Annotated in this window: 104 protein-coding genes, 7 tRNA genes and 1 pseudogene (2 of these 112 only partly in view); 68 read left to right on the forward strand and 44 right to left on the reverse strand. The window is 74.8% G+C overall.

Annotation, left to right across the window (positions count from 1 at the left end):
• Positions 1-43, forward strand: the final stretch of a protein-coding gene (locus tag BJP59_RS07040; RefSeq protein ID WP_021482148.1) for a thymidine kinase. 599 nt of this gene lie to the left of the window's left edge; the window shows 43 of its 642 coding nt (coding positions 600-642); the start codon falls outside the window, past its left edge; the stop codon is at positions 41-43.
• A 13-nt stretch (positions 44-56) separates the two neighbouring features.
• On the opposite strand, the gene sepH is transcribed toward BJP59_RS07040, so the two are convergent.
• Positions 57-1,172 carry a septation protein SepH gene (gene sepH, locus BJP59_RS07045; protein ID WP_194522558.1) on the reverse strand — a complete coding sequence of 372 codons (1,116 nt, stop codon included), beginning with the start codon at positions 1,170-1,172 and terminating at the stop codon, positions 57-59.
• Positions 1,173-1,430: 258 nt separating this feature from the next.
• Here sepH and BJP59_RS07050 point away from each other — a divergent pair, with 258 nt between their 5' ends.
• The 3 genes from BJP59_RS07050 (at position 1,431) to BJP59_RS07060 (ending at position 3,528) form a co-directional block, all read left to right on the forward strand.
• Positions 1,431-2,084, forward strand: a complete 654-nt coding sequence (locus BJP59_RS07050; protein ID WP_194522559.1) for a trimeric intracellular cation channel family protein — start codon at positions 1,431-1,433, stop codon at positions 2,082-2,084.
• 3 nt (positions 2,085-2,087) lie between these two features.
• Positions 2,088-2,939 carry an inositol monophosphatase family protein gene (locus BJP59_RS07055; RefSeq protein ID WP_228485320.1) on the forward strand — a complete coding sequence of 284 codons (852 nt, stop codon included), beginning with the start codon at positions 2,088-2,090 and terminating at the stop codon, positions 2,937-2,939.
• A gap of 289 nt (positions 2,940-3,228) precedes the next feature.
• Complete coding sequence (locus BJP59_RS07060) at positions 3,229-3,528, forward strand: DUF4193 domain-containing protein (protein ID WP_021483601.1); 300 nt, start codon at positions 3,229-3,231, stop codon at positions 3,526-3,528.
• Positions 3,529-3,665: 137 nt separating this feature from the next.
• Here BJP59_RS07060 and BJP59_RS07065 read toward each other — a convergent pair whose 3' ends face one another.
• Positions 3,666-4,181, reverse strand: a complete 516-nt coding sequence (locus tag BJP59_RS07065) for a DUF3093 domain-containing protein (RefSeq protein WP_034652389.1) — start codon at positions 4,179-4,181, stop codon at positions 3,666-3,668.
• A 72-nt stretch (positions 4,182-4,253) separates the two neighbouring features.
• Here BJP59_RS07065 and dut point away from each other — a divergent pair, with 72 nt between their 5' ends.
• The 4 genes from dut to BJP59_RS07085 all read left to right on the forward strand — a co-directional run bounded on the left by dut (position 4,254) and on the right by BJP59_RS07085 (position 6,976).
• Positions 4,254-4,730 (forward strand): dUTP diphosphatase, encoded by a 477-nt coding sequence (gene dut / locus BJP59_RS07070; protein WP_442861533.1) that lies wholly within the window; start codon positions 4,254-4,256, stop codon positions 4,728-4,730.
• A 106-nt stretch (positions 4,731-4,836) separates the two neighbouring features.
• Positions 4,837-5,580 (forward strand): DUF3710 domain-containing protein, encoded by a 744-nt coding sequence (locus BJP59_RS07075; RefSeq protein ID WP_076404957.1) that lies wholly within the window; start codon positions 4,837-4,839, stop codon positions 5,578-5,580.
• Between the two features lies 1 nt (position 5,581).
• A complete protein-coding gene (locus BJP59_RS07080) occupies positions 5,582-5,956 on the forward strand; it encodes an OB-fold nucleic acid binding domain-containing protein (RefSeq protein WP_034652381.1) in 375 nt (124 codons plus the stop codon).
• Positions 5,957-6,064: 108 nt separating this feature from the next.
• The gene (locus BJP59_RS07085) at positions 6,065-6,976 is read left to right on the forward strand and encodes a DUF3159 domain-containing protein (RefSeq protein WP_194522560.1); all 912 of its coding nucleotides are present in this window, start codon (positions 6,065-6,067) and stop codon (positions 6,974-6,976) included.
• 42 nt (positions 6,977-7,018) lie between these two features.
• Here BJP59_RS07085 and BJP59_RS07090 read toward each other — a convergent pair whose 3' ends face one another.
• The gene (locus BJP59_RS07090; RefSeq protein WP_085388779.1) at positions 7,019-7,747 is read right to left on the reverse strand and encodes a potassium channel family protein; all 729 of its coding nucleotides are present in this window, start codon (positions 7,745-7,747) and stop codon (positions 7,019-7,021) included.
• Positions 7,747-8,400, reverse strand: a complete 654-nt coding sequence (locus tag BJP59_RS07095; protein ID WP_031316042.1) for a potassium channel family protein — start codon at positions 8,398-8,400, stop codon at positions 7,747-7,749. The genes BJP59_RS07090 and BJP59_RS07095 overlap by 1 nt, the downstream gene beginning before the upstream one ends.
• 94 nt (positions 8,401-8,494) lie before the next feature.
• Between BJP59_RS07095 and BJP59_RS07100 the strand changes: the two genes are divergently transcribed.
• The 5 genes from BJP59_RS07100 to BJP59_RS07120 all read left to right on the forward strand — a co-directional run bounded on the left by BJP59_RS07100 (position 8,495) and on the right by BJP59_RS07120 (position 16,361).
• Positions 8,495-10,498, forward strand: a complete 2,004-nt coding sequence (locus tag BJP59_RS07100) for an APC family permease (RefSeq protein ID WP_043654622.1) — start codon at positions 8,495-8,497, stop codon at positions 10,496-10,498.
• Positions 10,499-10,765: 267 nt separating this feature from the next.
• Positions 10,766-12,019 (forward strand): class I SAM-dependent RNA methyltransferase, encoded by a 1,254-nt coding sequence (locus BJP59_RS07105; RefSeq protein WP_228485321.1) that lies wholly within the window; start codon positions 10,766-10,768, stop codon positions 12,017-12,019.
• 78 nt (positions 12,020-12,097) lie between these two features.
• Complete coding sequence (locus BJP59_RS07110; RefSeq protein WP_194523160.1) at positions 12,098-12,331, forward strand: hypothetical protein; 234 nt, start codon at positions 12,098-12,100, stop codon at positions 12,329-12,331.
• Between the two features lie 210 nt (positions 12,332-12,541).
• A complete protein-coding gene (locus BJP59_RS07115; RefSeq protein ID WP_194522562.1) occupies positions 12,542-15,361 on the forward strand; it encodes an aconitate hydratase in 2,820 nt (939 codons plus the stop codon).
• Positions 15,362-15,476: 115 nt separating this feature from the next.
• The gene (locus tag BJP59_RS07120; protein ID WP_194522563.1) at positions 15,477-16,361 is read left to right on the forward strand and encodes an arginase family protein; all 885 of its coding nucleotides are present in this window, start codon (positions 15,477-15,479) and stop codon (positions 16,359-16,361) included.
• A gap of 34 nt (positions 16,362-16,395) precedes the next feature.
• On the opposite strand, the gene BJP59_RS07125 is transcribed toward BJP59_RS07120, so the two are convergent.
• Together BJP59_RS07125 and BJP59_RS07130 are read right to left on the reverse strand one after the other, a co-directional pair.
• Positions 16,396-17,103: an NUDIX hydrolase gene (locus BJP59_RS07125; RefSeq protein ID WP_194522564.1), complete on the reverse strand. Its 708-nt coding sequence runs from the start codon at positions 17,101-17,103 to the stop codon at positions 16,396-16,398.
• Positions 17,100-18,551, reverse strand: a complete 1,452-nt coding sequence (locus BJP59_RS07130) for a GuaB1 family IMP dehydrogenase-related protein (RefSeq protein ID WP_043654636.1) — start codon at positions 18,549-18,551, stop codon at positions 17,100-17,102. Before BJP59_RS07130 ends, BJP59_RS07125 begins: the two co-directional genes overlap by 4 nt.
• 203 nt (positions 18,552-18,754) lie before the next feature.
• Here BJP59_RS07130 and dxs point away from each other — a divergent pair, with 203 nt between their 5' ends.
• Positions 18,755-20,677: a 1-deoxy-D-xylulose-5-phosphate synthase gene (gene dxs / locus BJP59_RS07135; protein ID WP_194522565.1), complete on the forward strand. Its 1,923-nt coding sequence runs from the start codon at positions 18,755-18,757 to the stop codon at positions 20,675-20,677.
• Positions 20,678-20,766: 89 nt separating this feature from the next.
• Here the strand turns inward: dxs and BJP59_RS07140 are convergent, their stop codons facing one another.
• Entirely contained in the window at positions 20,767-21,864 is a 1,098-nt protein-coding gene (locus BJP59_RS07140) for a carboxylate-amine ligase (RefSeq protein ID WP_228485322.1), read from the reverse strand.
• 378 nt (positions 21,865-22,242) lie between these two features.
• On the opposite strand from BJP59_RS07140, the gene pflB reads away from it, so the two are divergent.
• From pflB to BJP59_RS19740, 8 genes and pseudogenes are all read left to right on the forward strand, one after another.
• Positions 22,243-24,558: a formate C-acetyltransferase gene (gene pflB / locus BJP59_RS07145; RefSeq protein WP_194522567.1), complete on the forward strand. Its 2,316-nt coding sequence runs from the start codon at positions 22,243-22,245 to the stop codon at positions 24,556-24,558.
• Between the two features lie 20 nt (positions 24,559-24,578).
• Complete coding sequence (gene pflA / locus BJP59_RS07150; RefSeq protein ID WP_083711793.1) at positions 24,579-25,571, forward strand: pyruvate formate-lyase-activating protein; 993 nt, start codon at positions 24,579-24,581, stop codon at positions 25,569-25,571.
• A 132-nt stretch (positions 25,572-25,703) separates the two neighbouring features.
• On the forward strand, positions 25,704-26,327 hold the full coding sequence (locus tag BJP59_RS07155) for a GrpB family protein (RefSeq protein WP_194522568.1): 624 nt from the start codon (positions 25,704-25,706) through the stop codon (positions 26,325-26,327).
• A gap of 60 nt (positions 26,328-26,387) precedes the next feature.
• Positions 26,388-26,585 carry a CopG family transcriptional regulator gene (locus BJP59_RS07160; protein ID WP_108047630.1) on the forward strand — a complete coding sequence of 66 codons (198 nt, stop codon included), beginning with the start codon at positions 26,388-26,390 and terminating at the stop codon, positions 26,583-26,585.
• Positions 26,586-26,587: 2 nt separating this feature from the next.
• Complete coding sequence (locus BJP59_RS07165) at positions 26,588-26,974, forward strand: type II toxin-antitoxin system death-on-curing family toxin (protein ID WP_194522569.1); 387 nt, start codon at positions 26,588-26,590, stop codon at positions 26,972-26,974.
• A complete protein-coding gene (locus BJP59_RS07170) occupies positions 26,971-29,184 on the forward strand; it encodes a DEAD/DEAH box helicase (RefSeq protein WP_194522570.1) in 2,214 nt (737 codons plus the stop codon). Before BJP59_RS07165 ends, BJP59_RS07170 begins: the two co-directional genes overlap by 4 nt.
• A 147-nt stretch (positions 29,185-29,331) precedes the next feature.
• Positions 29,332-29,550, forward strand: a pseudogene (locus tag BJP59_RS20130) (PIG-L deacetylase family protein); the annotation flags it as partial.
• Positions 29,551-29,639: 89 nt separating this feature from the next.
• Complete coding sequence (locus BJP59_RS19740; RefSeq protein WP_228485474.1) at positions 29,640-29,999, forward strand: hypothetical protein; 360 nt, start codon at positions 29,640-29,642, stop codon at positions 29,997-29,999.
• Between the two features lie 92 nt (positions 30,000-30,091).
• On the opposite strand, the gene BJP59_RS07180 is transcribed toward BJP59_RS19740, so the two are convergent.
• The 5 genes from BJP59_RS07180 to BJP59_RS07200 form a co-directional block, all read right to left on the reverse strand.
• Positions 30,092-32,254, reverse strand: a complete 2,163-nt coding sequence (locus BJP59_RS07180) for a 3-hydroxyacyl-CoA dehydrogenase NAD-binding domain-containing protein (RefSeq protein WP_194522571.1) — start codon at positions 32,252-32,254, stop codon at positions 30,092-30,094.
• A 2-nt stretch (positions 32,255-32,256) separates the two neighbouring features.
• On the reverse strand, positions 32,257-33,552 hold the full coding sequence (locus BJP59_RS07185) for a thiolase family protein (protein ID WP_051028501.1): 1,296 nt from the start codon (positions 33,550-33,552) through the stop codon (positions 32,257-32,259).
• 189 nt (positions 33,553-33,741) lie between these two features.
• A complete protein-coding gene (locus BJP59_RS07190; RefSeq protein WP_228485323.1) occupies positions 33,742-34,785 on the reverse strand; it encodes a lipid II:glycine glycyltransferase FemX in 1,044 nt (347 codons plus the stop codon).
• Between the two features lie 21 nt (positions 34,786-34,806).
• A complete protein-coding gene (locus BJP59_RS07195) occupies positions 34,807-36,081 on the reverse strand; it encodes an HRDC domain-containing protein (protein ID WP_194522572.1) in 1,275 nt (424 codons plus the stop codon).
• On the reverse strand, positions 36,078-36,698 hold the full coding sequence (locus tag BJP59_RS07200) for a DUF3000 domain-containing protein (protein ID WP_034655857.1): 621 nt from the start codon (positions 36,696-36,698) through the stop codon (positions 36,078-36,080). Before BJP59_RS07200 ends, BJP59_RS07195 begins: the two co-directional genes overlap by 4 nt.
• 258 nt (positions 36,699-36,956) lie before the next feature.
• On the opposite strand from BJP59_RS07200, the gene gndA reads away from it, so the two are divergent.
• Entirely contained in the window at positions 36,957-38,393 is a 1,437-nt protein-coding gene (gene gndA, locus BJP59_RS07205; protein WP_061268192.1) for an NADP-dependent phosphogluconate dehydrogenase, read from the forward strand.
• A gap of 220 nt (positions 38,394-38,613) precedes the next feature.
• On the forward strand, positions 38,614-39,783 hold the full coding sequence (locus BJP59_RS07210) for a DegT/DnrJ/EryC1/StrS family aminotransferase (protein ID WP_194522573.1): 1,170 nt from the start codon (positions 38,614-38,616) through the stop codon (positions 39,781-39,783).
• Between the two features lie 102 nt (positions 39,784-39,885).
• Here BJP59_RS07210 and BJP59_RS07215 read toward each other — a convergent pair whose 3' ends face one another.
• Positions 39,886-41,118 carry a carboxylate--amine ligase gene (locus BJP59_RS07215; RefSeq protein ID WP_021482717.1) on the reverse strand — a complete coding sequence of 411 codons (1,233 nt, stop codon included), beginning with the start codon at positions 41,116-41,118 and terminating at the stop codon, positions 39,886-39,888.
• A gap of 100 nt (positions 41,119-41,218) precedes the next feature.
• Here BJP59_RS07215 and BJP59_RS07220 point away from each other — a divergent pair, with 100 nt between their 5' ends.
• Positions 41,219-41,959 carry an aspartate/glutamate racemase family protein gene (locus tag BJP59_RS07220; protein WP_194522574.1) on the forward strand — a complete coding sequence of 247 codons (741 nt, stop codon included), beginning with the start codon at positions 41,219-41,221 and terminating at the stop codon, positions 41,957-41,959.
• Between the two features lie 61 nt (positions 41,960-42,020).
• Here the strand turns inward: BJP59_RS07220 and BJP59_RS07225 are convergent, their stop codons facing one another.
• Positions 42,021-42,506 (reverse strand): hypothetical protein, encoded by a 486-nt coding sequence (locus tag BJP59_RS07225; RefSeq protein WP_061268189.1) that lies wholly within the window; start codon positions 42,504-42,506, stop codon positions 42,021-42,023.
• 5 nt (positions 42,507-42,511) lie between these two features.
• A complete protein-coding gene (locus tag BJP59_RS07230; RefSeq protein ID WP_228485324.1) occupies positions 42,512-43,363 on the reverse strand; it encodes a dihydrofolate reductase family protein in 852 nt (283 codons plus the stop codon).
• 37 nt (positions 43,364-43,400) lie between these two features.
• Here BJP59_RS07230 and zapE point away from each other — a divergent pair, with 37 nt between their 5' ends.
• The gene (gene zapE / locus BJP59_RS07235; protein ID WP_194522575.1) at positions 43,401-44,522 is read left to right on the forward strand and encodes a cell division protein ZapE; all 1,122 of its coding nucleotides are present in this window, start codon (positions 43,401-43,403) and stop codon (positions 44,520-44,522) included.
• 3 nt (positions 44,523-44,525) lie between these two features.
• On the opposite strand, the gene BJP59_RS07240 is transcribed toward zapE, so the two are convergent.
• From BJP59_RS07240 to glgX, 4 genes are all read right to left on the reverse strand, one after another.
• Positions 44,526-45,416, reverse strand: a complete 891-nt coding sequence (locus tag BJP59_RS07240) for a polyphosphate kinase 2 family protein (RefSeq protein ID WP_021483126.1) — start codon at positions 45,414-45,416, stop codon at positions 44,526-44,528.
• Positions 45,417-45,430: 14 nt separating this feature from the next.
• The gene (treZ, locus tag BJP59_RS07245) at positions 45,431-47,260 is read right to left on the reverse strand and encodes a malto-oligosyltrehalose trehalohydrolase (protein WP_228485409.1); all 1,830 of its coding nucleotides are present in this window, start codon (positions 47,258-47,260) and stop codon (positions 45,431-45,433) included.
• A gap of 62 nt (positions 47,261-47,322) precedes the next feature.
• Positions 47,323-49,995 carry a malto-oligosyltrehalose synthase gene (treY, locus tag BJP59_RS07250; RefSeq protein WP_194522577.1) on the reverse strand — a complete coding sequence of 891 codons (2,673 nt, stop codon included), beginning with the start codon at positions 49,993-49,995 and terminating at the stop codon, positions 47,323-47,325.
• Complete coding sequence (gene glgX / locus BJP59_RS07255) at positions 49,992-52,199, reverse strand: glycogen debranching protein GlgX (RefSeq protein ID WP_194522578.1); 2,208 nt, start codon at positions 52,197-52,199, stop codon at positions 49,992-49,994. The genes treY and glgX overlap by 4 nt, the downstream gene beginning before the upstream one ends.
• A 214-nt stretch (positions 52,200-52,413) precedes the next feature.
• Between glgX and BJP59_RS07260 the strand changes: the two genes are divergently transcribed.
• Positions 52,414-52,629 carry a hypothetical protein gene (locus BJP59_RS07260; RefSeq protein WP_021482368.1) on the forward strand — a complete coding sequence of 72 codons (216 nt, stop codon included), beginning with the start codon at positions 52,414-52,416 and terminating at the stop codon, positions 52,627-52,629.
• A 19-nt stretch (positions 52,630-52,648) separates the two neighbouring features.
• Here BJP59_RS07260 and BJP59_RS07265 read toward each other — a convergent pair whose 3' ends face one another.
• The 9 genes from BJP59_RS07265 to BJP59_RS07305 form a co-directional block, all read right to left on the reverse strand.
• Positions 52,649-52,963: a hypothetical protein gene (locus BJP59_RS07265; RefSeq protein ID WP_332306497.1), complete on the reverse strand. Its 315-nt coding sequence runs from the start codon at positions 52,961-52,963 to the stop codon at positions 52,649-52,651.
• Positions 52,964-53,019: 56 nt separating this feature from the next.
• The gene (locus tag BJP59_RS07270) at positions 53,020-53,343 is read right to left on the reverse strand and encodes a DUF2277 domain-containing protein (protein ID WP_085388015.1); all 324 of its coding nucleotides are present in this window, start codon (positions 53,341-53,343) and stop codon (positions 53,020-53,022) included.
• A gap of 47 nt (positions 53,344-53,390) precedes the next feature.
• A complete protein-coding gene (locus BJP59_RS07275) occupies positions 53,391-54,275 on the reverse strand; it encodes a hypothetical protein (protein ID WP_194522579.1) in 885 nt (294 codons plus the stop codon).
• Positions 54,276-54,326: 51 nt separating this feature from the next.
• Positions 54,327-54,401: transfer RNA gene (locus BJP59_RS07280), tRNA-Val, on the reverse strand.
• A 14-nt stretch (positions 54,402-54,415) separates the two neighbouring features.
• Positions 54,416-54,486, reverse strand: a tRNA-Cys gene (locus tag BJP59_RS07285).
• Between the two features lie 54 nt (positions 54,487-54,540).
• Positions 54,541-54,613, reverse strand: a tRNA-Gly gene (locus BJP59_RS07290).
• 159 nt (positions 54,614-54,772) lie between these two features.
• Positions 54,773-54,844 (reverse strand) — tRNA-Val (locus BJP59_RS07295).
• A 21-nt stretch (positions 54,845-54,865) separates the two neighbouring features.
• Positions 54,866-54,936: transfer RNA gene (locus BJP59_RS07300), tRNA-Cys, on the reverse strand.
• A 48-nt stretch (positions 54,937-54,984) separates the two neighbouring features.
• Positions 54,985-55,057, reverse strand: a tRNA-Gly gene (locus BJP59_RS07305).
• Positions 55,058-55,230: 173 nt separating this feature from the next.
• On the opposite strand from BJP59_RS07305, the gene BJP59_RS07310 reads away from it, so the two are divergent.
• The 3 genes from BJP59_RS07310 (at position 55,231) to BJP59_RS07320 (ending at position 57,383) form a co-directional block, all read left to right on the forward strand.
• Positions 55,231-56,340 carry a chorismate-binding protein gene (locus BJP59_RS07310; RefSeq protein WP_194522580.1) on the forward strand — a complete coding sequence of 370 codons (1,110 nt, stop codon included), beginning with the start codon at positions 55,231-55,233 and terminating at the stop codon, positions 56,338-56,340.
• Positions 56,337-57,257 carry an aminotransferase class IV gene (locus BJP59_RS07315; protein ID WP_194522581.1) on the forward strand — a complete coding sequence of 307 codons (921 nt, stop codon included), beginning with the start codon at positions 56,337-56,339 and terminating at the stop codon, positions 57,255-57,257. Before BJP59_RS07310 ends, BJP59_RS07315 begins: the two co-directional genes overlap by 4 nt.
• A 54-nt stretch (positions 57,258-57,311) precedes the next feature.
• Positions 57,312-57,383: transfer RNA gene (locus tag BJP59_RS07320), tRNA-Val, on the forward strand.
• A gap of 175 nt (positions 57,384-57,558) precedes the next feature.
• Here the strand turns inward: BJP59_RS07320 and BJP59_RS07325 are convergent.
• A complete protein-coding gene (locus BJP59_RS07325; RefSeq protein ID WP_194522582.1) occupies positions 57,559-58,464 on the reverse strand; it encodes a hypothetical protein in 906 nt (301 codons plus the stop codon).
• Between the two features lie 138 nt (positions 58,465-58,602).
• On the opposite strand from BJP59_RS07325, the gene BJP59_RS07330 reads away from it, so the two are divergent.
• Positions 58,603-58,869, forward strand: coding sequence for a helix-turn-helix domain-containing protein (locus BJP59_RS07330; RefSeq protein ID WP_194522583.1), 267 nt, complete (start codon positions 58,603-58,605; stop codon positions 58,867-58,869).
• Positions 58,870-59,224: 355 nt separating this feature from the next.
• Here the strand turns inward: BJP59_RS07330 and BJP59_RS07335 are convergent, their stop codons facing one another.
• Complete coding sequence (locus tag BJP59_RS07335; RefSeq protein WP_086150327.1) at positions 59,225-59,770, reverse strand: arsenate reductase/protein-tyrosine-phosphatase family protein; 546 nt, start codon at positions 59,768-59,770, stop codon at positions 59,225-59,227.
• A gap of 238 nt (positions 59,771-60,008) precedes the next feature.
• On the opposite strand from BJP59_RS07335, the gene BJP59_RS07340 reads away from it, so the two are divergent.
• From BJP59_RS07340 to BJP59_RS07375, 8 genes are all read left to right on the forward strand, one after another.
• Positions 60,009-61,757 carry a DUF4012 domain-containing protein gene (locus BJP59_RS07340; protein ID WP_194522584.1) on the forward strand — a complete coding sequence of 583 codons (1,749 nt, stop codon included), beginning with the start codon at positions 60,009-60,011 and terminating at the stop codon, positions 61,755-61,757.
• Positions 61,758-61,867: 110 nt separating this feature from the next.
• The gene (locus tag BJP59_RS07345) at positions 61,868-62,446 is read left to right on the forward strand and encodes a hypothetical protein (protein ID WP_061267232.1); all 579 of its coding nucleotides are present in this window, start codon (positions 61,868-61,870) and stop codon (positions 62,444-62,446) included.
• Between the two features lie 196 nt (positions 62,447-62,642).
• On the forward strand, positions 62,643-64,166 hold the full coding sequence (locus BJP59_RS07350) for a sugar transferase (protein ID WP_086150330.1): 1,524 nt from the start codon (positions 62,643-62,645) through the stop codon (positions 64,164-64,166).
• Positions 64,150-65,280, forward strand: coding sequence for a glycosyltransferase (locus tag BJP59_RS07355; protein ID WP_194522585.1), 1,131 nt, complete (start codon positions 64,150-64,152; stop codon positions 65,278-65,280). Before BJP59_RS07350 ends, BJP59_RS07355 begins: the two co-directional genes overlap by 17 nt.
• Complete coding sequence (locus BJP59_RS07360) at positions 65,277-66,380, forward strand: glycosyltransferase family 4 protein (RefSeq protein WP_194522586.1); 1,104 nt, start codon at positions 65,277-65,279, stop codon at positions 66,378-66,380. The genes BJP59_RS07355 and BJP59_RS07360 overlap by 4 nt, the downstream gene beginning before the upstream one ends.
• Positions 66,377-67,657, forward strand: coding sequence for a polysaccharide pyruvyl transferase family protein (locus BJP59_RS07365; RefSeq protein ID WP_194522587.1), 1,281 nt, complete (start codon positions 66,377-66,379; stop codon positions 67,655-67,657). Before BJP59_RS07360 ends, BJP59_RS07365 begins: the two co-directional genes overlap by 4 nt.
• Complete coding sequence (locus tag BJP59_RS07370) at positions 67,654-68,880, forward strand: hypothetical protein (RefSeq protein WP_194522588.1); 1,227 nt, start codon at positions 67,654-67,656, stop codon at positions 68,878-68,880. Before BJP59_RS07365 ends, BJP59_RS07370 begins: the two co-directional genes overlap by 4 nt.
• 285 nt (positions 68,881-69,165) lie before the next feature.
• A complete protein-coding gene (locus BJP59_RS07375) occupies positions 69,166-70,494 on the forward strand; it encodes a hypothetical protein (protein WP_194522589.1) in 1,329 nt (442 codons plus the stop codon).
• Here the strand turns inward: BJP59_RS07375 and BJP59_RS07380 are convergent.
• Both BJP59_RS07380 and BJP59_RS07385 read right to left on the reverse strand, forming a co-directional pair.
• Positions 70,482-71,612 carry a glycosyltransferase gene (locus tag BJP59_RS07380; protein WP_228485325.1) on the reverse strand — a complete coding sequence of 377 codons (1,131 nt, stop codon included), beginning with the start codon at positions 71,610-71,612 and terminating at the stop codon, positions 70,482-70,484. The two genes, BJP59_RS07375 and BJP59_RS07380, sit on opposite strands and share 13 nt — an antisense overlap.
• Before the next feature lies 1 nt (position 71,613).
• Positions 71,614-72,087, reverse strand: coding sequence for a COG0110: Acetyltransferase (isoleucine patch superfamily) (locus tag BJP59_RS07385; RefSeq protein WP_009863918.1), 474 nt, complete (start codon positions 72,085-72,087; stop codon positions 71,614-71,616).
• A gap of 135 nt (positions 72,088-72,222) precedes the next feature.
• Between BJP59_RS07385 and BJP59_RS07390 the strand changes: the two genes are divergently transcribed.
• The 6 genes from BJP59_RS07390 (at position 72,223) to BJP59_RS07415 (ending at position 79,502) form a co-directional block, all read left to right on the forward strand.
• The gene (locus BJP59_RS07390; RefSeq protein ID WP_228485326.1) at positions 72,223-73,647 is read left to right on the forward strand and encodes a glycosyltransferase; all 1,425 of its coding nucleotides are present in this window, start codon (positions 72,223-72,225) and stop codon (positions 73,645-73,647) included.
• A gap of 41 nt (positions 73,648-73,688) precedes the next feature.
• The gene (gene gmd, locus BJP59_RS07395; RefSeq protein WP_021482272.1) at positions 73,689-74,717 is read left to right on the forward strand and encodes a GDP-mannose 4,6-dehydratase; all 1,029 of its coding nucleotides are present in this window, start codon (positions 73,689-73,691) and stop codon (positions 74,715-74,717) included.
• Positions 74,714-75,694: a GDP-L-fucose synthase family protein gene (locus BJP59_RS07400; RefSeq protein ID WP_194522590.1), complete on the forward strand. Its 981-nt coding sequence runs from the start codon at positions 74,714-74,716 to the stop codon at positions 75,692-75,694. The genes gmd and BJP59_RS07400 overlap by 4 nt, the downstream gene beginning before the upstream one ends.
• Before the next feature lie 94 nt (positions 75,695-75,788).
• Entirely contained in the window at positions 75,789-77,498 is a 1,710-nt protein-coding gene (locus BJP59_RS07405; protein ID WP_228485327.1) for a polysaccharide biosynthesis tyrosine autokinase, read from the forward strand.
• Positions 77,499-77,583: 85 nt separating this feature from the next.
• Positions 77,584-78,900 carry a UDP-glucose dehydrogenase family protein gene (locus BJP59_RS07410; protein WP_194522591.1) on the forward strand — a complete coding sequence of 439 codons (1,317 nt, stop codon included), beginning with the start codon at positions 77,584-77,586 and terminating at the stop codon, positions 78,898-78,900.
• 71 nt (positions 78,901-78,971) lie between these two features.
• Complete coding sequence (locus BJP59_RS07415) at positions 78,972-79,502, forward strand: CAP domain-containing protein (protein ID WP_194522592.1); 531 nt, start codon at positions 78,972-78,974, stop codon at positions 79,500-79,502.
• Positions 79,503-79,637: 135 nt separating this feature from the next.
• On the opposite strand, the gene BJP59_RS07420 is transcribed toward BJP59_RS07415, so the two are convergent.
• The 3 genes from BJP59_RS07420 to BJP59_RS07430 are packed head-to-tail and all read right to left on the reverse strand — an operon-like array spanning position 79,638 to position 81,593.
• Positions 79,638-80,726 carry a hypothetical protein gene (locus tag BJP59_RS07420; RefSeq protein WP_194522593.1) on the reverse strand — a complete coding sequence of 363 codons (1,089 nt, stop codon included), beginning with the start codon at positions 80,724-80,726 and terminating at the stop codon, positions 79,638-79,640.
• Positions 80,723-81,133, reverse strand: a complete 411-nt coding sequence (locus BJP59_RS07425; protein WP_085388009.1) for a hypothetical protein — start codon at positions 81,131-81,133, stop codon at positions 80,723-80,725. The genes BJP59_RS07420 and BJP59_RS07425 overlap by 4 nt, the downstream gene beginning before the upstream one ends.
• On the reverse strand, positions 81,126-81,593 hold the full coding sequence (locus BJP59_RS07430; RefSeq protein WP_194522594.1) for an XRE family transcriptional regulator: 468 nt from the start codon (positions 81,591-81,593) through the stop codon (positions 81,126-81,128). Before BJP59_RS07430 ends, BJP59_RS07425 begins: the two co-directional genes overlap by 8 nt.
• 182 nt (positions 81,594-81,775) lie before the next feature.
• On the opposite strand from BJP59_RS07430, the gene BJP59_RS07435 reads away from it, so the two are divergent.
• The 9 genes from BJP59_RS07435 (at position 81,776) to BJP59_RS07475 (ending at position 90,053) form a co-directional block, all read left to right on the forward strand.
• Positions 81,776-81,991 carry a hypothetical protein gene (locus BJP59_RS07435; RefSeq protein WP_194522595.1) on the forward strand — a complete coding sequence of 72 codons (216 nt, stop codon included), beginning with the start codon at positions 81,776-81,778 and terminating at the stop codon, positions 81,989-81,991.
• A gap of 127 nt (positions 81,992-82,118) precedes the next feature.
• Positions 82,119-84,149: a threonine--tRNA ligase gene (thrS, locus tag BJP59_RS07440; RefSeq protein ID WP_194522596.1), complete on the forward strand. Its 2,031-nt coding sequence runs from the start codon at positions 82,119-82,121 to the stop codon at positions 84,147-84,149.
• A 6-nt stretch (positions 84,150-84,155) separates the two neighbouring features.
• On the forward strand, positions 84,156-84,794 hold the full coding sequence (locus BJP59_RS07445) for an HIT family protein (protein WP_371810610.1): 639 nt from the start codon (positions 84,156-84,158) through the stop codon (positions 84,792-84,794).
• Positions 84,794-85,462 (forward strand): phosphatidylinositol phosphate synthase, encoded by a 669-nt coding sequence (pgsA, locus tag BJP59_RS07450; protein WP_034652127.1) that lies wholly within the window; start codon positions 84,794-84,796, stop codon positions 85,460-85,462. The genes BJP59_RS07445 and pgsA overlap by 1 nt, the downstream gene beginning before the upstream one ends.
• On the forward strand, positions 85,462-86,442 hold the full coding sequence (locus BJP59_RS07455; protein WP_194522597.1) for a phosphatidylinositol mannoside acyltransferase: 981 nt from the start codon (positions 85,462-85,464) through the stop codon (positions 86,440-86,442). Before pgsA ends, BJP59_RS07455 begins: the two co-directional genes overlap by 1 nt.
• Positions 86,443-86,444: 2 nt before the next feature.
• Positions 86,445-87,650 carry a glycosyltransferase family 4 protein gene (locus tag BJP59_RS07460; protein ID WP_194522976.1) on the forward strand — a complete coding sequence of 402 codons (1,206 nt, stop codon included), beginning with the start codon at positions 86,445-86,447 and terminating at the stop codon, positions 87,648-87,650.
• Entirely contained in the window at positions 87,647-88,297 is a 651-nt protein-coding gene (locus BJP59_RS07465; RefSeq protein ID WP_194522598.1) for a hypothetical protein, read from the forward strand. Before BJP59_RS07460 ends, BJP59_RS07465 begins: the two co-directional genes overlap by 4 nt.
• A gap of 191 nt (positions 88,298-88,488) precedes the next feature.
• On the forward strand, positions 88,489-89,430 hold the full coding sequence (gene pdxS / locus BJP59_RS07470) for a pyridoxal 5'-phosphate synthase lyase subunit PdxS (RefSeq protein WP_034652135.1): 942 nt from the start codon (positions 88,489-88,491) through the stop codon (positions 89,428-89,430).
• A gap of 59 nt (positions 89,431-89,489) precedes the next feature.
• A complete protein-coding gene (locus BJP59_RS07475; protein WP_021482741.1) occupies positions 89,490-90,053 on the forward strand; it encodes an NUDIX hydrolase in 564 nt (187 codons plus the stop codon).
• Between the two features lie 6 nt (positions 90,054-90,059).
• Here the strand turns inward: BJP59_RS07475 and BJP59_RS07480 are convergent, their stop codons facing one another.
• Complete coding sequence (locus BJP59_RS07480) at positions 90,060-90,731, reverse strand: hypothetical protein (protein WP_194522599.1); 672 nt, start codon at positions 90,729-90,731, stop codon at positions 90,060-90,062.
• An 83-nt stretch (positions 90,732-90,814) separates the two neighbouring features.
• Here BJP59_RS07480 and pdxT point away from each other — a divergent pair, with 83 nt between their 5' ends.
• The 11 genes from pdxT to BJP59_RS07535 all read left to right on the forward strand — a co-directional run bounded on the left by pdxT (position 90,815) and on the right by BJP59_RS07535 (position 102,977).
• On the forward strand, positions 90,815-91,477 hold the full coding sequence (pdxT, locus tag BJP59_RS07485; RefSeq protein WP_194522600.1) for a pyridoxal 5'-phosphate synthase glutaminase subunit PdxT: 663 nt from the start codon (positions 90,815-90,817) through the stop codon (positions 91,475-91,477).
• Positions 91,478-91,483: 6 nt separating this feature from the next.
• Complete coding sequence (locus BJP59_RS07490; RefSeq protein WP_021483558.1) at positions 91,484-92,245, forward strand: YebC/PmpR family DNA-binding transcriptional regulator; 762 nt, start codon at positions 91,484-91,486, stop codon at positions 92,243-92,245.
• 206 nt (positions 92,246-92,451) lie between these two features.
• A complete protein-coding gene (gene ruvC, locus BJP59_RS07495; RefSeq protein ID WP_034654762.1) occupies positions 92,452-93,021 on the forward strand; it encodes a crossover junction endodeoxyribonuclease RuvC in 570 nt (189 codons plus the stop codon).
• Between the two features lie 198 nt (positions 93,022-93,219).
• On the forward strand, positions 93,220-93,855 hold the full coding sequence (gene ruvA, locus BJP59_RS07500; protein ID WP_043651863.1) for a Holliday junction branch migration protein RuvA: 636 nt from the start codon (positions 93,220-93,222) through the stop codon (positions 93,853-93,855).
• Positions 93,856-93,857: 2 nt separating this feature from the next.
• Entirely contained in the window at positions 93,858-94,934 is a 1,077-nt protein-coding gene (ruvB, locus tag BJP59_RS07505) for a Holliday junction branch migration DNA helicase RuvB (protein ID WP_061267253.1), read from the forward strand.
• 190 nt (positions 94,935-95,124) lie between these two features.
• Complete coding sequence (yajC, locus tag BJP59_RS07510; protein ID WP_194522601.1) at positions 95,125-95,583, forward strand: preprotein translocase subunit YajC; 459 nt, start codon at positions 95,125-95,127, stop codon at positions 95,581-95,583.
• 81 nt (positions 95,584-95,664) lie between these two features.
• A complete protein-coding gene (secD, locus tag BJP59_RS07515) occupies positions 95,665-97,662 on the forward strand; it encodes a protein translocase subunit SecD (RefSeq protein WP_228485329.1) in 1,998 nt (665 codons plus the stop codon).
• Positions 97,662-98,780, forward strand: a complete 1,119-nt coding sequence (gene secF / locus BJP59_RS07520) for a protein translocase subunit SecF (protein ID WP_043651870.1) — start codon at positions 97,662-97,664, stop codon at positions 98,778-98,780. Before secD ends, secF begins: the two co-directional genes overlap by 1 nt.
• Positions 98,777-99,382: an adenine phosphoribosyltransferase gene (locus tag BJP59_RS07525; RefSeq protein ID WP_081895974.1), complete on the forward strand. Its 606-nt coding sequence runs from the start codon at positions 98,777-98,779 to the stop codon at positions 99,380-99,382. Before secF ends, BJP59_RS07525 begins: the two co-directional genes overlap by 4 nt.
• A 74-nt stretch (positions 99,383-99,456) precedes the next feature.
• The gene (locus BJP59_RS07530) at positions 99,457-101,799 is read left to right on the forward strand and encodes a RelA/SpoT family protein (protein ID WP_043651895.1); all 2,343 of its coding nucleotides are present in this window, start codon (positions 99,457-99,459) and stop codon (positions 101,797-101,799) included.
• A 71-nt stretch (positions 101,800-101,870) separates the two neighbouring features.
• On the forward strand, positions 101,871-102,977 hold the full coding sequence (locus BJP59_RS07535; protein ID WP_194522602.1) for an ATP-dependent DNA ligase: 1,107 nt from the start codon (positions 101,871-101,873) through the stop codon (positions 102,975-102,977).
• Between the two features lie 30 nt (positions 102,978-103,007).
• Here the strand turns inward: BJP59_RS07535 and ligD are convergent, their stop codons facing one another.
• From ligD to BJP59_RS07555, 4 genes are all read right to left on the reverse strand, one after another.
• A complete protein-coding gene (gene ligD, locus BJP59_RS07540; protein ID WP_194522603.1) occupies positions 103,008-104,084 on the reverse strand; it encodes a non-homologous end-joining DNA ligase in 1,077 nt (358 codons plus the stop codon).
• Positions 104,085-104,094: 10 nt separating this feature from the next.
• Positions 104,095-104,748: a hypothetical protein gene (locus BJP59_RS07545; RefSeq protein WP_194522604.1), complete on the reverse strand. Its 654-nt coding sequence runs from the start codon at positions 104,746-104,748 to the stop codon at positions 104,095-104,097.
• A 90-nt stretch (positions 104,749-104,838) separates the two neighbouring features.
• Complete coding sequence (locus BJP59_RS07550; RefSeq protein ID WP_228485330.1) at positions 104,839-106,749, reverse strand: DUF349 domain-containing protein; 1,911 nt, start codon at positions 106,747-106,749, stop codon at positions 104,839-104,841.
• Positions 106,746-107,495: a peptidylprolyl isomerase gene (locus BJP59_RS07555; RefSeq protein ID WP_043657759.1), complete on the reverse strand. Its 750-nt coding sequence runs from the start codon at positions 107,493-107,495 to the stop codon at positions 106,746-106,748. The genes BJP59_RS07550 and BJP59_RS07555 overlap by 4 nt, the downstream gene beginning before the upstream one ends.
• Before the next feature lie 290 nt (positions 107,496-107,785).
• Between BJP59_RS07555 and BJP59_RS07560 the strand changes: the two genes are divergently transcribed.
• From BJP59_RS07560 to BJP59_RS07570, 3 genes are all read left to right on the forward strand, one after another.
• Complete coding sequence (locus BJP59_RS07560; protein ID WP_194522979.1) at positions 107,786-108,490, forward strand: MBL fold metallo-hydrolase; 705 nt, start codon at positions 107,786-107,788, stop codon at positions 108,488-108,490.
• A 61-nt stretch (positions 108,491-108,551) separates the two neighbouring features.
• Complete coding sequence (gene hisS, locus BJP59_RS07565; protein WP_194522605.1) at positions 108,552-109,949, forward strand: histidine--tRNA ligase; 1,398 nt, start codon at positions 108,552-108,554, stop codon at positions 109,947-109,949.
• Positions 109,950-109,978: 29 nt separating this feature from the next.
• The gene (locus BJP59_RS07570; protein ID WP_194522606.1) at positions 109,979-110,647 is read left to right on the forward strand and encodes a M23 family metallopeptidase; all 669 of its coding nucleotides are present in this window, start codon (positions 109,979-109,981) and stop codon (positions 110,645-110,647) included.
• Positions 110,648-110,664: 17 nt separating this feature from the next.
• On the opposite strand, the gene BJP59_RS07575 is transcribed toward BJP59_RS07570, so the two are convergent.
• The 4 genes in view from BJP59_RS07575 to BJP59_RS07590 are tightly spaced (at most 2 nt apart) and all read right to left on the reverse strand, a layout consistent with a single transcriptional unit that may run on beyond the window.
• A complete protein-coding gene (locus BJP59_RS07575; RefSeq protein ID WP_194522607.1) occupies positions 110,665-110,838 on the reverse strand; it encodes a hypothetical protein in 174 nt (57 codons plus the stop codon).
• 2 nt (positions 110,839-110,840) lie between these two features.
• The gene (locus BJP59_RS07580; protein ID WP_194522608.1) at positions 110,841-111,452 is read right to left on the reverse strand and encodes an energy-coupling factor transporter transmembrane component T family protein; all 612 of its coding nucleotides are present in this window, start codon (positions 111,450-111,452) and stop codon (positions 110,841-110,843) included.
• On the reverse strand, positions 111,449-113,278 hold the full coding sequence (locus BJP59_RS07585) for an ABC transporter ATP-binding protein (protein WP_194522609.1): 1,830 nt from the start codon (positions 113,276-113,278) through the stop codon (positions 111,449-111,451). The genes BJP59_RS07580 and BJP59_RS07585 overlap by 4 nt, the downstream gene beginning before the upstream one ends.
• Positions 113,271-113,801 carry the 3' portion of an ECF transporter S component gene (locus BJP59_RS07590; RefSeq protein WP_194522610.1) on the reverse strand. 174 nt of this gene lie beyond the right edge of the window, so only the last 531 of its 705 coding nucleotides appear in the window; its start codon lies beyond the right edge, outside the window — the gene reads right to left on this strand; its stop codon occupies positions 113,271-113,273. The genes BJP59_RS07585 and BJP59_RS07590 overlap by 8 nt, the downstream gene beginning before the upstream one ends.

Genomic DNA, 113,801 nt, shown 5'->3' on the forward strand with positions numbered 1-113,801 from the left:
GCACGCGACGGAGGACGGCCTGCCGCTCGACCTGCCGCGCTGACGCGCCGCTCGCGTCACTCGGGGCGGGCCCCGAACACGATCTCGTCCCAGCTCGGGACCTTCGCGCGCGACCGGTTCTTGCCCTTGCGGGCCTCGCGCGCGGCCGGGGGCCGCACCGTGCTCGAGGCGCCGTCGGCGTCGGACGCCGACGGGGCGTCGTCGTCCGCGCCCGCCTCCCCGGACGGCGCGGTCTGCGGGCGCCCGGGCTCGTCGGGGCCGTCCTCGGACGCGTCGGCGGCGGCGACCAGGCCCTGCGGGGGCCGGATGGTCGGCAGGTGCACCACGGTCGCGCCCGCGGGCAGGCTGCCGGAGAACCCGCCGTCGTCCTCGTCCTGCTCACGGTTGCCGGGGGCGAGCGGACCGAAGCCCTCGAACGGCTCCTGCCCGACGGCGTCGCCCGCGGGCGCCGGGTCCTTGCGCGGGCGCACGCCGCGCCGCTGGCTCAGGTCGTCGAGCAGCTCGGCCGTCCCGTCGTCGGCGGGCGGTGCGGCCCGCAGGCCGCGGGCGCCGCGCGCGGTCGCGTCCACGTCGAACACCGCCACGGCCCCCGGCGCCGGGTCGCGCGGGGCGTCCGTCCCGGAGAGCCAGCGGGCCTCGTCGTCGAGCGCCTGCAGCGCGCGCGTCGCCGGGTCGTAGGTCCAGCGGGCCGTCCGCTCGCCGGTGCCGGCCTCGAACGTCGCCGTCACGACCCACGGGGAGCCGTGCGCGCGCGCCGCGGTCCACGCGACCGCTGCGGCGTCGACGTCGCGCGCGGCGAGCCGCTGCGCGACGAGCTCGCCCACCGTCGGGGAGTCCTCGTCGTGCCCCGGGCGCAGCCCGCGCACGCGCTCGACGACGTACTCCTGCTCGGCGACGACCGGGCCGGCGAACCGGCGCACGTGCTCGACCCCGAGCCCCGCGGCCTCGGCGACCGCCTCCACGGAGTCCCCGGCGCGCAGCCGGGCCTGGATCTCGCGCGGGGCGAGGTTGCGCTCGCCCTCCGCGCGCAGGTGCTCCAGGTGCGGGCGGTCGCGCCGTACGGCCGCGCGCAGCGCCTCGGTGATGGGCAGCACGAACTGCGCGCCACCCGTCGCGCGCAGGACGAGGTGCTCCCCGTCCTCGTGCAGTCTCACCAGCTCCAGCTCGTCCATGGACCCTCCCGTGTCGCCGCGCCCGGTGGCGCTCGCGGTGCCGCTCGTGTGCCGCTCGTGTGCCGTCCCAGTCGCCCGGGGCCGGCCGCGTGCCGGACCGCCGTGCGCCGTGGACCGCGACGCCCGCGCCACCGCTCCCTCGAGGGTGCCATCGTCCCATCCCCGAGCGGCGCAGCACGCGCGGTGTGCCGCCCATTCGCACCGGCCCGGCCCGGTCCCGGCCCGGCCCCAGCGGGCCGTGGCTGGGATGATGCGGGGGTGATCCTCGACCTCGTGCCCGGCGACGCCCTCGAGCTCGGCGGCGTGTTCTTCGCGGCGCTGTCCGGCGGGCTCGCCGCGGTGCGCAAGCGGTTCGACCTCGTCGGCGTCCTCGTGCTCGCGTGGGCCGCGGGACTGGGCGGCGGGCTCCTGCGCGACGTCCTCATCGGGGCGATCCCGCCCGTCGGCATCTCGGACTGGCGGCTCGTGGCCGTCGCCGCGCTCGCGGGCGTCGTCACGTTCTTCTGGCACCCGCGGCTCGAGCGGCTGCGGCGCAGCATCATCGTGCTCGACGCCGGGGCCCTCGCGCTCTTCGTGCTGTCCGGGACCATGAAGGCCCTGGAGTACGGCGTCGGCCCGCTCGCCGCGGTCTTCGCGGGCGTGCTCACGGGCGTGGGGGGCGGCATCCTGCGCGACCTGCTGACCAACGAGGTGCCGCTGCTGTTCCAGGACAAGCAGCTCTACGCCATCCCGGCGCTCGCGGGGGCCGCGCTCACCGCGGCGCTCGCCGAGGCGGACCTGCTCGGGCCGTTCTCGCAGGCGGCGGTCCTCGCGCTCGTGTTCGGCTTCCGCCTCGTCTCGTTGCGCCTCGGCTGGTCCGCGCCCGGCCCGTGGGAAGGTCGCCGGGCACGCCGCGGGTCGGGCAGGATGTGAGCCGTGCGCCTCTTCATCGACGACCCCCGGCAGCCCGACGACGTCACCGTGGCCGACCTGCGCGACCTGGCCGAGCGCCTCGCGCGCGAGGCCGGCGAGCTGGTCCGCTCCGGCCGCCCCGACCGCGTCGAGGTGGCCGCGACGAAGTCGACCGCGACCGACGTCGTGACGCGGATGGACGCCGACTCCGAGGCGCTGCTGCGCCGTGGCATCGCCGCCGCCCGCCCCGACGACGCGATCCTCGGCGAGGAGGAGGGCTCGTCGGCCGGGACGTCGGGCGTCACCTGGGTCATCGACCCGGTCGACGGCACGGTGAACTACCTCTACGGCGTCGCCTCGTACGCGGTGTCGGTCGCCGCGGTGGTCGGCCCGCCGGACCCGCTGGAGTGGACGGTGCTCGCCGGGGCGGTGCACTCCGTCGTCGACGACCGCACGTGGACGGCGGGGCTGGGAGCGGGGGCGACCCTCGACGGCCGGCCCGTGCACGTCAACGCCGAGACCGACCTCGGCCAGTGCCTCGTCGGCACGGGCTTCGGGTACGACGCCGACCGGCGCCGCGCGCAGGCCCGCGTGCTGCTCGACGTGCTGCCGCAGGTCCGCGACATCCGCCGCCTCGGCTCGGCCGCGATCGACCTGTGCCTCGTCGCCACGGGCGAGCTCGACCTCTACTACGAGCGCGGTCTCAACCCGTGGGACATGGCCGCGGGAGCGCTCGTCGCGCACGAGGCCGGGGCGCTCGTGACGGGCCTGCGGGGCCGCGCCGCGGACCGCGAGATGACGGTCGCGGGACCGCCCGACGCGGTCGCCCGGCTCGTCCGGATCCTCGAGGACGCGGGAGCGGACTCCGACTCCTGACGGGGTGCTGTACGGGGTGCCGCGCACCCGTGACCAACGACACCCGGGCGGGTGCCCGGCCACAGGGTGCATCACTCAGGGAAATGGTGCAGAATCCGGGGGCCCACCGGGAACAATTCCGGTGCGCCGCGCATTGATGAGCGTGCAGTGCCACGAACCCCCTCGGGGCACGTCACGTCACGGGGTGCCCCCGCACCCCGCACCCGTGCCGCCCGGCACGACCGGCCGTCGCCGGTGGTCCGGACGCGCACAGTCGCGATCGACGATATTCCGGAGAGTGACCCCACAGATGGCAACAGACTACGACGCCCCCCGCAAGAGTGAAGAGGAGCTCAGCGAGGACTCGCTCCAGGAGCTCCAGGCTCGTCGCTCCGACAAGAGCTCGGGCGTCGTTGACGAGGACGAGACCGAGGCGGCCGAAGGCTTCGAGCTGCCCGGTGCCGACCTGTCCGGCGAGGAGCTCTCCGTCCGGGTCCTTCCCCGTCAGGCGGACGAGTTCACGTGCGCGAGCTGTTTCCTCGTGCACCACCGCAGCCAGCTCGCCTACGAGAAGAACGGCCAGCAGATCTGCTCGGAGTGCGCCGCCTGACCCGCCGCGCACCACGGCCGACGGCCGCCGCCCCCTCCCCGGGGCGGCGGCCGTCGTCGTCCGCGGGGCCCGTAGGCCGAGCGGGACGCGGGCGCGCGGTGAGCGGACGACCCGCCGCCGCGTGCGTGCGCCCGCGCTCAGGCGGCGTGCGCGGCGCGGACCGCGTCCGCCAGGCGCTGCGGGTGCCGGGTCGAGACGAGCCAGTACGGCGTCGGGTCCTGCGGGTCCTCGAGCACCACGTGGACCCCGGTGCGCGCCCACGCGCGCAGGCACACGTAGGCGCGCGCGTCGAGGCGGGGGCCGAGCTGGACGCGCATCGCGTCGGCGTCGAGCGTCGTCACCTGGCCGAGCAGCGACGCCGGGACGTGGGCCCGCCCCGCGCGCAGCTCGCCGTCGGCGACCTCGACGACCGGCGACGTCCACCACAGCGCGACGACGCCCGCGACGGCGGCCAGGCCGCCGACCCCGAGGGCGACGGCGTGGCTCGCCGGCCACAGGGCGATCCCGAGGACGAGCGCGAAGCCGAGCGCCGCGGCCCAGCCGCCGACGCCCGGGACGAGGCGCTCGCGGTAGGAGGCCGTGCCCGCGGTGCCGGGCGTCCCGGCGGCTCCGCGGGTCGAGGACGGGGTGCTGCGGTCGGCGGCGTCGGTCATGGGTCCATCATCCCAGCCCCGCGCACCGCGGCCGACGTGCTCGCAGCGCGCCGCGCGCACTAGGCTCTGCGGGTGCCGAACCACCAGCAGCCCCCGACCGGCGACGTCGACGTCCTCATCACGCTCCTCGACGACGTCCCCCTGCCCGCCTACGCCCACCCGGGCGACGCGGGTGCGGACCTCGTGACGACCGTCGACGTCGAGCTGGCGCCGGGGGAGCGCGCCGTGGTCCCGACGGGCGTGTCGATCGCGCTGCCCGACGGCTACGCGGCGTTCGTGCACCCGCGCTCGGGTCTCGCGGCCAAGCACGGCCTCACGGTCGTCAACGCGCCGGGGACCGTGGACGCCGGGTACCGCGGCGAGATCAAGGTGACGCTGCTCAACACCGACGCGCGCGAGCCCGTCGTGCTGCGGCGCGGCGACCGGGTCGCGCAGCTCGTCGTCCAGAAGGTCGAGCGGGCGCGGTTCGTGCAGGCCGAGCGCCTGCCCGGCTCGCACCGCGGCGAGGGCGGGTTCGGGTCGAGCGGCGGCTGGACGCCCGCGCTCTGACCGGCGCACCCGGCCCGCCGCTGCGCGGGCTAGTGTGGAATCAGTGCGGGGCGAGCGCCCCGTGAGGAGACCCGGCCGAGTGTCGGGCAGGTGAAGGAGTTCGTCCGTGGGTCTGTTCCGTCGCTCCAGGTCGTCCGAGCCGACCGAGTCGCCCGAGCCGTCGGGCACGACGTCCGAGCAGGTCGGCGACGGCGCGCCCGCCCCGGAGGCGGCCGCCGAGGCCCCCGCGCGCGGCCCGTACGACTCCGCCCAGGTGCCCGAGCGCGGCCCGCGCCTCGACCTCGGCGCGGTGTGGCTCCCCGGCGTGCCGGGCATGGAGCTGCGCATGGAGGTCGACAAGAAGACGCAGCGCATCACGGGCGTGGCGTGCGCGGTCGGCGGCTCCGGGCTCCAGGTGCAGGCGTTCGCCGCGCCGCGCACGGAGGGCATCTGGGACGAGATCCGCGGCGAGATCGCGGCGTCCGTCACCAAGCAGGGCGGCACGGTCGACGACCTGCCGGGCCCGTTCGGGCGCGAGCTGCTCGCGCGCATCCCCGCGCAGACGCCGGACGGCCGCCCGGGCGTGCGGCCCGCGCGCTTCGTGGGCGTCGACGGCCCCCGCTGGTTCCTGCGCGGCGTGCTCACCGGCAAGGCCGCGGTCGACCCGGCCGAGGCGCGCCTGCTCGAGACCGTGTTCGCGAACATCGTCGTCGTGCGCGACCAGAACCCGCGCCCGCCGCGCGACCTGCTCACCCTGCACCTGCCGGGCAAGGGTCCGGAGGCCGCCCCGGCGCCGACCCCGGCCGGTGCCCCCGAGACGCCGTCGTTCGACCCGCTGACCCGTGGGCCGGAGATCACGGAGATCCGCTGACATGGTCCCCACCCTGCGTGACGCCTGGCGCACCGCGCTCGCCTCCCAGGAGGAGCTCGCGGCCGACGAGGAGCGCACCGAGGCGGCCCGGCAGAAGGGCTGCCGTGCCGTCGCCGAGCTGCCGAACCGCCGCCGCGCGAAGATCTCCGGCGTCCTGCGGTCCGTCGTGCTCCGCCCGCGCGAGGGCGTGCCGACCGTCGAGGTCGAGCTCTTCGACGGGTCCGGCGTCGTCGACCTCGTCTGGCTCGGGCGCCGCCGGATCGCGGGCATCGAGCCCGGGCGCCGCGCGCTCGTCGAGGGGCTCGTGTGCGACGTCGACGGCCGCCGCACCATCTTCAACCCGCGCTACGAGCTGCTGGCCAAGCCGGGGGAGTGAGCCCGGCGGCCGTCGTGGACGGCCGTGCCGTACGATCCTGCGCACCCGACCCGGCCGCACCGGCCCTCCCGCCGGCGCCGCCCACCCGAGCCCCGAGGACGCCACGACATGACGAGCAGCAGCGACGCGACCGGCGGCCCCGTGGGCGGGCGCCCCGACCCGGGACGCGGGCCCGAGCCCGTCGCGCACGACGCCGAGGTGGTCGAGACGGTCGTCGACGACGTCGCGGCGCCCGAGGACGGCCGCGCCCGGGGCGTGCGCGCGCTGGCGAGCGAGGACTTCTCGGTGGCCGACGCGATCGGCGGCGTGCGCGGGCTCGTGGAGTCCGTCGCGCCCGGGCTCGTGTTCGTGGTCGTCTACGTCGCGACGACCAACCTGCGCTGGGCGCTCGTCACGTCCGTCGCGGCCGCCCTCGTGGCCGTCGCCGCGCGCCTCGTCCAGCGCACGCCCGTGACGCAGGCGTTCGGCGGCCTGCTGGGGGTCGGCATCGGCGTCCTGTGGGCGTGGCGCTCGGGGGAGGCGCAGGACTACTTCGCGTGGGGCCTGTGGACCAACGCCGCGTACCTCGTCGCGCTCCTCGTGTCCGTGGTGGTCCGCTGGCCGCTCGTCGGGCTCGTCGTGGAGGGCTTCCGCAGCGGCTTCGGCGTGGGGACGGCGTCCGGCGGCACGACGGCGGACGCGACCGACGGCGAGCCCCGCGACGGTGCGGACGTTCCCGCGCCGCAGCCCGCCGAGCCGGCCGCCGGGAGCGCGGGAGAGCCCGGCGCGTTCGCCCGCTGGGCGCGGGCGTGGCGGTCGGACCGCGCGCTCGTGCGCCGCTACACCGCCGCGACGTGGCTGTGGATCGGGCTCTTCGGGGCGCGTCTCGCGGTCCAGGTGCCGCTCTACCTCGACGGCGACGTCGGCTGGCTCGGCACCGCGCGCCTCGTCATGGGGATCCCGCTGTGGGCCCTCGTGCTGTGGCTCACGTGGATCCTGGTGCGCCGCCCCGCGACCGCCGGCCCGCGCCCCGCGGCGTAGCCGCCCCGTCGCCCAGGCCGCACCGTCGCGCGGGCCGCGCCGTCAGAGCAGGTCGCCGCCGAGCTCGGGAGCCTCGACGGGCGCGTCCGGCGCCGTCGGGCCGTCCTCGTCCTCGCCGGCGAGCAGCCGCGCGAGCGCGCCCTCGTCCGCCTCGTTCCCCGTGACGAGCAGGAGCTCGTCCCCGACCTCGAGCGTGTCGTCCGCGCTCGGCGCGATGGGGCGCGTGCCGCGCACGATCGCCGCGAGCACGGTGTCCGCCGGCCAGCGCACCTCGCCCACGCGTCGGCCGAGGAGCGGTGACGACGGGGGCAGCGTCACCTCGAGGATGTCCGCGCCGGACTGGTGGAACGTGAAGATGCGCACGAGGTCGCCCACGGCGACGGCCTCCTCGACCATCGCCGTCATGATGCGCGGCGTGGACACGGCGACGTCGACGCCCCACGACTCGTCGAACATCCACTCGTTCTTCGGGTTGTTGACGCGCGCGACCGTGCGCGGCACGCCGAACTCGGTCTTGGCGAGGAGCGACACGACGAGGTTCACCTTGTCGTCGCCGGTCGCGGCGACGATGACGTCGCACTCGTCGACCTTCGCCTCGGCGAGCGACGACAGCTCGCACGCGTCGGCGAGCAGCCAGTCGGCGTCCGCGACCTGCGCGACGCGCATCGCCGCGGGCTGCTTGTCGACGAGCATGACCTCGTGGTCGTGGCTGAGGAGCTCGCGGGCGATCGAGCGGCCGACGGAGCCCGCCCCGGCGATGACGACGCGCATCACTCGGCCTCGACCTTCGGTGCGTGGGTGAGCTTGCGTTCGACGACGGCGGCCCGCTCGTCGTCCATGAGCACGTGCAGCACGTCGTTCTCCTGCAGGACGGTGCGGTCGGTGACGAGGACGCCGTCGCCGAAGCGGCTGACGAACGCGACGCGCGCCTCGGTCGCGTCCTCGATGGCGCGCACGGTGCGGCCGATCCAGCCGGGGTGGAAGTCGACCTGGGCGAGCCGCACGCGCCCGGACGGGTCGCGGTACTCGTCGGTCGCGCCGAACGGGAGCATGCGGCGCAGCACCTGGTCGGAGGTCCAGCGCACGGTCGCCACGGTCGGGATGCCGAGCCGCTGGTAGATCTCGGCGCGCTGCGGGTCGTAGATGCGCGCGACGACCTTCTCGACGCCGAACGTCTCGCGGACCACGCGCGCGGACAGGATGTTCGAGTTGTCGCCGTCGGAGACGGCGGCGAACGCGTACGCGTCCTCGATCCCGGCCTGCACGAGCGTGTCGCGGTCGAAGCCGACGCCGGTCACCTTCTTGCCCGTGAACTCCGCGGGCAGGCGCCGGAACGCGTCGGGGTTCTGGTCGACGACGGCGACCGAGTGGCCGCTCGACTCGAGGGACTGGGCGAGCGTCGCACCGACGCGCCCGCAGCCCATGATCACGAAGTGCACGCACCGAACGCTACCGCCCGCAGGGCCCGCGAGCGCGCACCAGCGCGACCGGGCGCCGTCGGGCATAGCATGTGGCCTCGTGTCGGAGATCGCTGATGCCGCGAAGCGGCTGCTGCTCGGACGGCCTGTCCGTTCCGAGCACCTGGGGCACACGCTGCTCCCCAAGCGCGTCGCGCTGCCCGTGTTCGCGTCCGACGCGCTCTCGTCCGTCGCGTACGCCCCGGACGAGATCCTCCTGACGCTCGCGCTCGCGGGCCTCAGCGCGACGATGATCTCGCCGTGGGTCGGTCTCGCGGTCGTGGTCGTGCTGCTCACGGTCGTCGCGTCGTACCGCCAGAACGTGCGGGCGTACCCGTCGGGCGGCGGCGACTACGAGGTCGCGACGGTCAACCTCGGCCCGACGGCGGGCGTCGGCGTCGCCTCGGCCCTCATGGTCGACTACGTGCTCACGGTCGCGGTGTCGATCTCCTCGGGCGCCCAGTACGCCGCGAGCGCGATCCCCGCGCTGCGCGACCACGAGGCGCCGTTCGCGATCGGGCTCGTCGTGCTGCTCACGCTCGTCAACCTGCGCGGGGTGAAGGAGTCGGGCACCTTCTTCGCGATCCCCGTCTACCTCTTCATGCTCGCGATCGGCACGACGGCGGTCGTCGGCTTCTTCCAGTACGTCACCGGCAACCTCGGCCCGGCGGAGAGCGCGGAGTTCGAGCTCACGGCGGAGAGCGGGTTCGACCAGGGGCTCATGGGCATCGCGGGCGCGTTCCTCGTGGCGCGCGCGTTCGCGTCCGGGTGCGCCGCCCTCACGGGCGTCGAGGCCATCAGCAACGGCGTGCCCGCGTTCCGCAAGCCCAAGTCGCGCAACGCGGCCACGACGCTCGCCCTCCTGGGCGGCATCTCGGCGGCGATGATGCTCTCCATCCTCTTCCTCGCCCGGGCGACGGGCGTGCACTACGCGGAGGACCCGCACGCGCAGCTCTCGCTGAACGGCGAGCCGCTCCCGGTCGACTACGTGCAGCACCCCGTGATCGGGCAGCTCGCGGAGACGGTGTTCAGCGGCGCCCCGATCCTGTTCTATGTCGTGTCCGCCGTGACGGGGCTCATCCTCGTGCTCGCGGCCAACACCGCGTTCAACGGGTTCCCGGTGCTCGGCTCGATCCTCGCCAAGGACGGCTACCTCCCGCGCCAGCTCCACACGCGCGGCGACCGCCTCGCGTTCTCGAACGGGATCATCACGCTCGCGGTCGCGGCGATCGTGCTCATCTGGGCCTTCGACGCCGAGGTGACGCGCCTGATCCAGCTCTACATCGTGGGCGTGTTCGTGTCCTTCACGCTGTCCCAGCTGGGCATGGTGCGGCACTGGACCCGCGCGCTGCGCACCGAGCACCAGCCGCGCGAGCGGTCCCGCATGCGCCGCTCGCGCGTCGTGAACACCGTGGGCCTCGGCATGACGGGCACGGTGCTCGTCATCGTGCTCCTCACGAAGTTCACGCACGGCGCGTGGATCGCGATCCTCGCGATGGCGATCGTCTTCGTGCTCATGAAGTCGATCCGCAAGCACTACGACACGGTGCGCGACGAGCTCGCGCTCGGCGACGACGCCGCGGCCGCCCGCGCGCTGCCGAGCCGCGTGCACGCGATCGTGCTCGTCTCGAAGATCCACCGCCCGACGATGCGGGCGCTCGCGTACGCGCGGGCGTCGCGGCCGTCGGTGCTCGAGGCCGTCACCGTCGGCGTCGACGCCGAGGACGTCGAGGACCTCATGCGGCAGTGGGAGGCTCTCGACCTCCCGGTGCCGCTGCGCGTGCTGGACTCGCCGTTCCGCGAGATCACGCGCCCCGTGCTGTCGTACGTGCGGTCGGTCCGCCGCGAGTCCCCGCGCGACCTCGTGGTCGTCTACATCCCGGAGTACGTCGTCGGGCACTGGTGGGAGCAGCTGTTGCACAACCAGAGCGCGCTGCGCCTCAAGGGCCGGCTCCTCTTCACGCCGGGTGTCGTGGTGGCGTCGGTGCCGTGGCAGCTCTCGTCGACGGAGGGGCAGACCGGGCTCGAGGGCGAGGGCTTCCGCCAGCGCTTCACCGGGTACTGATCGCGCCGGCGCGACTCCCGGAGGAGGCCCGGTCCCGACGTCGGGGCCGGGCCTTCGCGCGCGTCCGCGGCGGGGGCCGGCGGGAGTCCGGGGGAGAGTGCGGGGGGAGCGCGCGGGAGAGTCCGGGATACTGGGGGCATGCCGTCCTCCTCGCGTGGTCCTGCCGTGCCCTCCGACCGACCGTCCGACCCCGGCGCGGGTCGTCCCGAGCGCGCGCCGCGCCGGTCCGGCCGCCGACCCGGCCGGCAGACCCGGCAGTCGCCGCGCGTGCTCCCTCGACCTGAGGTCGAGGTCGAGCTCGAGGTCGGCCCGGTGGCGCACGGCGGTCACTGCGTGGCACGGCACGAGGGCCGGGTCGTCTTCGTGCGGCACGCCCTGCCGGGCGAGCGCGTGCGCGCCCGCGTCACCGAGGGCGGCGACGCGGCGAAGTTCTGGCGCGCCGACGCGGTCGAGGTCCTCGAGGCGTCGCCCGACCGCGTGCCGTCCGCATGGCCCGAGGCGGGCCCGGGCGGCGTGGGCGGCGGGGAGCTCGCGCACGTCGCGCTCGGCGCGCAGCGGCGGTGGAAGCGCGACGTCCTGGCCGAGCAGCTGCGCCGCCTCGCGCACGTCGACCTCGACGCGCTTCACCCTCAGGTAGAGGTCGAGGGTCTGCCGGGGGACGACGAGCGCGGCGGCCTCGCCTACCGCACGCGCGTGGACCTCGTGGCCGACGGCGGCGGCCGCGCCGGCATGCACCGCTTCCGCTCGCACACCGTCCTCCCGCTCGACGCGATGCCGCTCGCGAGCGAGGACGTCGCCGACCTCGCGGCGCACGAGAAGGTCTTCACCCGCTCGTGGCGCCCGGGCACCCGGATCGAGCTCGTCGCGCCTGTCGGGTCCGCGCCGGTCCTGCTCGTCGACGGCGAGCCCTGGCGCGGGGGGTCTCTCGACCACCGGCCCAACGCGCGGCGCAGCGTCACCGAGCGCGTCGTGCTCGGCGACCGCGAGCACACGTACCGGGTTGCCGCGGACGGGTTCTGGCAGGTCCATCGCGAGGCGCCCGCCGCCCTGACGCGCGCGGTGCTCGACGGCGTCGGTGACGTCGACGGCGCGCGCGTGCTCGACCTCTACTCGGGCGCCGGGCTGTTCACGTCGCCGCTCGCGGCCGCCGTCGGGGACGCGGGCACCGTGCTCGCGGTCGAGGGCGACGAGCGCGCCGTGCGCGACGCTCGGCGCAACGCGCACGGGCTCGACCGGGTCGAGCTGCGGCACGGGCCGGTCGAGCAGGTGCTCGCCCAGGACGGGAGCGGCGCGGACGTCGTCGTGCTCGACCCGCCCCGCGTCGGTGCCGGGCGCGCCGTCGTCGAGGCCGTCGCGGGCCGCGAGCCGTCGCGCGTCGTCTACGTCGCGTGCGACCCGGCCGCGCTCGCGCGCGACGTGTCGTACCTCGCGGAGCACGGCTACGGGCTCACGTCGCTGCGCGCGTTCGACCTCTTCCCCATGACCCACCACCTGGAGGCGGTGGCGGTCCTCACGCGCTGACCGCGTGGCGGCGCGGGCGCGCCGCCACGGGCACATGATGAGGGGGAGACCCCTACGAGCACGGACGGTGAGGCGCGCATGACGAGCACGGCGGCGACGGGGACCCGGGCGGACGTCCGGGCGGCGAGCCAGGACGGGCCCGGCGGCGAGCCGGACGACGTCCGGGACGTCGTCGGCGTGGGCGTCCTGATGCCGAACGGGCGTCTCGCGGGCCGCGGCTTCGCGTCGCGCGCCGAGGCGGAGGCGTGGGCGCGGCCCGAGGAGGGGGAGCAGGTCGTCGAGCTCAACGTCCTGTGCGACTGCGACCTCTGAGCCGTCGCCGACCCCATATATCTTGACGTCAAGATATATGGGGTATGCTGGTCGCGGTGCAGGTCGCAGCGGGTCGTGGACGAGCCGCCGGCCACCGCCCCGCCCGTCCTCCAGGACGCGGCCGGAGCGGCGCACCGGCCCGGCGTAGTCTGGGCGAAGCCCCCTGAACCATGGCATCCGTGCCACCGTCTCGCCACGAAGGAGCTACGAGTGAGCAGCGTCGACACGTTCGGGTCGAAGGGAACGCTGGAGGTCGGTGAGAACTCGTACGAGATCTTCCGCCTCTCCGCCGTCGAGGGTGTCGAGCGCCTCCCGTACAGCCTGAAGATCCTCGCCGAGAACCTCCTGCGCACGGAGGACGGCGCCAACATCACCGCGGACCACGTCCGCGCGCTCGCGTCCTGGGACCCCGACGCGCAGCCGGACACCGAGATCCAGTTCACGCCGGCGCGCGTGATCATGCAGGACTTCACCGGTGTGCCGTGCGTCGTGGACCTCGCGACGATGCGCGAGGCCGTCGCGGAGCTCGGCGGCGACCCGTCGCGCATCAACCCGCTGGCGCCGGCCGAGATGGTCATCGACCACTCGGTCCAGATCGACGTTGCGGGCCGCTCGGACGCGTTCGAGCGCAACGTCGAGTTCGAGTATCAGCGCAACCACGAGCGCTACCAGTTCCTGCGCTGGGGCCAGACGGCCTTCGACGACTTCAAGGTCGTCCCCCCGGGCACCGGCATCGTGCACCAGGTCAACATCGAGTATCTCGCGCGCACCGTCATGACCCGTGAGGTCGGCGGCGTGCTCCGCGCCTACCCGGACACGTGCGTCGGCACCGACTCGCACACGACGATGGTCAACGGCCTCGGCGTGCTCGGCTGGGGCGTCGGCGGCATCGAGGCCGAGGCGGCCATGCTCGGCCAGCCCGTCTCGATGCTCATCCCGCGCGTCGTGGGCTTCAAGCTCAACGGCTCCATCCCGGCGGGCGTGACCGCGACGGACGTCGTGCTCACCATCACGCAGATGCTGCGCCAGCACGGCGTCGTCGGGAAGTTCGTCGAGTTCTACGGCGCGGGCGTGGCCCAGGTGCCGCTCGCGAACCGCGCGACCATCGGCAACATGAGCCCCGAGTTCGGCTCGACCGCCGCGATCTTCCCGATCGACGGCGTGACGATCGACTACCTGCGCCTCACGGGCCGCAGCGACGAGCAGCTCGCGCTCGTCGAGGCGTACGCCAAGGAGCAGGGCCTGTGGCTCGACCCCGAGGCCGACGGCTACGTCGAGCCCGTCTTCTCGGAGTACCTCGAGCTGGACCTCTCGACGGTCGTCCCGTCGATCGCCGGCCCGAAGCGCCCGCAGGACCGCATCGAGCTCGGCGAGGCGAAGGAGTCGTTCGCGTCCGCGATCCTCGACTACGTCGACGCCCAGGAGGCGGCGCCGTTCACGGGTCTCGACGAGTCCGTCGAGGAGACGTTCCCGGCGTCCGACCCCATCGCCGCCGCCGCGCACGACGACCCGTCCGACCAGCCGGTCGCGCCGGGCCACGCCGACAGCGCGAAGCGCCCGCACAAGGTCGTCCCGGTCACGCTCGAGGACGGCACGACGACCGAGCTCGACCACGGGCACGTCGTCATCGCGTCGATCACGTCGTGCACCAACACGTCGAACCCGTCGGTCATGCTCGCGGCGGCCCTGCTCGCGAAGAAGGCGGTCGACCGCGGCCTCGCGTCGAAGCCGTGGGTCAAGACGTCCATGGCGCCCGGCTCGCAGGTCGTGACGAACTACTACGAGAAGGCCGGCCTGTGGCCGTACCTCGAGAAGCTCGGCTTCCACCTGGTCGGCTACGGCTGCGCCACGTGCATCGGCAACTCGGGCCCGCTCGCCGACGAGATCTCGGCGACGGTCAACGAGCACGACCTCTCGGTCGTCTCGGTCCTCTCGGGCAACCGGAACTTCGAGGGTCGCATCAACCCCGACGTGAAGATGAACTACCTCGCGTCGCCGCCCCTCGTCATCGCCTACGCGCTGGCCGGCACGATGGACTTCGACTTCGACGGCGAGCCCCTGGGCACCGACCCGCACGGCGAGCCGGTCTTCCTCAAGGACATCTGGCCCTCCCCGGAGGAGGTCCAGGCGACGATCGACGCGTCGATCGACCGCGACATGTTCACGAAGGACTACGCGGACGTCTTCACGGGTGACGACCGCTGGCGCGCGCTCGAGACGCCCGAGGGCGACACGTTCGCGTGGGACACCGAGTCGACCTACGTGCGCAAGCCCCCGTACTTCGACGGCATGGGCATGGAGCCGTCGCCCGTCACGGACATCTCCGGCGCGCGGGTGCTCGCGAAGCTCGGCGACTCGGTGACGACCGACCACATCAGCCCCGCCGGTGCCATCAAGGTGGACTCGCCGGCCGGCAAGTACCTCGCGGAGCACGGCGTCGCTCGCCGCGACTTCAACTCCTACGGCTCGCGCCGCGGGAACCACGAGGTCATGATCCGCGGCACGTTCGCGAACATCCGCCTGCGCAACCAGCTCCTCGACAACGTCGAGGGCGGCTACACCTTCAACTTCGTGAAGGACTCGCAGGACACGATCTACGACGCCGCGCAGGACTACGCCGCGCAGGGCACCCCGCTCGTCATCCTCGGCGGCAAGGAGTACGGCTCCGGCTCGTCGCGCGACTGGGCGGCCAAGGGCACCGCGCTCCTGGGCGTCAAGGCCGTCATCACGGAGAGCTTCGAGCGCATCCACCGCTCGAACCTCATCGGCATGGGTGTCCTCCCGCTGCAGTTCCCGGCGGGCGAGAACGCCGAGTCGCTCGGCCTCGCGGGCACGGAGACCTTCGACATCGAGGGCATCACCGCGCTCAACGACGGCACCACGCCGTCGACCGTCAAGGTCACGGCCACCAAGCCCGACGGCACGAGCGTCGAGTTCGACGCCGTCGTGCGCATCGACACCCCGGGCGAGGCGGACTACTACCGCAACGGCGGCATCCTGCAGTACGTGCTGCGCTCGCTCGTCGCCTGACACGCACGCGCGTCCCGACGGCGCGTCCACCCCGGCCGGGGTGGGCGCGCCGTCGCCGTTCTCCGGCAAGGCCCTGCGTGGGGCGGTGTCGGGGGTCCGGCGTAGCGTCGGTCGCATGACACAGCGGTCGTGGTCGGTCCTGGGCGTCCCGTCGAGCGCGGCGGCCCACGGCCCCGGTCTCGAGAAGGCGCCCGCGGCGCTGCGCGCGGCCGGTCTCGTGGACGCGCTGCGGGGGCGCGGGCTCGCGGTCGTCGACCAGGGCGACGTCGAGATGGCCCGCTGGCGCGCGCGCCACGAGCCCGGTCGCCTGAACGACGTCGAGCGGGTCGCCGCGGGCGTCGGTCGCGTCCGCGAGGCGGTGGGGCGCGAGCTCCGAGCGGGTCGTGTGCCGCTCGTGCTCGGCGGCGAGTGCACCGTGACGCTCGGGGTCGTCGCCGCGGTGGTGGACGTGCACGACGACTGCGGGCTGGTCTACGTCGACGGCGGGCAGGACCTCTTCACGGTCGCGTCGCACCCCGAGGAGCCCATCGCCGACGCGACGGGCGTCGCCCACCTCCTCGACCTCCCGGGCGCGAGCCCGGAGCTGAGCGCCGTCGGGGCGCGACGACCGCTCCTGGACGCGCGACGGCTCGCGTTCCTCGGCTTCTCCGACGCCGAGGAGGACGAGGACGGCCGCGTCGCCGCGACCCGGGTCCCCGCCGCCGAGGTCTCCGCAGGTCCCGAGGCGGCGGCCCGTCGTGCCGTGGACGGCGTGGGCGGCGGGCCGTTCGTGCTCCACGTGGACGTGGACGTCCTCGACTTCTTCGCGCTGCCCGCCGCCGACGTGCCCGTCTTCGGGCGCGGGCTCGTCCCCGCCGAGCTGGAGCGCGTCGTGCGCGAGATCGTCTCCGACCCGGACCTCGTCGCGGTCACGCTGGTCGAGTTCAACCCGGACCACGGCGGGTCGACGACGGCCCGCGCGCTGGTCGACCTGCTCGCCCGCGCGCTCGCGTCCGGCTGACGCGGGGTACGGGCACCGAGGGGCGGGCGGGCCGTCAGAGCGGGGCGTCGAGCGTGCGCGTCCGGTCCCACGGCTCGGTCCAGCCGAGCCGGTCGAACAGCGCGTCGAGGATGCCGCCGGTGAAGCCCCAGACGAGGTGCTCGCGCCCGTCGGCCTCCACGAGGAAGCCGGGGCTCTTGTGCACCCGGCGGTCACGGCGGACCGTCACCGTGCGGCGCCGGCCGGGGTCGAGCAGGTCGGCCACGGGGACCCGGAACACGTGGGCCGACTCGGCGGCGTCGACGGCGCGGACCGGGGTGGGCCGGGCCCACCACCCGAGCACGGGCGTGACGACGTGGTTGCTCACCGGCACGGGCAGCCGACCGAGCGTGCCGAGCACCTCGACGCCGCCCGGGTCGAGGCCCGTCTCCTCCTCGGCCTCGCGCAGCGCGCCGCCCACCGGGCCGTCGTCGTCGGGCTCGAGCCGGCCGCCCGGGAACGCGACCTGGCCCGGGTGGTGGCCGAGCGTCGTCGCGCGCGCGAGCAGGAGCACGTCGAGGTCGGCGGGGACGGCCGCGGCCGGGTGCTCCGCGGGCACCCCGTCGAGGACGCCGAAGAGCAGCAGCACGGCGGCGTCGCGCGCGTCCGGGCGCAGCGTGCCGACGGCGTGGCGCCACGGCTCGGGCCAGGCACCGCCGTCCCGGGCGAGGGTCGCGAGCTGCGCGCGCGCCGACTCGCGCGCAGCCTCGGGCGGGGTCGTCACCAGCTCACCGGGAGCGGGCGGCCCTCCTCGTAGCCCGCGGCCGACTGCACGCCCACGACGGCGCGGTCCGCGAACTCGGCGAGGCTCGACGCCCCGGCGTAGGTCGCGGAGCTGCGCAGCCCGGACGTGATCTGGTCGAGCAGGTCCTCGACGCCGGGCCGCTGCGGGTCGAGGAACATGCGGCTCGAGCTGATGCCCTCCTCGTAAAGCGCCTTGCGCGCGCGGTCGAACGGCGAGCCGCCCGCGGTACGGGCGGCGACGGCGCGCGCCGACGCCATGCCGAAGCTCTCCTTGTACAGGCGGCCGGTGCCGTCGTCGTGCAGGTCGCCCGGGGACTCGTAGGTGCCCGCGAACCACGAGCCGATCATCACCTGCGAGGCGCCCGCGGCGAGCGCGAGGGCGACGTCGCGCGGGTGGCGCACGCCGCCGTCGGCCCACACGTGCTTGCCGAGCTCGCGCGCCGCGGCGGCGCACTCCAGCACCGCGGAGAACTGCGGGCGGCCGACGGCCGTCATCATGCGCGTGGTGCACATGGCGCCCGGCCCCACGCCCACCTTGACGATGTCCGCGCCCGCGGCGACGAGGTCGCGCACGCCGTCGGCCGTGACGACGTTGCCCGCCACGACGGGGACGTCCGGGCCCACCGAGCGCACCGCGTCGAGCGCCTGGAGCATCTTGGCCTGGTGGCCGTGCGCCGTGTCCACGACGAGCACGTCCACGCCGGCCGCGAGGAGCTCCTTCGCCTTCGCCGCGACGTCGCCGTTGATCCCGACGGCGGCGCCGACGCGCAGGCGGCCGGCGTCGTCGAGCGCGGGCGCGTAGACCGACGAGCGCAGCGCGCCCTTGCGCGTGAGGACGCCGACGAGCGCGCCGTCGCGCGTCACGGGCGCGACCTTGAGGCGCGCGGTGTGGAGCTGCTCGTAGGCCGCCTCGAGCCCGGCACGACCGCCGTCGAGCACGGAGGCGTCGAGGACGAGGGGGTGGTCGGTCATCACCTGGTGGACCTGGGTGAAGCGGTCGACGTCGGCGCAGTCGGCCTCCGTGACCACGCCGACCGGTCGCCCGCCGTCCACGACGACCGCGGCGCCGTGCGCGCGCTTGCCGATGAGCGTGAGGGCGGTGTGGACGGTGTCGTGCGGGCCGACGACGACGGGCGTCTCGATGACGGGGTCCTTGGACTTCACGTCCGCGACGACGTCCGCCACGACGTCGGTCGGGACGTCCTGCGGGATGATCGCGATGCCGCCGCGCCGCGACACGGTCTCCGCCATGCGGCGCCCCGCGACGGCCGTCATGTTGGCGACGACGACGGGGATCGTCGTGCCCGTGCCGTCGGCGGAGGAGAGGTCGACGTCGAAGCGCGACGCGACCTCGGAGCGCGACGGGACGAGGAACACGTCGCCGTAGGTGAGGTCGGTCGCGGGGGACTGTCCGGGCAGGAAGCGCATGGCTCCATCCTACGAGGTCGCACCCCATCGTTGTCCGCAGTGCGGAAGGAGAGTTCCACGAACGCCGCGTCCGTGCGTCCGCGGCGCGAGTGTGCGTCAATGACGTGAAGGTCCCGTCGCCCGGCGCACCGCGGCGCAGGTCATCGGCCCGGACGGCCTAGAGTTGTCGGGCTGGTCGCACGGGAACGGAACGGAGCATCTGCATGAGCCTGCTTGGCACGATCACCTCGCCCGAGGACGTGCAACGGCTGACCCCGGGGCAGGCGCGCGAGCTCGCCGCGGAGATCCGGGCGTTCCTCGTCGACTCCGTCTCCCGCACGGGCGGCCACCTCGGCCCGAACCTCGGGGTCGTGGAGCTGACCATCGCGATGCACCGCGTGTTCTCCTCGCCCACGGACACCTTCGTGTTCGACACGGGCCACCAGTCCTACGTGCACAAGCTCCTCACGGGGCGCCAGGACTTCTCCGCGCTGCGCAAGCAGGGCGGGCTGTCCGGGTACCCGTCGCGCGCCGAGTCCGAGCACGACGTCGTCGAGAACTCGCACGCGTCCACCGCGCTGTCGTGGGGCGACGGCATCGCGAAGGCGAACGTCGTGCGCGGTCTCACCGACCGGCACGTCGTGGCGGTCATCGGCGACGGCGCGCTCACCGGCGGCATGGCCTGGGAGGCGCTCAACAACATCGCGGAGAGCCAGGACCGCCGGCTCGTGGTCGTCGTCAACGACAACGGGCGCTCGTACTCGCCCACGATCGGCGGCCTCGCGCACCACCTGTCGACGCTGCGCACCACGCACGGCTACGAGAGCTTCCTGCAGTGGGGCAAGCGCACCCTCAACCGGTCCGGGGCGCCCGGGCGGTTCGCGTACGAGTGGCTGCACGGCCTGAAGAAGGGCCTCAAGGACGTCGTCGCGCCCCAGGGCATGTTCGAGGACCTCGGCATCAAGTACGTCGGGCCGGTCGACGGCCACGACGTCGAGGCCATGGAGCACGCGCTGCGCCGCGCGAAGGCGTACGGCGCGCCCGTGATCGTGCACGCGCTCACCGAGAAGGGCCGCGGCTACACGCCCGCCGAGCAGGACGTCGCCGACCGCTTCCACGCCGTGGGCAAGATCCACCCGGAGACCGGGCTCCCGGTCGCGCCCTCGCGCTTCGGCTGGACGAGCGTCTTCGCCGACGAGATCGTCCAGATCGGGCGCCGGCGGTCCGACGTCGTCGCGATCACCGCGGCGATGCTCGAGCCGGTCGGTCTCAAGCCGTTCTCGCAGGCGTTCCCCGAGCGCACGTTCGACGTCGGGATCGCGGAGCAGCACGCCGCGACGTCGGCGGCCGGCATGGCGTTCGCCGGGCTGCACCCGGTGGTCGCGGTGTACGCGACGTTCCTCAACCGCGCGTTCGACCAGGTGCTCATGGACGTCGCGCTGCACAAGGCCGGCGTGACGTTCGTGCTCGACCGCGCGGGCATCACGGGCGACGACGGCGCGAGCCACAACGGCATGTGGGACATGGCGATGCTGCGCATCGTGCCGGGCCTGCGCCTGGCCGCGCCGCGCGACGAGGAGACCCTGCGGACCGCGCTGCGCGAGGCCGTGGACGTCGACGACGCCCCGACGGTCGTGCGGTACCCGAAGGGCGCGCTCTCGGACGCCCTGCCCGCCGTCGAGTCCGTCGACGGCGTGGACCTGCTCGCGGTGCCTGCGGGCGCGGGCGACGAGGCTGCCCCCGCCGCGGCGGCGCCGGGTGGTCCGCGCCGCGTCCTGCTCGTCGGCCTGGGCTCGATGGCCCGCGTCGCGCTCGACGCCGGGGAGTCGCTCACCGCGCACGGCGTCGACGTCACGGTCGCGTCGCCCACGTGGGTGCTCCCGCTGCCGAGCGCGCTCGTCAAGCTCGCCGGGGAGCACGACCTCGTGGTGACGGTGGAGGACGGCGTCGTGGACGGCGGGGTCGGTGCGCTGCTGGCCCAGCGGGCGCTGGAGTCGGGCGTGCGCACGCCCGTGCACCCGATCGGTCTCCCGGCGCAGTTCCTCGACCACGCCACGCGCGATCAGGTCGTGTCCGCGTACCGCCTCACTGGGGCGGACGTCGCGCGCGACGTGCTGGACGCGCTCGCGGCGCTCGCACGCGGCTGACGACCCCTGCCGCGCACCCGGCCCCGGGTACGCGGCCCCGGACACGAGGACGGCCCGCGGCGCAGGTGCGCCGCGGGCCGTCGCGTCGGTCAGGAGTGGGTGACCTCGACCGCGTGCTCGACGACGGCGCGCAGGTCGCCGCCGGACGCCGCGTGCCACGCGCGCTGCCGGGCGGCGCCGTTGCCCCCGGACCACAGGCGCCCGAGCAGCTCGGTCACCGCGTCCAGGTCCCCGGCGTCGACGAGCGCGTCGCGCACGTGCGCGACGAGCTGGCCCACGACGTCGTGCGCGGGGGCCGGGCGCCAGGTGAGGGGCGAGACGAGGTCCTCCTCGAGGCCCGAACGGCCGGCGCGCCAGGACGCGGTGCGCAGGATCTCGGGCCGCAGCTCGGGCGCGGGCGCGCCGTCGGCGGACTCGCGGGCCGCCGTCTCGACGAGACCGCGGGCGAGCGCCGCGAGCAGCGTCGCGGTGTCCGGGTCGAGGCACACGTCCGCGACGCGGATCTCGACCGTGGGGTAGCGCGACGACAGGCGGGCGTCGAAGTAGACCATGTTCTCGTCGAGGATCGTCCCGGTCGCGACGAGGCCGTCGACCGCCGCGCGGTACGCCTCGGGCGAGCCGAACGCGCGCGTCGGGCCGGAGGTGGGCCAGCGCGACCAGACCTGCGACCGGAAGCTCGCGTACCCGCTGTCCTGGCCCTGCCAGAAGGGCGAGTTCGTGCTCAGCGCGAGGAGCGTCGCGAGCCACGGCCCGATCCGGTCGAGCACGGCGACGCCCTCGGTGTCGTCCGCGACGGCGACGTGCACGTGACAGCCGCTCGTCAGCTGCTCGCGCGCCGTGAGGCCGAACGCGGCGCGCGCCTCGAGGTAGCGCAGGCGCGACACGGTCGTGCCCTCGAACGGCAGGGGAGACGTCGAGAGCGCGGCGACGCGGGCCCCGACGCGGTCCGCGGCCTCCTGGGCGCGACGCCGGCCCTCGCGGATCTCGGTCGCGAGCTCGTCGATCTCGCGGCGCGGGTGCGTCGCCGTCTCGAGCTGCTCCTCCATGAACTCCGACTCCAGCGAGCCGGTGCCCCCGCCCTTGTCGTCCGTGCCGGAGGCCTCGAGGGCCTCGGCCGCGCGGGCGACGGGCTGCCCGTCGTCGCCGACGAGCAGGAACTCTTCCTCGACCCCTACGGTGCGTTTCACCCGGGCAGTCTCACACGGATGCGCGCGGCACGTCCGGCGAGCGTGTGACGCGCGCCCGTGTCGTGCGTCACGACGGCGGCGCGGGGTCCCCAGGGGGAGGGCCGGAGGGCTTGTGAAGGTCATCACAAGACCTCCTCGGCAGGGGTGTCGCGGGGGCGAGGAACCCCGGAATCCTGCCGTTCCTGCCGGGTCCCGCCCGCCTCGGGACCTAGGTCCCCAGGCGGTCCCGAACGCCTCCGCGGCGGGCTCCGGGAACCTAGCCTGGAGGTGGCGAAGGAGCCCGTCGGAACCTCGGCCGAGGGCCCCACCCGGGACCTCGCGAGGCCGGCGGGTCCGGCCGGCGCGCGGACCCGCGCGTCAGGCACGAGGGAGGTCCAGATGACCAGCGTTTCCGAGGCAACCGGCACGACGAGCGGCGGCCGCGCGACGGGGGCGGGCGCCGTCGACCCGCAGCGCGACACCGCGCACGTCCCTGCGTGGGAGGGCTTCACCGACGGCCCGTGGCGCGACACGGTCGACGTGCGTGACTTCATCCAGCGCAACTACCGCCCGTACACGGGCGACGCGTCGTTCCTCGCCGGCCCCACGGAGCGCACGACGGGCATCTGGAGCACGCTGTCCGCCATGTTCCCGGAGGAGCGGGAGATGGGGATCTACGACGTGGACACCCACACGCCCGCCGGCATCACGGCGCACGCGCCGGGCTACATCGACAAGGCGCACGAGGTGATCGTCGGTCTGCAGACCGACGCCCCGCTGAAGCGCGCGATCATGCCGAACGGCGGCTGGCGCATGGTCGAGGGCGCGCTGGAGACGTACGGCTACGAGGTCGACGAGACCCTGCGGAAGGTCTTCACCGAGTACCGCAAGACGCACAACCAGGGCGTGTTCGACGTCTACCCGCCGAACGTGCGCGCGGCCCGCAGCTCGCACATCATCACGGGCCTGCCCGACGCCTACGGCCGCGGCCGGATCATCGGCGACTACCGCCGCGTCGCGCTCTACGGCGTCGACGCGCTGATCGCCGCGAAGAAGCTCGACAAGCTCGGTCTCGACACGCAGCCCTTCAGCGAGAAGGTCGTGCGCGAGCGCGAGGAGCACGCGGAGCAGATCCGCGCGCTGGGCGAGCTCAAGGAGATGGCGGCCTCGTACGGCTACGACATCTCCGGCCCGGCGACGACGGCCCGCGAGGCCGTGCAGTGGCTCTACTTCGCCTACCTCGCCGCGGTGAAGGAGCAGAACGGCGCCGCGATGTCCCTCGGCCGCACGTCGACGTTCCTAGACGTGTTCATCGACCGCGACCTCGAGGCCGGCCGCATCACGGAGTCCGAGGCGCAGGAGATCATCGACGACTTCGTCATCAAGCTCCGCATCGTGCGGTTCCTGCGCACGCCCGAGTACGACGCCCTGTTCTCCGGCGACCCGACGTGGGTCACCGAGACGATCGGCGGCATGGGCGAGGACGGGCGCCCGCTCGTCACGAAGAACTCGTTCCGGTTCCTCCAGACGCTCTACAACCTCGGGCCGGCCCCCGAGCCGAACATGACGGTCTTCTGGAGCCCGGACCTGCCGCAGGGCTTCAAGGACTACTGCGCGCAGGTCTCGATCGACACCTCGGCCGTGCAGTACGAGTCGGACGAGCTCATCCGCCAGCACTGGGGCGACGACGCGGCGATCGCGTGCTGCGTGTCCCCGATGCGGGTCGGCAAGCAGATGCAGTTCTTCGGCGCTCGCGTGAACCTCGCCAAGACGCTGCTCTACGCGATCAACGGCGGCCGCGACGAGATCTCCGGCAAGCAGGTCTCGCCCGTGGCGGCGCCCGTCGAGGGCGACGTGCTCGACTTCGACGACGTCATGGCGAAGTTCGACGCGACGATGGACTGGCTGGCCGCGACGTACGTCGAGGCGCTCAACTGCATCCACTGGTCGCACGACAAGTACGCGTACGAGCGCATCGAGATGGCGCTGCACGACAAGGACGTGCTGCGGACCATGGCGTGCGGCATCGCGGGCCTGTCCGTCGCGGCGGACTCGCTGTCGGCGATCAAGCACGCGAAGGTCTCCGTCGTCCGCGACGAGCGCGGCCTCGTCGTCGACTACGTCACCGAGGGCGAGTACCCGACGTTCGGCAACGACGACGACCGGGCCGACGCGATCGCCGTCGACCTCGTCGAGCGGTTCATGGCGAAGGTCCGCACGCACCCGACGTACCGTGACGCGGTGCCCACGCAGTCGGTCCTGACGATCACGTCGAACGTCGTGTACGGGAAGGCGACGGGCAACACGCCTGACGGCCGCCGCGCCGGCGAGCCGTTCGCCCCGGGTGCCAACCCGATGAACGGGCGCGACACGCACGGCATGCTCGCCTCGGCGCTGTCGGTGGCCAAGCTGCCGTACGACGAGGCGCAGGACGGCATCTCGCTGACCAACACGGTCGTGCCGAGCGGCCTCGGGCGCACCAAGGAGGAGCAGGTCACCAACCTCGCCGGCCTCCTGGACGCCTACATCGGGTCCGAGGGGTACCACATGAACGTCAACGTGCTGAACCGCGAGACGCTCCTGGACGCCATGGACCACCCGGAGAACTACCCGCAGCTGACGATCCGCGTGTCCGGGTACGCGGTGAACTTCGTCCGCCTCACGCGCGAGCAGCAGCTGGACGTGCTCTCGCGCACCTTCCACGGAGCGCTCTGACGAGCGCTGAGGAGCCAGCCATGACCGTCACCCTTCCCGGCCCCGCCGTCCGCCCGTCGCGCGGGTGCGGCGTCGCCGGGGGCACCCTGCCCGACGACGCCACGCGCCTCGAGGTCCCGGGCGTCCCGACCTCCGCGGCCGAGCCCGCGGCGTCGGGCACGCCTGTGGGCCACGCGCGCCGGGCCGGCGCGGGCCTGGACGGGCTGACGGTCGCGGACGTGGACCGGGCCGACAAGCTCGCGGCGATGCGCGCGGGCGAGCTCGGCTCGGTCCACTCCTGGGAGCTCGTCACCGCCGTGGACGGGCCGGGGACCCGGCTCACCGTGTTCCTCAACGGGTGCCCGCTGCGGTGCCTGTACTGCCACAACCCCGACACGTTCGCGATGAAGGACGGCAGGCCCGTCACGGCGGACGAGCTCCTCGGGCGCGTCCGGCGCTACCTGCCCGTCTTCCGGGCCACCCACGGAGGGCTCACGCTCTCGGGCGGCGAGGTGCTCATGCAGCCCGCGTTCGCGGCGCGCGTCCTGCGCGGTGCGAAGGCGATGGGCGTGCACACCGCGCTCGACACGTCCGGCTTCCTCGGCGCGAACGCGACCGACGCGATGCTCGACGACACCGACCTCGTGCTGCTCGACGTGAAGTCCGGCGACCCGGAGACCTACACGAAGGTCACGAGCCGCGACCTCGAGCCGACCCTGCGGTTCGGGCGACGGATCGCCGAGCGCGGGCTCACCGGCCACGCGCCCGAGGTCTGGGTGCGCTTCGTGCTCGTCCCGGGCCTCACCGACGACCCGGACAACGTCGAGAAGGTCGCCGCGTACGCGGCGTCGCTCAACGCGATCCGGCCCGGCACGGTGACGCGCGTCGAGGTGCTGCCCTTCCACCAGATGGGCCGTGACAAGTGGGACGCGCTCGGGCGCACCTACGAGCTCGACGACACGCCTGCGCCGTCGGCCGAGCTCACCGAGCGCGTGCGCGGCCAGTTCCGCGCCCACGGCCTGACGACGTACTGACCCGACCCGCCGACGAGCGCCCGCTCGCCGAGACGTGAGAAGTGGCCCCGGACCGCCGTGCTCCAGGGGCCACTTCTCCCGTCTCGGCGGGTGCGCGCTCCCCGGGGCGGGGTCGGGTCGTAGGGTGCGCGGGTGCCTGCAGCGACCGTCGACGCCCACGACCCCCGATGGACCGACGCCGGGAGGCGGTGGACGGAACGCGTCGCCGCCGCGCTCGCCGACCTCGCGAGCCCTGACGGCACGAGCCCGGTCGTGGTCGAGCACATCGGGTCGACGGCGGTCCCCGGGCTCGCGGCGAAGCCGATCATCGACCTCCAGGTGCGCGTCGCGCCGCTGCCCTCCGAGGCGGAGCTCGACGCCGCGCTCGGGCCGCTCGGGTTCTCGATCGAGCGCGGCGCGCGCCCGGACTCGCCCGGCGTGTACCGGGACGTCCCGCGTCCGGGCGCCGACCCCGCCCCCGAGCTCTACGCCAAGCGACTGCTCACCCGCCCCGGCGACGAGGACGAGCCGCCCGTGATCCTGCACGTCCGGCGCCTCGACTCGCCGTTCGCGGCGTACGTCGCCGCGTTCCGCGACTGGCTGCGTGCCGTCCCCGCCGAGGCCGCGGCGTACGAGGCGACGAAGCGCGACCTCGCGGCGCGCCACGCGGACGCCGACGACTACGACGACTACACGCGCGACAAGACGGCGTTCCTCGACGCGGCGCAGGCCCGGATGGAGCGCTGGCTCGCCGGGCGCGCGAACGCTCCCGCCTGATCCCTGCACGGCGCCGCCCGCGCACTGATACCGTGGTGGTACCAAACGAGAGGAGCTCACGTGGCTATGACCTTGCGGCTCGACGACGACGCGCAGGCGGCGCTGGAGCGTATCGCCCGCCGCGAGGGCGTCTCCGCGAACACCGCCGTCGCGCGCGCGGTCGTGGAGTACGACGCGAAGCGGCGCGAGATGCGTGACCGGCTGCTCGCCGACATCGTGGCGGAGGACCAGGAGCTGCTCGACCGGCTCGCGCAGTAGCCGTGGTCGTGCACCTCGACGAGGACGACCTCGTCGCCGCCGCCACGGCGTTCCTCGGGCACCCGCCCGCCGTCCGCGACTTCGGGCTCCTGTCGTCCGCACTGGCGCGTCCGGCCGCGTCGATGTACGGCGTCGAGGCCTACCCCACCCTCGACGAGAAGGCAGCGGCGCTGCTCCTCTCCGTCACGAAGAACCACGCGCTGATCGACGGGAACAAGCGACTGGGCTGGGTCGCGGTGAGACTCTTCTACGCGCTCAACGGGGTGCGGCTCGTCATGCCGCAGGACACTGCGTACGCGCTCGTCGTCGGTGTCGCAGCCGGCGAGATCGACGACGTCGAGACCGTGGCGCAGAAGCTCGCGGAGCACGTCGTGCGCCGCGAGTCGTGATCGCCGCGAGCGGCGCGCTGCCCGACGTCGCCACCGCTCGGGCGGTCGTCGCGGATGCGGACGCCCTCGCCGCGCTGCTCGCGACCCTCTCCGCCGCGCCCGGGACGGCGCGCGAGCAGGTGCGCGCCGCGTTCGGCGACAGCCGCGAGGAGAAGGTCCTGGCGCGCCTCGACACCGTCGACGTCGCGTCGCTGCGTGACGTCACGCGCGAGCGCCTGCGGCTCGGGGCGCTCGCGGACGCGGGCGTGCGGACGGTCGGCGAGGTCGCGCGGCTCGGGCGCGACGGGCTGGAGAAGCTCCCCGAGATCGGCCCGCAGACGGCGACGCACCTGCTCGCCGCCGCCGAGCAGGTGGCGCGCGCCGTGCGCGAGAGCCTGCGCTTCCGGATCGACCTCACGCCGACGGACCCGGTCGCGACCGCGCTCGTCCAGGCGCTGCACACGCTCGACCAGGCCGACGCCGCCGTCGCGCGCTACGGCGACCAGGTGCGAGCCGCGCTCGCGGAGCACGAGCGCGTGCGCGCCGCCGCGCTGGTCGCCGCGAGCGGACCGCGCCGCCTGCTCGCGTGGGGCGAGCGGCGGCGTCGGGCCTCAGCCGCGATCACGGTGCTCGCCGCGGTCGCCGAGCGGGCGCGGGCCACCGGGCTCGCCGAGGAGGCGCGGCGCGTCGTCGGGCTGCTCGCCGAGCCCGAGCGCCCGTACGACGTCTGGGAGGACTTCCGGCGGCGGTCCGCGGCGTACTACGCGCTGCTCGACGGCGTCGCCCCCACGGGCCGCGACGTCGCCGCCGCGGCCGGGCACCTGCCCGCCGAGCTCGTGGACCGCGTGCAGACGCAGGCGCTCGACGAGTCGCTGCTGACCGTCTCGCTGCGCGGGTACCAGGCGTTCGGGGCCCGCTTCGCGCTCGCCCAGCGCCGCGTCGTCCTGGGCGACGAGATGGGCCTGGGCAAGACGGTGCAGGCCGTCGCCGTCGTCGCGCACCTGGTCGCCGGCGGTGCGACCCACGCGCTGGTCGTGTGCCCGGCGAGCGTGCTGGAGAACTGGGTGCGCGAGCTGCGCGCGCACGCGGACCTCCCGGTGCACGCCGTCCACGGCGAGGACCGGGAGGAGGCGGCCGCGGCGTGGCGCGCCGCGGGCGGCGTCGCGGTCGTGACCTTCGCGGGCCTGCGGCGTGCGGGGACCGAGGCGTTCGCGACAGCGGCGCCGGCGGTGCTCGTCGTGGACGAGGCGCACTACGTGAAGAACCCGCTCGCGAAGCGGTCCGTGGCCGTCGCGGCCCTCGCGCGGACGACCGAGCACGTGCTCCTGCTCACCGGCACACCCATGGAGAACCGGGTCGAGGAGTTCCGCACCCTCCTGGGCTACCTCCAGCCCGAGCTCGCGGCACGCCTCGACGCCGCGCACGGCGCCGCCGGCCCCGACGCGTTCCGGCACGCCGTCGCGCCCGCCTACCTGCGCCGCAACGCCGAGGACGTGCTCGAGGAGCTGCCCGAGCTCGTGCAGGTCGACGAGTGGGAGCGGCTCGGCACGGTCGACGGCGCCGCGTACCGGGAGGCGGTCGCGGCGGGGTCGTTCATGGCCATGCGGCGGGCGGCGTTCGCCGTCGAGCACCCCGAGGACTCGGCGAAGCTGCGCCGGCTCGTCGAGATCGCGCGCGAGGCGGCCGAGAACGGGCGCAAGGTCGTGGTGTTCTCGTACTTCCGGGACGTCGTGGACGTGGCCGTGCGCGCGCTCGGCGACCTCGCGCTCCCGCCCCTCACCGGCTCCGTGCCCGCCCGCACGCGCCAGACGATCGTCGACGACTTCACCGCGGCGGAGGTCCCGCGCGTGCTCGTCAGCCAGATCGACGTCGGGGGAGTGGGCCTCAACCTCCAGGCGGCGTCCGTGGTGGTCCTGTGCGAGCCGCAGACCAAGCCCACGACCGAGGCGCAGGCCGTCGCGCGCGCCCACCGCATGGGGCAGGTCGAGACCGTCCAGGTGCACCGCCTGCTCACCGTCGACAGCGTCGACGAGCACCTCGTGCGGCTCCTCGGCACGAAGGCCCGGCTCTTCGACGCCTACGCACGCCGCAGCGCGCTCGCCGAGGAGGTCGCGGGCGCGGTCGACGTGTCCGAGGCGTCGCTCGCGCGCGCGGTGGTCGACGCCGAGCGCGCCCGGCTGTTCGTCGACCCGGCCGTGACGTCGGTCGAGGACGCGCCCGCCGAGCGCTGACGGGGCCCGGGTCCGCGCCGTCGTCGCGCTCGGCGCCGGGACGCGGCATAGCGTGGCGTCATGACCGAGACGGAAACCTTGCCCCCGCTCACCCCGCTGCGAGAGGACTGGTCGACGGCGCTCGCGGTCGTCGCGCACCCGGACGACATGGAGTTCGGCGCGGCCGCCGCCGTCGCGCGGTGGACCGCGCAGGGCAAGCGGGTCGTGTACTGCATGGTCACGAGCGGCGAGGCGGGGATCGACGGGATGGACCCGGACGAGGCGCGCCGCGTGCGGGAGGCGGAGGAGGTCGAGTCGGCACGGATCGTCGGCGTCGACGAGGTCGAGTTCCTCGGGCTGCCCGACGGCGTGCTCGAGTACGGCCTCCCGCTGCGGCGCGCGATCGCGGGGGCGATCCGCCGTCACCGGCCCGACGTCGCGATCGCCGGGAACTACCGCGAGACGTTCCCGGCGGGATGCTCAACCAGGCGGACCACGTCGCGACGGGGCGGGCCGTCGTGGACGCCGTGCGCGACGCGGGGAACCGGTGGGTGTTCCGCGAGCAGGTCGAGTCGGACGGGATCGAGCCGTGGGGCGGCGTGCGCCAGGTGTGGGTCGCCGCGTCGCCCGACGCCCGGCACGGCGTGGACGTCAGCGCGACCTTCGACGCGGGCGTGGCGTCCCTGCGCGCGCACGCCGCCTACCTCGACGGCCTCGGCTGGGAGGACTTCGACCCGGCGGCGTTCCTCGCGTCGATGAGCGCCCCGACGGGCGAGCGGATGGGCGTGGAGCACGCCGTAGCCTTCGAGGTCCTGCCTATGAACGGAGAGGACTGACTCACCCCCTCGGCTGGCCGCCGAGCATGCGGCTGTGGCCCGTCTAGAAGCGGGGACGGGCCACGACCCCATGCTCGGCGGAGCAGGGGTGGTCAGACGAGTGACGCCGCCGGGACGTTGGCGACGCCGTCGGGCAGGAACCGGCGGCCCAGGACCTTCTCGCTGTAGCCCGTGCGGTCGAGGTACGGCGTGATGCCGCCCAGGTGGAAGCCCCACCCGGCCCCGAGGATCATGCACAGGTCGATCTGCGACGGGCTCGCGACCACGCCCTCGTCGAGCATGAGCCCGATCTCCTGCGTGAGCGCCGTGAGCACGGAGTCGAGGACGCCGGCCTCGTCCAGCGCCCCGTCGCCGCCCGCCTCACCCGTGCCGAAGACCCGCTGGATCGCCGGGTCGACGGGCTTGGGCAGGCCCTTCGGCGCGTCGAGGACGACGGGGATCTGCTCGTCCACGATGCGCTGCAGGCCGGGCGACTCGGGGAACCGGTCGCCCAGGTCCTCGCGCAGCGACGTGAGGACGTGCAGGCCGACGGCCGGTCCGACGAGGTCGAACAGCGCGAACGGCGGCATCGGCAGGCCGAGCGGTGCGACGGCGCGGTCCGCGACCTCGACCGACGTGCCGTTCTCGACCGCCTCGACGATCTTGCCCATGAGCAGGATGAGCAGGCGGTTGACGACGAACCCGGGGCGGTCGGCGACGAGCACGGCCGTCTTGCGGAGCTTCTTCGTCATGGCGAACGCCGTCGCGAGGGCGGCGTCGTCGGTCTTCGCCGCCTGGATGATCTCGACGAGGGGCATCTGGGCGACGGGGTTGAAGAAGTGCATCCCGACGACGCGCTCGGGGTGCTGCAGGTCGGCCGCCATCTCGGTGATCGACAGCGCGGACGTGTTGGTGAGCAGCACGGCCTCGGGCGACAGGACGCCCTCGAGCTCGGCGAAGACCTTCTTCTTGAGCCCGAGGATCTCCGTGACCGCCTCGATGACGACGTCGCAGCCCGCGAAGTCGCCGAGCTCGGTCGTGCCGTGCACGGAGCCGACGATGCGCGCGCCGGTGTCCGCGGACATGCGGCCCGAGCGCACGAGCTTCTCGACGGTGGAGCGGACGTAGCCGAGGCCCTTGCCGACGCGCTCCTGGTCGAGGTCGCGCATGACGACCGGCACCTGGAGGCGCTGGGCGAACAGCAGCGCGATCTGCGCGGCCATGAGCCCCGCGCCCACGATCCCGACGCGGGTGACGGGGCGGGCGAGCTTCGCGTCGGGCGCACCCTGGGGCCGCTTGCCCTTCGAGACGAGCTGGAACGCGTAGACGCTCGCGCGCATCTCGTCGCTCATGATGAGGTCCGCGAGGGCCTCGTCCTCGGCGGCGAACGCCTCCTCGCGCGACGCGGTGCGGGCGGCGGCCACGAGGTCGAGCGCGCGGTACGGGGCGGGGCGCGAGCCCGCGACCACGGCGTCGAGGCGCTGACGCGTCCCGGCGACGACGGCGTCCCACACGGGCTGCGGGTCGAGCTCGCGCCGCTCGACGACGATCTCGCCGCGCAGCACGGCCTCGGCCCAGCGCAGCGAGGACTCGAGGAAGTCCGGCGCCTCGAAGAGCGCGTCGACGAGCCCGATCTCGTACGCCTCCTTCGCCTTGAACGGCTTGTTCGCGGCCGGGCGGGCGAGGATGACGTCCATCGCCTTCTCGACGCCGAGCAGGCGCGGCACGAGGTAGGCGCCGCCCCAGCCGGGGACCAGGCCCAGGCCGACCTCGGGCAGCGCGAGCGCACCGGCGTCGGACGCGACGGTGCGGTACGTGCAGTTCAGCGCGACCTCGAGGCCGCCGCCGAGCGCGACGCCGTTGACGAACGCGAACGTCGGCACGCCCATGTCCTGGAGCAGCGTGTACGCGGCGTGCCCGGCGCGCCCGAGGGCGAGCGCGTCGTCGCGCACCTGGACGGCCGCGGCCTGCGTGAGGTCCGCGCCGGCGGCGAGGAAGTACGGCTTGCCCGTGATCGCGACGGCGACGATCTCGCCGTCCGCGGCCCGGCGCCGCAGCGTCTCGAGGGCCGCGTGCAGCTCCGCGAGGCCCTCGGGGCCGAGCGTCGTCGGCTTGGTGTGGTCGAGCCCGTTGTCGAGCGTGACGAGGGCGAGCGTGCCCGTCCCGCCGGGGAGCGCGACGTCGCGCACGAGCGAGTGCGTGACGCGTTCCCCGCGCGCGGCGTCCTTCGTCGCGTCCGCGGAGGTGGTGGGCGTGGTGTCGGTCGGTGCGCTCATCGTCAGTTCTCCGCGGTCTCGAAGGTGTGGCCGGAGTAGTCGGCGTGGTGCGGGTTCTCCCAGATGACGGTCCCGCCCATGCCGAGGCCGACGCACATGGTCGTCAGGCCGTAGCGCACCTCGGGGTGCTGCTCGAACTGGCGCGCGAGCTGCGTCATGAGGCGCACGCCCGACGACGCGAGCGGGTGGCCCATGGCGATGGCGCCGCCGTACTGGTTGACGCGCTCGTCGTCGTCCGCGATGCCGAAGTGGTCGAGGAACGCGAGCACCTGGACCGCGAACGCCTCGTTGATCTCGAACAGGCCGATGTCGTCGATCGTCAGGCCCGCGGACGCGAGCGCGCGCTCGGTCGCGGGGACCGGCCCGATGCCCATGACCTCCGGGTCGACGCCCGCGTACGCGTACGCGACGAGGCGCATGCGCGCCGGGAGCCCGAGCTCGTCGGCGACGTCGCCCGCGGCGAGCAGGCACGCCGTCGCGCCGTCGGTCAGCGGCGAGGCGTTGCCCGCGGTGACCTTCCCGCCGGGGCGGAACGGGGTCTTGAGGTCGCGGATCGAGTCGACCGTGGTGCCGGGGCGGGGGAGCTCGTCGGCCGTGGCCAGGCCCCACCCGAGCTCGGTCGACCGGGTCGCGACCGGCACGAGGTCGGGGGAGATGTCGCCGTTCGCGAGGGCCTTGGCGTACTTGGCCTGGCTCGCGACGGCGTACGCGTCGGCACGCTCCTTGGTGAGGTGCGGGTACCGGTCGTGCAGGTTCTCGGCCGTCGCGCCCATGACGAGCGCGGAGGAGTCGACGAGGCGCTCGGCGACGAACCGCGGGTTCGGGTCCGACCCCTCGCCCATGGGGTGGTGGCCCATGTGCTCGACGCCGCCCGCGACGACGACGTCCTGCGCGCCCACGGCGACGTTCGCCGCGGTGGTCGTGACCGCGGTCATCGCGCCCGCGCACATGCGGTCGATCGCGAAGCCGGGCACCGACTTGGGCAGCCCGGCCAGCACGGCGACGCTGCGGCCGAGGGTGAGGCCCTGGTCGCCGGTCTGCGTCGTCGCGGCGAGCGCGAGCTCGTCGATCCGCTCCACGGGCAGCTCGGGGCGGCGGCGCAGGAGCTCGCGGACCGTCTTCACGGCGAGGTCGTCCGCGCGGGTCTCGGCGTAGATCCCGTCGGGGCGTGCCTTGCCGAACGGGCTGCGGACGCCCTCGACGAAGACGACGTCGCGCACGGGGCGTCGGCGCGAGCGCTGGGTAGCCGCCTGGGTGGGTGCCGAGGTGGGAGAGGGGGCCTCGTTGGCCACGGTCATGGCATCTCCATCCGATGCAGATGGTCGGGACGGCGGTGTCCGGAGCGGCACCGCTCGGGGGTCGTACTGCGATACACGCTACCGCGGGTATCGGGAAAGCACGAGACCGATGCTACGACATGAAGAGACCCGGTATCGCATCGCGCGATACCGGGTCTCTCCGAGGTTCGGGGTGGTCGGGAGCCCGCGTCAGCGGCTCCCGCGGAGCTTGCGCACGACCTTCTTCGCGGTCGGCAGGCCCTTGTTCCACGCGGAGTACCACATCGAGAACGGCACGTCGACGCTGTGCACGAGCTCGTCGTCGTGCTGGGCGAAGCTGCGCTTGAACTCGCTGATCCCGTCGTTGAGCAGACCGTTCATGTCGTACCGGACCAGACCGGCCTGCTGCGCGAGGGTGATCGCGTGCCACTTCACCGGCGCGTTCGCGCGGAGCTTGCGGCCCGCGTCGTTGATGCCGCCGTAGAGCTCGAACGACGTCGTCGCCGACGACACGCACCACACGAACGACACCGGGGCGCCCTCGGAGAACGCGGCGACGAGCACCGAGTGCTCGCCGAGCTCGCGGTGGATCGCGAGGTAGTACTCGTCGTCGTGCAGCGCGAAGCCCGCTCGCTCGGCGGTCTCGTGGTAGACGTCGAGCACCTGGCGCACCTCGGCCTCGTCCGTCACGCGCCGCACCTCGAGGCCGGTGCGCGCCGCCTTGCGGATGTCGTACCGCGTCGACTTGCCCATGGCCTTCGTCAGCTCGTCCTCGGACTTCGTGAGATCGAGGATCAGGGTCACCGGGTAGAGGATCGGGTTCGCCGCGGGGCGGGCGTCGGGCAGCGCGAGGTGCGTCCCGACCGGCCAGTCAGGCTCGATCGTGACGCCGACGCCGCCCACCGTCGTCTTGCACCACGCGACGACCGCACGGGTCACGGCGTCGCGCGTCGCGTCGTCGCCCACGCCCGGGCCGGCGCCCCAGCCGTCTCCCGCCGGCGCGATCACGGGCCCACGGGGCACGTGGCACAGCGCCTTGAACTGCGCCGGGAGGGACCGCACGAGAACCTGCGCCAGGCCGCGGACGCGGCCGTCGCCGTCCACCGCCTCCACGCGGTGCGGGGTCCAGGCGCCCGTGGCCTTGACCTCGCCCCAGCCCCACAGCTGCAGGGGGTGGCCGCCGAGCTCGTTCACCCGGGCGTCCCAGGAGGCTCGGTCGGTGACTGTCCGGATCGTCAGGTTCGCGTCGTGCACGCGGACGACCCTACCCTCCCGCTACCGCTCGCCGGCGCGCTCGAACGCGTCCGCGAGGGGCTCCGCGACGAGCCCCACCTGCCACTCGCGCGCCCCACGGCCGCGCAGGAACGCGGCGATCCCCGCCGCGTCGGCGGGCTCCGGCGGCGTCCAGCACAGGCGCCGCAGGGCGTCGGGCTGGAGCACGTTCTCGACGGGCAGCGCGTACCGCTCGGCGAGCTCCTGCACGACGCCGCGCGCCGCGTCGAGCCGTGCCGCGGCGCCCGGGTCGCGGTCCGCCCACGCGCGCGGCGGGGGCGGGGCGTCCGTGCGCGGCCCGCGCGTGGTCGGCAGCGCGCTCGCGGGCAGCGCGAGCGCCGCGTCGACGGCCCGCTGCCAGTACGCCGCGCGACGGCGCGTGCCCTTGCCCGCGAACGGCGGCAGCTCCACGAGCTGGCCGGCCGTGCGCGGCAGCGCCTCCGCCGCGGCGACGATCGCGCGGTCGGGCAGGACGCGCCCGGGAGCGATGTCCCGCGCCCGGGCGGTCGCGTCGCGGGCCTCCCACAGGCTGCGGACCACGGCCAGCCGCCGCGGGTCGCGCAGCGTGTGCGTGCCGGACGTCCGGCGCCACGGCTCGGGCCGCGGGGCGGGCGGTCCCGCGGTGCGCACGGCCTCGAACTCCTGCGCCGCCCAGTCCGCCTTGCCCGCCTCGTCGAGCCGCTCCCCGAGCGCGCGGCGCAGCGGGACGAGCACCTCGACGTCGAGCGCCGCGTACCGCAGCCAGTCCTCGGGCAGGGGCCGCGTCGACCAGTCCACCGCCGAGTGCTCCTTGGCGAGGCCGAGCCCGAGGACCTCGGCGACCACCGCCGCGAGGCCGACGCGCTCCATCCCCAGCAGGCGGGCGGCGAGCTCGGTGTCGAACACGCGGGCCGGGACGATCCCGTGCTCCGCGAGCCCGGGCAGGTCCTGGGACGCCGCGTGCAGCACCCACTCGGCGTCCCCGACCGCCTCGCGCAGCGGCGACAGGTCGGGCACGGCGACGGGGTCGACGAGCGCGGTGCCCGCGCCCTCGCGGCGCACCTGCACGAGATAGGTGCGCTGGCCGTACCGGTAGCCGGAGGCGCGCTCGGCGTCGGCGGCCACGGGGCCGCTCGCGGCGGCGAACGCCTCGACGACGCGCGCGAACGCGGCGGGCGTGTCGACGACGGGGCCGACGCCGTCGGACGGCTCCGTCAGCGGGGTCACGACGGTCGGGGCGCGCTCCGCCCCGGGTGCGGGGTCGAGCGGAGGGGGAGCGGGTGCTGCGGTCGAGCTCATGAGCCCACGGTATTGCGTCGCGCGGGGGGTCGAGCACCGAGGGGGGTCACGCCCTCGGGCAGCGGCGGCAGCCCGGCGGCCGTGCACAGGAGCTGCGCCCACGCGGCGAGGTGGTCCCCGAGGTCGGCCGTGCCCGGGCCCGGCGCGACGGGCGTCCACGACGCGCGCATCTCGAGCTCGACGTCGTTGTGCTTGCCGGCCAGCGCCCCGAAGCTCTGGGACAGCACGCGCGTGACCGTGCCGCCCTCCGCGCGCACGACGGCGCCCGTGTCGTGCAGGGCGTCCTCGAGCCACGTCCACGCGACCTCGGCGAGCACGTCCTCCGCCGCCATCTCCGGCTCCAAAGTCGCGCGCACGAGCGTGACGACGCGGAACCGGCCCTCCCACGCCTCCTGGCCTGCCGGGTCGTAGAGGACGATGAAGCGCCCCGACGCGAGCTCGGGGTCGTCGGAGCGCGCCGCCTCGACCTCGCCCGTGAGCGCGACCGACCACGGCGCGATCCGGCGCGGGGCGGGGACTTCGCGCAGCGTCACCTCGGGCCGCAGCCGGCGCGCGCCCAGGGCGTCGAGGACGGCACGGAACTCCGGGGGAGCGTCGGTCCCGTGAGGGGTGGTCACCCCGGCACAGTACGAGCGCGAGGGGCGGGACGGACGCACGCCGCGCGGGTGTCATCGAATCGTGATCCCGACTTCGTCACGATCCCTGCGGGTGACCGGATCGTGGCACCGCCGGGGCGCGACGGCGCCCGAGGACTAGGCTGGCAGCGTATCCATCCCCGGTGCACCCGGCCGCGCGCCCGCGCCCGGCCCGGTTCCGCGCCCTCCCGCGCGCAGCCGTCGTGCGCCGGGACCGACCCTCGAGGAGCAGGGAAGCAGATGTCAGCACGCGCACAGATCGGTGTGACCGGACTCGCCGTCATGGGTCGCAACCTGGCCCGCAACTTCGCCCGGCACGGCTACACGGTCGCGGTGCACAACCGCTCGTACGCCAAGACCGAGTCCCTGATCGCCGAGGCGGGCACCGAGGGTGACTTCGTGCCGTCGGAGTCGATGGCGGACTTCGTGGCCTCGCTCGAGCGCCCGCGCAAGGTCGTCATCATGGTCAAGGCGGGCGCGGCGACCGACGCCGTCATCGACGAGCTCGTGCCGCTGCTGGAGGAGGGCGACATCGTCGTCGACGCCGGCAACGCGCACTTCCCCGACACGATCCGCCGGGAGAAGGCGCTCGCGGCGCTGGGCCTGCACTTCGTCGGCACGGGCGTCTCGGGCGGCGAGGAGGGCGCGCTCAACGGTCCGTCGATCATGCCGGGCGGCACGCGCGAGTCGTACCAGAGCCTCGGCCCGATCCTCGAGGACATCTCGGCGAAGGTCGACGGCGTGCCCTGCTGCACCTACGTCGGGCCCGACGGCGCCGGCCACTTCGTCAAGATGGTGCACAACGGCATCGAGTACGCCGACATGCAGCTCATCGCCGAGGCGTACGACCTGCTCAAGCAGGGGCTCGGCGCGTCCGCGCAGGAGATCGGCGAGATCTTCGCGCAGTGGAACACGGGCGACCTCGAGTCGTTCCTCATCGAGATCACCGCGGACGTGCTCCAGCACGTCGACGCGGAGACCGGCAAGGCGTTCGTCGACGTCGTTCTCGACCAGGCGGAGCAGAAGGGCACCGGCCGCTGGACGGTGCAGAACGGCCTCGACCTCGGCGTGCCGATCACGGGCATCGCCGAGGCGACGTTCGCGCGCGCGCTGTCCGGCTCGGTCCCGCAGCGCGAGGCCGGTCGCGCCGCGCTGCCCGCCGACGCCGCGGCGTGGGACGTGCAGGACCGCGACGCGTTCGTCGAGGACGTGCGCCTCGCGCTCTACGCGTCGAAGGTCGTCGCGTACTCCCAGGGCTTCGACCAGATCGCGGCCGCGTCGGCCGAGTACGGCTGGGACATCGACCGCGGCGCGATGGCCCGCATCTGGCGCGGCGGCTGCATCATCCGCGCGCGCTTCCTCAACCGCATCACCGAGGCGTACGAGCGCGACGCGCAGCTCCCGCTGCTCCTCGCCGACGAGTACTTCACCGGCGCGGTCGGCAACGGCCTCGCGGCGTGGCGTCGCGTGGTGGCGCAGGCCGCCCTCAACGGCGTGCCGACGCCCGCGTTCTCGTCGTCGCTCGCCTACTACGACGGCGTGCGGGCCGAGCGCCTGCCCGCCGCGCTCATCCAGGCGCAGCGCGACTTCTTCGGCGCGCACACCTACCGCCGCGTCGACAAGCCGGGCGTCTTCCACACCGAGTGGTCGGGCGACCGCACCGAGTCCGACGCCTGACGTCCCTCCCCGACGTCCCGACGGCGGTCGTCGCGCTCCGGCGCGGCGGCCGCCGTCGCGCGTCCCGGCCCGCACGTCGTGTCGCCCGCACGTCCTGTCGCTCGGCTGGTCCCCCGTGCGTGACGAGCGGCTCGGCCCGGTCGGCCCGCCGACGTGGCAGGCTAGGCGCGCGGGCCGCTGCGTCGGCCCCGACCCCTGACGACGGACGACACGGAGAACGATGAGCCGCCACCCGCAGGACGCGACCGCGACGAGGATGCTCGCCGACCGGACGGGCACCGACCCGGCCGACTGGTTCCTCGTCTTCAAGGCCCGCTACGGGATGGAGGTCGTGTTCCGCGCGCTCGCCGAGGCCCGGGGTCCGGGCGACGTGGTCACGCAGGTGTTCACGTGCTCGACGGCGGTCGACCCGGTGCTCGTGGCCGGGCTGCGGCCGGTCTACGCCGAGGTGTCCCCGGCGACTGTCGCGATCGACCCCGACCGGCTCGCCGTCGGCCCGGACACGCGGGCGGTCGTGCTCCAGAACACGTTCGGGATCGTCGACGAGGCGGCCGCGCGGCGCCTGCGCGACGCCGCGCGCTCCGTCGGGGCGCTGCTCGTCGAGGACAGCGCGCACTGCGTGGGGCGCCTCGCGCGGGACGCCGACGGCACGCCCGTCGCCGACGTCTCGTTCCACTCGTTCGGCGTCGAGAAGCTGCTGCCCACGCGGTTCGGCGGGGCGGTGTGGGTGAGCCCCGCGCTCGACCCGGCGCTGCGCGCCGCGACGGTCGCGGCGCTCGACGCGCTGCCCGTCGTCGGGCCGCGGCTCGACCTCGCCGCGCGCAGCTTCCGCACCCAGGTGCGCGTGCTCAACCGCCTCCCCGGCGCGGCGGCGGGCAAGGTGCGTGGCGCGCTCACGGCCGTCGGGGCGTACGAGCCGGCGATCGCTCCCGTGGAGAACCGGGGCGGGCTCGCGCACCCGCCACAGCGCCCGTCCGCGTGGATCGTGGACCGCATGGTCGACGCGCTGCGGTCCAGCGGCGACACCGAGGCGCACCGCGCCGACACGGTCGCGGAGTACGTGCGGGGGCTGTCGGGCGTCGTCGAGGTCCCGGCCGGGATCGGGGAGCGCGCGCCGCTCGTGCGGTTCCCGTTCTTCGCGTCCGACGCCGCGACCGCCGACCGCCTGGTCGCCGAGCTCACGGCCGCCGGGTTCTACGTCGGCAAGTGGTACCGGCCGGCGCTGTTCCCCGGTCCGGACGACCCCGCGGTCTACGGGTACACCCCGGGCGACCCCGCGCTCGCGACGACGGAGGACCTCGTCGCGCGCGTCGTCAACCTCCCGACCACGGTGGGCGTCGCGACGGCGCGCCGCCTCGTCGAGGCCGTCCGGTCCGCCCTGGGCGCCTGAGCGCCACGACCAGGCGGTCCGTGACGGCCGACCAGGTCGTCCCCACGCGTCCGCGACACCGGACGGGCCAGGACCACCTGGTCGGCGCCGCGCCTCCCGCGGTTACGCCGACGGGCGCGAGCGCGCGAACTTCACGTAGTCGAGCGTGTGGCGCAGGTCCACGCGCCACACGTCGAGGCGGCGGCGCAGGCTGCGGTCGGGGGCGTAGCGCAGGGTGTGCCACACGCCGTGCTTGCGGGCCTTCTTCACGCGGTGGCGCAGCGAGACCGGGACGAGCGCCCGGACGACGGGGTAGGGCACGTTGACCCACAGGCGCGCGTCCGACGTCACCTGCTCGGGCAGCTCGCGCCCGTACACGAGGTCCTCGACGTAGCAGCGCGCGAGGTTGCCGCCCGCGGCCATCGTGTAGAAGCTCGCCGCGCCCTGGCGCAGGTTGACCTCGAGGATCTTGCTCGTGCCGGTGCGGCGGTCGTACATGACGTCCAGGTTCGCGGCGCCGACGTAGCCGAGGCTGTCGAGCAGGTGCCGGACGGACTCCGTGAGCCGGTCGTCCTTCATCGTCACGACGGCGTTGTAGTTCCCGACGAGCTTCGGGTCGTACTCGCCGAGCACGATCTGGGCCGCGGACAGGAACCGCAGGCGGCCGTGGCGGTCGGAGTACGTGTTGACCACGCGCATGACCGACTCGTCGCCCGCGAGGTACTCCTGGACGATGAGGTCGTCGGTGTAGCCGGCGGCGTAGATGCGGCGGCCGACGTCGCGCAGCTCGGCCGCGTCCTGGACGAGGTACACCTTCTTCTTGCCCTCGAACCGCAGGCGCGGGTAGGTGTCGGTGTCGGCCGGCTTGAGGATGAGCGGGTACGGGAAGGGCAGGTCCTCGCCGAAGCCGGGGGCGTCGACGTCGGCCGCCGTGGCGACCACCGTCTCCGGGTGCGGCACGCCGAGCTCCGCGCACGTGCGCGCGAAGTCCGTCTTGTTCATGAGGCGCGCGGCCAGGTCCTCGCCGACGAGCGGGATGACGTAGAGGTCCTCGAGCTCGGCCCGGTGGGCGACGACGACGTTCGTGTAGAACTCGATGTTCGCGATGAGCAGGCGCTTGCGGCCCGGGAACTCCTCGGCGAGCTCGCGCAGGACGGCGACGATGCGCTCCGGGTCGTCGAAGTCGCGGTAGGTGCGCACGTCGACGATGCGGGAGTCCGCCGTCTCGCGCAGGGGGAAGCGGCCCAGGGCCAGCGTGCGGACGCCGTACGCCTCGTGCAACGACCTCGCGATGTTGTAGGTGTTGAGGTTGGTCCCCAGGACGATGGGGAGGAACTCGGCGTTGCCGTACGTCATCGCGGAGGGTCGTCCGTTTCTCTGTCGGGTCGGCGGGCGTCCGCCATCCTACGGTCCGCGCGGCCCGCTCCCCGGGACGCGGGCGCCGTAGGATCCACGGGTGACGTCGCGACCGGACCAGGACCACGCCCAGCCCCTCGTCGGAGTGCTCGGAGGTGTCGGGCCGCTCGCCACGGCCTACTTCCTGCAGCTCCTCGTCGCGCTCACGGAGGCCGAGCGCGACCAGGACCACGTCGACGCCGTCGTGCTCAACCACGCGACGATCCCCGACCGCACGGACTTCATCCTCGGGCGGTCGGACGCGGACCCGGGCCCGGTGCTCGCGCGCGACGCGGAGCGGCTCGAGCGCTTCGGCGCGGACTTCCTCGTCATGCCGTGCAACACCGCGCACTACTTCACGCAGCAGGTGCTCGACGCGATCAGCGTCCCGTTCGTGTCCATCATCGACACGACGGTCGACGCGGCGCGGGCGCGGGTCGACGACCTGCACGCGGTGGGCCTGCTCGCGACGGCGGGGACCGCGGCGTCGGGCGTGTACCAGGACGCGTTCGCGCGCCACGGGGTCGAGGCGCTCGTGCCCGACGACGCCGACCAGGCGCTCGTGTCGCAGATCATCTACGAGCAGGTGAAGGCGGGGCGGCCAGTCGACATCGAGACGTTCCGGGCCGTCGCGGGGCGGCTCGTCGAGCGCGGGGCCCAGGTCATCGTGCTGGGCTGCACGGAACTGTCCGTGGTCGCCGTCGACCACGACCTGCTCGCCGACCCGCTCTACCTCGACTCGACCGACCAGCTCGCCCGCGCGACGATCCGCCGCGCCGGGCACCGCGTCCGCGGGGCGTGACCCCGCGGGTCCGCCGACCGCCGGACCGGCAGGCGTCCTCGCCGGCCGGACGCCGGGAGGGTCAGCCCAGCTCGCTCGTGCCCGAGTAGAGGTGCAGCACGGGGACGTGCAGCTCCTCGCGCGCGCGGGAGGCCCAGTCGGTGTGGAACGTGTCCTCGACCGCGTGCGGGTACGTCACGACGACGATCTCGCGCGCCCCGCCGGACGCGACGGCCGTGCGCAGCGCCGGCAGCGGGTCGTCGTCGACGACGACGCCGTCCGCCTCGCGGCCCGCCGCGCGGAGCTCGGCCACGCTGCGCTCGAGCTGCTCGCTCGCCTCCGCCTTCGCCGTCGTGGGCGAGGGCTCGCGGCCCAGGACCTCGTCCCACGCCTCCTTGAGCTCGCCCACGCTGAGGTGGTCGATGATCCCCGAGATGACGTTGCGCTCCGTGTCCGCCGGGACCAGCACCCGGTAGGCGAGCTGCTCGTCCTCGTGCAGCGACAGGATGTGCTGCACGTCGGCCGGGTTGAGCGTGTCTTCGGTCAGGACGAGGATCGTGTCGGTCACGCGGGTCAGCCTAGCGGGAGGAGCCAGCGCGCGGCGGTCGTACCGGCGGGCGACCCGGGCCGGTCCTCGGGGGCGTGCAGCAGGTGGGCGAGGCGTGCCCCGCGGGGGAGGGCCGTGGTCGTCCCCGGAGCCGGGGCGCCGCCCACGATCCGTCCCGGTCCGGGCCCTACGAGCGTCGGGGTGGTCGTCACGCACAGCTCGTCGACGAGGTCCGCGGCGAGGAGGTCCGCCAGCAGCGACGGGCCACCCTCGGTGAGCACGCGCGTGAGGCCCCGCCCGGCGAGCGCGGCGAGTCCCGTGGCGAGGTCGAGCGCGTCGTCCGCCGCGTCCTGCCCGACGACGAGCACCCGGTCCGCGGGCACGTCGCCCCGGGCGGTGGCGGCCCCGGCCGGGCCGGTCAGCACGAACGGCGGGCGGTCCGTCCCGGCGAGCGCCGGGGGCACGCGGCCGCTGCGGCTGACGACGGCGAGCTCGAGCGGGGCGTCGTGCAGGTGCCGCAGCCCGCGCGGCCGGCCGAGCGGGGTGTAGCCCTCGGCGCGCGCCGTGCCCGCCCCGACGAGCACCACGTCCGCCAGCGCCCGCAGGACGCGGAACACGCGCCAGTCCGCGTCGTCGTTGATCGATCCCGAGCGCTCGTCGGGGCCCCACGCCGCCCCGTCGACGCTCGCGACCATGTTCGCGCGCACGACGCTCGCCCCGCGCACCGGGGACCCGTAGGCGTAGAGCGCGGCGAGCCGGTCCTCGCGCGGGTCGGGCGCGAGGTGCTCCGCGGCGGGCAGGAGCACGTCGAGCGCGGGGAGGTCGGCGCGCCCGCCGGGCGCCACCGGCCCGTCGGGCGGGGTGGTGGTCGAGGTCACAGCGGCCAGGCTAGCCGCAGGCGTAGGCTGGATCCTCGTGACTGCGCCCGCCTCCGGTGGTTCCTCGGCCCCGGCAGCCCTCCCCGGCACCGCCCGCGCGTCGGCCCCCTCGCCGACCCCCGGCGGGCCCGTCCGCGCCCTCGCCGACGTCCGGCCCTCGGTACCTCCCGCCCGGCTCCTCGCCGACCTCGTGCCGCCGCGGCACTTCGCCGACGCGCGGTTCTCGACGTACCGCGCCAACGCCGCCTACCCCAGCCAGGCGCGCACCGTCGCGCGGCTCGAGGAGGTCGCGGCCGCCGTCGTGAAGCCCGCGCGCAAGGGGCTGTTCGGCGCCCGGAAGCAGACGGCGCCCGCGGTGTACATGGACGGTGGGTTCGGCGTCGGCAAGACCCACCTGCTCACGTCCCTCGCGCACGCGGTGGGCCTCGACGTCAGCGCGTACGGCACGTTCGTGGAGTACACGAACCTCGTCGGCGCGCTCGGGTTCCGGGCCACGGTGGACGCGCTCGCCACGAAGAAGCTCGTGTGCATCGACGAGTTCGAGCTCGACGACCCGGGCGACACCGTCCTCATGTCCCGGCTCCTGCGCGAGCTCGCGGACCGCGGCGTGGCGCTGGCCGCGACGTCGAACACGCTCCCCGAGGCGCTCGGCGAGGGCCGCTTCGCCGCCGAGGACTTCCTGCGCGAGATCCAGGCGCTCGCGGCCCGGTTCGAGGTGCTGCGCGTCGACGGCGAGGACTACCGGCACCGCGCGGTCGTCACGGACTCCGCGCCGCTGCCCGAGGCCGACGTGCGGGCGGCCGTCACCGGCCGGCCCGGCGCGACCCTCGACGTGTTCGACGACCTGCTCGCGCACCTGTCGCAGGTCCACCCCAGCCGATACCGGGCGCTGCTCGACGGCGTCGAGGTCGTCGCGCTCACGGGCGTGCACCCCGTCACCGAGCAGTCCGCGGCGCTGCGCCTCGTCGTGCTCGTCGACCGCCTCTACGACCGCGACGTGCCCGTGCTCCTCGCCGGGACCGACGCGTACACGGGGGAGCGGAGCCTGTTCACCGAGGAGATGCTGCGCGGCGGGTACCGCAAGAAGTACTACCGCGCGCTCTCGCGCCTCGGCGCGCTCGCGGAGGACGGCCGCACGGTCGCGCGCGGCGCGGCCTGAGCATCACGTCGCGGCGAGGCGCGCCTTCTCGACCGCGACGTCGAAGTCGGCCGGGGGCCACCCGAGGTCGAGGCCGCGCAGCGCGTCGAGCAGGAGCTCGCTCACCGCGAGGCGCGCGAACCACTTCCGGTCGGCCGGGACCACGTGCCACGGCGCGACGTCGGTGCTCGTCCGGTCGAGGACGGCCTGGTACGCCTCCTGGTACGCAGGCCACTTCTGGCGCGAGTCGACGTCGTTCGGGTTGTACTTCCAGAACTTGTCCGGGCGCTCGAGCCGCTCCATGAGCCGCGCGCGCTGCTCCTCGTAGGAGACGAGCAGGGCGACCTTGACGATCGTCGTCCCCGCCGCGGCGACCTCGGCCTCGAAGCGGTTGATCTCGTCGTAGCGCGCCTCCCAGACCTCGGGCGGCACGAGCGCGTCGACGCGCGCGACGAGCACGTCCTCGTAGTGCGACCGGTCGAAGACGCCGATGTACCCGGGCTCGGGCAGCGCGCGGCGGATCCGCCACAGGTAGTCGTGCCGCCGCTCCTCGGGCGTGGGCACCCCGAACGACCGGTGCGCGACGCCCTGCGGGTCGACGAGCCCCACGACGTGCCGCACGATCCCGCCCTTGCCCGCGGTGTCCATGCCCTGCAGCACGAGGAGCACCGACCGGGACCCGCCCGAGCGGCCCTCGGCGAACAGCCGCTCCTGCAGCTCGGACAGCTCGTCCGCGTGCTGCGCGACGAGGGCCTTCCCGGCGGCCTTGTCGCCCGTGAACCCCGGGGTCGACGCGCGGTCGAACGCCGCGAGGTCGAAGCCCTCCGGCACCCGCAGCGCCTGCTCCGGCGGGGCCTCCCAGGCGCCCTCCGCGCCGCCGCCGTGCGTGGCCTTCGTCTTCGTCGTCGTCGCCATGGGCGCGAGCGTAGTCACCCGCGCGCCAGGACGGCGACCGAACGCGCGGGCAGGTCGACGTGGTGCCGGCCCGCCCGGGTCGCCGGGTCCCAGGCGGCGAGCACGCGCGGCGTGCCGCCGAGCGCGAGCCGCACGCGCCGCGGGGCGTCCCCCAGGTTCACCGCGATCGCGACGGTGCGCCGGTCCACGACGAACGCGGGCCCGCCGTGCGGGGCGGCGCCCGTCGTCGGCTCCTCGCCCGCCGCGTCGTCGTCCGGGCCGCCCGGGCCGTGGACGCGCACGAGCGAGAGGTCGCCCGAGCGCACGTCGGGCCGCGACCGCAGCGCCACGAGGTCCCGGTACCAGGCGAGCAGGCGCGCGTGCTCGCCGCGCTCCCGCTCGGACCAGTCGAGGACGCTCGCGTCCCGCGTCGAGCGGGCCTGCGGGTCGGGCACGGGGTCGCCGCCGCCCCACCCGTGGTCGGCGAACTCGGCCGCCCGGCCCGCGCGGACCGCCTCCGCGAGCTCCGGCTCGGCGTGGTCCGTGAAGAACTGCCACGGGGTGGACGCGCCCCACTCCTCGCCCATGAACAGCATCGGCGTGAACGGCGACACGAGCACGAGCGCCGCGGCCGTCGCGAGGCCGCCGCCGTCGAGCGTCGCCGACGTCCGGTCGCCGTGCGCGCGGTTGCCGACCTGGTCGTGGTTCTGCGAGCTCACGACGAACGCGTGGCCGTCGGTCCCGGCGGGGACCGGGTGACCCCAGTCGCGCCCGCGGAACGTCGAGAACGTGCCGTCGTGCACGAACACGCCCGTGAGCGCCTTGCGCAGCACCGCGACCGAGCCGAAGTCGACGTAGTAGCCCTGGCGCTCCCCGGTGAGCAGCGCGTGCACGGCGTGGTGGACGTCGTCCGCCCACTGCGCGCGCATCCCGCGCCCGCCCTGCTCCACGCCCGTCACGGTCGCCGGGTCGTTCTCGTCCGACTCGGCGACGAGCGTCAGCGGCCGCCCGAGCTCCTGCTCCACGCGGTCCACGCGCCGCGCGAGCTCCGCGAGGAGGTGCGTGGGGGAGTCGTCGACGAGGGCGTGCACCGCGTCGAGCCGCAGCGCGTCCACGTGGAACTCGACGAACCACCGCTCGGCGTTGTCGATCACCCACTCGCGCACCTCCCGGCTGCCCGGGCGGTCGAGGTTCACGGCCGAGCCCCACGGGGTCGTGTGCGCGTCCGTGAAGTACGGGCCGAACTCCGGCAGGTAGTTCCCCGACGGGCCGAGGTGGTTGTAGACGACGTCGAGCACCACCGCGAGCCCCCGGGCGTGCGCGGCGTCCACGAACCGCTGGAGCGCGCGCGGGCCGCCGTACGGCTCGTGCACCGCGTACAGGTGCACGCCGTCGTAGCCCCAGCCCCGCTCGCCGCCGAACGCCGCGACCGGCAGGAGCTCGACCGCGCCGACGCCCAGCGCCACCAGGTGGTCGAGCCGGTCGATCGCCGCGTCGAGCGTGCCCTGCGGCGTGAACGTCCCGACGTGCAGCTCGTAGAGCACCTCGCCGCGCACGTCGCGGCCCGGCCACGCGGCGTCCGTCCAGGCGAACGCCGGGTCGAACGTGCGGCTCGGCCCGTGCACCCCGTACGGCTGCCACGGGCTGCGCGGGTCCGGCCGGCCCGGACCGCCGTCGACGGAGTACCCGTAGTCCGTGCCCCACGGCAGCTCGTGGTCGTACCCCCACCAGCCCGGCACGTGCGCCCCCACGAGGCGCAGCGGGAGGCGCTCGGCGCCCTCGAACGTGCCCGAGCCCTGCTCCGGAAGCAGGAGCTCGACGCTGCGCGCCGTCGGCGCCCACACCACGGGCCGCGGCCCCGGCACGGCGAGCAGGGGCGTGGCCTGGGGTGCGGGGACGCGCGGGGGCGGGACCGGGGTGCCCGCCGTCACGGTGCACCCTCGCCCGTCGCGGCGGCGCCCTCGCCCGTCGCCGCGGCGCTCGCGGCGGAGCCCGGCGCGACGAGCAGCGCGACCGGCAGGTCGGCGAGCAGGTCCGCGACGCGGACGGTCCCGGCCGGGTGCTCGCGCCCGGTGAGCACGTCGACCCACATGCCCGTGCCTGCGGGGAGCGCGACGACGTGGTCGCGCCACCCGCCGAGGCGGTCGACCGTCCCGGCGAGGCGGGTCGCTACCGTGACGACGTGCGCGACGGCCGCGTCGTCCGTGCGGTCGTCACCGGACGCGTCGGCGGTCGCGGGCGTCCCGGCGGGGGCGGCGGCCGGGGCCGTGCGCGCGAACGCGAGCGCGCACGGCGTCGACGACGCGACGGGCGCGTACCCGGCGCCGTCGCCGACGAACGCGGCGGCGAGGGCGCGGCGCACGCGCAGGGCGCGCGCCGTGACGAGCAGCTTCTCGTCCGCGAGCGTGCGCGCGGGCGCCCCGCCGTCGAGCCGGGCGAGGCGGTCGGTGAGGTCGTCGACGTCCACGGGGCGGCGGTTGTCCGGGTCGACGAGCGTGGGCGCGTACGACTCGGCGCCCTGGTAGACGTCCGCGACGCCCGGGGCCGTGAGCCGCGTGAGCGTGATCCCGAGGCTCGCGGCGCGCAGCTCCTCGCGGTGCTCGCGCGCCCACCGGGCGAACGCCCCGGTCACGGCGGGGTCGGCGAGCGCGCGGCGGGCGAGCTCGGCCACGGCCTCCTCGTACGCCTCGTCCGGGCTCGTCCACGACGTCGCGACCTTCGCCTCGCGCAGCGCCTTGCGCAGGTAGTCGACGAGCCGGTCGGGAGCGATCGCGGCCTCGGACGTGCCGTCGGGCGCGTCGTCCGGCGTGGCCGCGTCGGGGAGCCAGGTCCCGGCCACGGTCTGCCACAGCAGGTTCTCGGCGAGACCGTCGACGAGGACCCCGCGGTAGGGGGCGGTCGCCGCGCGCACCTCGTCGACGAGCCGCGACCACGCGCCCGCGTCCTCGGACAGCACGCCGAGGGCCGCGCGCGTGTCCTCGCCGCGCTTGGTGTCGTGCGTCGACCCGGCCGTGAGGGCGTGCGGGGTGAGCGCGGCGAACCGCTGCGCGAACGCGTGCCAGTCGTGCACGCCGATGCTGAACCGGTCCGGCTCGCCCCCGACCTCGCACAGGCTCACGAGCTCGGTCCAGCGGTAGAACGCCGTGTCCTCGACGCCCTTCGCCGTCACGGCGCCGCAGACCTGCTGGAAGCGCACGACGAGCTCGTCGCGGCGCGCCTCGCGCCGTCGCCCCGCGCTGCCGACCTCGCGGCCGAGCACGAGGTCCACGACGACGGCGAGCGTCTCCGCGCGCTGCGGGTCGAGGTGCGCGCGGGCGCGCTCGGCCGCCTCCTCGACGGCCCGGACCGCCTCGTGCCGCGGCGGGGTGCCCGGCACCACGTACGCCCGGTAGCGGTCGAACGCGACGAGCAGCTCGCGCAGGCACTGGTACAGGCCGCGCCACGTGTGGTCGCGCAGGCGCGGGTCGTCGTGGCAGACGGCGGCCGCCAGGTCCGTGAGCCGGTGCACCTCCGCGTAGAGCGGCCCGGCGACGACCTCGCGCTTCGCCTCCTCGACGAGCGCGCCGAGGCCGCCGGGAGGCGCGCCCGTGAGGCGCGTCATCACCGCGTCGAGGCCCGACCGGCCGCCCGGGTCGACGAAGAGCTGCTGCAGGCGCCACGCGACGTCGTAGCCGGTCGTCCCGACCGTCGCCCAGTCGGGCGGCACCTGCTCCTCGCCCGCGAGGATCTTCTCGACGACGACCCACGCGCCGTCGGTGCGGTCGGCGAGGCGCTGGAGGTACTGTGCCGGGTCCGCGAGGCCGTCGGGGTGGTCGATGCGCAGGCCGTCGACGACCCCGGACGTGACCAGGTCGAGCACGAGCGCGTGCGTCGCGTCGAACACCTCCTCGTCCTCGACCCGGACCGCGACGAGGGAGCCGACGTCGAAGAACCGGCGGTAGTTGAGCTCCTCGTCGCCCACGCGCCAGTAGGCCAGCCGGTAGTGCTGGCGCTCGACGAGCTCCGCGAGCGGCAGGTCCTCCGTCCCGGCCCGCACCGGGAACACGTGGTCGTAGTAGCGCAGCACGCGCCGGGGCCCGGGCGTGCCCGGGACCTCGACCTCGTCCAGCACGAGCTCGCCCGCCGCGAGCACGTCGCCGAGGCGCGCGCCGAGGACGGGCATGAGGACCGCGCCCTCGCCCGCCGACCAGTCGACGTCGAACCACCGGGCGTACGGGGAGTCGGAGCCCTCCTCCAGGACCGACCACAGGGCGCGGTTGTGCCACGCGGGAGTGGGGACCGCCATGTGGTTCGGGACGACGTCGAGCACCATGCCCAGGCCCGCGTCGCGCGCCGCGGCCGCGAGCCGGCCGAGGCCCTCGCGGCCGCCGAGCTCGGCGCTGATCCGCGTGTGGTCGACGACGTCGTACCCGTGCGTCGACCCGGGTGCCGCCTGGAGCACCGGCGAGAGGTAGAGGTGCGTGACGCCGAGGGTCGCGAGGTACGGCACCTGGCGCGCGGCGTCGTCGAACGTGAGGTCGGGACCGAGCTGGAGCCGGTACGTCGAGACCGGGACGCGGGGCGGCGCGCCCGGCGTGCCGACGGGGGAGACGGCGGTCATCGCAGCGGCGGGCGGGTCAGGACGATGACGCTGCGGCCCGTCACGGACACGGTCTCCCCGGGCTGCAGCACCTCGCCGACGTCGACCGTGCCGTCGGTGTCCAGCACGACGTCCCAGCTCTCCCCGTACGCGGCCGGCGGCACGGTGAAGTCCAGGTCCTCGGAGTGCGCGTTGAGCAGCAGCAGGAACGAGTCGTCGACGATCGGCTCGCCGCGCCGGTCCTGCTCGGGGATCGCGTCGCCGTTGAGGAACACCATGACGGTGCGCGCGTAGGCGTGGTCCCAGTCCTGCTGGTCCATGCGCGAGCCGGTGATGTCGAGCCACTCGATGTCCGGGAGGTCGTCGGGACCCTCGGGCGCGCCCGGCTCCGCGCCGTCCTGCCGGCCCACGAAGAAGCGCCGCCGGTGCAGCACGGGGTGGTCGCGGCGCAGCCACACGACGCGGCGCGCGAAGTCGAGGAGCGCGGCCCGCTCGTCGTCGAGGCCCTCCTCGCCGCCCCAGTCCATCCAGGTGATCTCGTTGTCCTGGCAGTAGCCGTTGTTGTTGCCGCGCTGGGTGCGCGCGATCTCGTCGCCGTGCGCGAGCATGGGCACGCCCTGCGAGAGCAGGAGGGTGGCGAAGAAGTTCCGGCGCTGGCGCGCCCGCAGCGACCGCACGTCGGGGTCGTCCGTCGGGCCCTCGACCCCGCAGTTCCAGGACCGGTTGTGGCTCTCGCCGTCGTTGTTGTCCTCGCCGTTCGCCTCGTTGTGCTTCTCGTTGTAGGACACGAGGTCGTTGAGCGTGAAGCCGTCGTGCGCGGTGACGAAGTTGATCGACGCGATGGGCTTGCGCCCGCCGTGCTCGTAGAGGTCGGACGAGCCCGTGAGCCGGCTCGCGAGCTCGGGCAGCGTCGAGGGCTCGCCGCGCCAGAAGTCGCGCACCGTGTCGCGGTAGCGCCCGTTCCACTCGGTCCACAGGGGCGGGAAGCCGCCCACCTGGTAGCCGCCGTCGCCGAGGTCCCACGGCTCGGCGATGAGCTTGACCTGGGAGATGACCGGGTCCTGCTGCACGATGTCGAAGAACGCCGAGAGGCGGTCGACCTCGTGGAACTGGCGCGCGAGCGTGGCCGCGAGGTCGAAGCGGAACCCGTCCACGTGCATCTCGGTCACCCAGTACCGCAGCGAGTCCATGATGAGCTGGAGCACGTGCGGCGAGCGCATGAGCAGCGAGTTGCCCGTGCCGGTCGTGTCGAAGTAGTGCGCCTCGTCGCCGTCCACGAGCCGGTAGTAGGCCTTGTTGTCGATACCGCGGAAGCTCAGCGTCGGGCCGAGGTGGTTGCCCTCGGCGGTGTGGTTGTAGACCACGTCGAGGATGACCTCGATGCCGGCCTCGTGCAGGGCCTTGACCATGGTCTTGAACTCCATGACCTGCTGCCCGCGCGTCCCGTGGGCCGCGTACCCGTTGTGGGGCGCGAAGAACCCGATGGTGTTGTAGCCCCAGTAGTTCGACAGCCCCTTCTCGACGAGCGTGGGGTCGTTGACGAACTGGTGCACCGGCATGAGCTCGACCGCCGTGACGCCCAGGGTCACGAGGTGCTCGACGACGGCCGGGTGCGCCATGCCCGCGTAGGTGCCGCGCAGCTCGTCGGGGACGTCCGGGTGGAGCATCGTCATGCCCTTGACGTGCGCCTCGTAGATGACGCTGTCGTGGTAGTCCCGGTTCGGCGGGCGGTCGTGGCCCCAGTCGAAGAACGGGTTGATGACGACCGACATCATCGTGTGCCCGGCCGAGTCGTCGTCGTTGAGCGGGGGAGCGGGCGGGGGCGCGTCGTCCTCCTCGCCCTCGGCGGGCTCGCCGGCCTGCGCGACCTCGTCCGCGTCGGCGAAGCGGTAGGAGAACAGCGACTCGTCGCCGTCGATCTGCCCCTCGATCGCCTTCGCGTACGGGTCGAGCAGGAGCTTCGCCGGGTTGCAGCGGTGGCCGTTCGCGGGGTCGTAGGGGCCGTGCACGCGGTAGCCGTAGCGCGTGCCGGGGCCCTTGCCCGGGAGGTAGACGTGCCAGACGTGCGCGTCGATCTCCTCGACGTCGACGCGGGTCTCGTTCCCGTCGTCGTCGAAGAGGCAGAGCTCGACGCGCTCGGCGATCTCGGAGAAGAGCGCGAAGTTGGTCCCCGTGCCGTCGTACGTGGCGCCGAGGGGGTAGGGGTGGCCTGGCCAGGTCTGCATGTCCCTGAGGATGTCACGGGGTCCTGTTCGCTGTCGTCGCAGGAGGCCCCTCGGTGACGCGATCGATCTCGACCGGGGTCTCCCCCCGCGACCAGGACAGGAATAGTGTGCCAAGCGGCGATCGCGCTGATGGTCGCCCCGCCCGTGCGACGCACCGACCCGCCCGGAGGCGGACGGTCGTGCATCGCGGGGTCGGACCTGGTAGACCCGTGCCATGAGCACCCACGCACACCACCGCGACGACCTCAACCAGTCCGACATCGCGTCCGCCCGGCTGTCCCCGCGCCGCGAGGACGAGGGAGAGGGGTCCGGCGACGTGCTCACCGGGGGGGACGCGACGAAGGCCCCGCAGTCGCTCTCGGAGAACGAGCGCCGGCCCATCGACGGCGCGTCGTCGGGCACGTCCTGGGACGACCCGGACGAGCTGTAGGAACTTCGCGCCCGGCCCCTCAGTCGACGCGCGGCAGGCGGTCGGCGTCGACCGCGATGAGCCGCGGCATCCCCGCGGGGGCGACGGCGCTGAGGGCGAGGTAGCGCGCCTCGGCCCGGTGCAGGCGGATGTGCTCGTCGACGGTCCAGTCGGGACCGTTGGTGAGCGGCATGCCGCACGAGCAGTCGATGGTGACCCGCCCGGCGGCGTCCTCGCGGACCTGCCCGATCGTCACGTGCTCCGACCGCGCGTCCGCCTTGGCGCGGCGCATGGTCGCGCTCACGGGCTCGGGCCGGTCGGCCTGGGGCGGGGGCGAGGCGGGTGCGTCGTTCACGGGTTCCGAGCCTAGACGCCGCCGGGACCTCGCCGCACCCGCCGTCGCGGCCCGTCTCAGTGTGTGTGCGCGATCCCGAGCTCGTGCGCCCGCTCGTGCTCGCGCTCGGCGGCCTCGCGGGCGGCGATGCGCGCCCGGACCTCCTCGCGCCGCAGGGGCGGGACCGTCGTCGGCGGGTTGCGGCGCTCGGGCAGCTCGTCGAGCAGGCGCGCGACGATCGCGGTCACCTCGTCGACCGCGCGCTCGAACGGCTCCTCGGTCGCGGCGCTCGTGCGCTGGATGCCCGTGACCTTCCGGACGAACTGGCGCGCGGCCGCCTCGATCTCCTCGTCGGTCGCGGGCGGTTCGAGGCCGCGCAGGGTCGTGATGTTCCGGCACATGCCTCGACGCTACGTGCGTGTGAGGAGCGCCACAAGAGCGGCCGGGGTCAGGCGAGGCGGGCCGTCACCGCGAGGTGCTCGCCCGCCTCGACCCGCACGTCCGCCACGCGCACGCCCGGCGGCAGGTCGGCCGCGAGGTCGACGTGGCGCCCCTCGACCTTCGCCAGCTCTCCGCGGGCCACCACGAGCAACGCCGCGACGACGGGGTTGCGGCTCGAGAGCTCGAGGTCGCGGACGGTGAGCACCATGCGTGCGTCGACCTCGGCGGTGCCGGTCGCGCGCACGCTCGCCGAGAGCAGCCCCTTGCGCACGCGGGCGAACGCCTGGAGCGACACCGTGCGCGGCCCCGTCGCGACGAGGTCGACGTCGAGCGAGGCCAGCGTGAGACCGATGTTCTGCAGCTCGGTGGCGACGATCCTCCGGGCGGTGGCGAGGACCGCCTCGCGCGGGGCCGAGACGCGGACGTGCCCGCCGAGGGGTGCGGCGTCGTCGGGCTCCACGCCCTCGACGGCGAGAGACCCGTCGGCGCCCTCGACCCAGCGGAAGCGCAGCCCCGCGATCTCGGCCGTGACCTCCACGGGGACGTCGTCGACCAGGAGCGGGTGCGCGTCGACCCGGAGCCGGCGCACCACCGCGTCCTCGCGCGAAAGGACGTGCTCGACGTCGACCGTCGGGGAGGTGCTGCGCCCGGACGAGGAGGCGGGGCGGTCCGCCCCCACGCGGACCCGGACACCCGTGAGGTCGACGTCGAGGCGAGAGACGTCCGCGCCCTCGAGGTCGGCGTCGAGCCGGACGGCCGCCGTGCCCTCGACCTCGGGGCCCAGCGTGTCGAGGACGGCCGGCCGCAGGCGTGCGAGCAGCTCGGGGGCGGTCGTGGGACGCGGGGCCGCGCCGAGCGGCAGGACGTCGTGGGCGGGGCGCTGGTCGGGCATGGGCCGAGAGTAGACGACGAAGGCCGCCCCGGCGCCGGGACGGCCTTCGAGTGGTGGGCGATACTGGGATCGAACCAGTGACCTCTTCCGTGTCAGGGAAGCGCGCTACCGCTGCGCCAATCGCCCGGGTGCTGCATACGAGGTGGAGATGGGATTCGAACCCACGTATACGGCTTTGCAGGCCGCTGCCTCGCCTCTCGGCCACTCCACCTTGAGACGCGTCCTCTCATGCTCCCGGGGGAGCGGGCCAGAGAGTGGGCCTCCGAGCGGATGACGGGACTCGAACCCGCGACCCTCACCTTGGCAAGGTGATGCTCTACCAACTGAGCCACATCCGCGCAGCCGGTCCGTCGAGGGCTCTCACGAGCCCCGTGGTGATCGGCGCGAAGCACATACTAGCCGACTTCCGCCCGGACCCGTGCATCCGGTCCAGGTGATGGTCGGCGCGAGAGAGGCCGCTCCGGACGGTGCCGGGGCGGCCTCTCTCGTCGTGCTCGTGGGCGATACTGGGATCGAACCAGTGACCTCTTCCGTGTCAGGGAAGCGCGCTACCGCTGCGCCAATCGCCCCAGAGGGGTGGTGCTGTTGCGAGGTGGAGATGGGATTCGAACCCACGTATACGGCTTTGCAGGCCGCTGCCTCGCCTCTCGGCCACTCCACCGCGACCTGCCCTCCGCCACCACGAGGGCGGCAGGAGGGTGGGCCTCCGAGCGGATGACGGGACTCGAACCCGCGACCCTCACCTTGGCAAGGTGATGCTCTACCAACTGAGCCACATCCGCGCGGCCGGACCTTGGAGCTTCGGGGAGCGTTTCCCCCGGCCCTCCGGCGTTCCGGCGCGTCCCAGACATTAGTCCACGTTCGCGTCCGGCGTCCAACCGGCCCCGCCGAGCCCGCGATCGGTGCTCGGGGGCCGGGGTCCGGGCGGAGGGTGCGCCGTGGGTAGCGTGGTCCCGTGCCAGGACCTGGGAGAACACCCACACCGGGGTTCGCTCGCTTCGCCGGGCGCGCCGCGAGCGGCGTGCTCGAGTGCGTCGACCTCCGGCGCGAGCCGGAGCGGCTGGCCGACGACGGGCCGTGGTTCGTGGTCGCCGACTTCGACGACCCCGCCCGCGGCGGCCGGGCACGCGCGTGGCGGTTCGCCGAGCGGCTCGCCCCGTCGGACCTGGACGCCGTCACGCCCGCGGGAGCAGAGGCCGACCCGTGGCGCGGGCCCGACCCGACCGCGTGGCGCAGCTCCCTGGACCGGGCCGGCTACGAGGCCGCCGTCGCGCACGTGCGCGACGAGGTCCGGGAGGGCGAGGTCTATCAGGCGAACGTCTGCCGTGTGCTGGCGGCCCCGCTCGTCGGCCCGGGTGGCGGCGAGCCCGACGCCCGGGCCCTCGCGCGTCGTCTCGCCCGGGGCAACCCCGCTCCGTACGGGGGCGTCCTGCACGTGCCGGCGGGGTCCGGCGTCGACCCGGTGTGGGTCGTCAGCGCCTCGCCCGAGCTGTACCTCCGGGTCGCGGGGGGCACGGTGACGTCCGGACCCATCAAGGGCACCGCGCCCACCCCCGCGGGGCTCACCGCCAAGGACCGGGCGGAGAACGTGATGATCACCGACCTCGTGCGCAACGACCTCCAGCGCGTGTGCGCCCCGGGGACCGTCGAGGTCACCGACCTGCTCGCGGTCGAGCAGCACCCCGGTCTGGTCCACCTCGTGAGCACGGTGACGGGACGCCTGCGCGCCGGGCTCGCAGGGTCGGCCGCGCTGTGGCCCGCGCTGCTCGAGGCCACCTTCCCGCCGGCGTCGGTCTCCGGGGCGCCCAAGTCGTCCGCGCTGCGGATCATCGACGCGCTGGAGCCCGTGCCGCGCGGCCCCTACTGCGGCGCCGTCGGCTGGGTCGACGGCGACGAGGCCGTGCTCGCCGTCGGGATCCGCACCTTCTGGTGGTCCGACGGCGTCCTGCGCTTCGGCACGGGCGCCGGGATCACCTGGGGGAGCGACCCCGCGCGCGAGTGGGAGGAGACCGAGCTCAAGGCGCGCCGCCTCGTCGGCCTCGCCTCGGGCACACTGGAGCCATGAGCACCCCTGCCGCCACGACACCGACGTCCGCGAGCACGACCGAGAACCTCGTGATCTGGGCCGACGGGCGCCTCGTGGCGCCCGGCGAGGTCGCGCTCAGCGCGGTCGACCACGGCGTGACCGTCGGGGACGGCGTGTTCGAGACGTGCGCCGTGTTCGACGGCCGGGCCTTCGCACTCACGCGCCACCTGCGCCGGCTCGCGCGGTCCGCCGCCGGGCTCGGCCTCGACGCGCCGGACGAGCGCCGCGTGCTCGACGGCGTCGAGGCCGTGCTCGCCGAGGCGGACGCGCGCACGCGTGCCGGCGCCGGGCCGGTGGGCCGGCTGCGCATCACGGTGACGGCCGGCGTCGGGCCGCTCGGGTCCGGGCGCACCCCCGGCGAGCAGACCGTCGTCGTCGCGGTCGGCCCGGCGGTCATCCGTCCCGCCGGCCGTGCGGTGCGGTCGCCCTGGACCCGGAACGAGCGCTCCGCCGTCGCCGGGCTCAAGACGACGTCGTACGCGGAGAACGTCGTGGCGCTCGCCGACGCCGTGGCCAAGGGCGGCGACGAGGCGCTCCTCGCGAACACGGCCGGCGACCTGTGCGAGGGCACCGGGGCGAACGTCTTCGTCGAGCGCGGGGGCGAGCTCGTCACCCCGCCCCTGTCCTCGGGCTGCCTCGCGGGCATCACGCGCGAGCTGCTGCTCGAGTGGGCCGCGGAGGACGGCCTGCCCGCGCGCGAGGCGCGTCCCGGCGAGCTCTCGTTCGCCGTGCTCGACGAGGTGACCGCGGGGGAGTCGGCGCTGCTGCTCACGGGCTCCGTGCGCAACGTCCAGCCGGTGACCTGGCTCGACGGCGCGGACGTGGCTGCGGGGGAGCTCTCCGTGGCGGCGCGGGACCTGTTCGAGCGGCGTCGCCGCGAGCGTCTCGACCCCTGAGGGCGGCCGGTTTTTCGATCCGGTCCGTTTCAGGCTAGTATCGACCACGCACTCGGGCGATTGGCGCAGTGGTAGCGCGCTTCGTTCACACCGAAGAGGTCACTGGTTCGAACCCAGTATCGCCCACCGAGCAGAGGCCGTCCCCGCACCCGCGGAGGCGGCCTCTTTCGTGTCACGGTGCGCCGGCGGCCCGAGGATCCGCGTCGGGACCTGTTCGCCCCCGCCCTGCCGTGCAGCGCCTCGAGAGGTTTACCGGGTGCTGAGCCCTCGCGGGTCCCAGGCCGGCGTCGCTCGTCGGGAGTCAGCCGGTCGTGGCGTCCGGCTCGCTCGGCGTCCCGACCTCCAGCCCGACGCCGGCTCCCGCGGCCTGGTCGGCCAGGTGCTGCCACGCGGCGGCGTCCGGGACGGCGCCGGGCGGCGGGGTGACGGTGATCGTGCGGTCCGTGACCTCGACGTCGTCCATGCCGAGCTCGAACGCCCCGCTGATCAACGGTGCCAGGACCGCCATGTCCGCGTCGGGCGAGAGATGTGCCACCAGAGGTCTCGTCGCCGGAGTGCCCGGGTCGCGGTCCTCGTCCCACCACCCGACGTAACGGAGCGGCAGCGCCGTGCTCTCGTCGTGGAGCGCGCGGAGCGCGTCGAGCAGGCGGGCGCGCTCGGCGGACGTCGTCACGACGACGAGCGCGCGGTCGGGGTCGTCGGGGGAGGGCGCCGCTCCCGCGGTGAACCCCGGGGCGTCGAAGTCGCCGTCGTACCCCGGCAGCAGACGACCCATCGCGGCGCTCGCGGCGGCGAACCCGGCCACCGTCTCCTCGGCGAGGCACGCGCTGCCGTACGGGACCGCGCTCCGGAGGGTCACCGACCCGGCCTCGTCCGTGCCCGGTGCTGTGGTGAGCGTGAGGCGCGTGAGAGGTGCGTCGCGTGCGCAGCTCGCCTCGGCGATCCGGCGCACCTGCTCCGCGTCGAGGTCGTCCTCGAGCCGGACGGTCATCTCGTGGTCGTCGGGTCCGACGAGCTGGTTGTCCCGGGACAGGTACTCCACCGACACGACGCCGTCGACGTCCTCCATCGCCTCCGCCCAGACGTCCCGGCCGGAGGAGCACCCGGCGAGGAGCCACGTCGTCGCCAGGCCGAGGGCCGCGAGCGTCGGCGCGGGGCGCCGTCGCGCGGTGGGGCGTCGTCCTCGGTTCGCGGGTGAGAGGTCCACGGTGTTCGTCCTCCGGCGTGCACGTGCGGGTCCGGGCCCATCCTCGACCGGTTCGCGTTCGCGGGCCAGCACGGTAGCGCCGACGTCGAGGTCCCTCGCCCGGTGCGAGCCGGGACGATGCCTCCTAGGGTTCGAGGCATGTCGAGCAGGGGAACGTACGTCCTGGCCTCCGTGTCGCGTACGGTGCGCACCGTCGAGCTGGTCGCCGCGGCGGGCGCGCTGCGCCTCGCCGAGCTGGCCGCGTCTCTCGGGGTGAGCCGTCCGGGCGCGTTCCGCATCGCCCAGACCTTGGTCGCCCACCGGTGGCTCGTGCAGGGTGAGGACCGCCGGTACCGGATCGGGCCCGCGGCGCGGGACCTCGCGCACGCCACCGAGCCCGTGCGGGACGACACGAGGGGCGGGTGAAGCCCTGCCCGATCTCACTATGTGAGCGTTCCCATGGCAGACGTGCATCGGATGAAACCGGACGAAGGGTGCTCGAAAAGCACGCATCCCCGTCCGAACCGCGCAAGCCGCCGGATCCTGGTCGAGCGTCCAGCCTGCACCGATCTCCGCAGCGGTGCACAGTGCTCGCGGGACCCGGTGCGGGCAGCGGCCCGCAGGCGTCCCCGCAGCAGCGACGATGTCCTCGCCGGCAGCGCCCGGACCGCCTCGGCCGCGGTCGGCGAGGAACGGTCGTGGCGGTCGTGCTCACGGTGCTCCGGAGACCGTGAGGACGGACGGTCCTCCTCCGTGCGCAGGGGGCAAGGAGGAGGACCGGTCACCGCCGCAGCGCGGCGACGAGCCGGGCGATGTCTGCGCCGATGCGGTCCACGACCCGTCGGTGGACCTCCTCGGGGCGCCCGTACGGGTCTTCCACGTCGGGCGCCTCTCGCGTGAGGTCGACTCCCGCTCGTGCGCGCGGCGCGACGCCGAGCACCTCCGTGAGCCGCTCGGCGTCGTCCGCCCGGCCGGGCCACGGGCCCACGCGCTCCGCGAGCGCCGAGAGCTCCGTGAACAGCAGGGACCTGCGCAACGCCGACGGCGCCACCTCGAGCACGGCGGCCCGGTGACGGCGGGTCATCGCGAGCACCACGTCCGCGGACGCCACCAGCGCGGCGTCGAGGGGGCGGGCCACGAACCCCGAGGGATCCAGGCCACGGTCCTCCAACAGGCGCGCCACGGGAGGGGCGACTGGGGCACCGACGACCGCGGCGGTGCCGGCGCTGGCGACGTCGACGGAGCCGTCGAGCGCAGCGGTAAGCAGGAGCTGGGCCGCGGGAGACCGGCAGATGTTGCCGGTGCAGACGACGAGGACCGAGAGCACCGTTCATCCTTCCTGCGGTCGAGGGTCTGGGTAATGTAGCGCGGGCGACGGCCCCGTGACGGGGTCGTGTCATCGGGGGCGAGTCGCGGGGGGCGGCATGGTGCACGACGGGTGGGGCCCGGGATGGTCCGGGGCGGCGACGGTGGTCGCGTCCGACGAGGCCCCGGTGGCCGAGCGCGGACGACCCGCGCGGCGGGCGTCGACCGGGCGACGGCCGTCCCGGCGGACCCGACGACGGGTGGCCGCGGTCGTGGCGCTCGTGGTGGTGCTGGTCCTCGTCTGGCTCGCCTGGCTCGTCGCGGACGTGCTGCGCGCCCGTGCCGCGCTCGAGGACGTCGCGGCCCGGCTCCCGGGTCTCCAGGAGCAGGTGCGCGCCGGGGAGGACGTCGGCCGGTCCGTCGACGAGGTGCGTCGGTCCGCGGCCGTCGCGGCCGCCGCGACGCACGGCCCACCCTGGGTGGTGGCGCGCGCCCTGCCGTTCGTCGGCGACGACGCGCGCGCCCTGGGGGACGTGACGAGCGCCGTCGACCGGGTCGCGCAGGACGCGCTGCCGCGGCTCGCCGACGCCGTGGCGATCGCGTCGCCTGCGGTCGTCGCGCCGTCGGGCGGTGCCGTCGACCTCGCCCCGCTCGTCGAGGCGCGCGACGGCGTCGTGGCGGCCGACCGGGCGGTCGCGGCGTCGTTCGCGAGCGTCGCGAGCATCGACACGTCGACGCTCGTGGGCCCGCTCGCGTCGGCCGTGGACGACCTCCGCGACGAGCTCGGGGACGTCGCCTCGCAGACGGCGACCGCCGCGCGCGCGGTCGAGCTCGTCCCGCCGATGCTCGGGGCTGACGGCACCCGTGACTATCTCGTGCTCGTGCAGAACAACGCGGAACCGCGCGCGACCGGCGGGATCGCGGGCTCGGTGCTCCACCTCCGTGCGGAGTCGGGCGGCGTCGAGCTCGTGGACGTCCGTGCGGGGAGCGACCTCGGTACGGACCAGAGCGTCGTCGAGCTGAGCGGCGCGGAGGCGGCCCTGTTCGGAGACGACCTCGGCCGGTACATGCTCAACGTCACCTCGACGCCCGACTACCCCCGCGCGGCGCGCGTCGCACGCGAGGCGTGGGCCCGCCACACCGGTGAGGACGTCGACGGCGTGCTGGCCGTCGACCCCGTCGCGCTCGCCGGGGTGCTGGGCGCGGTCGGGCCCGTCGTCGTCACGACGCCGGGGGGAGAGGAGCTGCGCCTCACGGGGGACGACGCCGCGGGCTACCTCCTCAACGGCGTCTACCGGGACTACGAGGACCCGGCAGAGCAGGACCAGGTGCTGGGGCTCGTGGCGCGCCAGGTGTTCGCCGCGCTCACCGCGGGCACCGCAGACCCCGCGCGGGTCGTCGAGACGCTCGCGCAGTCGGCCAGGGAGGGTCGGCTGCTCGTCTGGTCCGCGCGCAGCCCGGAGCAGGAGCGTCTCTCGGGGACGGTGCTCTCCGGCGAGCTGCTGGGCCGGCGCCCCGCGGCCGGCGGCGAGCCGACCTCCCCGGTGGTGGGCGTCTACCTCAACGCGACGACGGCGTCGAAGACCGGGTACTACCTCGACTCGAGCGTCGCGCTCGACGACGTGACCTGCCGGCCCGACGGCTCCCAGGCGTTCACGCTCCGCGTCACGCTCACGTCGACCCTCTCCGCGGACGCGGCGGCCGAGCTCCCGGCGTACGTCCTGGGCGCGGGCGGCGACGGGACGATCCGCACCAACCTCCTCGTCTACGCGCCGGCCGGCGGAGGGATCCGCGGGTCGTCCGGCGCCGACGGCGACCCCGGGCTCTTCGCCCAGGTGCACGACGGCCTCGTGGTCGGAGGCCGGACCGTCGCGCTCGCCCCCGGGGGGTCGGCGACCTACGCGTACGAGGTCGTGAGCGGTCGGAACCAGCGCGGTGATGTTTCCGTGAGGAAAACTCCTGGTGCCAGCCATGAGACAACTGCCCTCTCCGCTACCGGGTGCCCGTGAGGTGTGTTCTTCTGGAGAGGCACACGGCGGGGGCCCGTGCGCACGGACGGCGCGGTGACGACGTCCACGTCAGGCTCCCGCACCAGTCGAAAGGGCAGGGGGCCTCTGACATGAAGATCCGATACGCCGCGACCACGCTCGTCCTCGCCGCCGCGCTCGCCGCGGCTCCGGCCGTCGCCAACGCCTACGAGGCCGACGAGTACGAGGTGGGCGTCTCCACCACCACACCCGCCGTCGGGGAGTCGTTCACCGTCACGGTGGGCGGCCCGGCCGGTAACCCGACGATCACGCTGACGATCTCGTCGCCCGACGTCCCGGACGGCGCGATCACCATCGCGGGCACGAAGGCGCTCACGAAGAGCACCACCGACGGGTTCGCCTCCTTCGAGGTCACTCTGTCGCAGCCGGGCACCTACTCCCTCGTGGCGACCGACGCGGACGGCACGGTGCTCTCCAGCCAGCAGATCGTCGCCGTCCCGGCGGACGGCGCCGGCAGCGGGAGCGGCTCGGGCTCCGGCGCGGCCGGTGGCTCCGCGGGCAGCGGCTCCACCTCGGGGGGCGGCGGGCTCGCGCAGACCGGCTCCGACGACGTGCTGCTCCTCGGCGGAGCAGCGCTCCTCGTCGCCGGCGGCGCGACCGCGGTCGTCGTCGCGCGGAACCGCCGCCGGTCCACCGGCACCCAGGCCTGACGGGGGTGCCCGCTCCGGCGGGCACTCCCTCGGACCACCCCGGTCGTCCGACGACCGGCCGTCGCCGTGACGAAGACGTCCCGGTCCGCGACGGAGACACTCGCCAGGCCACCGCTTGGACGGTGGCGCGAGCGCGCCCCCGGGCAGCCGCGCCGTCGGACCTCGCGTGCGCCGCCAGGACGTCGCAGGGGGCACCATGACGTTGGAGAAGGACCACGAGATCGGCACGGTCGAGCGGGAGGGTGCGGGCACGCCCGCAGACGTGCCGGCGTTCGACACCGGGCAGCTCGTCCGGATCGCCCTGGGCGCGTACCGACGCCCGGGCTGGAAGGCGCGGCTGTCTCGCCGCGTGGCGGCGGTCGACGCGCTCGCCATCTCGGCGGCGATCGCGACCGCCTATCTCGTCCGGTTCGACGGGATCGACGGGACGGTGCTGGACCTCCAGTACCTCGCCATCTCGGTCGGCCTGCTGGTCGGCTGGTGGTGCGCGCTGCGGGCGGCGTTCTCCCGGGACAGCCGCAGCCTGGGCTCGGGGGCGCCGGAGTACGCGCGCGTCGTCAACACGACCGTCGCCGTGTTCGGAGTCGTCGCGATCGCGGCCTACCTGTTGCGCTACGACCTCGCTCGGGGCTACGTCGCGATCGCGCTCCCCGTCGGCCTGGTGCTCCTCGTGCTGGGCCGCTGGGCGGTACGGCGCCGGCTCGTGAGCCTGCGTCGGCGTGGCCGCTGCCGCTCCCGGAGCCTCGTGGTCGGTGGCCGCGACGGCGCCGCGCACCTCGTCGAGCGGCTGCGCGAGGCCGCGGACAGCGGGTACGAGGTCGTCGGCGCCTGCGTACCCGGCGGACCCGTCGAGCCGCACGAGAGGGTGGCGGGCGTGCCCGTCGTCGGAGAGGTGTCCGACACTGCCCGTCTCGTCGAGCCGCTCCGGGCCGACACGGTCATGGTCACCGGGTCCGACCTCGTCACGCCCCGGACCGTCAAGCGCCTCGCGTGGGACCTCGAGCCCTGGGGTGCCGACCTCGTGCTCGCCCCCGCGCTCACGGACGTCGCAGGCCCGCGCATCCGGACGCGCCCCGTGGCGGGGCTTCCGCTGCTCCACGTCGAGGCGCCCGGATACTCCGGTCCGCAGCACGTGCTCAAGCGTGCTTTCGACGTGGTCGGGGCGCTCTGCCTCATCGTGCTGTTCTCCGTGCCGCTGCTCCTCACGGCGGTCGCGGTCCGGCTCACGAGCCGCGGCCCGGTGCTGTTCACCCAGGAGCGGGTCGGGCTGCGCGGCGAGCCCTTCACGGTGCTCAAGTTCCGCTCGATGGTCGTCGACGCCGAGGAGCACCTCGGGGACGTCCTCGGGGCCGACACGGTCGGGGTGTTCTACAAGCCCAGGCAGGACCCGCGCGTGACCCGGGTCGGCGCGTTCATCCGCCGCTACTCGATCGACGAGCTCCCGCAGCTCTTCAACGTGCTGGGCGGGTCCATGAGCCTCGTCGGACCGCGCCCGCAGATCGCGCTCGAGGTCGACCAGTACGACGACGAGATCGGCCGTCGGCTGCTGGTCAAGCCGGGGCTCACGGGTCTGTGGCAGGTGTCGGGGCGCAACAACCTCACGCTGGAGGAGAGCGTCCGGCTCGATCTCTACTACGTGGAGAACTGGACGGTGACGGGAGACCTGCTCATCCTGCTGCGGACGCTGCGAGCGGTGGTGGGTCGTGACGGCGCCTACTAGCCGACGGGTCGTCATCACGCAGCCGTACGTCCCCGCCTACCGCGAGAGGCTGCTCGGCCTCGTGGTCGAGGGCCTCGCCGAGGTCCGGGTGGACACGCACGTCTTCTACGGCGGCGACGTCGAGCAGATGCGGCGCCGTCGAGAGCGCGGCGACCTGGTCGAGCCACCCTGGGCGACGGAGGTGCCGGTGCGCACCGTGCGGGTCGGGAGAGGCGGCCGGCATCTGCTCCGCCGTGTCGTCCCGCCGGGGTGGCGCGACGCCGTGCTCGTCACCGAGATGCAGGCGGGCAACCTGGACGCGCTCTCGGCGGCGCTCCGCGGGAGGCCGTACGTGACGTGGGGCCACGGCGCGTCCTACACGGCGGACGAGGTGGGCCTCGCGGAGCGCTGGGAGGCGTGGCTGAACCGCCGGGCGCGGCACGTGCTCACCTACACCGACGCGGGCAGGCGGCACGTCGTCGAGACGGCCCGCGTGCCGGCCGACCGGGTGACCTCGTTCGGGAACAGCACGGACACCCGGACCCTCCGCCGCGAGCGGGACGCGCTCGACGCGGGAGCGGTCGACGCGTACCGGGCGGCCCTGGGTCTGCCGGCGGACGCGCGCGCCGCGCTCCTGCTCGGTGCGCTGAACGAGCACAAGCTGCCGGAGCTGGTCGTCGAGACCGCCCGGACCGTGCTCCGGCGCGACCCGGCAGCCTGGCTGCTCGTGGCCGGCGACGGGCCCGCCCGGGGCCTGTTCGAGGGCCTGGCCGCCGAGACCGGACGCGTCGTCCTGCTGGGGCAGGTCGACGCGCGGGGGACGGCGCGCGCGGCGGCCGTGTCGCGGGTGCTGCTCAACCCGGGACGGGTCGGGCTCGTCGCGGTCGACGCCCTGGTGCTGGGCCTGCCGGTGATCACGAGCGACGCCGGGCGGCACGCACCGGAGATCGAGTACCTCACCGAGGGCTCCGACCTCTTCACGGTCCCCGCGACGCCCACCGACCTCGCGGACGCCTGGCTGCGTCTCACGGCACAGGACCGTCGCCCGCGCACCGACGGCGAGGTGCCGTCGACGGAGGCGGCGGCCGAGCGGATCGTCCGCGCGGTGCACGCGGTCGTGATGGAGGCGGCATGAGGGTCGTGCACTACTACGCCAGGTTCCTGGCCCACCCGTCGGGCGTGACCGAGTCGATCGAGAACTGGGTACGGCAGGCCCACCGGGCGGGCCGGGAGGCCGTGGTCCTGTGCGCGAGCGTCCCCGACCCGCGCGAGCTGCCCACCGACCTGCGGGGGTGCGTCCGGACCGTCTCCCACGTGGGGCGCGGACGCACGAGCTGGGTGCCGACCGGCCTCGCCGGCGAGGTCGGCGAGGGGGACGTCCTCTACCTCCACGAGGGCTGGGTCCTGAGCAACGTCGCGGCGGCGCGCAGCGCCCGGGCGCGCGGCGCCGTCGTCGTGCTCATGCCGCACGGCGTCTACGAGCCGGGCGTCACGACGCGCCTGCGCGACCTCGCCGGCGCGCGACGGGCCGCGGAGGCCTCCGTCGTGCGTCGGGCCGACTGGCTGCACGTCTTCTACGCGTCCGAGGGTCCGCTCGCGGACGGCGTGGCGGGCGGCCGGTCCGGGGACACGCTCGTGCTGCCCAACGGCGCACCGTCCCCGGCCGAGGTGCCCCGGTGGGTGGGCGGGGGCGACTACTTCTTCTGGATGGGACGGTACGACCCCGACCACAAGGGGATCGACAACCTCCTGCGCCGCTGGGCCGAGCTGCCCGCGCCGCGCCCGCGCCTCGTGCTCGCGGGCCCCGACTTCCGGGGCGGTCGTGAGCGGACCGCTCGACTGGTCCGCGACCTCGGGCTCGGTGACTGCGTGGAGCTGCGCGGGAACGCGCGGGGCGAGGAGAAGTGGCTCCTCGTCACGGGCTGCCGTGCGTACCTGCATCCGTCGCGCTGGGAGTCGTGCAGCATCACGGTGCTCGAGATGCTCGCCGCGGGGGTGCCCGTCGTGGTCTCGTCGACGATCCACGCGGCCGAGCCCTTGCGCGCTGCGGGCGTGGCCGTCGTCGCCCACGTCGACCGTCCGGGGGGCCTGCTGGGCCCGCTCCGGGAGGTCGACGAGAACCGGGACCTCGGCCGCCGCGCCCGGGAGTGGACCGAGCGCGCGGCGACGTGGGACCGCGTCGGTGCTCGGTACGGCGACTGGCTGAGCAGGGTCGAGGAGGGAGCGGTCCGATGATCGTGGTGGTGGACCCGGGAGCGGCGTCGACGAACGTCGGCGACCAGATCATCTCGGAGGCGGTCGACGCCGAGCTCGTGACGCCGCTGCGCGAGCAGGGCCACGAGGTCGAGCTCGTGCCCATGCACGGGCGGCTGACCACGGCGCACCGGGCCGCCCTGCGGCACGCGCGCTCCGTGATCGCGTGCGGGACGAACCTCCTCTCCGACCACATGCGGTTCCGCCGCGCGTGGCACTGGCCGGCCGACGACGTCGACCTGTGCCGAGGTCGGCTGACGTTCCTCGGCGTCGGCTGGTGGCAGTACCAGCGGGCCGGGATCGACCCGGTCTCGGCCGCGTGGCTGCGCTCGCTCGTCGGCGACGTGCCGTGGGCGGTGCGCGACGAGTACTCGCTCGCCCGGCTCCGCCGCGCGCGCGTGCCGGCCGTCCACACGAGCTGTCCGACGCTCTGGGGCGTGGAGAAGCAGACGCTCCCGTCCGACGAGCGGCGGGTCGTGGTCACGTTCACCGACTACAGCCAGGACCCGCTGGCGGACGGGAGGCTGGTGCACGCGCTCGCCGAGCGGTTCGACGAGCTCCTCTTCTGGCCGCAGGGCCCGGGCGACCGCGAGTACGTGGACGGCGTCCGTCGCGGGACGGGCACGATGCTCGGCCCCCGCCTCGAGGACTTCGACGCGGTGCTCGACGAGCCGGGGACCGCGTACGTGGGCCTGCGGCTCCATGGCGGTATCCGGGCGATGCAGCGGGGCGTGCCCACGCTCGTCCTGTCCATCGACAACCGCGCACGGGAGATCGCGCGGTCCGTCGGGCTGCGCGCGCCGTCGCGGAACGCGGCGCGGCGCTACCGGGAGGACCTGCGGTCGGGCGAGGTGGTCCGCATCGACGTGCCACGGGACGCCGTCGACTCCTGGCGTGCACGATGGGGATCGGGTCGTGACGGGGCGTCGGCCGGAGGCGACGGCCGTGCTGTCCGCCCCCGGGCACGCCGCCGCACGCGCGGACCGTGCCGCCGACTACGTGCTCGTCACCGACGAGCAGGGGTGGCACGACGCGGTGGCCGCGGGCCTGGACCCCGTGGCCACGCACCTGCGGTTCAGCGTCACGGACCGCCGCTCCGACGCCGCGGCTCGGCTCGGGCGGCTCGTCATGCCCTGGCGGTGGCGGCGGACCGTCCTCAACACCGGGATCGGCGTCGTGTACTGGCGGCGCGGGGCCCCGCTCGCGCCGCGCCTCGGCGCGCTCCTCGCGGGGAGCAGGCTCGTGAGGCTGACGCATGACCCCTCCTGACGTGCTGCGCCGCTCGCTCGCGGCCCCGGCGACGGCCCTGACCCGCCCGCTCGTCCTCTCCCAGGCGGCGGCCAGCGCCGCGGGCGCGTTCGTCGTGCTCCTGGGCGCGTGGCACATGGAGCCCGCCGAGTTCGCGAGCTTCAGCCTCGCGCTGCTGGTGCTGAACGTCGGCACGGGCCTGGTACGCAGCGGTCTCTTCCAGCCCGCGCTCATCGAGCGGCGCACGGACCCGCACGCCGTGGTCCCGGCCCGCTACGTCGTCGTCGCGGCGGGGGCGGTCGCGGTCCTGGTCGCCGCGGCGGACCTCGCCGTGACCGCGCTCGGTGCTGGCGGAGCGGTCGCGCTGGGGTCCCTCAGCGTCGCGCCCGTCGTGCAGGACTGGCTGCGGTTCCGGTGCATCGGTCAGGGCCGCAACGGCGCGGTCGCGCTCTCGGACGGGGTCCGCCTCCTGCTCGTGCCCGCGGTCCTCCTCGTCAGCGGCTCCTCGCAGCCGCTCGTGGCCTTCTACGCGGTGTGGTGCGCGGGCTACGCCGTCGCGGCCGTCCCGCTCGCGCTGGCCGCCCGACGCGTGGACCGGTACTCGCGGTACGCGGGGTACGGGGCCCGGGCGCGCTCCCAGGCGTACGAGTTCCTCGTCGCGCAGCTCGCGACGACGGTGCCGCTCCTGGTGCTCGGGGCGCTCTCCGTGAGCGCGAGCATCGGTGCGTTCCGGCTCAGCCAGACGCTCTACGGTCCCGTGAACGTCCTCTTCGCCGCGGTCGCGCTGAACCTGCTCTCGGACGCGGTCGGCACGGCCGACCGGCCCGACGACGCCACGCTCGTCCGGCGCGCACGACGTCTCGGCCTGCTCTCCGCGGGGGGCGCGACGGTGCTCGGAGTCGCGCTGGTCGTCGTCGCCGCAGCCGGGGCGGTGCACCCGTCGGGCATCGAGCGCGGGGAGCTGGCCGTCGCGCTCGCTGCGGTGGGTTGCTTCGCGGCCTGCGGCGGCCTCGTCGGACCGCACCTCGTGGTCATGCGGATCTTCAAGGCGCAGTCCGTCGTGACCCGGGCACGGATGGGGATGGTGGCCGTGACATGGTGCGGGTTCGTGGTCGGATACCTGGCCGGAGGGCCTTTCTCGAGCCTCGCCCTCGGATTTGTCCTCGGCGGCGCGGGATACGTCGCGTTCTTCCTTCCCGCCGCGGTCCGGACGTACCGCGGGGTGGCGGTGTGAAGCGCGTTCCAGGGGGTGGCGGGAAGTCGATGCGCAGGTATTTGCCGGCCCGGCGGCGGAAATGCTTAAGAAGCGCTTCGACGCATTCTCGCGCGGGTGCGGAGCGCGAGGTCACGGGACGTGTTCCCGAGAGCGGGACGGTACGCCGTCCGCACGCAGGAGAGGTCGCCCGCGGCCGCTTCGTGGGGCGCTCGGCGGGGCCGGTGCGGGACGTGACACGAGGACAGGTGATGGACTGTGCATGACCGTTCGATGGCTCGCGCTGTCCGGCCGCAAGGAGCCGCGGTGCGGCCTGGTCGCGTCGAGGACCGCGCCGGCGGCCGGGGCTCCTCCGGGCAGACGGGCGGATCCGGGCGCCCCGGCGGCAGCGGGGCGGAGAGCCGTGGGGGCTCGCGCGACCCCGTGCTGGCGCTGGCACGGGGGCTGCTGTACTGCGGGCTCGTCCTCGTCTCCCTGCTGGTCCTGCGGGTGGGCGTCGGAGTCACGGCGGGGGACGTCGTCCTGCTCGCGAGCCTCGCGCTGTGCCTCGCGGCGGTGGGGCGGCCGCCGACGCCTCATCCGTACGGCGCGTGGGCGCTGCCCGCGTGCCTCCTGCTCGTCGTCGGGGGCTGCCTCGCGACCGCGGGCTCGCCGGCGCCCGTGGAGAGCCTCGTCAGCCTGCTGCGGGTGCTCTACGTCGCCCTGGCGCTCCCGTGGCAGCTCGCGGTCCTGCTCGACGACGAGCGCCGCCTGCGTCGCGGGCTCGTCGCGTTCGGCGTCGGAGCCGCTCTCTGCTCGCTCGGCACGCTCGTGCAGTACGCGCTCGGGCCCGGGGCGATCCCGGGCGGCGTCGTCACGACGGCCGGGCGCTACACGGGGTTCACCGGGCACGTGAGCGACACGGGTGCCGTCGCGTCGCTCGCCGTGGTGATCGGCCTGTCCGGGCTGACGCGCGGCCTGGGGCGCCTGCAACGGCTCCTGCTCGTGGGCGTGGCGCTCTCGGGGATCGTCGGGCTCGTCCTCAGCGGCAGCGTGAGCGGCATGCTGGCGGCCGTCCTCGGGAGCGCGACGCTCCTCGTCCTGCGCGGGATCCCGCTCGGACGGGTCGCCGTCGCTGCGGTCGTCGCGGGCGCGGCGCTGTGGTTGGCGGGTGGCGTCCTCGGGGAGACGCAGGGTGCGCTGCGCCCCGCCGAGCGTGTCAAGCAGGTGCTCGGGCTCTCCGGCGGGGATGCGTCGCTCAACACGTCCGCGTCGCGGTGGGACACCATCGTGCTCGGTTGGCGCGGCTTCCTGGAGGACCCGTTCACCGGAGCGGGCCTGGACGCGCGGTCCTCCCTGGTGGTCGAGACGCTCGGCGTGCACAGCCTGCCGGTCGCGGCGTTTTACCAGGGCGGCGCGGTCTTCGCCCTCGGACTGCTCGGCTGCCTCGTCGTCGCGGTCGTCAGGGCCGTGCGGGCCGTGCCTCGGACGCCGATCCAGGTCCGGGTCCTCGCGGTGGGGGTCACGGCGCTCGTCTTCAGCGCCACGGCCCCCAGCCTGTACAACCGCTACCTGTGGGTCCCGGTCGCGCTCGTCGCTGCGGCTGCCGTGCTCGCGCCGGAGGTCCGCCCGGGTCGCGAGGCTCACCGCGTGTAGGCCTGCTCCAGCTCCTCGGCCACGGTCTCCATCGAGTAGTCCTCCCGGACGAGCTCGCGGGCCCGCACGCCCGTCGCCCGGCGGTGGGCCGGGTCCTCGAGGAACGCCGCCACCGCGGCGACGAGGTCGTCGACGTCTTCGCCGACGACCGCCCCGGCGCCCGCACGCTCGACGGGCGCCGCCAGACCGCACGACCGCGTGACGACGACCGGGACCCCGCACGACATCGCCTCGAGCACGCTCATGGGGAACGGCTCGTCGACCGACGGCAGGACGTACAGCGCGGACCGGGCGAGGCGTCGCGCCGTCCGCTCGGGGGGCAGCGCGCCCTCCCACGTCACCCGGGCGCGAGCGTCGCCGGGCAGGTCGGCGATCCGCTCGCGCACCGCCGCGGCCTGGCCCTCGTCGGGCCCGACGAGGGTGAACCGCGCCGTGGGAAAGCGGGGTGCGAGGCGAGCCGCGGCCTCCACGAAGGCCAGAGGGCGCTTGCGCGCGTGCAGCCGCGCGAGGAACAGGACCTCCGGGTGGCGCGGGTCCGCGAGCGGCGCCCCCTCGGCGGGCAGAGGCACTCCGTTGACGAGGCGGCGCACGGTCGCCGCGCGGCCGAAGAGCGTGCGCAGGCCGGCTTCCTCGACGGGGGTGAGCGCGAAGCTCGTGGACGCCCGGGCGACGACGCGCCGGGTGAGGACGGCGTCGAGGGGTGCGGCGAACGGGTGCCCGGACGGCATGACCATGCCGTGCGTCTGCGTCACGAACGGCTTGCCCGAGCGGCTCCAGGCGGCGGCCGCCGGCAGGGTGACGAGGTCGCGGGCGAGATGGACGTGGGCGACGTCGGCGCGCGCACCGTGGGTGCGGATCCATCGCACCATCGCCGGAGCGGCGATCCCCGCGAAGCCGGTGCCCGGGACGGCCCGCACCGCGGGGAAGGTGACGACGGGCACGCCGTCCCACGTGGTCGGGAGGCGGTCGAAGCCGGACGCCGCGGCGACCAGGATCGCGTCGTGGCCCCGCGCGCGCAGGGAGCGGACCTGGTTCGTCGCGACGCGGACCGGGCCGCCGTAGGCGCCGTCGGGCGTCAGGAGCGTGGCGACGTGCAGGACGCGCAGGCGGGGCGGCACGTCAGAACCGTGTGCGGTCGGAGAGCGACCGCCCGTCCCAGACCCCGCCGTCGGGCACCTCGCCACGGACGACGGACCCCGGTGTGACGAGCGCGGAGCGCCCGATCCGCGTGCCTCCGAGGACGACGCACCGCGCCGTGACCCACGCGCCCGGACCGACGTGCACCGGGGCCGTGACCAGCCCCATGTCCGTCCTGTGCCGGTGGCTGCCGGTGGTGACGAGGGTGTCCTGGGACAGCACGGCGTCGTGCCCGATCCAGACGTCGTCCTGGTTGTGGATCCAGACACCTTCACCGATCCAACAATTTGCTCCGACGTGAATCTTCCATGGGAATCGCACGCGCGTACGAGGGCGGAAGACGACCCCCTCGCCGATGTGGGCACCGAAGGCGCGCAGCACCGCGACGCGCAGGCGCGAGCTGATCTGCCACGGGTTCGAGACGAACAGCAGCTCGGCCGCACCCCAGAGATACACGAGCGCGCCCGGGCGACCCCAGGACGTCTTTTCCCCGGGTGCCTCCGAGAGCGGTACGACCCGAATTCCGTCGCGTTCTTCCTGTGCTGTCATCTGCCCCCAGCGAATGTGCCCGAACGTCGTTATCGTGAGTGCGTGAGCATCTCGGGAACGCGCATCCTGGTGATCGGCGCCAACTATGCCCCTGAACCTACCGGAAATGCGCCCTACACGTCGGCGCTGAGCCGTGCGCTCGTCGCGCGCGGCGCTCGGGTGCGCGTCGTGACGACCTACCCCCACTACCCGCAGTGGCGCGTGCGCGAGGGTGATCGAGGGTGGGCGCGCCGAGAGCGCATCGACGGCGTCGACGTGCTGCGCCTGCGGCACTACGTCCCGCGGTCGCCGACCTCGGCGCGCCGTCTGCTCGCCGAGCTGAGCTTCGGGGTGCGGTCTGCCGCGGTCCGCTGGCCCGACGCCGACGTCGTCCTGCTCGTCTCCCCCTCGCTGTTCGCGGCGGCCGTCGCGATGCTGCGCCTGCGGGCCGGCCGTGCCCTGGCCCCCCGCCGCGCGCAAAGGACGGCGCTCCCGGGGGTCGTCCTGTGGACCCAGGACCTCTACTCGCTCGGCGTCGCGGAGACCGGTACGGCGTCGGGTCTCGCTGCGCGGGCGGTGGGCGCCGTCGAGCGGTTCACCGCCCGCGGTGCGGACGGTGTGGTCGCCATCCACGAGAGCTTCGCGCGCCACCTCCGCGAGTCGCTCGGTGTCGACGCCGCTGCCCTGCGCGTCGTGCGCAACTGGACCCACCTCGCGGACGACGTGGAGCCTGCGGAGCGCCCGGCCGTGCGCGCGGCCCACGGGTGGGCCCAGGACGAGACCGTCGTGCTGCACGCGGGCAACCAGGGGGTGAAGCAGGGGCTCGAGAACGTGGTCGAGGCGGCGCGCCGCGCCGACGCGCAGGGGGCTGCGGTGCGTTTCGTGCTCCTGGGGGACGGGAGCCGGCGGGCCGCCCTCGAGGCCGCCGGGGCAGGTGTCCGCAGCCTGCAGTTCCTCGACCCCCTGCCCGACACGCAGTTCCGTGCCGCGCTCCGTGCTGCGGACGTGCTGCTGGTCAACGAGCTCGCCGGGCTCGCGGAGATGTCCGTACCGAGCAAGCTCACGTCCTACTTCCACGCGGCGCGACCCGTGCTCGCCGCGTCGTCCGAGCGTTCGACGACCGCGGTGGAGCTGCGCGCGTCCGGCGGGGGCGTCCGGGTCGACCCGGAGGACCCGCAGGCGCTCCTCGACGCGGCGCTCGTGCTCGCGGCCGACCCAGGACGGCGGGACCGTCTCGGGGCCGCGGGTCGTCGATACCGCGACGAGAGGCTCACGGAGGGCGCGGCGGTCGACGCGTTCGCGGCGGTCCTCGCCGCGACCGCCCGCCGCCCGGTCCCGAAGCCGCGCACGAGCGCGGTCGCGACGGACGCGACGGCCACCGCTGCCCTCGCCACCGCGACGACCACCGCGACCGCGGGCACCGGGGCTCGCGCCACCGCACGGGCGGCCGACGGCGCTCCTCGTGCCCCGGACGTCGCCCGCACGTAGCCATCGGCCGCCGCGCCGCCGCACACCACACGGGGGGAACCATGAAGAAAGCACTCATCTCGGGCATCACCGGACAGGACGGCTCCTACCTGGCGGAGCTCCTGCTCCGCAAGGGCTACGAGGTGCACGGCCTGATCCGCCGCGCCTCGACGTTCAACACGGCACGGATCGACCACCTCTACCAGGACCCGCACGAGGAGGACGCGCGCCTCTTCCTGCACTACGCGGACCTGTCCGACGGCGCCCGGCTCGTCACGCTCCTCTCGCAGATCTGTCCCGACGAGGTCTACAACCTCGCGGCGCAGTCGCACGTGCGGGTGTCGTTCGACGAGCCCGAGCACACCGCGGACACGACCGGGACGGGCGCGATCCGGCTGCTCGAGGCGGTGCGGCTCGCGGGCGTGGACACGCGCTACTACCAGGCGTCGTCGTCCGAGCTGTTCGGGTCCACCCCGCCGCCGCAGGGCGAGACGACGCCGTTCCACCCGCGGTCGCCGTACGCGGCGGCCAAGCTCTACGCCTACTGGATCACGAAGAACTACCGCGAGGCGTACGGCATGTTCGCGGTCAACGGGATCCTGTTCAACCACGAGTCCCCGCGTCGCGGCGAGACGTTCGTGACGCGCAAGATCACTCGCGCGGTCGCCGCGATCAAGGCCGGCCGGCAGCAGCACCTGTACCTGGGCAACCTGGACGCGGTCCGCGACTGGGGGTACGCGGCCGAGTACGTCGAGGGCATGTGGCGCATGCTGCAGGCCGAGACGCCGGACGACTACGTGCTCGCCACGGGGACGGGCCTCACGGTGCGCGACTTCCTCGAGGAGTCGTTCTCGCACGCGGGTCTCGACTGGGAGCAGCACGTGCGGTTCGACGAGCGCTACCTCCGTCCGGCGGAGGTCGACGCGCTCGTCGGCGACCCGAGCAAGGCTCACGCCGACCTCGGGTGGAAGGCCACGGTCGACGGCCGCGAGCTCGCCCGGATCATGGTGGACGCCGACCTGCAGGCGCTCGACCACGCAGGCTCGCCGTGGATCGACGAGGTGGCGCTCGCGACGTGGGACGCCGCGTGAGCGCGCAGGACCCGGTGGCCTTCGAGCCCGGACCGCTCGACCGCGACGCGGTCTTCTACGTCGCGGGCCACCGTGGGCTCGTCGGCTCCGCCGTCTGGCGCCGCCTCGAGGCGGCGGGGTTCGGTCGGCTCGTGGGCCGCACGTCGGCGGAGCTGGACCTCACCGACCGCGACGCCGTCTTCGCGCTCTTCCGCGCCGAGCGGCCGCGCTACGTCGTGCTCGCGGCGGCGAAGGTGGGCGGGATCCTCGCGAACGCGACGCACCCGGTGGACTTCCTCTCCGAGAACGTCCGCATCCAGGTCAACGTCCTGGACGCCGCGCGCGCGGTCGGGGTGGAGCGGCTGCTCTTCCTCGGGTCGTCGTGCATCTACCCGCGCCTCGCGCCCCAGCCGATCGTCGAGGAGTCGCTGCTCACGGGGCACCTCGAGCCGACGAACGACGCGTACGCGATCGCGAAGATCGCGGGCATCCTGCACGTGCAGGCGGTGCGCCGCCAGGACGGCCTGCCCTGGATCTCCGCGATGCCGACGAACCTCTACGGGCCGGGTGACAACTTCTCCCCGCAGGGCTCCCACGTGCTGCCCGCGCTGATCCGGCGCTACGACGAGGCGGTGCGCAGCGGCTCGCGCGTGGTGACGAACTGGGGGACGGGGACGCCCCGGCGCGAGCTCCTGCACAGCGACGACCTGGCCGACGCGTGCCTGCACCTCCTCGAGCACTACGACGGCGCCGAGCACGTCAACGTGGGTACCGGCCACGACGTGACGATCCGAGAGATCGCGGAAGCGGTCGCGGACGTCGTCGGCTACGACGGCGAGACCCGGTGGGACACGTCGAAGCCGGACGGCACGCCGCAGAAGCTGCTCGACGTGTCGCGCCTGCGCGCGACCGGCTGGGAGGCGCGCACCGGGCTGCGCGAGGGTCTCGAACGGACCGTGGCGTGGTACCGCGAGCGGGCCGGGCTGGTGCGCGGATGACCCGCGCCGGCGCGGGTGCGCCCAGGCTCGCGACGGGCGAGGGGCTGTGCGAGATTGGGGCGGTCGTGGGTCGACGCTCAGGGGGAGCGGGCCGGTGAGGGGGACGACGATGGAGCTCAAGGACTACCTGCTCCTGCTGCGCAGGCGGTGGGTCACGGTCGCCGTCGCGGCGGCGCTCGGACTGGTGCTCGCGGGTGCCTACTCGTTGCTGAGCACACCGACGTACTCCGCGCGGTCCCAGGTCTACGTGTCCGTGCAGGGCTCCGACTCGACGACGGACCTCCTCCAGGGCTCGAACTTCACGGTGCGCCAGGTGAAGTCGTACATCGAGCTCGTGACGAGCCCGCGCGTCCTGGACCCCGTCGTCGACGAGCTGGGGCTCGCGGACGACGCGGCGTCCCTCGCCCAGCGCGTGCAGGCGGACTCGCCGCTCGACACGGCGCTCGTCAACGTCACCGCGACCGACGAGTCGCCCCAGCTCGCGGCCGAGATCGCGAACGCGACCGCGCGCTCGCTCGCCTCGGTCGTCGCCGAGCTCGAGACGCCGGTCGGCGGCGGGGACTCGCCGGTGCAGATCAGCACGGTCAGGGCGGCGTCCGTGCCGACGGCGCCCGCGTCGCCGAACCTGCGGCTCAACCTCGTGCTGGGGCTCGTGATCGGCCTCGCGGTCGGGGTCGCGGTGGCCGTGGTCCGCGAGCTGCTCGACACGCGCGTCCGGTCCACCGCCGACGTCGAGGACGTGACGGACGCGCCGGTGCTCGGCGTCATCGGGTACGAGGCCGACGCGCCGGAGCACCCGCTCATCGTGCAAGAGTCGCCGCAGGCGGTACGTGCCGAGGCGTTCCGACGGCTGCGTACCAACCTGCAGTTCCTCGAGCTCGGACCGGCGGCGCGCACGTACGTCATGACGTCCGCGCTGCCCGGCGAGGGCAAGACCACCACGAGCGTCAACCTCGCGATCACCCTCGCGGACGCCGGCCAGCGCGTCGTGCTCGTCGACGCCGACCTGCGCCGTCCCGCGGTCGCCCGGTACCTGGGCATCGAGGGGTCGGTCGGGCTCACGACGATCCTCATCGGCAAGGTCGCCGTGGAGGACGCGGTCCAGCCGTGGGGCAACGGGAACCTCGACGTCATCGCGTCGGGCCAGATCCCGCCGAACCCGAGCGAGCTGCTCGGTGGCGACTCCATGGCGCAGCTCCTGGAGCGGCTCCGGACGGAGTACGACGTGATCGTCGTCGACACGCCCCCTCTTCTCCCGGTCACGGACGCGGCCATCCTCGCGAAGGGGGTCGGGGGAGCGATCGTCGTCGTCGGCGCGGGCACGGTGCACCGGAACCAGCTCGAGACGGCGCTGTCGGCACTCGGCACGGTGGGCGTGCGGCCGCTGGGCATCGTGGTGAACCGCGTGCCGGTCAAGGGGCCGGGCGCGGGCCCGTACGAGTACGGCTACTACGAGTACACGGCGGACGCCGCGGCGGAGGCCTCGCAGGGCCGCTCCGCGCGGCGGTCGGCCGTGCGCGGAAGCCGGCACGCTCGCGGCGCGGCACGGCAGGCGGCTCCCGCGACCGGCACGGGGCCGTGGGCACCCGTCACCTCGGAGGGTCCGGCCGGCGGGGCTCCGGCCGCGGAGGCAACGCGCGGTGCGGTGCCCGCGCCCCCGCCGACGGGCGTCGCGACCGCCGTCGACGGCGCGGAGGCCGACCTCGGCCCGGGGCGCCCCGGGAGCGAGGCGGCGGTGGCGGTCGGGTCGCGCCCGGCGACGGGGACCTTCGACGAGGTGGTGCTGCCGCGCGAGCGGCGGTGAGGGTGCAGGCCGTGGGCCGTGGCCCGGTCGCCCGGCGGCGGGACGGACGCGCGCGGCCATCGGCGGGACGAGCAGGGGGGACGGCATGAGGATCTCGGTGATCGGTTGCGGGTACCTGGGCGCGGTGCACGCCGCCTGCATGGCCCGGCTGGGGCACGACGTGGTGGGGGTGGACGTCGACGCGCGGAAGGTCGCGTCGCTGCGCGAGGGGCGGGCGCCGTTCTACGAGCCCGCGCTCGACGAGCTGCTCGCGGAGGCGCGCGCGTCAGGGCGCCTGACCTTCACGACCGACGTGGCCGAGGCCACGGACGCGGAGGTGCACTTCGTGTGCGTCGGGACACCGCAGCGGGCCGACTCCTACGCCGCCGACCTGTCGTACGTCGACACCGCGTTCCGCGCGCTGCTGCCGCACCTGGCCGCAGACGCGGTCGTGGTGGGCAAGTCCACGGTGCCCGTCGGCACCGCGACGCGCCTGGCGGCGGACCTCGCCGCGGCGGCGCCGGGCGCGACGCTCGTCTGGAACCCGGAGTTCCTGCGCGAGGGCTTCGCCGTCCAGGACACGCTGCGGCCGGACCGGCTCGTGTACGGCGTCCCCGAGGACGCAGCGGGCGCCCGGGCCGCCGAGGTGCTCGACGCCGTGTACGCCGCGGCGCTCGCGGACGGCACGCCGCGTCTCGTGGTGGACCGCGCGACGGCGGAGCTCGTCAAGGTCGCGGCGAACTCGTTCCTCGCCACGAAGATCTCGTTCATCAACGCGATGGCGGAGCTCTGCGAGGTCGCCGGGGGAGACGTCACCCTCCTCGCCGACGCGATCGGGCTCGACGAGCGCATCGGCCGCCGGTTCCTCAACGCGGGCCTCGGCTTCGGCGGGGGCTGCCTGCCGAAGGACATCCGGGCGTTCATGGCGCGCGCCGAGGAGCTCCACGCCGACCCGGCGGTGAGCTTCCTGCGCGAGGTCGACTCGATCAACCTCCGGCGTCGCGAACGGATGGTCGACCTCACGGTCGGCGTCCTCGACGGCCGCCCGCTCGCGGGCGCGCGCATCGCGGTGCTGGGCGCGGCGTTCAAGCCCGACAGCGACGACGTGCGGGACTCGCCCGCGCTCGACGTGGCGGAACGGCTCCACCAGCGCAGCGCGCGCGTCGTCGTCACGGACCCCCGCGCGCTCGCGAACGCGCGGGCCAAGGCGCCCGCCCTGGGCTTCGCGGAGACCGTCGAGGAGGCGGTGGACGGCGTGGACGCCGTGCTCGTCCTCACCGAGTGGCGCGAGTACCGCGAGCTGGACCCGGGAAAGCTGTTCGGCCTCGTCGCGGCTCCGCGCGTCGTCGACGGGCGCAACGCGCTCGACGCGAGGGCGTGGCGCGCCGCCGGCTGGACGTACCGCGCGCTCGGGCGGCAGTGAGCGCCGCGCGGCGTCCCCGGCGGCGCCCGTGGCTGCGCACCGCGCGGGGGGCCACCGTCCTCGTCCTGTTGGTGACGCTCGGACCTCTGGCGGCGTGCTCGCCGGACGGCGACGCCGACCACCGGGAGAGCGGTGGTCCGGCGTCCGACCACCCGGCGACGGAGGCGCCCGCCCAGGCCGCGCCCGGCGCGCTGCCTCCGTCGTCCGGTGCGTCGGGGGCGGCGGACCTCGACGAGTATGCCGCGGGCCTGCTGCGGGGGACGCAGGAGGTACGCCGGGACGAGGGGCTGCCCCCGCTCGACGAGAGCGCGTGCGCGATCTCCGCGGCTCGTTCGCGCGCCGCAGCGCTCGTCGGTGCGCCGCTGGAGCACGCGCCGCTCGACGAGGTCCTCGCCGCGTGCGACCCGCCGGCGGGGAGCGCGGCGGAGAACCTCAGCCGCACGGCCGCAGACCCCGCCGAGGTGGTGGACGCGTGGATGGCGTCGCGCGGGCACCGGGCGAACCTGCTCGATCCGACGCTGACCTCGGTCGGCATCGCGTGCGCCGCCGACCCCGGCGCCGGGCCGGCGGAGGTCGTGTGCGCGCAGGTGTTCCTCGGTTGACGGCGCTGAACCGTTGATATTTCAACTGTGAGGCACGTTGCGCCCCCGTGCGTCTGTCTGTAGGTTGAGCCCGCCCGCCGAGGCCCGGCGCGGGGGCAAGCGCGCAGGGGGAGCTTGGCGTCGGGCCCGGCGGGCTCAGACGCCCGCGAGGACGCGGGCCGTCCCCTCCCTGCTCGTCCGGTCGCGCAGCGCGCGGCCCAGCCGACGCAGCGCGTCGTCGTCCGCGAGCAGGTCGGACCAGTCGTCCGGGTCGACGCTCGGGGCGTCACCCCGGGCCCGCCGCGTCGCCGCGAGCTGGAGCTGGTAGGCGAGGATCACCTCGCGCGGGCTGCCGGGGACGGCGACGCGCACGTGGTCGACGTCGTCCCGACGCGAGTGCAGCGCGAGCGCGGCGAGGCCGTCGAAGATCTCGATGGTGCGGTGGTACTCGTCCACCGCCGCGCTGGACCCGGGGATGCCCCCGCCGCCCACGGTCGCCACGACGAAGGCGTGCAGGTGCCCGAGATCGCGACGGCGCTCGCGGGCGAACGCCGCCGACGACGCGAGCTGGCCCACGATGCCGACCGTCAGCAGGACGCTCGCCGCGAGCACGAGGTACCGGGTGCGCACGCCGAGGACGAGGTACGGCTCGGCGCTGCCGGGCTCGTGCAGCAGCGCGGCCACGAAGCTGACGACGGCCCACACCATGGCGACGACCGCCCCGGCCGCCGCGACGTCCATGCCCCACCGCAGCCGCACGGGCCGCCGCGAGCGCGTGCGGACGCACGACACGGCGAACGTCGCGGTCGACGCCACGAACGCGCCGTAGTACAGCGCGCGGTACACCCACATGAGCGGTCGGCCGGAGCTCTGGGCGTCGAGGTCGAGGGTCGTCCACGGCCCGCTCGCGACCGCGAGCGCGACCATCGCCCCGCCGACGAGACCGGCCGCGAGCGCCACGTGCCGCGTCCGTGGCGCGTGCCCGGTCGTCGTGCTGTACGCCCACACGCCGACGAAGAGGCACCCGGCGACGAGCGCGACGTGCTTGGCGACCTCGTGCGTGCCGCCGGGGGCGTGCGTCTTGAGGAGCTCGGCGACGGCCGGGACCCGCAGCGCGGACGCCACCGCGACGAACGCGAGGCCGAGCGGGAGAGCCGCGTCGGTGCCCGTGCGGGCGCGCAGCGCCGTCCATGTGGCGGCGGTGACGAACAGGGCCGTGGCGAGGAGGTCGAGCACGTGGCTCATCGGTAGAGCTCGAGGGACGTGAGGCGTGCGGCCGAGCTCCCGTGCGACGCGATGGAGATCATCAGCTCGCTCGCGAGGCGCTCGACGCGCTGCTCGGCGGGGTCGTCGTGCACGTCGCGGCACCCGGTGGGGACCGGGCCCGGCGCGGGGCCGGGGCGGATCGCGTCGAGGACGTGCACGAGCTCGTGCGCGACGACGTGGTCGCGGTGCGGTCCGGGGAGCGTCTGGCGGGCGTCGACGAGGACGAGGTCGCGCTCGGGGAACGCGAGCCAGAGGCCGGTGACGCCGGGGCCGAGGTCGCCCTCGACGACCTCGAGCGGCTTGCCGCGGGCCGCGGCGACGAGGCGGCACGCCTCCTCGATGCTGCGGGCGCGGTCGAGCCCTGCGGCGCGCAGGAGGTCATCCATGGTCGGCCTCCGGGGCAGGAGGGTGCCCGTGGGACGTGCCCGGCGGTGCCACGGGAGGGAGGTGCTCGAGGCTGCGTACGCGGTCGACGATCTCGATGATGGCGCGGACGTTCTCGGGGGACAGCCCCTGGGCGCGCAGCGCGAACTGCTCCACGCCCTCGTCGGCGAGCGCGGCGCGCAGGCGGTCGTCGGGGCTCTCCTCGGGGTCGACGAGGCTGCCCGTGCTCACGTTGAAGAAGGCAGCGATGCCCTCGACGACGCGCAGGCTGGGCGACGAGCGGTGCCCGCCGCGCAGGGCGCTGAGGTACGCCTCGTTGATGGAGTATCCGCGCTCCGTCATCCAGTGGGCGGCCTCCCTGTTGGTCACGGGACGCCCGCCGCGGCCGCGCGCGAAGAGCTCGTTGAGCCGGTGCCGGAAGACGCGCGCGGTGCGCTCCCCGGGTGCCACGTCGTCGTCCATGGGCCGATTCTGGCAGGCCCGGACCGTGCGTGCGCCGGTCCGGGCCGGCGGGTCACGCGGGTCGTGGCCGCTGCCGGTGCCCCGTCGCGCGGCGTGGTGCCGCCGGGTAGCGTTTCGTGCGGGCGCGGGACGGCCGCCGCCCGGCGCGGGACGCGCGCACCACGACCCCCGAGGGAGCCGGTATGAGCGAGCAGACACCGAAGGACCGGGGCGGACTCGGCGACCTTCTCGGCAAGGCCAAGGGGTTCATGACCGAGGAGCGCATCGACAAGGCCAAGGAGTTCATGACCGACGAGCGCATCGACGAGGTCGCGGGAAAGATCAAGTCGGTCGCCCCGGACTCCGTCGACCGGCACGTCGACACCCTCGCCGAGAAGGCGAAGAAGGCCAACGACTGACCTGCGGGTCGGTACGATCGAGGGGCGCCGTCCACGACGGCGCCCTTCGTGCTGTCGGGGACGCCCCGGCGCCGGGGGACCTGACCGGGCGCCGCGCGCGCCTCCCGCCACAGAACGGAGCACGGACGTGTCTGACGTCGTCTCGTCACCACTCACCATCACCCTCGACGCGGAGGAGACCACGGTGACGACGGGCACGACGGGCACGGACCTGTTCGCGTCGCGTCGCGACGTCGTCGTGATCCGCGTGAACGGGGAGCTCAAGGACCTCGACACACCGGTCGCGGACGGCGACGTCGTCGAGGGCGTGACGATCGACTCGCCGGACGGCCTCGCGGTGCTGCGGCACTCGGCCGCGCACGTGCTCGCGCAGGCCGTCCAGCAGGTCAACCCGGACGCGAAGCTGGGCATCGGCCCGCCGATCACGGACGGGTTCTACTACGACTTCGACGTCGAGACGCCGTTCACCCCCGAGGACCTCAAGGCCCTCGACAAGGCGATGTCGCGCATCATCAAGGAGGGCCAGACCTTCCGCCGCCGTGTGGTCACCGAGGACGAGGCACGCGCCGAGCTCGCGCACGAGCCGTACAAGCTCGAGCTCATCGGGCTCAAGGGCGCCGGCACCGAGGACGACACCGAGGGCGCGAACGTCGAGGTCGGCGGCGGCGAGCTGACGATCTACGACAACGTGCGCGGCGCCGGGCGCGAGAGCGAGACGGTGGTCTGGAAGGACCTGTGCCGTGGCCCGCACCTGCCGAGCACGCGCCTGATCGGCAACGGCTACCAGCTCATGCGCTCGGCCGCGGCCTACTGGCGCGGCAGCGAGAAGAACCCGCAGCTCCAGCGCATCTACGGCACGGCGTGGCCGACGAAGGACGAGCTCAAGGCGTACCTCGAGCGGCTCGCGGAGGCGGAGCGGCGCGACCACCGCCGGCTCGGCAACGAGCTCGACCTGTTCTCCTTCCCGGAGGAGATCGGCTCGGGCCTGCCGGTGTTCCACCCCAACGGCGCGACGATCCGCATGGAGATGGAGGAGTACTCGCGCAAGCGGCACGTCGAGGCCGGCTACTCGTTCGTCAGCACGCCGCACATCACCAAGGCGAACCTGTTCCAGACGTCGCGCCACCTCGACTGGTACGCCGACGGCATGTACCCGCCGATGCACCTGGACGAGGAGCTCGACGACGACGGCAACGTCAAGCGGGCCGGCCAGGACTACTACCTCAAGCCGATGAACTGCCCGATGCACAACCTCGTGTACCGCTCGCGCGGGCGGTCGTACCGCGAGCTGCCGCTGCGGCTGTTCGAGTTCGGCACGGTGTACCGCTACGAGAAGTCGGGCGTCGTGCACGGGCTGACGCGGGCGCGCGGCTTCACGCAGGACGACGCGCACATCTACACCACGCGCGAGCAGATGCGCGACGAGCTGGGCTCGCTGCTCTCGTTCGTGCTGGACCTCCTGCGCGACTACGGGCTCGACGACTTCTACCTCGAGCTGTCGACGCGCGACCCGGAGAAGTCGGTGGGCGACGACGCCACGTGGGAGGAGGCGACCGAGGTCCTGCGCCAGGTCGCGACGGAGTCGGGCCTCGAGCTCGTCGCCGACCCGGGCGGCGCGGCGTTCTACGGCCCCAAGATCTCGGTCCAGGCGAAGGACGCGATCGGCCGCACGTGGCAGCTCTCGACGATCCAGCTCGACTTCTTCGAGCCGGAGCTGTTCGAGCTCGAGTACACGGCGTCCGACGGCACGCGCCAGCGTCCCGTGATGATCCACCGCGCGCTGTTCGGCTCGATCGAGCGGTTCTTCGGGATCCTCGTCGAGCACTACGCCGGCGCGTTCCCCGCGTGGCTCGCGCCCGTCCAGGTCGTGGCGGTCCCCGTCGCGGAGCCGTTCAACGACTACGTGGCCGACGTCGTCGCGCAGCTCAGGGCGCAGGGGATCCGCGCGGAGGTCGACTACTCCGACGACCGGTTCGGCAAGAAGATCCGCAACGCCAGCACGCGCAAGGTCCCGTTCGTCCTCATCGCGGGCGGCGAGGACGCCGAGGCGGGCGCCGTGTCGTTCCGCTACCGCGACGGCCGCCAGGACAACGGCGTGCCCGTCGCCGAGGCCGTCGAGCGGATCGTCTCCGCCGTGCGCGACCGCGTCCAGGTCTGACGGCGCGTGAGCGACGAGCGCACGGGGGCGCCCGGCGCGGCCGACGAGGCCGCGCCGGGCGCCGCACCCGACCCCGCGACCGGTGCGACGGTCGAGACGCCGGACGCGCACCCACGGTTCGACGACGGCCTGGACCGGCTCTGGACGCCGCACCGCATGGTGTACATCGGAGGGCAGGACAAGCCCGCGGACGACTCGCGCGGCCAGTGCCCGTTCTGCCGCGTGCCGGACCGCACGGACGAGGACGGGCTGATCGTCGCGCGCGGCCGGACCGCGTACGTCGTGCTCAACCTCTACCCGTACAACCCGGGCCACCTCATGGTCGTGCCGTACCGGCACGTGTCCGACTACACGGACCTCACGGAGGCCGAGACGGTCGAGGTCGCGCACCTCACGCAGACGGCCATGCGGGTCGTGCGTGCGGTGTCCGCGCCCGACGGCTTCAACCTCGGCATGAACCAGGGCGCGGTCGCGGGTGCGGGCATCGCCGCGCACCTGCACCAGCACGTCGTGCCGCGCTGGGCGGGGGACGCCAACTTCCTGCCGATCGTCGCGCAGACGAAGGCCGTGCCGGAGCTGCTCGCCGACACGCGGGCGCGGCTCGCGGCCGCCTGGCCGACCACCGGCGAGGGGGACGACGCCTGATGTTCGGTCGCCTGCGCGCGCTCACCACGCGCCTGTTCACGCCGCTCGCCGCGTTCCTCCTGCGCGTCGGGGTGAGCCCGGACGCGGTGACGGTCACGGGGACGCTCGGCGTCGTCGTCGGCGCGCTGTGGCTCTTCCCCACGGGCCACCTGTTCGCCGGGGTCATGGTCGTCATGGTCTGCGCCTTCGCCGACGTGCTCGACGGCGTCATGGCGCGCCGCGCCGGCCGGTCGGGTCCCTGGGGTGCGTTCCTCGACTCGACGCTCGACCGGCTCGCGGACGCCGCCGTGTTCGTCGGGCTCACGCTGTGGTTCGTCCGCGCCGACGACCCGCGCCTCACGCCCGACCTCGCCGCGTGGGGGACCGTCGTCGCTCTCGCGTGCCTCGCGCTCGGCGCCGTCGTGCCGTACGCGCGGGCTCGCGCCGAGAGCGTCGGCATGACCGCGCAGGTCGGGATCGCCGAGCGTGCCGACCGCCTCGTCGCGGCCCTCGTCGCCGCCGGGCTCGTCGGCCTCGGCCTGCCGCCCGTCGTGCTCGTCGCGGTGCTCGGCCTGCTCGCGCTCGCGAGCGCGGTGACGGTCGTGCAGCGCGTCGCGACGGTGCGCCGCCAGGCGCTCGCCCTCTCCGCGAGCGCCTCCCGGACCGACGACACGGAGGACGGTCGCTGATGGCCCTCGACGCCGGCAAGGCGTTCACGTTCGCCTGGCGCAACGCGCGCAAGGTGCCTGACCCGCTGCTGCGCGGGCTCTTCGACGCGATCGCCGACGCGACGTGGCTCGTGCACGGCGGGGGAGTGCGCCAGCTCGAGCGCAACCTCGCGCGCGTCCGGCCCGGGCTCTCGCCGCGCGCCCTGCGCCGGCTGTCGCGCGCGGGGATGCGGTCGTACATGCGGTACTACCGGGAGGCCTTCACGCTCCCCGCCTGGACGCCGGAGCAGGTCGAGGCGCGCGTGCGGCTCGTCGGGTACGAGAACCTGGCCGAGCACCTCGGCGGCGACCGGAGCCCGGTGCTCGCGCTGTCCCACCAGGGCAACTGGGACCTCGCGGGCGCGTACGCGACCCCGCACATCGCGCCCGTGCTCACGGTCGCGGAGCGGCTGAAGCCCGACGAGCTGTTCGAGGAGTTCCTCGCGTTCCGCACCGGGCTCGGGCTCGAGATCCTCGCGCTCGGCGACGGCGACGTCTTCCGCGACCTGGTGCGCGGCGCGAGCCGGCCGGGGAAGATCATCCCGCTGCTCGCCGACCGCGACCTCACCCACCGCGGCGTCGAGGTCGACCTCTTCGGCGAGCGGGCGCGGGTCGCCGCCGGGCCCGCGGCGCTCGCCGTGAGCACGGGCGCGCCGCTCGTGCCGGCCGGCATCCACTACGAGCGGCTGCGCGGGGAGCGGCGCCGGGCCGCGGGCTCGCCCTGGGGCCTGGTCATCCGCTTCTTCCCGCGCGTCGAGATCGCGACGGACGTCCCGCGCGCCCAGCGGGTGGCCGCGGCGACGCAGTCCTGGGTCGACGCGCTGAGCGTCGCGATCCGCGAGCACCCGCAGGACTGGCACATGCTCCAGAAGGTGTTCGTCGACGACCTCGACCCCGAGCGCTACGCGCGCACGCGCGCCGCGGCGGGCGAGCCGTCCCCGGACGCGGAGCGTGCCGCATGAGCCTGCGCGTGGGCATCGTGTGCCCCTACTCGTTCGACGCCCCCGGCGGCGTGCAGTTCCACGTGCGCGACCTCGCCGAGGCGCTCATGGCGCGAGGCCACGAGGTCTCCGTCCTCGCCCCGGCCGACGACGACACGCCCGTCCCGGACTACCTCACCTCCGCCGGCGGTGCGGTGCCGGTGCGCTACAACGGCTCGGTCGCGCGGCTCACGTTCGGCCCGCGCACGGCGGGCCGCGTGCGCCGGTGGCTCGACGCCGGACGGTTCGACGTGCTGCACCTGCACGAGCCCGTGACGCCCTCGCTGAGCATGCTCGCGCTCTGGATCGCACAGGGCCCGATCGTCGCGACGTTCCACACGTCGCTCGTGCGCTCGCGCGCGCTCCAGGTCGCCTACCCCCTCGTGCGGCAGAGCCTGGAGAAGATCGACGCGCGCATCGCGGTCTCGGAGGACGCGCGGCGCACGCTGGTGGACCATCTGGGCGGCGACGCCGTCGTCATCCCCAACGGCGTGTACGTCGACACGTTCGCCGACGCCGTGCCCAGCCCGGCCTGGCAGGGCACGCCCGAGGCGCCGACGATCGCGTTCCTCGGGCGCCTCGACGAGCCGCGCAAGGGCCTGCCCGTCCTGACGGCCGCGATCCCGCGGATCCTCGCGCAGCTCCCCGGCGCACGGTTCCTCGTCGCCGGGCGCGGCGACGACGGCCGGGACGCCGCGATCGAGGCGCTCGGCGCGCACGCGTCGTCCGTCGAGTTCCTCGGTGGCGTGAGCGACGAGGACAAGGCGAGCCTGCTCGCGTCGGTGGACCTCTACATCGCGCCGCAGACCGGGGGCGAGAGCTTCGGGATCGTCCTCGTGGAGGCCATGAGCGCCGGGGCGTGCGTCGTCGCGAGCGACCTCGGCGCGTTCCGCCGGGTGCTCGACGACGGCGCCGCGGGCGTGCTGTTCCCCGTCGGCGACCCCGAGGCGCTGGCCCGCGCGGTGGTCGACGTCCTCGCGGACCCCGACGCCCGCTCCGCGCACCGCGCGCGCGCGGCCGAGTTCGTGCGACGGTTCGACTGGTCCGCGGTGACCGACCAGGTCTCCGCGGTGTACGACATGGTGCTCGCGGCGTCCGAGGCGGTCATCCCCGTGCACGAGGACCCGCGCTCGCGCCGCGGCGGGCGGCTGCTGGGCCGCGTCCGCGAGGAGGAGGTGGGTCGCCCGTGACCTGGTCCGAGACCGCCGTTCTCGTCCTCGTCGTCGCGGCCCTGGCCGCGTGGCTGCTGTGGGTCGCCGCGTCGCGGCTCGACCGCCTCCACCGCAAGGTCATGGCGTCGCGGCTGGCGCTGGACGCCCAGCTCGTGCGCCGCGCGTCGGCCGCCGTGGACCTCGCGGCGTCCGGCGAGCTCGACCCCGCGAGCTCCGTCCTCGTCGCCGAGGCCGCGCACGCCGTCCTCGACGACGACGCCGACGCGCGCCGGCTCCGCGAGCAGGTGCCCGGCCTCGTGCCGGCGAACGGCCCGCGGCCCCGGCGCCTCCTGGGCGGCATGGCGGAGTCGCGCGCGCTCGCGGAGAGCGACCTCACCGCGACCCTGCGCTCCGCGCTGGAGGACGCGGACGACCTCGCCGAGGTGCGGTCGGTCCCCGCGGGCGACGAGCTGCTCGCGACGCTGTCCGCCGCGTGGTACCGCGCCCAGCTCGCGCGCCGCTTCCACAACGAGGCCGTCGCCCAGGCGCTGCGCGTGCGCAGCAAGTGGTGGGTGCGTCTGTTCCACCTCGCGGGCCACGCGCCGATGCCCGTGACGGTCGAGCTCGACGACGCCGCGCCCGACGCGCTCGTGCGCCCTGTCGCCAGCGCGGCCACCCCCGACTGAGGGGCGGCTCTCGCGGGTCGTACCGGGCCCGGCGGTCCTCTCCCGGCCGGCCCGGGGACCGGGGCCGTGGACGGCCCGGCGATAGGATGGGGAGCGCGTGGGAGCATGTGCCGTCGAGCCTGTTCGACGGCGTCCGCGCGCGAGCGCGCGACGTTCCCCTGACCTGAAGGTGTGAGGTACCGGTGACCAACGTGGCCGACCAGAACGTCCCTGCCGAGAGCGCCCCTGGCGCCGCGACCACGGAGGGTGCCGGCGCGGTCGGCACCGCGAAGGTCAAGCGGGGGATGGCGGAGATGCTCAAGGGCGGCGTCATCATGGACGTCGTCACGCCCGAGCAGGCGAAGATCGCCGAGGACGCCGGGGCCGTGGCGGTCATGGCGCTGGAGCGCGTGCCCGCCGACATCCGCGCCCAGGGCGGCGTCTCGCGCATGTCCGACCCGGACATGATCGACGGGATCATCGAGGCCGTCTCCATCCCCGTGATGGCCAAGGCGCGCATCGGCCACTTCGTCGAGGCGCAGGTGCTGCAGTCGCTCGGCGTGGACTACGTCGACGAGTCCGAGGTCCTCACGCCCGCGGACTACGCCAACCACATCGACAAGTGGCAGTTCACCGTCCCGTTCGTGTGCGGGGCGACCAACCTCGGCGAGGCGCTGCGCCGCATCACCGAGGGCGCCGCGATGATCCGCTCCAAGGGCGAGGCCGGCACGGGCGACGTCTCCAACGCGACCACGCACATGCGCACCATCCGCGGGGAGATCCGCCGCCTCACGTCGCTCCCCGAGGACGAGCTGTTCGTCGCCGCGAAGGAGCTCCAGGCGCCGTACGAGCTCGTCAAGGAGGTCGCCGCGACCGGCAAGCTCCCGGTCGTCATGTTCACCGCCGGCGGGATCGCGACCCCGGCCGACGCCGCGATGATGATGCAGCTCGGCGCCGAGGGCGTGTTCGTGGGATCGGGCATCTTCAAGTCCGGCAACCCCGCCCAGCGCGCGGCCGCCATCGTCAAGGCCACGACGTTCTACGACGACCCCGACGTGATCGCCAAGGTCTCCCGCGGGCTCGGCGAGGCGATGGTCGGCATCAACGTCGACGACATCCCCGTCCCGCACCGTCTGGCCGAGCGCGGCTGGTGACCGACCGCCGCGCGTCGCAGCCGTCCGTCGTCGTGCCGACGACGGACGGCTGAGCCGTCGTGGCCGAGGCCGCCGGAGCGCCGTCGTCCCTGGGCCCCGACTGGGTGCTCGGGGACGACGGCCTGTACTTCCGCCGCGGCGCGCGCGTGCTGCTCCTCGACGACGCGGACCGCATCCTCCTGGCACGCGGGCACGACGTCGACCAGCCCGAGCGCTCGTGGTGGTTCACGATCGGCGGGGGAGTGGACCCGGGCGAGAGCGACGTCGACGCCGCGCTGCGCGAGGTCCACGAGGAGACGGGCCTGCTCCTCGACCCGGGCGCGCTCGTCGGTCCGGTGTACACGCGCAGCGCGATCTTCGACTTCTACCGGCAGCACTGCCGCCAGGACGAGGTGCTGTTCCTCGCGCGCGTCACCGGGGCGGACGGCGACGGCGGGCTGAGCCGCGACGGGTGGACCGACGTCGAGCTCGACGTCGTCGACGAGATGCGCTGGTGGACGCTCGACGACCTGCGCGGCGTCCAGATCGAGGTCTTCCCCGAGGGGCTGCCCGACCTCGTCGCACCGCTGCTGCACGGGTGGGACGGCGTGACGCGGCACCTCGGCACGGCGCGCGCGGACTGACCGGCGCTACGCCCGGCGGGCGATCACCCGCCACACGATCCCGCCGACGAGCAGCCCCGCGCCCAGCAGCCCGCCGCCGATCGCGACGAACCACAGCACGATCGTGCCGCCGAGCGTCGCGAAGAACGTGCCGAAGCGCCAGCCCTCGGTGACGACGAACGTCGTGCCCGCGGGCGCTGCACCCTGCGCGACGGTCACCGTGCACGTCCCGGACGCCGGCGGCGTCGCCTCGGCCACCGTCGTCGCCTGGGAGGAGCTCAGGCCGGAGCTGCCGGACACCGACGGGGCGCTCACCGTGAGGTCGCCGTCGGCGCAGGTCACGGTCACGTCCTCGACGTCGAGGCCCGCGCCGTCCGAGGACCCCGCGCGGCCCACCGCCCAGATGCTGTACGGCTGGCCGCCCGTGACCTCGAGCTCCGCCTCGCCCGGCACGTCGCCCGACGCGAGCGCCGCCGACCCGGGCCGGCCCGCGCCGTCGATCACGCCGGTCGGCAGCGCCCGGACGAACGTCGTGACGCCGAGGATCCCCGCCACGAGCGCGAGCACGAGCACGACGGCGCCGACCACGATCATCGTCGTGGCGCCGCGCGTGCTGCGCGGGGGCCGCGGCGCCGCCCCGGGGTACGGCGCCGGACCGGGCGCGGGATAGGGCTGGCCGGGGGCGGGCGGGTACGTCACGACGGCGAGGCTAGCAACCGTGGGCGCGGCCGGAGGCCCGCCGCGGGACGGGCGGCGGGGCCGCCGACGTATCATTCCCCTTCGTGACGATCACGATCGGTGTCCTGGCCCTCCAGGGCGACGTGCGCGAGCACCGCGCCGCGCTCGAGGCCGCGGGCGCCCGCACGGTCGGCGTCCGCCGCCCCGAGGAGCTCGCCGCGGTCGACGGGCTCGTGCTCCCGGGCGGCGAGTCGACGACCATCGACAAGCTCCTGCGCATCTTCGAGCTCGACGAGCCGCTCCGCGCGCGCATCGCCGAGGGTCTGCCCGTCTACGGCTCGTGCGCCGGCATGATCCTGCTCGCCGACCGCATCCTGGGCGGCACCGCCGACCAGCGCACCATCGGCGGGCTCGACGTGACGGTCCGCCGCAACGCGTTCGGCCGCCAGGTCGACTCGTTCGAGACCGACCTCGCGTTCGCCGGCCTGGCGCCGGCGGACGACGGGCGCGACGACGCACCGAGACCGGGCCGGGACGGGGACGCGGTGCACGCCGTGTTCATCCGGGCGCCCTGGGTCGAGGAGGCCGGGCCCGGGGTCGAGGTGCTCGCCCGGATCCCCGAGCACGGCGCACCCGGCATCCCGGCGGCTGCCGCCGGTAGGATCGTCGCAGTCCAGCAGGGATCGCTGCTCGCCACCTCGTTCCACCCGGAGATCTCCGGGGACGCGCGCGTGCACGAGCTGTTCGTCAGAATCGCGAAGGGGTAGGAACGCATGTCAGGGCACTCCAAGTGGGCCACGACCAAGCACAAGAAGGCGGCCATCGACGCCAAGCGCGGCAAGCTCTTCGCGAAGCTCATCAAGAACATCGAGGTCGCGGCGCGCACGGGCGGCGGTGACCCCGCGGGCAACCCGACGCTGTTCGACGCCATCCAGAAGGCGAAGAAGTCGTCGGTCCCCAACGACAACATCGACCGCGCCGTCAAGCGCGGCTCGGGCACCGGCGCCGACGCCGTCGACTACCAGACGATCATGTACGAGGGCTACGGCCCCAACGGCATCGCCGTCCTGGTCGAGTGCCTCACCGACAACAAGAACCGTGCGGCCTCCGAGGTGCGCCTCGCGTTCAGCCGCAACGGCGGCAACCTCGCCGACCCGGGCTCCGTGTCCTACCTCTTCGCGCGCAAGGGCCTCGTCGTCGTGCCGAAGGCGGAGGGCGTGACCGAGGACGACGTCATGCTCGCCGCGCTCGAGGCGGGGGCCGAGGAGGTCACCGACTCCGGCGACGTCATCGAGGTGCTGTCCGAGGCGAGCGACCTCGTTGCCGTGCGCACCGCGATCCAGGAGGCGGGGATCGAGTACGACTCCGCCGACTCGATCTGGCACCCGTCCATGGAGGTCGAGGTCGACGCCGAGGGCGCGCGCAAGATCCTGCGCCTCATCGACGCGCTCGAGGACAGCGACGACGTGCAGAACGTCTACGCCAACTTCGACGCGTCGGACGAGGTCATGGCGGAGCTCGAGAACGACGACTGACCCGGTTCGGGTCGCGTCCCGGATGGTCGGGTCGCGGCGCGGCCGGGAGATCGGCGCGCGGTCTACCATCCGCGGCGCTCGCGCCTCGCGCCGCTCCCGCCAGGCCCGCCACGACCGCGCGCCGACCTCCCGGCCCCCGCTGGCTGGTCCGTCGCCGGACCGCGTGGCACGGCCTGTCCGTGCCGTTCACGTGAAAGGGTCGAGGGGTGCGCGTTCTCGGAGTGGATCCTGGGCTGACCCGGTGCGGTGTCGGGGTGGTGGACTCCGCGCGGGGGCGGCGGGCGGAGCTCGTCGCGGTCGGGGTGATCCGGACGGACCCGGAGCTGAGCGTGGACCTGCGGCTGCTGCGGATCGCGGAGCGGCTGGACGCGTGGTTCGACGAGCACGTGCCCGACGTCGTGGCGGTCGAGCGCGTGTTCGCGCAGCACAACGTCGGGACGGTCATGGGCACCGCGCAGGCCGCGGGCATCGCGATGGTCGGGGCGGCGAAGCGGGGCGTCCCCGTCGCGCTGCACACGCCGTCGGAGGTCAAGGCCGCGGTCACGGGGAGCGGACGCGCCGGCAAGGAGCAGGTCCAGCGCATGGTCGCGGGGATCCTCGGCCTCGCGGAGCCGCCGAAGCCCGCGGACGCGGCCGACGCGCTCGCGCTCGCGATCTGCCACCTCTGGCGCCCCGCTGGCGCCCTGCAGGGCGGCGAGCGGCACGAGCTCACGGCCGCGCAGCGCGCGTGGGCGGCCGCCGAGCACGCGGCGAAGGGACGGCGCGCGCCGCGCTAGCGGCGCCGGTTCCGCCGGTCGTGCCGGTGGGGGTGCCGGCGGTCCGTGTCGGTCGGTCGGCGGGTGGGCGGCCCTTGCTAGAGTGACCGCGGTCGTACGGGTGTTCGACGCGCCCCTCGGCGCGCGGCCCGACGGCGGTCCTCGGGGCCGGCGGACCATCGGACCAGGTCGGTGCTGCCGGCCGGGAGAGGAGCCTGCGTGATCGCGTCCCTGAGCGGTGTCGTGGCGAGCGTCCAGCTCGACCGCGCCGTGCTCGAGGTCGGAGGAGTGGGCTACCTCGTCCACGCCACGCCCGCCACGCTCGCCGGCCTGCGCGTGGGGGAGACGGCGCGCCTCGCGACGAGCCTCGTCGTGCGCGAGGACTCGTTCACGCTCTACGGCTTCGCCGACGACGACGAGCGCGCCGTCTTCGAGACCGTCCAGACCGTGAGCGGCGTCGGTCCGCGCCTCGCGCTCGCGATGCTCGCCGTGCACACGCCCGACGGCCTGCGTCGTGCGGTCGCGGGTGCCGACATCGCCGCGCTCGTGCGCGTCCCGGGCATCGGCAACAAGGGCGCGCAGCGGATCGCGCTCGAGCTCGGCGACAAGCTCGGCCCGCCCACGGGCGCCGACGCCCCCGAGGCGGGATCGACCGCCTCGGCGTCGGCGCCGCGTCCGGAGGACCGGCGCGACCAGGTGGTCGAGGCGCTCGTCGGGCTCGGCTGGAACCTCAAGGCCGCGGACGACGCGGTGTCCACCGTGCTCGCCGAGGCGGGCGTCGACGTCGTCGAGGCACCCGACGTGGCGGGCGCGCTGCGTGCCGCGCTGCGGGTGCTCGGCGGGCCGAGGAGCTGACGGTGGCGACCTTCGACCAGGTGGGACTCGACGACCTCGGCGGAGACGGCACGTTCTCGTCCGAGCGCATCGTCGCGGCGGGCGCGGACGACCTCGAACGCGCGGCCGAGGCCGCGCTCCGGCCGCGCCGGCTGGAGGAGTTCGTCGGCCAGGCCGTCGTGCGCGACCAGCTGTCGCTCGTGCTCCAGGCCGCGCTCGCGCGGGGGAGCGCGCCGGACCACGTGCTCCTGTCGGGTCCGCCCGGGCTCGGCAAGACGACGCTCGCCATGATCATCGCCGCGGAGCTCGGCACGTCGCTGCGCGTGACGTCCGGGCCCGCGATCCAGCACGCCGGCGACCTCGCGGCGGTGCTGTCCTCGCTCGAGGAGGGCGAGGTCCTGTTCATCGACGAGATCCACCGGCTCGCGCGACCGGCCGAGGAGCTCCTGTACATGGCGATGGAGGACTTCCGCGTCGACGTCGTCGTGGGCAAGGGGGCCGGGGCGAGCGCCATCCCGCTCTCGCTGCCGCCCTTCACGGCGGTCGGCGCGACGACGCGCGCCGGGCTCCTGCCCGCGCCGCTGCGCGACAGGTTCGGCTTCACCGGGCACCTGGACTTCTACTCGGGCGACGAGCTCGAGCGCGTGCTGACGCGCTCGGCCGGCCTGCTGGGCGTCGCGCTCGACCCCCAGGCCGCCCGCGAGATCGCGGGGCGTTCCCGCGGCACGCCCCGCATCGCGAACCGCCTCCTGCGGCGTGTGCGTGACTGGGCGCAGGTGCGCGGCGACGGGACCATGGACCTCGCGGCCGCGCGCGCGGCCCTCGAGGTCTACGAGGTGGACCCGATCGGCCTCGACCGGCTCGACCGGGCGGTGCTCACCGCGCTGTGCACGCGCTTCAACGGCGGTCCCGTGGGCCTGACGACGCTCGCGGTGACGGTGGGCGAGGAGGCGGAGACGGTCGAGACCGTCGCCGAGCCGTACCTCGTGCGCGAGGGGCTGATCGGGCGGACGCCGCGGGGCCGCGTCGCGACCCCGGCCGCCTGGGCGCACCTCGGGCTCACCCCGCCGCGCGAGGGCGGGACGCTCTTCGACGCCTGAGGCGACGCCGGAGGTCACGAGCCCGCGAGGACGCTCCGGTGACGGCGGTCACAGGCGCTCCGCGGGTGGTCCTAGAATGGTCGGGACCCGGGCGGGCGGAACTCCGCGGCGAGACGGCTCGTTGGTGAACCGTGCGCGCACGCCTAGACTGCGCGCAGATCCCGCACAGAACAGGACACGAGACTCCGTCATGGATATCAGCTTCATCCTCATCCTCGCCCTCGCGGCGGGTGCGATGTTCCTCATGACCAGCCGCACCCGCAAGCAGCAGCGCGAGGCCCAGAACTTCCGGGCGACCCTCGCCCCCGGGCAGGAGGTGATGACGGGCTCGGGCATGTTCGGCACGGTCGTCGACGTCGACGACGAGGCCGACGTCATCACCATCGAGTCGACGCCGGGCAACCAGTCCCGGTGGCTGCGCGCCGCGATCGCCAAGCTCGTCGAGCCCCCGGTCGAGGAGACCGAGGAGACGACGGCGGACGACGCGTCGGAGGGCGCGGCCGAGTACGGCACCGCTAATGCCGACGCCGGGAGCACCACGAAGGGCGACGTCGACGACCTCGTCGTGCCCGACGACCTCTCCGGTCTGACCGACGACCGGTCGGAGAAGGACCGCGGACGCCGGGACGACGGCACCGACATCAAGTGACCCTATGCCGGTCGCTGCCGCGACCGGCCTGACGCGGTGGGCCGCGAGGCCCACCGCACACGCACGAGAAGAGACGGACAGTTGGCCACCAGCAGCACACGAGCGAGGCCCGTACGGACCCTCGTCACCCTGGGAATCCTCATCGTCGTCCTCTTCGGGTCCCTCTTCGCGGGCACGAAGCTCGACCCGAAGACCGAGGACAACCCGGGCGGGGCGAGCCTCACCCCGGGCCTCGCGCTCGATCTCGAGGGTGGCACGCAGATCATCCTGGAGCCCGTCACCACCGACGGCTCGCAGCCGACGGCCGAGGACATCAACCAGGCGATCAACGTCATCCGCCAGCGCATCGACGCGCAGGGTGTCTCCGAGGCCGAGATCACGAGCCAGGGCCGCAACAACATCGTCGTCGGCATCCCGGGGCAGCCGTCCCAGGAGACCATCGACCTCGTCAGCACCTCGGCCCAGATGCGCTTCCGCCCCGTGCTCTCCGTGGGCATGCCGACGGCGACGCCCGCCGACGAGTCCACCGACCCGGCTGCGGGCGACGACGCCGCGGCCGAGGACGCCCCGGACGCGACGGAGTCCGCGGACGCGGCCACCGACGGCGCGACGGACCCCGCGGCCGAGGACGGCACGGACCCGGCGGCCGACGCAGCGACGGACGCCCCGGCGGACGACGCCACGACGGACCCGGCGCCGGAGACGACCCGCCCGGAGAACCCGAGCGACCTCGCGCAGATCACGCCGGAGCTGCAGGCGCAGTTCGACGCGCTCGACTGCACGCTCCCCGAGAACCTCGTGGGCGGCGACAGCGGCCCGACCGACAGCGCGTTCGTCTCGTGCGCCGACGACGGCACGGCCAAGTACATCCTCGGCCCGGTCGAGATCGAGGGCACCGACATCTCGAACGCGAGCTCCGGCCTGCGCGTCGGGCAGAACGGCGTCGTCACCAACGAGTGGGTCGTCAACATCGAGTTCGACTCCGAGGGCACCAAGGCCTTCCGTGAGGTCACGACGCGTCTCACGACGCTGCCGTCGCCGCAGAACCAGTTCGCGATGGTCCTCGACGGCCTCGTCATCTCGGCACCCGTCTCGCAGGTCGCGATCCCCGACGGCAAGGCCGAGATCTCGGGCAGCTTCACGCGCGACAGCGCGGCGACGCTCGCGAACCAGCTCAACTTCGGCTCGCTGCCCCTGACGTTCGAGGTGCAGAGCCAGGAGCAGATCTCCGCGACGCTCGGCTCCGAGCAGCTCGAGAAGGGTCTGCTCGCGGGCGCGATCGGCCTGCTGCTGGTCGTCATCTACTCGCTCTTCCAGTACCGCGTGCTCGGCCTGGTCACCGTCGCGTCGCTCGGCATCGCGGCCGTCGTGACGTTCGGCGTGATCTCGGTGCTCTCGTGGACGATCGGGTACCGCCTGTCGCTCGCCGGCGTCGCGGGGCTCATCGTCGCGATCGGTATCACCGCGGACTCGTTCATCGTGTACTTCGAGCGCATCCGCGACGAGCTGCGCGACGGCCGGACGCTGAACTCCGCGGTGGAGAAGGGCTGGCAGCGCGCCCGCCGCACGATCCTCGCCTCGGACGCGGTGAACTTCGTCGCCGCGGTGGTCCTGTACTACCTGGCGGTCGGCGGCGTGCGCGGCTTCGCGTTCACGCTGGGCCTGACCACCCTGGTCGACCTGATCGTGGTGTTCCTCTTCACGCACCCGCTCATGCAGCTCCTCGCCCGGACCAAGTTCTTCGCGAACGGCCACCCGGCGTCGGGCCTCGACCCGCGGCGCCTCGGGGTGCGCGGCACGCGGTACGCAGGTCGCGGCCGCGTCGTCGGGGCGACCTCGACGGCACCCGCGGACGGCGGCGACGTCGTCCAGGACGCGCCGGTGCAGGACGCCCCGGCGCACGAGCGCACGGCGCCCGTCCGGGAGACGGTCGGTGCCGGCGTCGGCCGGTCCGACGGCCCGCGCATGACCATCGCCGAGCGCCGTGCCGCCGAGCGGCGGGCCGCCGCCTCCGCGGACGGCGACGAGGGGTCCCCGGCCGCTGACGCGGCGGGCGACGAGAACGAGGAGAAGCACTGATGGCCAGCGGTTTCGCCCAGTGGGGCAACGACCTGTACACGGGCCGCCGGTCCTACGCCATCGTCGCCAAGCGGCGCGCCTACTTCGTGGTGGCGCTCGTCCTGGTCGTCCTGTCCCTCGGCATCATCGGGGTCCGGATCGCCGGTGACGGGCTCAACCTCGGCATCGAGTTCCGCGGCGGGTCGGAGTTCACCGTCTCGGGCGTCTCGGACACCTCGCAGCAGCCGGCGCTCGACGCCGTCGCGGCGGTCGCCCCCGAGGAGGTGCCGCGCGTCACCTCGGTGGGCTCCAGCACCGTGCGGGTGCAGACGGCGGAGCTCAGCAACGCGCAGGTCGAGCAGGTCGCCGTCGAGCTCGCGAGCGCGTACGACGTGTCCGAGGGGGAGGTGACGAGCTCGTACATCGGCCCCACCTGGGGCAAGGACGTCTCCCAGAAGGCGATCGTCGGCCTCGTCGTCTTCCTGCTCCTCGTGAGCCTGGTCATGACGATCTACTTCCGGAACTGGCGCATGGCGCTCGCCGCGGTCATCGCGCTGTTCCACGACCTCATCGTCACGGTGGGCATCTACGCGGCGATCGGCTGGGAGATCACGCCGGCGACGGTGATCGGCCTCCTGACGATCCTCGCGTACTCGATCTACGACACGGTCGTGGTCTTCGACAAGGTCCGCGAGAACACCGCGGGCGTCCTCGACCAGACGCGCAGCACCTACGCCGAGCGGGCCAACCTCGCGATCAACCAGACGCTCGTGCGCTCGATCAACACGTCCGTCGTCGCGCTGCTCCCCGTCGCGGGCATCCTCTTCATCGGGGCGTTCCTGCTGGGCGCGGGCACGCTGCGCGACATCGCGCTCGCGCTCTTCGTCGGCATGGCCGTCGGCGCGTACTCGTCGGTGTACCTCGCGACGCCGCTCGAGGTCGCGCTGCGCGAGCGCGAGAAGCCGATCCAGGAGCACACGGCCAAGGTCCTCGCGCTGCGCGCGGAGCGGGCCGAGGTCGCGGGCGACGAGGAGGACGCCGCGCTCGCGGCGGCCGGCGTCGGGGCGGGGCACCGCCAGCTCCAGCCGGGCGCGCACCAGGGCAACAAGGCGCAGCCGCGCCGCCGTCGTCCCCGATGACGGCACCCGGTCACGTGCCGGCCGGCGAGGCGGGCGGCCTGCGCGCCGTCCACCTCGCCGGGCTCGGCCCGGAGCGCGCCTCGCGCGTGCTCGAGCTCGTCCGTGCCGTGCCGGACTACCCGGGACCAGGGATCGTCTTCCGGGACATCACCGGCCTGCTGGCAGACGGCGACGCCTTCGGCCACGTGGTCGAGGCGCTCGGCGACGTCGCGCGCGCCGCGGGCGGGGTCGACCTCGTCGCGGGCATGGAGGCGCGGGGCTTCCTCATCGGGGCGCCGCTCGCGACGCACCTCGGCGTCGGGTTCGTGCCGCTGCGCAAGGCGGGCAAGCTCCCGCCGCCCACGGACACCGTCACGTACGACCTCGAGTACGGCACCGCGACCATCGAGCTCCGGTCGGGAACACTGCCCCCGGGTGCGCGTGTTCTCGTGGTGGACGACGTGCTCGCGACCGGGGGCACGGCGGCCGCGGGCGCCGAGCTCGTCGAGCGCGGGGGAGGCGTCGTGGTGGGCCTGGCGTTCCTCCTCGAGCTCGAGGGTCTGGGCGGCCGCGAGCGGCTCGCGGGCCGCGAGGTGGCCACGCTGGTCCACGTCGAGTCGTAGGATTGCCACTCCGGTCGTCTCGGCTGGTCGCCGGCATCGTGCCGGTGGCCGCCGCCCTGCGGAAGGAGGCGCGCATGAGCGAGAACACCCGGACGTCGCGCGCTCCTGAGCGCGCGGGCGCCCCGACCTCCGGCACCGGCGGATCGGGCGGGCGCGGTGTGCGCTCGCGCCTCGTCCGCTTCGGCGCGCGCCCCAACGCGGGCAGCCCGGCGCTCGAGCCGGTGCTCCAGGCCGTCCGCACCAACCACCCGCGCACGGACCTGAGCGTCATCGAGCGCGCGTACGAGACCGCCGAGCGCGCCCACCGCGGCCAGCTGCGCAAGAGCGGCGACCCGTACATCACGCACCCCGTCGCGGTCGCGACGATCCTCGCCGAGCTCGGGTTCGACGGGTCGACGCTCGCCGCCGCGCTGCTGCACGACACGGTCGAGGACACCGACTACTCGCTCGCGCAGCTCACCGAGGAGTACGGCGAGGAGATCGCCATGCTCGTCGACGGCGTGACCAAGCTCGACAAGGTCACGTACGGCGACGCGGCGCAGGCCGAGACGGTGCGCAAGATGGTCGTCGCCATGGCACGGGACATCCGCGTGCTCGTCATCAAGCTCGCCGACCGCCTGCACAACGCGCGCACCTGGAAGTACGTGTCGTCGTCGTCGGCGGGTCGCAAGGCGCGCGAGACCCTCGAGATCTACGCGCCGCTCGCCCACCGCCTCGGCATGAACACGATCAAGTGGGAGCTCGAGGACCTGTCGTTCCAGGCCCTGTACCCCAAGGTGTACGACGAGATCGTCCACCTCGTCGCCGAGCGCGCGCCGGCGCGCGAGGAGTACCTGGCCGTCGTGCGCGAGCAGGTCACGGCCGACCTGCGCAGCGCGAAGATCAAGGCCACCGTCACCGGCCGGCCGAAGCACTACTACTCGATCTACCAGAAGATGATCGTGCGCGGCCACGACTTCGCGGAGATCTACGACCTCGTCGGCGCGCGCGTCCTGGTGGACAGCGTCCGGGACTGCTACGCGGCGCTCGGTGCGCTGCACGCGCGGTGGAACCCCGTGCCGGGGCGGTTCAAGGACTACATCGCGATGCCGAAGTTCAACATGTACCAGTCGCTGCACACGACGGTCATCGGGCCGGGCGGGAAGCCGGTCGAGATCCAGATCCGCACGCACGAGATGCACCGGCGCGCGGAGTACGGCGTCGCGGCGCACTGGAAGTACAAGGAGACCGCGAAGTCGGGCGGCAAGACGGCGAAGGACGACGCCGCGGCCAACGACATGCGGTGGCTGCGCCAGCTCGTGGACTGGCAGCGCGAGACGGCCGACCCGGCCGAGTTCCTCGACTCGCTGCGCTTCGAGATCGGCGGCGCGGAGGTCTACGTCTTCACCCCCAAGGGCGACGTCATGGCGCTGCCGGCGGGCTCGACGCCGGTCGACTTCGCCTACGCGGTGCACACCGAGGTCGGGCACCGGACCATGGGCGCGCGCGTCAACGGGCGGCTCGTCCCGCTCGACTCGACGCTCGAGAACGGCGACTCGGTCGACGTCCTCACCTCGAAGTCCGAGAACGCGGGTCCGAGCCGTGACTGGCTCGCCTTCGTCAAGAGCCCGCGGGCGCGCAACAAGATCCGGCAGTGGTTCTCCAAGGAGCGCCGCGAGGAGGCCGTCGAGCACGGCAAGGACGCGATCGCCAAGGCGATGCGCAAGCAGAACCTGCCGATCCAGCGCCTGCTGTCGCACGAGTCGCTCGTCGCGCTCGCCAACGAGCTCCGCTTCGCGGACGTCACCGCGCTGTACGCGGCGATCGGCGAGGGCCAGGTGTCGGCGGCGAACGTCGTCTCCAAGCTCGTCCAGGCGATGGGGGGCGAGGAGGGCACGGTCGAGGACGTCGCCGAGACCGCGCGCCCCGGGAACACCGCGCGCCGCGTGCGCACGGGCGACCCGGGCGTCATGGTCAAGGGCGTCGACGACATCTGGGTCAAGCTCGCGAAGTGCTGCACCCCGGTCCCGGGCGACGAGATCATCGGCTTCGTCACGCGCGGGCAGGGCGTGAGCGTGCACCGCGCGGACTGCGCGAACGTCGTCGGGCTGCGCAACCAGCCCGAGCGGATCGTCGACGTCTCGTGGACCACGGGGAGCAACGCGATGTTCCTCGTGCAGATCCAGGTCGAGGCGCTCGACCGTGCGCGCCTGCTCTCCGACGTGACGCGCGTCCTGTCGGACAACCACGTGAACATCCTCTCGGCGACCGTCTCGACCTCGAACGACCGCGTGGCGATGTCGCGCTTCGTCTTCGAGATGGCGGAGCCCGCGCACCTCGCGCAGGTCCTCAGCGCGGTCCGCAAGGTCGACGGCGTGTTCGACGTCTACCGCATCACGGGGACGAAGGCCGCCGAGACGGCGCAGCTCCCCGCCTGAGCCCGCGGGCGGCACGCTGACCGAGGCCACCACGCCGCGCAGGGCGGCAGACCCGGTGGCAGCATCGGCACATGGACCTGCCCGTCATGCCCCCCGTGCTGCCCATGCTCGCGAAGTCCGTGCCCGCCGTGCCCGAGCCCGACGCCGTCGACGGCGGGTACGTGTACGAGCCGAAGTGGGACGGCTTCCGCGCGATCGTGTACCGCGACGGCGACGAGGTGCGGCTCGACAGCAGGAACGCGCGGCCCATGGACCGCTACTTCCCCGAGGTCGTCGAAGCGGTGCGGGCCGCGCTGCCGCCCCGGTGCGTGGTCGACGGCGAGATCGTCGTCGCGCGGGACGGTCGCCTCGAGTTCGAGGTGCTCCAGCAGCGCATCCACCCGGCGGCGTCGCGCGTGCGCCTGCTCGCGGAGCAGACCCCCGCGGCCCTCGTCGTGTTCGACGTGCTCGCGCTCGGGGACGAGGACCTCACGCGCGCGCCGCTCGCGCGGCGTCAGGAGGTGCTCGACTCCCTGGGCCTCGACGGCCCGTCCGTGCACGCCACGCCCCGCACGCGCGACGTCGCCGTGGCGCGGGAGTGGTTCGACACGTTTGAGGGGGCGGGCCTCGACGGCGTCGTCGCCAAGCCGCTCGACGGCACCTACCAGCCGAACAAGCGCGCGATGCTCAAGATCAAGCACGGCCGCGAGGCGGACGTCGTGCTCGCGGGGTACCGCCTGCACAAGACGTCGACCCCCGCGAAGCCGCTCCTCGGCTCGCTCCTGCTCGGCCTGTACGACGACGCGGGCCAGCTCCAGTTCGTCGGCGTCGCCGCGTCGTTCCCGACGGCGCGGCGCGCCGCGCTGGTCGAGGAGCTCGCGCCGCTCGTCGTCGAGCCGGGCACGCCGGACGCGGACGCGCACCCGTGGTCCGGGTGGGAGAACCCCGCCGGCGAGCGGATGCCGGGTGCGGTGTCGCGCTGGAGCTCGGGCAAGGACCTGTCGTTCACGCCGCTGCGCCCGGAGCGCGTGCTCGAGGTCGCCTACGACCACATGGAGGGCTCCCGGTTCCGGCACACCGCGCAGTTCCGGCGCTGGCGCGACGACCGTGACCCGGAGTCGTGCACCTACGAGCAGCTCGAGGAGCCGGTGCGCTACGACCTCACGGGCATCCTGCCCGGGGCACCCGGCGTCGACTGACGCCGCCCGCACCCGCGTGGTCGCGGCACGTCAGTCCCGGGCGCGGTCCCGGTCCTTGCTCGGCTGGACGCGCTTGGGCTCGCCGGGCATCTTCGGGTACTCGGGCGGGTAGGGGAGGTCCCCGAGCCCGTGCTCGGCCTCGTCGCGGCGGGACAGCTCCAGGGCGGGCTCGAGCGACGCGCCCGGGTCCTCCCGGTCGGCGCGCAGGGGTGCGAAGAGGTCGCCGACCGCGGCGAGGCGCGCGGGCATCGACAGCACGTCGAAGTCGTCCGGGTGGACGTCGCCGAGCTCCTCCCAGCGCAGGGGAGCGGACACCGTCGCGCGCTGGTTGGAGCGGATCGAGTAGGCCGACGCGATCGTGCGGTCGCGCGCCATCTGGTTGTAGTCGACGAAGATCTTGGCGCCGCGCTCCTCCTTCCACCACTTCGTGGTGACCTGGTCCGGGAGGCGGCGTTCGAGCTCACGACCGATCGCGATCGTCGCGCGGCGCGCGGCCACGAAGTCCCACTCGGGCGCGACCGGGACGAACACGTGGATCCCGCGGCCGCCCGACGTCTTGGGGTAGCCGGGGAGGCCGAGCTCGTCGAGGACCTCGCGCAGGTGCGGTGCGACGCGCACCGCGTCGTCGAAGTCGGTGCCCGGCTGCGGGTCGAGGTCGATGCGGAGCTGGTCCACCGCCTCGACGTCCCCGCCGCGCACGGGCCACGGGTGGAACGTCAGCGTGCCGAGGTTGGCCGCCCAGGCGACGACGGCGAGCTCCGTGGGGCACACCTCGTCGGCCGTGCGCCCGCTCGGGAACGCGATGCGCGCGGTCTGCACCCACTCCGGTGCGCCCTTCGGGATGCGCTTCTGGTAGAACGCGTCGCCGGTGTTGTCCGTGCGCGTGCTCATGCGGGCGCCCTCGAACACGCCCTTGGGCCAGCGCTCGAGCGTCGTCGGGCGGTCGACCAGGGCGCCGAGGATGCCGTCGCCCACGTCGAGGAAGTACTGCACGACGTCGAGCTTGGTGAGCCCGCGCGCGGGGAAGACGACGCGGTCCGGGCTCGTGACGCGCACGGTCCGTCCTCGGACGTCGAGCTCCACGGGGGGAGTCGTGGCTGCGGCCATGCCGACCAACCTAGACCGGGTCGTCGGTCCCGGCGAGCAGGAGCGCGAGGGTGCGCCGCGCCTGCGCGCGGCCGGCCCACCGGTGGCGCAGCTCGAGCGACCGCGCCGCCGTACGAGCGTCGAGCCCGCACACCGCCTCCAGCCGGCGCAGGGTGCTCAGCGCCTGCACCGGCTCGCACCGGGTGGCGACGTCGAGCGCGGTCCGCAGCACCGACGTGACGAGGACGCCCGCGACGAGGTTCGTCTCGTCGCGCAGCACGTGCGCCTGCCGCGCCGCCCGGCCCCGCCGCGGCGGCGGGCGATGACGCCCGGGCGGGTGGACGACGTCGAGCACCCGGGGCGGCGCGGAGCCGCACAGCACCCACGCGGCGGCCGCGCCCGCGAGCACCGTGCCGCGCGGCACCTGGTCGCGGACGGCGAGCGCCCGCAGCGTGGGGGTGACGGGGACGCTCACCGGAGCGGCGACGTCGCCCCACAGCCGACGCAGGGCGCCCGCGCGGACGAGCTCCTGGAAGGCCGCCGGCCCGCCGACCTCCTCCGGGACGACGAGGAGGCCGACCTCCGGTCCCGGCGGCGCGAGCAGGTGCGCGAGCGCGGCGGCGGGGACGTGCCCCGTGGCGCGGGCGGGTACGGCGTGGTCGGGCGCGGTCGTGGCTGCGGGCACGGCCCTACCGTGCCGCACGGCCGTGGGGACACGGAAGGGCCGGCGCTCGTCTGTGGACGAGCGCCGGCCCTGCGACCGAGCGGGAGTGCGTCAGCCCCGCGAGTCCTCCGCCGCGCGGACGACCTGCTCGAGCCAGGAGCGCCGCGCGGCGAGCGCCGTCTCGGCCTCCTTGACCGCGCGCGCGTCCCCGCGGCTCTGCGCGGCGGCGAGGTCGGCCTCGAGCGCCTCGATCGCGGCCTCGAGCTGTGCCGCCGCACCCTCCGCGCGGGCGCGCGTCTCGGGGTTGCTCCGCGTCCACTGCGCCTGCTCGGCGTCGCGGACCGCGTTCTCGACGGCACGCAGGCGGCCCTCGACGCGCTGCAGGTCGCCGCGCGGCACGCGGCCGGCCTCCTCCCAGCGCTCCTGGAGGTCGCGCAGCGCCGCCTTGGCTGCGGCGAGGTCCTTGACGGGCACGAGCGCCTCCGCCTCGGTGAGCAGCGCCTCCTTGACCTCGAGGTTCGCCGCGTACTCGGCGTCCGTCGCGGAGTTCACCGCGTCGCGCGCCTGGAAGAACGTGTCCTGGGCGGCGCGGAAGCGGGCCCACAGCGCGTCGTCGTCCTTGCGGCTCGCCCGGCCCGCGGCCTTCCAGCGCGCCATGAGGTCGCGGTACGCGCCCGCCGTCGGGCCCCAGTCGGTGCTCGACGACAGCGCCTCGGCCTCCGCGACCAGCTTCTCCTTCGCGGCCTTGGCGGAGGCGTTGCGCTGCTCGAGCTCGGCGAAGTAGTGCCGGCGCTCGCGGTCGAACGCGGTGCGCGCGTGGCTGAACCGCTTCCACAGCGCCTCCTCGCTCGCGCGGTCGATGCGCGGTCCCGAGCGCTGGGCCTCCTTCCAGCGCTCCAGCAGCCCGCGCAGCTCCTCGCCCGCGGGCCGCCACTGCATGCGGCTCGGGTCGGTCGCGGCGATCTTCTCCGCAGCCTCGATGATCTCCGTGCGGGCCTCGAGAGCCGCGGCCTTCGCCGCGGCGCGCTCCGCCTCGAGCTGTGCGCGACGCTCGGCAGCGGCGCCGCGCAGCGACTCGACCTGCGCCCGGAGCCCGTCGAGGTCGCCGACCGCGGAGGGCTCCGCGGTCTCCTCGGTGAGCCGGGCGATCGTCTGGTCGATCTCCTTGACCGACAGGTCCGTGCTCGTCAGCCGCGCCTCGAACAGCGCGACCTTCGCCTGGAGGTCGAGGTAGCGGCGCACGTACAGCGTGAGGGCCTCGTCGGCGCCGACGCCCGGGAACTGCCCGACGGAGCGCTCGCCCGCGCTCTCGCGGACGTACACCGTGCCGTCCTCGTCGACCCGACCGAACGCGGCGGCGGCCTTGGCGGCAGCCGAGTCGTCGGCCAGCGCCGGGACGGCCGGGACCTCCGGCACGACGGCCGCTGCGGCGGGAGCGCCCGCGGCCGGGGCGGCCGGCTTGCGCGGTGGGTGCGGGAGCGCCGACGGCTTGGGCCGCGGCCCGGGACGCGGGGCGGCGGGCCGGGGTGCCGCCCCGGCGGGTGCCGTCGTCTCAGCGGGTGCCGTCGCCCCGGTGGTGGGAGCTGCGTCGTCGGCTGCGTCGGCGGCAGGCGCCTCCGCTGCCGCGGCAGCGGGCGTGTCGGTCTCGGCCTCGGCGGCGGGAGCGTCGTCGGCCGCGGGGGCCCCGGTCTGCTCGGCCTCGGGGGCGGTCTCGGCCTCCGCTGCCGGTGCGTCGGTCGCCTCGGCCTCGGCGGCAGGCGTGGCCTCCACCTGCTCGGCCGGGGCGGCGACCTCGGCCGCGGCGGAGGCGGGACCCTCGTCGGTGGCCTCGGTGGCCTCGGTGGCCTCGGTGGCCTCGGTGGCCTCGGTGGCCTCGGTGGCCTCGGTGGCCTCGGTGGCCGAGGTGGCCGAGGTGGCCTCCGGCGTCGGCTCCACGTCTGTCGCGTCGACCCGTCCGGTCTCGCTCGCCTCCGCGGGCTCCGGTGCCGGTGCGCTCGCCTGGTTCTGGGCGGGATCGCTCACTGGGTCTCAACTCCTTCGATGGTGACCGGGGTGGCGGGGGACCCGTCGCCGGATCCGTCCTGCGTCCCCGCGTCAGCGACTGCCTGGACGACGTCCAGGCCGGACGTGATGGTGCCGAACACCGTGTAACCACCCGCCGCGTCGGACGGGATGGTCGAGTCCTCGTAGACGAGGAAGAACTGCGAGCCCATCGAGTCGCCGTCCCCGCCCTGGCGGGCCATCGCGACGGTCCCCGCGGGGTAGACGTCGTCGGTGGGGGCGTTCTCGACGGGGCCGAACTTGTAGCCCGGGTCACCCGTGCCGGTGCCCGTCGGGTCGCCGCACTGGAGCACGTAGATGCCCGACGTCGTGAGGCGGTGGCACGACGTGCCGTCGAAGTACCCGGACTCGGCGAGGGACACGAAGCTCGCGACCGCCTGCGGGGCGGCCGCGCCGTCGAGCGTGAGCGTGAGGTCGCCCGCGCTCGTGGTGAGCGTCGTGGTCCAGTCACGGCCCTCGGCGGCGGACGCGGGCGGCAGGGTGTGCTCGCCCGACGGCGCCGCGCCCGTGCCTCCGCCCGGGTCGGTGCCGGGATCCTGGGTGGCGGCGAGCGCCCACCAGACGGCGACGCCGATCACGACGAGCGCGACGACGACGCCCACGATCGACCACGTGCGCTGGCGCTTCGCCCGGAGCTGGGCCACGTGACGGTCCCACTTCTCCTCACGACGACGCGCCTGCTCGCGCTCGCGACTCTTCGTCGACACCCCAGCTCCTTCGTCCGGCGCCGCGACGGCGCGCACGGTCGACCCCGGTGCGGCCGTGGTCGGTACGGGACAGTCTAGGCACCGAGAACCCTGGTGGCGGGTGGATTTGCCGCGCGCAGGTCACGGTCCGGTATCGACGCCGCCGCCCGAAACCCGTCCTGCGCTCGCCCGGAGCCGCCCCGCCGCCCGTGCCGCGGGCTACCCTCGCCCTCGTGGACCGACCTCGTGGCACGACGCCGACTCCCTCTGCCGAGCACGGCCCGACCCCGCCCGGACCGGCCGTGCACGTGGTGGTGGCGCCCGTCTTCGGCACGAACTGCACGGTCGTGAGCGCCCCGGGCGGCGACTGCGTCGTGGTCGACGCGGGGGCGGGGGTCGCGGACGCCGTCGTCGGGCACGTCCGCTCCGCGGGCCTCGTGCCCCGCGCCGTCCTCGCGACGCACGGCCACGTCGACCACACGTGGGACGCCGCGGCGCTCGCCGACCGCTTCGGGGTGCCCGTCGTGCTGCACGCGGCCGACGCGTACCGGCTCGCGGACCCGTTCGGGAGCCTGGAGCACGGCGGGTCCGCCGCGAGCCGGCCGGGCGCCGTCGTGTCCGGCCCGCTCGGCGCGGCGCTCGCGGCGGCAGGCGCCGGGCCGCAGGACTACCGCGAGCCGGGCCGCGTCGAGACGTTCGACGTGCCCGCGGGCGGCGAGCGGGAGCTGCGCTGGGGCGGCGTCGCGCTGCGCGCGGTGGGCGCGCCCGGGCACACCGAGGGCTCCACGCTCTACGTGGTCGGCGAGCCGGGATCGGGCCTCGTGCTCAGCGGCGACGTCCTCTTCGCGGGCTCCGTCGGCCGTACCGACCTGCCGGGCGGGGACGGCGCGACGATGGCCCGCACCCTGCGCGACGTCGTCGCGCACCTGGACCCGGCCTGGGACGTGCTCCCGGGGCACGGGCCGGCGACGACGGTCGCGCGCGAGCTGGCGACGAACCCCTTCCTCGCCCGCTGAGCGCGGGTCCGGGGGCCGGACGATGCGGTCGCGGCTGCCGGCGTCTGGGAAGATCTGACCCATGGCCAGGCCCACACCCCTCTCCGGTTTCCCCGAATGGCTCCCCGACGGTCGCATCGTCGAGCAGCACGTCCTCGACACCCTGCGCCGGGTGTTCGAGCTGCACGGGTTCGCCGGGATCGAGACGCGCGCGGTCGAGCCGCTCGACCAGCTCCTGCGCAAGGGCGAGACGTCGAAGGAGGTCTACGTCCTGCGCAGGCTCCAGGAGGAGCCGCAGGACGACGCCGCGGCCGGGTCGGCCGCGAAGGGCGACAAGCAGCTCGGCCTGCACTTCGACCTGACCGTCCCCTTCGCGCGCTACGTGCTCGAGAACGCCGGGCACCTCGCGTTCCCCTTCAAGCGCTACCAGATCCAGAAGGTGTGGCGCGGCGAGCGCCCCCAGGACGGGCGCTTCCGCGAGTTCACCCAGGCCGACGTCGACGTCGTCGGCGCGGGCGAGCTGCCCTACCACTACGAGGTCGAGCTGCCGCTCGTCATGGCCGAGGCCCTGGGCGCGCTGCGCGACATCGGCGTGCCCGAGGTCCGCGTCCTCGTGAACAACCGCCGGGTCGCCGAGGGGTTCTACCGCGGACTCGGCATCGACGCGGTCGACGACGTCCTGCGCCAGATCGACAAGCTCGACAAGGTCGGCCCCGAGAGGGTCGCCGCGCTGCTCGAGTCCGAGGCCGGCACGACGCCCGAGCAGGCGCAGGCGTGCCTCGCGCTCGCGGGTATCAGCGGGAGCGACTCCGGCGTGGTCGACCGCGTGCGGGCGCTCGCGGCCGAGCACGGCGTGGAGAGCGAGCTGCTGGAGACCGGGCTCGGCGAGCTCGGCGCGCTGATCGAGGCCGCGAGCGTGCGCGCCCCGGGCGTCGTCGTCGCCGACCTCAAGATCGCGCGTGGCCTCGACTACTACACCGGGTCCGTCTACGAGACCGTGCTCGTGGGCCACGAGCAGCTCGGCTCGATCTGCTCGGGCGGGCGCTACGACACGCTCGCGTCCGACGGCGCGAACACCTACCCCGGCGTCGGCCTGTCGATCGGCGTGTCCCGGCTCGTGTCGCGCCTGCTCTCCGCCGGCCTCGTGCGCGCGACGCGGTCGGTGCCGAGCGCCGTCGTCGTGGCCGTCACGAGCGAGGAGACGCGCGACGCCTCCGACGCGGTCGCGCACGCGCTGCGCGCCCGCGGGGTGCCGGTCGAGGTCGCACCCGCGGCCGCGAAGTTCGGCAAGCAGATCCGCTACGCCGACCGGCGCGGCATCCCGTTCGTCTGGTTCCCCGGGCGCGTCGAGGACGACGGCACGCGCTCGCCCGACCAGGTGAAGGACATCCGCTCGGGGGAGCAGGTCGACGCCGACGCGGCGACGTGGGAGCCGCCCGCCGAGGACCGCTTCCCGCGCGTCGTGCCCGCGGAGGGCTGACCCCGCCGCACCGGGGAGGGGAGGGCGCCGTGACGCGACCGGTCGAGCTCGCCCTGCCCTTCCAGGGGACGTGGCTCGTGCGCAACAGCCCGGCGCGCCGCGTGCCGAGCCACGGCACCGACCTCTTCGCGACGACGTACGCGATCGACTTCGTCGCCGTCCGAGGGCGGCGCACCGCCGCCGTGCGCGACTGGCGCACCGCGCTGAGCACCGAGCCGCCCGAACGGTTCGTCGCGTTCGGGCGGCCCGTGCTCGCCCCGGCGGCGGGCACCGTCGTCGCGGTGCACGACGGCGAGCCCGACCACGAGGCCCGCCGGTCGCCCACCGCGCTGCTCGGCTACGCGCTCACGCAGGCGGCGCGGGCGCGCGGCGGTGCCGCGGCGCTCGCGGGCAACCACGTGGTGCTCGCCCTCGACCCGCCCGGCACGTACGTCGTCCTCGCGCACCTGCGCGCCGGGTCCGTGGCCGTCGTGCCCGGCCGACGGGTCGAGGCGGGCGACGAGCTGGGCCGGTGCGGGAGCTCGGGGAACTCGACGCAGCCGCACGTGCACGTGCAGGCCATGGACGCGCCGGACGCGCTCGCCGCCCGCGGGCTACCGCTCGTCTTCCGGGGCTTCCGCGAGCGGTCCCGCGACGGCTCGTCGCGCGTCGTGGACCTCGGCGTCCCGGCGGAGGGCGCGGTCGTCGAGCCTGCGTGACCGCGGTCCGGCAAGCCTCACGCCGTGAGCGCGCCCAGCCCCGTGACCCAGCCCGCACGGACCCCGACGACGACCACCGCCGCGGCGACGGCCAGCACGGCGACCGCGGCGACGACGTCGGGCACGCCGAGCGGGACGGGCCGCGCCGTGGTGCGCGGACCGGAGCCCAGGCCGCGCGACTCGAGCGCCACGGTCAGGCGCTCGGACCGGCGCACGGCGCCGACGAGGAGGGCGAACGCGGCGCTGCCGAGCGCGCGGGGGACCGGGGGAGCGTGCCGGGGCGCCGCCGCGGGTCGCGCACGGCCTGGGCGCAGCGGATCGTGTGCCAGGCGTCGGGCAGCTCGACGAGCAGCCGGTGGGCCGCGAGCACCGCGTACGTCCACGTCAGGGGCAGCCGCCCGTGCTGGTGGAGGCTCGTCATGAGGCGCACCGGGTCGGTCGTCACCGCGACCGTGAGCGAGAGGGCGCCGACGAGCAGCGTGCGCACGGCGAGCCCGGCGCCGATCGTCAGGCCGTCGGAGCCGACGGTGACCGGGCCCAGGTCTACCGGGTCGCCGCCGGGCCGGGTGGCGACGTTGACGACCAGCAGGCTGGTCGCGAACACCAGGAAGGGCACGTGCGCGAGGGCGAGCGTGCGGACCGGGACGCGTCCCGCGACCAGCAGCGCCGCGACCGAGAGCACCCACCCGATCGCGGGGGTGTACGGGTCGGTGACGAGCAGCGCACCCGTCGACACGACGAGGACGGTCGCCAGCTTGACCGTCGGGTTCCAGCGCCCGAGGGGCGTGCTGTGCGGAGCGCTCACGGGGCGACCTCCGCGAGGGCTGCGGGCGCGGTCTCTGGGGGTTCGGCCGCGACGGCGGTGCCCGAGGCGGCGTCGAGCGCCCGGACGAGCGCGCCCGGGTCCACGCCGTGCCGGCGGCCCGTGCGGGCCCACCACGCGAGCAGGGGAGGACGGCGCAGGCGGGCGCGCCGGCACAGCGCGTCGTCGGCCAGCACGGTGGCGGGCGGCCCGAGCGCCACGAGCCGGCCGCCGACGACGACGGCGACACGGTCGGCGAGGGCCGCGACGAGCGCGAGGTCGTGCGTGACGACGACCACCGCGCCGCCCGCGTCGGCGCGCTCGCGCAGCGCGTGGGCGACGGCGTCCGCCTGGGCGCGGTCGAGCCCCGACGTGGGCTCGTCGGCGAGGAGGACGGGCGGGTCGAGCACCGTCGCCGTCGCGAGGGACAGTCGCCGCTGCTCGCCGCCGGAGAGCCGGTACGGGTTCGCGTCGGCGAGGTGCGTGAGGGCGAACGCGTCGAGGGTGCGCGCGACGCGTCCGTCGACGTCGTCGAGCCGCGCGAGCCGGGCCGACCAGGCGATCTCGTCGCGGACCGTGCGCGCGAGGAGCTGGTGCTCCGGGTCCTGGAACACCATCGCGACGGGCGCGCCGGGCGCCGTCGTGACCTCGCCCGTGGTCCGTTCGAGTCCCGCCAGCCCGCGCAGGAGGGTCGACTTGCCGCCGCCGTTCGGCCCCACCACCGCGAGCACCTCGCCCGCGCGCACGTCGAGGTCGACGTCGCGCACCACCGGCGTCTCGTCCCGCCCGCGCCGCCGGCGGCCTGCCGCGGCGCGATGCACCGCGAGGCGACGGGCGCGGAGGACGACCGGGCGGTCAGGGGCGAGCGCCGCCGGGCCGGTGTCTGCGTCACGGGGGTCCGCGGCGCGGGGGTCGGCGCGCGCGAGGTCGACGAGCCAGGCGTCGGTCGCGGGCGCGCCGAGCGGGCCCGGGGCTCCGGCACGCTCCAGCCGGATGTCGAGCGGCAGCCAGCACCCGAGCGCGGCGAGCGTGGCGGCGTGCGCGCGCAGGACGGCGGTCGTGGGGCCGTGCGCGACGACGCGACCGGTGTCGTCGAGCACGAGCGTCGCGGTCGGGAGGGTCCCGACGTTGTCGAGGCGGTGCTCGACGAGCACGACCGACCGGCCGGGGGTGTCGGGCGTGTCCTGTCCGGGCGCCCGGACGAGCCTGCCCACGAGCGTCCCGACCTCGTGCGCCGCGGCCGGGTCGAGGAACGCCGTCGGCTCGTCGAGGACCACGAGCTCGGGGTCGGCGACGAGCGCCGCCGCGAGGGCGACGCGCTGCGCCTCGCCCCCCGACAGCGCGTGGGTCGGCCGGTCGTGCAGGTGGTCCGCGCCGACGGCGGCGAGCGCGGCGGTCGCGCGGGCGTCCATCGTGCGCGGGTCCGCCGCCCGGTTCTCGAGCGCGAACCGCAACTCGTCGTCGACGCGGGCGAGACAGAGCTGGTCGCCCGGCCGCTGCTGGACGAGGCCGACGCGCGCGGCGAGCGCCGCCGGGGTCGTGTCGCGCGGGTCGACGCCCGTCACGCGCAGGTCCCCCGCGACGGAGCCCGGCAGCGTGTGGGGCACGACGCCGACGAGCGCGCGCAGCAGCGTGGACTTCCCGCAGCCCGAGGGGCCCAGCACGAGCAGCCCGGTGCTCGCGGGGACGGTGAGGGTGAGGTCGTCGAGCACGCGCGTGCCGTCGTGGCCCACGGTGACGGTCAGGCCGGCGGCGGCGACGGCGTCGGGCACGTCGCCGGGCACGGCGTCCGGCGTGACCTCCGGTGCTGCGGTCGGTGCCTCAGCCACGGCGGTCGGCCCCGATCGCGAAGGCGTCGAGCGCGCCGGTGCGGGCGAGCGCGTCGCCGAGGAGGCGCGCCGCGATCCCGCACAGCACGACGCACGAGACGACCTGCACGCCGAGCCGGAGCATCGCGTAGTCCTGCCCGATCCAGCCGAAGCGGACCGCGTTGAACGCGTACGTGAAGAGCGCCGCGCTCACGCCCGACGCGACGAAGACCCACCAGCCGTAGCGGCGGTATCGGGTGAGGGCGAAGGGGATCTCGGCGCCCACGCCCTGGACGAGCCCCACGAGGACGAGCAGCGGGCCGGCGGGCGACGCGAGGAAGACCACCTCGACGAGCGCCGCGAGCGTCTCGGTGAGGACGCCGACGCCCGGCTTGCGCACGATGTACGTCGCGAGCGGGCCGACGACGATCCACGCGCCCGCGAGCACGTTGGCGGCGAGGTCCGCGAGCGGTCCCATGGCGAGCTGGAGCGGGGCCCAGAGCTGCACGAACGCCCAGTAGACGAACCCGAACACGACCCCCAG

Origin of the sequence: Cellulosimicrobium sp. JZ28 (assembly GCF_015327065.1) — a bacterium.
GTDB lineage: Bacteria > Actinomycetota > Actinomycetes > Actinomycetales > Cellulomonadaceae > Cellulosimicrobium > Cellulosimicrobium funkei.

What these genes read in the sequence shown, in the direction of transcription:
- sepH (WP_194522558.1), bottom strand. Translation starts at nt 1,172, where the DNA reads ATGGACGAGCTGGAGCTGGTGAGACTGCACGAGGACGGGGAGCACCTC.
- BJP59_RS07060 (WP_021483601.1), top strand. Translation starts at nt 3,229, where the DNA reads ATGGCAACAGACTACGACGCCCCCCGCAAGAGTGAAGAGGAGCTCAGC.
- BJP59_RS07065 (WP_034652389.1), bottom strand. Translation starts at nt 4,181, where the DNA reads ATGACCGACGCCGCCGACCGCAGCACCCCGTCCTCGACCCGCGGAGCC.
- BJP59_RS07080 (WP_034652381.1), top strand. Translation starts at nt 5,582, where the DNA reads ATGGTCCCCACCCTGCGTGACGCCTGGCGCACCGCGCTCGCCTCCCAG.
- BJP59_RS07085 (WP_194522560.1), top strand. Translation starts at nt 6,065, where the DNA reads ATGACGAGCAGCAGCGACGCGACCGGCGGCCCCGTGGGCGGGCGCCCC.
- BJP59_RS07090 (WP_085388779.1), bottom strand. Translation starts at nt 7,747, where the DNA reads ATGCGCGTCGTCATCGCCGGGGCGGGCTCCGTCGGCCGCTCGATCGCC.
- BJP59_RS07095 (WP_031316042.1), bottom strand. Translation starts at nt 8,400, where the DNA reads ATGGGCTGCGGGCGCGTCGGTGCGACGCTCGCCCAGTCCCTCGAGTCG.
- BJP59_RS07110 (WP_194523160.1), top strand. Translation starts at nt 12,098, where the DNA reads ATGACGAGCACGGCGGCGACGGGGACCCGGGCGGACGTCCGGGCGGCG.
- BJP59_RS07120 (WP_194522563.1), top strand. Translation starts at nt 15,477, where the DNA reads ATGACACAGCGGTCGTGGTCGGTCCTGGGCGTCCCGTCGAGCGCGGCG.
- BJP59_RS07130 (WP_043654636.1), bottom strand. Translation starts at nt 18,551, where the DNA reads ATGCGCTTCCTGCCCGGACAGTCCCCCGCGACCGACCTCACCTACGGC.
- dxs (WP_194522565.1), top strand. Translation starts at nt 18,755, where the DNA reads ATGAGCCTGCTTGGCACGATCACCTCGCCCGAGGACGTGCAACGGCTG.
- pflB (WP_194522567.1), top strand. Translation starts at nt 22,243, where the DNA reads ATGACCAGCGTTTCCGAGGCAACCGGCACGACGAGCGGCGGCCGCGCG.
- pflA (WP_083711793.1), top strand. Translation starts at nt 24,579, where the DNA reads ATGACCGTCACCCTTCCCGGCCCCGCCGTCCGCCCGTCGCGCGGGTGC.
- BJP59_RS19740 (WP_228485474.1), top strand. Translation starts at nt 29,640, where the DNA reads ATGCTCAACCAGGCGGACCACGTCGCGACGGGGCGGGCCGTCGTGGAC.
- BJP59_RS07180 (WP_194522571.1), bottom strand. Translation starts at nt 32,254, where the DNA reads ATGAGCGCACCGACCGACACCACGCCCACCACCTCCGCGGACGCGACG.
- BJP59_RS07185 (WP_051028501.1), bottom strand. Translation starts at nt 33,552, where the DNA reads ATGACCGTGGCCAACGAGGCCCCCTCTCCCACCTCGGCACCCACCCAG.
- BJP59_RS07195 (WP_194522572.1), bottom strand. Translation starts at nt 36,081, where the DNA reads ATGAGCTCGACCGCAGCACCCGCTCCCCCTCCGCTCGACCCCGCACCC.
- gndA (WP_061268192.1), top strand. Translation starts at nt 36,957, where the DNA reads ATGTCAGCACGCGCACAGATCGGTGTGACCGGACTCGCCGTCATGGGT.
- BJP59_RS07210 (WP_194522573.1), top strand. Translation starts at nt 38,614, where the DNA reads ATGAGCCGCCACCCGCAGGACGCGACCGCGACGAGGATGCTCGCCGAC.
- BJP59_RS07215 (WP_021482717.1), bottom strand. Translation starts at nt 41,118, where the DNA reads ATGACGTACGGCAACGCCGAGTTCCTCCCCATCGTCCTGGGGACCAAC.
- BJP59_RS07240 (WP_021483126.1), bottom strand. Translation starts at nt 45,416, where the DNA reads ATGGCGACGACGACGAAGACGAAGGCCACGCACGGCGGCGGCGCGGAG.
- treY (WP_194522577.1), bottom strand. Translation starts at nt 49,995, where the DNA reads ATGACCGCCGTCTCCCCCGTCGGCACGCCGGGCGCGCCGCCCCGCGTC.
- glgX (WP_194522578.1), bottom strand. Translation starts at nt 52,199, where the DNA reads ATGCAGACCTGGCCAGGCCACCCCTACCCCCTCGGCGCCACGTACGAC.
- BJP59_RS07260 (WP_021482368.1), top strand. Translation starts at nt 52,414, where the DNA reads ATGAGCACCCACGCACACCACCGCGACGACCTCAACCAGTCCGACATC.
- BJP59_RS07270 (WP_085388015.1), bottom strand. Translation starts at nt 53,343, where the DNA reads ATGTGCCGGAACATCACGACCCTGCGCGGCCTCGAACCGCCCGCGACC.
- BJP59_RS07275 (WP_194522579.1), bottom strand. Translation starts at nt 54,275, where the DNA reads ATGCCCGACCAGCGCCCCGCCCACGACGTCCTGCCGCTCGGCGCGGCC.
- BJP59_RS07315 (WP_194522581.1), top strand. Translation starts at nt 56,337, where the DNA reads ATGAGCACCCCTGCCGCCACGACACCGACGTCCGCGAGCACGACCGAG.
- BJP59_RS07330 (WP_194522583.1), top strand. Translation starts at nt 58,603, where the DNA reads ATGTCGAGCAGGGGAACGTACGTCCTGGCCTCCGTGTCGCGTACGGTG.
- BJP59_RS07345 (WP_061267232.1), top strand. Translation starts at nt 61,868, where the DNA reads ATGAAGATCCGATACGCCGCGACCACGCTCGTCCTCGCCGCCGCGCTC.
- BJP59_RS07350 (WP_086150330.1), top strand. Translation starts at nt 62,643, where the DNA reads ATGACGTTGGAGAAGGACCACGAGATCGGCACGGTCGAGCGGGAGGGT.
- BJP59_RS07360 (WP_194522586.1), top strand. Translation starts at nt 65,277, where the DNA reads ATGAGGGTCGTGCACTACTACGCCAGGTTCCTGGCCCACCCGTCGGGC.
- BJP59_RS07365 (WP_194522587.1), top strand. Translation starts at nt 66,377, where the DNA reads ATGATCGTGGTGGTGGACCCGGGAGCGGCGTCGACGAACGTCGGCGAC.
- BJP59_RS07370 (WP_194522588.1), top strand. Translation starts at nt 67,654, where the DNA reads ATGACCCCTCCTGACGTGCTGCGCCGCTCGCTCGCGGCCCCGGCGACG.
- gmd (WP_021482272.1), top strand. Translation starts at nt 73,689, where the DNA reads ATGAAGAAAGCACTCATCTCGGGCATCACCGGACAGGACGGCTCCTAC.
- BJP59_RS07410 (WP_194522591.1), top strand. Translation starts at nt 77,584, where the DNA reads ATGAGGATCTCGGTGATCGGTTGCGGGTACCTGGGCGCGGTGCACGCC.
- BJP59_RS07420 (WP_194522593.1), bottom strand. Translation starts at nt 80,726, where the DNA reads ATGAGCCACGTGCTCGACCTCCTCGCCACGGCCCTGTTCGTCACCGCC.
- BJP59_RS07425 (WP_085388009.1), bottom strand. Translation starts at nt 81,133, where the DNA reads ATGGATGACCTCCTGCGCGCCGCAGGGCTCGACCGCGCCCGCAGCATC.
- BJP59_RS07430 (WP_194522594.1), bottom strand. Translation starts at nt 81,593, where the DNA reads ATGGACGACGACGTGGCACCCGGGGAGCGCACCGCGCGCGTCTTCCGG.
- BJP59_RS07435 (WP_194522595.1), top strand. Translation starts at nt 81,776, where the DNA reads ATGAGCGAGCAGACACCGAAGGACCGGGGCGGACTCGGCGACCTTCTC.
- pgsA (WP_034652127.1), top strand. Translation starts at nt 84,794, where the DNA reads ATGTTCGGTCGCCTGCGCGCGCTCACCACGCGCCTGTTCACGCCGCTC.
- BJP59_RS07455 (WP_194522597.1), top strand. Translation starts at nt 85,462, where the DNA reads ATGGCCCTCGACGCCGGCAAGGCGTTCACGTTCGCCTGGCGCAACGCG.
- BJP59_RS07490 (WP_021483558.1), top strand. Translation starts at nt 91,484, where the DNA reads ATGTCAGGGCACTCCAAGTGGGCCACGACCAAGCACAAGAAGGCGGCC.
- yajC (WP_194522601.1), top strand. Translation starts at nt 95,125, where the DNA reads ATGGATATCAGCTTCATCCTCATCCTCGCCCTCGCGGCGGGTGCGATG.
- secF (WP_043651870.1), top strand. Translation starts at nt 97,662, where the DNA reads ATGGCCAGCGGTTTCGCCCAGTGGGGCAACGACCTGTACACGGGCCGC.
- BJP59_RS07525 (WP_081895974.1), top strand. Translation starts at nt 98,777, where the DNA reads ATGACGGCACCCGGTCACGTGCCGGCCGGCGAGGCGGGCGGCCTGCGC.
- BJP59_RS07530 (WP_043651895.1), top strand. Translation starts at nt 99,457, where the DNA reads ATGAGCGAGAACACCCGGACGTCGCGCGCTCCTGAGCGCGCGGGCGCC.
- BJP59_RS07535 (WP_194522602.1), top strand. Translation starts at nt 101,871, where the DNA reads ATGGACCTGCCCGTCATGCCCCCCGTGCTGCCCATGCTCGCGAAGTCC.
- ligD (WP_194522603.1), bottom strand. Translation starts at nt 104,084, where the DNA reads ATGGCCGCAGCCACGACTCCCCCCGTGGAGCTCGACGTCCGAGGACGG.
- hisS (WP_194522605.1), top strand. Translation starts at nt 108,552, where the DNA reads ATGGCCAGGCCCACACCCCTCTCCGGTTTCCCCGAATGGCTCCCCGAC.